This is a genomic window from Bradyrhizobium sp. AZCC 2262, from assembly GCF_036924535.1.
Taxonomy (GTDB): Bacteria; Pseudomonadota; Alphaproteobacteria; order Rhizobiales; family Xanthobacteraceae; genus Bradyrhizobium.
In genome coordinates this window covers 1255288-1369643 of the sequence record NZ_JAZHRT010000001.1, presented here as the reverse complement: position 1 = coordinate 1369643, position 114356 = coordinate 1255288, and the positions used below count along the sequence as shown (strand labels likewise).

Annotated in this window: 107 protein-coding genes and 9 pseudogenes (2 of these 116 only partly in view); 48 read left to right on the top strand and 68 right to left on the bottom strand. The window is 62.6% G+C overall.

What is annotated here, in order from left to right; translation table 11 throughout:
- From V1283_RS06325 to V1283_RS06295, 7 genes are all read right to left on the bottom strand, one after another.
- Positions 1–258: the beginning of a PhzF family phenazine biosynthesis protein gene (locus V1283_RS06325; protein WP_334385579.1), read on the bottom strand. It extends 657 nt beyond the left edge of the window; 258 of the gene's 915 nt are visible here — the first part of the coding sequence; the start codon lies at positions 256–258; its stop codon lies off the left edge, out of view.
- 13 nt (positions 259–271) lie between these two features.
- On the bottom strand, positions 272–1582 hold the full coding sequence (locus V1283_RS06320; RefSeq protein WP_334385578.1) for an adenylate/guanylate cyclase domain-containing protein: 1311 nt from the start codon (positions 1580–1582) through the stop codon (positions 272–274).
- 106 nt (positions 1583–1688) lie between these two features.
- On the bottom strand, positions 1689–2855 hold the full coding sequence (locus tag V1283_RS06315; protein WP_334385577.1) for an ABC transporter permease: 1167 nt from the start codon (positions 2853–2855) through the stop codon (positions 1689–1691).
- Positions 2852–3796, bottom strand: a complete 945-nt coding sequence (locus V1283_RS06310) for an ABC transporter ATP-binding protein (RefSeq protein WP_334385576.1) — start codon at positions 3794–3796, stop codon at positions 2852–2854. The genes V1283_RS06315 and V1283_RS06310 overlap by 4 nt, the downstream gene beginning before the upstream one ends.
- The gene (locus V1283_RS06305) at positions 3793–4578 is read right to left on the bottom strand and encodes an HlyD family secretion protein (protein WP_334385575.1); all 786 of its coding nucleotides are present in this window, start codon (positions 4576–4578) and stop codon (positions 3793–3795) included. The genes V1283_RS06310 and V1283_RS06305 overlap by 4 nt, the downstream gene beginning before the upstream one ends.
- Entirely contained in the window at positions 4575–5285 is a 711-nt protein-coding gene (locus V1283_RS06300; protein WP_334385574.1) for a TetR/AcrR family transcriptional regulator, read from the bottom strand. The genes V1283_RS06305 and V1283_RS06300 overlap by 4 nt, the downstream gene beginning before the upstream one ends.
- Before the next feature lie 856 nt (positions 5286–6141).
- On the bottom strand, positions 6142–7509 hold the full coding sequence (locus V1283_RS06295; RefSeq protein ID WP_334385573.1) for an IS5 family transposase: 1368 nt from the start codon (positions 7507–7509) through the stop codon (positions 6142–6144).
- Between the two features lie 422 nt (positions 7510–7931).
- Between V1283_RS06295 and V1283_RS06290 the strand changes: the two genes are divergently transcribed.
- From V1283_RS06290 to V1283_RS06280, 3 genes and pseudogenes are all read left to right on the top strand, one after another.
- Complete coding sequence (locus tag V1283_RS06290; RefSeq protein ID WP_334385572.1) at positions 7932–8717, top strand: hypothetical protein; 786 nt, start codon at positions 7932–7934, stop codon at positions 8715–8717.
- Positions 8718–8897: 180 nt separating this feature from the next.
- A complete protein-coding gene (locus tag V1283_RS06285; RefSeq protein ID WP_334385571.1) occupies positions 8898–9647 on the top strand; it encodes a cupin domain-containing protein in 750 nt (249 codons plus the stop codon).
- A gap of 99 nt (positions 9648–9746) precedes the next feature.
- Positions 9747–10174: pseudogene (locus tag V1283_RS06280) on the top strand (hypothetical protein).
- A 116-nt stretch (positions 10175–10290) separates the two neighbouring features.
- On the opposite strand, the gene V1283_RS06275 reads toward V1283_RS06280, so the two are convergent.
- A complete protein-coding gene (locus V1283_RS06275) occupies positions 10291–11262 on the bottom strand; it encodes a tripartite tricarboxylate transporter substrate binding protein (protein WP_442895703.1) in 972 nt (323 codons plus the stop codon).
- Positions 11263–11825: 563 nt separating this feature from the next.
- Positions 11826–12914, bottom strand: a complete 1089-nt coding sequence (locus V1283_RS06270) for a TRAP transporter substrate-binding protein (protein WP_334385569.1) — start codon at positions 12912–12914, stop codon at positions 11826–11828.
- 335 nt (positions 12915–13249) lie between these two features.
- On the opposite strand from V1283_RS06270, the gene V1283_RS06265 reads away from it, so the two are divergent.
- The gene (locus tag V1283_RS06265; RefSeq protein WP_334392968.1) at positions 13250–13459 is read left to right on the top strand and encodes a dodecin; all 210 of its coding nucleotides are present in this window, start codon (positions 13250–13252) and stop codon (positions 13457–13459) included.
- 95 nt (positions 13460–13554) lie between these two features.
- Here V1283_RS06265 and V1283_RS06260 read toward each other — a convergent pair whose 3' ends face one another.
- Complete coding sequence (locus V1283_RS06260; protein ID WP_334385568.1) at positions 13555–13776, bottom strand: hypothetical protein; 222 nt, start codon at positions 13774–13776, stop codon at positions 13555–13557.
- A 490-nt stretch (positions 13777–14266) separates the two neighbouring features.
- Between V1283_RS06260 and V1283_RS06255 the strand changes: the two genes are divergently transcribed.
- On the top strand, positions 14267–15316 hold the full coding sequence (locus V1283_RS06255; protein ID WP_334385567.1) for an MBL fold metallo-hydrolase: 1050 nt from the start codon (positions 14267–14269) through the stop codon (positions 15314–15316).
- A 47-nt stretch (positions 15317–15363) separates the two neighbouring features.
- Here V1283_RS06255 and V1283_RS06250 read toward each other — a convergent pair whose 3' ends face one another.
- Together V1283_RS06250 and V1283_RS06245 are read right to left on the bottom strand one after the other, a co-directional pair.
- Positions 15364–15774, bottom strand: a complete 411-nt coding sequence (locus V1283_RS06250) for a DUF2000 family protein (protein WP_334385566.1) — start codon at positions 15772–15774, stop codon at positions 15364–15366.
- Positions 15775–15866: 92 nt separating this feature from the next.
- Positions 15867–16256 (bottom strand): DUF4189 domain-containing protein, encoded by a 390-nt coding sequence (locus V1283_RS06245; RefSeq protein WP_334392967.1) that lies wholly within the window; start codon positions 16254–16256, stop codon positions 15867–15869.
- 220 nt (positions 16257–16476) lie between these two features.
- On the opposite strand from V1283_RS06245, the gene V1283_RS06240 reads away from it, so the two are divergent.
- Complete coding sequence (locus V1283_RS06240; protein WP_334385565.1) at positions 16477–17100, top strand: GNAT family N-acetyltransferase; 624 nt, start codon at positions 16477–16479, stop codon at positions 17098–17100.
- Positions 17101–17113: 13 nt separating this feature from the next.
- Here V1283_RS06240 and V1283_RS06235 read toward each other — a convergent pair whose 3' ends face one another.
- From V1283_RS06235 to V1283_RS06200, 8 genes are all read right to left on the bottom strand, one after another.
- On the bottom strand, positions 17114–18718 hold the full coding sequence (locus tag V1283_RS06235) for a molybdopterin-binding/glycosyltransferase family 2 protein (RefSeq protein WP_334385564.1): 1605 nt from the start codon (positions 18716–18718) through the stop codon (positions 17114–17116).
- Positions 18715–19419 (bottom strand): XdhC family protein, encoded by a 705-nt coding sequence (locus V1283_RS06230; RefSeq protein ID WP_334385562.1) that lies wholly within the window; start codon positions 19417–19419, stop codon positions 18715–18717. Before V1283_RS06230 ends, V1283_RS06235 begins: the two co-directional genes overlap by 4 nt.
- Positions 19416–19745 carry an XdhC family protein gene (locus V1283_RS06225; RefSeq protein ID WP_025589337.1) on the bottom strand — a complete coding sequence of 110 codons (330 nt, stop codon included), beginning with the start codon at positions 19743–19745 and terminating at the stop codon, positions 19416–19418. The genes V1283_RS06230 and V1283_RS06225 overlap by 4 nt, the downstream gene beginning before the upstream one ends.
- Before the next feature lie 13 nt (positions 19746–19758).
- On the bottom strand, positions 19759–20964 hold the full coding sequence (locus tag V1283_RS06220; RefSeq protein ID WP_334385561.1) for a vWA domain-containing protein: 1206 nt from the start codon (positions 20962–20964) through the stop codon (positions 19759–19761).
- A gap of 113 nt (positions 20965–21077) precedes the next feature.
- Positions 21078–21986, bottom strand: a complete 909-nt coding sequence (locus V1283_RS06215; RefSeq protein ID WP_334385560.1) for an AAA family ATPase — start codon at positions 21984–21986, stop codon at positions 21078–21080.
- A 139-nt stretch (positions 21987–22125) separates the two neighbouring features.
- Complete coding sequence (locus V1283_RS06210; protein WP_334385559.1) at positions 22126–22929, bottom strand: FAD binding domain-containing protein; 804 nt, start codon at positions 22927–22929, stop codon at positions 22126–22128.
- Positions 22930–22964: 35 nt separating this feature from the next.
- Positions 22965–23450, bottom strand: a complete 486-nt coding sequence (locus V1283_RS06205; protein ID WP_334385558.1) for a (2Fe-2S)-binding protein — start codon at positions 23448–23450, stop codon at positions 22965–22967.
- 180 nt (positions 23451–23630) lie between these two features.
- Positions 23631–24077: a CoxG family protein gene (locus tag V1283_RS06200; RefSeq protein WP_247520761.1), complete on the bottom strand. Its 447-nt coding sequence runs from the start codon at positions 24075–24077 to the stop codon at positions 23631–23633.
- 158 nt (positions 24078–24235) lie between these two features.
- On the opposite strand from V1283_RS06200, the gene V1283_RS06195 reads away from it, so the two are divergent.
- The 3 genes from V1283_RS06195 (at position 24236) to V1283_RS06185 (ending at position 26911) form a co-directional block, all read left to right on the top strand.
- Entirely contained in the window at positions 24236–25591 is a 1356-nt protein-coding gene (locus V1283_RS06195) for a 3-carboxy-cis,cis-muconate cycloisomerase (RefSeq protein WP_334385557.1), read from the top strand.
- 18 nt (positions 25592–25609) lie between these two features.
- Complete coding sequence (pcaD, locus tag V1283_RS06190; RefSeq protein ID WP_334385556.1) at positions 25610–26392, top strand: 3-oxoadipate enol-lactonase; 783 nt, start codon at positions 25610–25612, stop codon at positions 26390–26392.
- A 126-nt stretch (positions 26393–26518) separates the two neighbouring features.
- The gene (locus V1283_RS06185; RefSeq protein WP_334385555.1) at positions 26519–26911 is read left to right on the top strand and encodes a carboxymuconolactone decarboxylase family protein; all 393 of its coding nucleotides are present in this window, start codon (positions 26519–26521) and stop codon (positions 26909–26911) included.
- On the opposite strand, the pseudogene V1283_RS06180 reads toward V1283_RS06185, so the two are convergent.
- A pseudogene (locus V1283_RS06180) lies at positions 26880–27759 on the bottom strand (helix-turn-helix transcriptional regulator). The gene V1283_RS06185 and the pseudogene V1283_RS06180 overlap by 32 nt on opposite strands.
- A 101-nt stretch (positions 27760–27860) precedes the next feature.
- Between V1283_RS06180 and V1283_RS06175 the strand changes: the two are divergent.
- Complete coding sequence (locus V1283_RS06175) at positions 27861–28742, top strand: SDR family oxidoreductase (protein ID WP_334385553.1); 882 nt, start codon at positions 27861–27863, stop codon at positions 28740–28742.
- 150 nt (positions 28743–28892) lie between these two features.
- Positions 28893–30122: an MFS transporter gene (locus V1283_RS06170; protein ID WP_334385552.1), complete on the top strand. Its 1230-nt coding sequence runs from the start codon at positions 28893–28895 to the stop codon at positions 30120–30122.
- Here the strand turns inward: V1283_RS06170 and V1283_RS06165 are convergent.
- Positions 30121–30284: pseudogene (locus tag V1283_RS06165) on the bottom strand (IS5/IS1182 family transposase); the annotation flags it as partial. The gene V1283_RS06170 and the pseudogene V1283_RS06165 overlap by 2 nt on opposite strands.
- Before the next feature lie 433 nt (positions 30285–30717).
- Here V1283_RS06165 and V1283_RS06160 point away from each other — a divergent pair.
- A complete protein-coding gene (locus V1283_RS06160) occupies positions 30718–31632 on the top strand; it encodes an SDR family NAD(P)-dependent oxidoreductase (RefSeq protein ID WP_334385551.1) in 915 nt (304 codons plus the stop codon).
- A 239-nt stretch (positions 31633–31871) separates the two neighbouring features.
- Here V1283_RS06160 and V1283_RS06155 read toward each other — a convergent pair whose 3' ends face one another.
- Together V1283_RS06155 and V1283_RS44575 are read right to left on the bottom strand one after the other, a co-directional pair.
- On the bottom strand, positions 31872–32120 hold the full coding sequence (locus tag V1283_RS06155; protein ID WP_334385550.1) for an Lrp/AsnC ligand binding domain-containing protein: 249 nt from the start codon (positions 32118–32120) through the stop codon (positions 31872–31874).
- 46 nt (positions 32121–32166) lie between these two features.
- A pseudogene (locus V1283_RS44575) lies at positions 32167–32340 on the bottom strand (Lrp/AsnC family transcriptional regulator); the annotation flags it as partial.
- Positions 32341–32476: 136 nt separating this feature from the next.
- Here V1283_RS44575 and V1283_RS06150 point away from each other — a divergent pair.
- Together V1283_RS06150 and V1283_RS44570 are read left to right on the top strand one after the other, a co-directional pair.
- The gene (locus tag V1283_RS06150; RefSeq protein WP_334385549.1) at positions 32477–34081 is read left to right on the top strand and encodes an acetolactate synthase large subunit; all 1605 of its coding nucleotides are present in this window, start codon (positions 32477–32479) and stop codon (positions 34079–34081) included.
- A 361-nt stretch (positions 34082–34442) separates the two neighbouring features.
- A pseudogene (locus V1283_RS44570) lies at positions 34443–34623 on the top strand (hypothetical protein); the annotation flags it as partial.
- A gap of 720 nt (positions 34624–35343) precedes the next feature.
- Here V1283_RS44570 and V1283_RS06140 read toward each other — a convergent pair.
- Positions 35344–35619 carry a hypothetical protein gene (locus V1283_RS06140; protein ID WP_334385547.1) on the bottom strand — a complete coding sequence of 92 codons (276 nt, stop codon included), beginning with the start codon at positions 35617–35619 and terminating at the stop codon, positions 35344–35346.
- Positions 35620–35671: 52 nt separating this feature from the next.
- Entirely contained in the window at positions 35672–35839 is a 168-nt protein-coding gene (locus tag V1283_RS06135) for a hypothetical protein (protein ID WP_334385546.1), read from the bottom strand.
- Between the two features lie 371 nt (positions 35840–36210).
- Between V1283_RS06135 and V1283_RS06130 the strand changes: the two genes are divergently transcribed.
- From V1283_RS06130 to V1283_RS06100, 7 genes are all read left to right on the top strand, one after another.
- The gene (locus tag V1283_RS06130; protein ID WP_334385545.1) at positions 36211–37128 is read left to right on the top strand and encodes an ABC transporter permease subunit; all 918 of its coding nucleotides are present in this window, start codon (positions 36211–36213) and stop codon (positions 37126–37128) included.
- An 11-nt stretch (positions 37129–37139) separates the two neighbouring features.
- On the top strand, positions 37140–38459 hold the full coding sequence (gene livM / locus V1283_RS06125; RefSeq protein WP_334385544.1) for a high-affinity branched-chain amino acid ABC transporter permease LivM: 1320 nt from the start codon (positions 37140–37142) through the stop codon (positions 38457–38459).
- Complete coding sequence (locus V1283_RS06120) at positions 38456–39289, top strand: ABC transporter ATP-binding protein (protein ID WP_334385543.1); 834 nt, start codon at positions 38456–38458, stop codon at positions 39287–39289. Before livM ends, V1283_RS06120 begins: the two co-directional genes overlap by 4 nt.
- Entirely contained in the window at positions 39286–40035 is a 750-nt protein-coding gene (locus V1283_RS06115) for an ABC transporter ATP-binding protein (protein ID WP_334385542.1), read from the top strand. Before V1283_RS06120 ends, V1283_RS06115 begins: the two co-directional genes overlap by 4 nt.
- A 167-nt stretch (positions 40036–40202) precedes the next feature.
- The gene (locus tag V1283_RS06110) at positions 40203–41321 is read left to right on the top strand and encodes a branched-chain amino acid ABC transporter substrate-binding protein (RefSeq protein WP_334385541.1); all 1119 of its coding nucleotides are present in this window, start codon (positions 40203–40205) and stop codon (positions 41319–41321) included.
- 265 nt (positions 41322–41586) lie between these two features.
- Complete coding sequence (locus tag V1283_RS06105; protein ID WP_334385540.1) at positions 41587–47874, top strand: HAMP domain-containing protein; 6288 nt, start codon at positions 41587–41589, stop codon at positions 47872–47874.
- A gap of 16 nt (positions 47875–47890) precedes the next feature.
- Positions 47891–49384 (top strand): sensor histidine kinase, encoded by a 1494-nt coding sequence (locus V1283_RS06100; protein ID WP_334392966.1) that lies wholly within the window; start codon positions 47891–47893, stop codon positions 49382–49384.
- 20 nt (positions 49385–49404) lie between these two features.
- On the opposite strand, the gene V1283_RS06095 is transcribed toward V1283_RS06100, so the two are convergent.
- A complete protein-coding gene (locus tag V1283_RS06095; protein WP_334385539.1) occupies positions 49405–49803 on the bottom strand; it encodes a response regulator in 399 nt (132 codons plus the stop codon).
- A gap of 349 nt (positions 49804–50152) precedes the next feature.
- Between V1283_RS06095 and V1283_RS06090 the strand changes: the two genes are divergently transcribed.
- Both V1283_RS06090 and V1283_RS06085 read left to right on the top strand, forming a co-directional pair.
- Positions 50153–52927, top strand: coding sequence for a PAS domain S-box protein (locus V1283_RS06090; protein ID WP_334385538.1), 2775 nt, complete (start codon positions 50153–50155; stop codon positions 52925–52927).
- A 68-nt stretch (positions 52928–52995) separates the two neighbouring features.
- Entirely contained in the window at positions 52996–53991 is a 996-nt protein-coding gene (locus tag V1283_RS06085; protein ID WP_334385537.1) for a P1 family peptidase, read from the top strand.
- Between the two features lie 96 nt (positions 53992–54087).
- Here V1283_RS06085 and V1283_RS06080 read toward each other — a convergent pair whose 3' ends face one another.
- Positions 54088–54846: an EF-hand domain-containing protein gene (locus V1283_RS06080; protein WP_334385536.1), complete on the bottom strand. Its 759-nt coding sequence runs from the start codon at positions 54844–54846 to the stop codon at positions 54088–54090.
- Between the two features lie 259 nt (positions 54847–55105).
- Between V1283_RS06080 and rpe the strand changes: the two genes are divergently transcribed.
- Positions 55106–55807, top strand: coding sequence for a ribulose-phosphate 3-epimerase (rpe, locus tag V1283_RS06075; protein ID WP_334385535.1), 702 nt, complete (start codon positions 55106–55108; stop codon positions 55805–55807).
- Positions 55808–55970: 163 nt separating this feature from the next.
- Positions 55971–56348, top strand: coding sequence for a DNA-directed RNA polymerase subunit N (locus V1283_RS06070; protein ID WP_334385534.1), 378 nt, complete (start codon positions 55971–55973; stop codon positions 56346–56348).
- A gap of 199 nt (positions 56349–56547) precedes the next feature.
- Here V1283_RS06070 and V1283_RS06065 read toward each other — a convergent pair whose 3' ends face one another.
- The 6 genes and pseudogenes from V1283_RS06065 to V1283_RS06040 form a co-directional block, all read right to left on the bottom strand.
- Positions 56548–56901: a c-type cytochrome gene (locus V1283_RS06065; protein WP_334385533.1), complete on the bottom strand. Its 354-nt coding sequence runs from the start codon at positions 56899–56901 to the stop codon at positions 56548–56550.
- A gap of 50 nt (positions 56902–56951) precedes the next feature.
- Complete coding sequence (locus V1283_RS06060; protein WP_334385532.1) at positions 56952–58613, bottom strand: pyrroloquinoline quinone-dependent dehydrogenase; 1662 nt, start codon at positions 58611–58613, stop codon at positions 56952–56954.
- Positions 58614–58862: 249 nt separating this feature from the next.
- Positions 58863–60287: pseudogene (locus V1283_RS06055) on the bottom strand (serine/threonine protein kinase).
- Between the two features lie 4 nt (positions 60288–60291).
- Positions 60292–61032 (bottom strand): metallophosphoesterase family protein, encoded by a 741-nt coding sequence (locus V1283_RS06050; RefSeq protein ID WP_334385531.1) that lies wholly within the window; start codon positions 61030–61032, stop codon positions 60292–60294.
- 208 nt (positions 61033–61240) lie between these two features.
- Positions 61241–61630, bottom strand: a complete 390-nt coding sequence (locus V1283_RS06045; RefSeq protein ID WP_334385530.1) for a cupin domain-containing protein — start codon at positions 61628–61630, stop codon at positions 61241–61243.
- A gap of 55 nt (positions 61631–61685) precedes the next feature.
- Positions 61686–62438 carry an SDR family oxidoreductase gene (locus V1283_RS06040; protein WP_334385529.1) on the bottom strand — a complete coding sequence of 251 codons (753 nt, stop codon included), beginning with the start codon at positions 62436–62438 and terminating at the stop codon, positions 61686–61688.
- Between the two features lie 268 nt (positions 62439–62706).
- On the opposite strand from V1283_RS06040, the gene V1283_RS06035 reads away from it, so the two are divergent.
- Positions 62707–63630 carry a hypothetical protein gene (locus V1283_RS06035; protein ID WP_334385528.1) on the top strand — a complete coding sequence of 308 codons (924 nt, stop codon included), beginning with the start codon at positions 62707–62709 and terminating at the stop codon, positions 63628–63630.
- A gap of 547 nt (positions 63631–64177) precedes the next feature.
- Here the strand turns inward: V1283_RS06035 and V1283_RS06030 are convergent.
- From V1283_RS06030 to V1283_RS06000, 7 genes and pseudogenes are all read right to left on the bottom strand, one after another.
- On the bottom strand, positions 64178–64774 hold the full coding sequence (locus tag V1283_RS06030) for a TetR family transcriptional regulator (RefSeq protein WP_334385527.1): 597 nt from the start codon (positions 64772–64774) through the stop codon (positions 64178–64180).
- Positions 64775–65188: 414 nt separating this feature from the next.
- A pseudogene (locus V1283_RS06025) lies at positions 65189–65452 on the bottom strand (hypothetical protein); the annotation flags it as partial.
- A 58-nt stretch (positions 65453–65510) separates the two neighbouring features.
- The gene (locus tag V1283_RS06020; RefSeq protein WP_334385526.1) at positions 65511–66086 is read right to left on the bottom strand and encodes a DUF308 domain-containing protein; all 576 of its coding nucleotides are present in this window, start codon (positions 66084–66086) and stop codon (positions 65511–65513) included.
- A gap of 77 nt (positions 66087–66163) precedes the next feature.
- Positions 66164–66766 carry a TetR/AcrR family transcriptional regulator gene (locus V1283_RS06015; RefSeq protein WP_334385525.1) on the bottom strand — a complete coding sequence of 201 codons (603 nt, stop codon included), beginning with the start codon at positions 66764–66766 and terminating at the stop codon, positions 66164–66166.
- Positions 66767–66873: 107 nt separating this feature from the next.
- Positions 66874–67485: a hypothetical protein gene (locus tag V1283_RS06010; protein ID WP_334385524.1), complete on the bottom strand. Its 612-nt coding sequence runs from the start codon at positions 67483–67485 to the stop codon at positions 66874–66876.
- Positions 67478–68152: a hypothetical protein gene (locus tag V1283_RS06005; RefSeq protein WP_334385523.1), complete on the bottom strand. Its 675-nt coding sequence runs from the start codon at positions 68150–68152 to the stop codon at positions 67478–67480. The genes V1283_RS06010 and V1283_RS06005 overlap by 8 nt, the downstream gene beginning before the upstream one ends.
- Positions 68149–68913, bottom strand: coding sequence for a MotA/TolQ/ExbB proton channel family protein (locus V1283_RS06000; RefSeq protein ID WP_334385522.1), 765 nt, complete (start codon positions 68911–68913; stop codon positions 68149–68151). Before V1283_RS06000 ends, V1283_RS06005 begins: the two co-directional genes overlap by 4 nt.
- A 208-nt stretch (positions 68914–69121) precedes the next feature.
- On the opposite strand from V1283_RS06000, the gene V1283_RS05995 reads away from it, so the two are divergent.
- From V1283_RS05995 to purB, 3 genes and pseudogenes are all read left to right on the top strand, one after another.
- On the top strand, positions 69122–70504 hold the full coding sequence (locus V1283_RS05995; protein ID WP_334385521.1) for a sensor histidine kinase: 1383 nt from the start codon (positions 69122–69124) through the stop codon (positions 70502–70504).
- Positions 70505–70577: 73 nt separating this feature from the next.
- Positions 70578–71231: a response regulator transcription factor gene (locus V1283_RS05990; RefSeq protein WP_334385520.1), complete on the top strand. Its 654-nt coding sequence runs from the start codon at positions 70578–70580 to the stop codon at positions 71229–71231.
- Between the two features lie 130 nt (positions 71232–71361).
- Positions 71362–72670, top strand: a pseudogene (gene purB / locus V1283_RS05985) (adenylosuccinate lyase).
- On the opposite strand, the gene V1283_RS05980 reads toward purB, so the two are convergent.
- On the bottom strand, positions 72671–73501 hold the full coding sequence (locus V1283_RS05980; protein ID WP_334385519.1) for an FTR1 family iron permease: 831 nt from the start codon (positions 73499–73501) through the stop codon (positions 72671–72673).
- A gap of 9 nt (positions 73502–73510) precedes the next feature.
- Positions 73511–73867, bottom strand: a complete 357-nt coding sequence (locus V1283_RS05975) for a cupredoxin domain-containing protein (protein WP_334385518.1) — start codon at positions 73865–73867, stop codon at positions 73511–73513.
- A gap of 336 nt (positions 73868–74203) precedes the next feature.
- Between V1283_RS05975 and murI the strand changes: the two genes are divergently transcribed.
- Positions 74204–74992 carry a glutamate racemase gene (gene murI / locus V1283_RS05970; RefSeq protein WP_334385517.1) on the top strand — a complete coding sequence of 263 codons (789 nt, stop codon included), beginning with the start codon at positions 74204–74206 and terminating at the stop codon, positions 74990–74992.
- A gap of 49 nt (positions 74993–75041) precedes the next feature.
- Here murI and V1283_RS05965 read toward each other — a convergent pair whose 3' ends face one another.
- Entirely contained in the window at positions 75042–76256 is a 1215-nt protein-coding gene (locus tag V1283_RS05965; RefSeq protein ID WP_334385515.1) for a serine hydrolase domain-containing protein, read from the bottom strand.
- A gap of 287 nt (positions 76257–76543) precedes the next feature.
- Positions 76544–77401, bottom strand: a complete 858-nt coding sequence (bla, locus tag V1283_RS05960) for a class A beta-lactamase (RefSeq protein ID WP_334385514.1) — start codon at positions 77399–77401, stop codon at positions 76544–76546.
- 211 nt (positions 77402–77612) lie between these two features.
- Between bla and V1283_RS05955 the strand changes: the two genes are divergently transcribed.
- The 5 genes from V1283_RS05955 (at position 77613) to V1283_RS05935 (ending at position 81710) form a co-directional block, all read left to right on the top strand.
- The gene (locus V1283_RS05955) at positions 77613–78392 is read left to right on the top strand and encodes an HpcH/HpaI aldolase family protein (protein ID WP_334385513.1); all 780 of its coding nucleotides are present in this window, start codon (positions 77613–77615) and stop codon (positions 78390–78392) included.
- 70 nt (positions 78393–78462) lie between these two features.
- Positions 78463–78849 carry a cupin domain-containing protein gene (locus tag V1283_RS05950; protein WP_334385512.1) on the top strand — a complete coding sequence of 129 codons (387 nt, stop codon included), beginning with the start codon at positions 78463–78465 and terminating at the stop codon, positions 78847–78849.
- A 116-nt stretch (positions 78850–78965) separates the two neighbouring features.
- Positions 78966–79745 carry an acyltransferase gene (locus V1283_RS05945; protein WP_334385511.1) on the top strand — a complete coding sequence of 260 codons (780 nt, stop codon included), beginning with the start codon at positions 78966–78968 and terminating at the stop codon, positions 79743–79745.
- Positions 79746–80268: 523 nt separating this feature from the next.
- A complete protein-coding gene (locus V1283_RS05940) occupies positions 80269–80907 on the top strand; it encodes a hypothetical protein (RefSeq protein ID WP_334385510.1) in 639 nt (212 codons plus the stop codon).
- A 5-nt stretch (positions 80908–80912) separates the two neighbouring features.
- Positions 80913–81710: a helix-turn-helix domain-containing protein gene (locus V1283_RS05935; protein ID WP_334385509.1), complete on the top strand. Its 798-nt coding sequence runs from the start codon at positions 80913–80915 to the stop codon at positions 81708–81710.
- 510 nt (positions 81711–82220) lie between these two features.
- Here V1283_RS05935 and V1283_RS05930 read toward each other — a convergent pair.
- The 3 genes and pseudogenes from V1283_RS05930 to V1283_RS05920 all read right to left on the bottom strand — a co-directional run.
- Positions 82221–83531 (bottom strand): annotated as a pseudogene (locus tag V1283_RS05930) (IS5 family transposase); the annotation flags it as partial.
- Positions 83532–83700: 169 nt separating this feature from the next.
- A complete protein-coding gene (gene dcd / locus V1283_RS05925) occupies positions 83701–84258 on the bottom strand; it encodes a dCTP deaminase (RefSeq protein WP_334385508.1) in 558 nt (185 codons plus the stop codon).
- A complete protein-coding gene (locus tag V1283_RS05920) occupies positions 84255–84527 on the bottom strand; it encodes a hypothetical protein (protein WP_334385507.1) in 273 nt (90 codons plus the stop codon). Before V1283_RS05920 ends, dcd begins: the two co-directional genes overlap by 4 nt.
- 484 nt (positions 84528–85011) lie before the next feature.
- Between V1283_RS05920 and rpsD the strand changes: the two genes are divergently transcribed.
- The 3 genes from rpsD to V1283_RS05905 all read left to right on the top strand — a co-directional run bounded on the left by rpsD (position 85012) and on the right by V1283_RS05905 (position 86319).
- Positions 85012–85629, top strand: a complete 618-nt coding sequence (rpsD, locus tag V1283_RS05915) for a 30S ribosomal protein S4 (protein WP_108516453.1) — start codon at positions 85012–85014, stop codon at positions 85627–85629.
- Positions 85630–85717: 88 nt separating this feature from the next.
- Entirely contained in the window at positions 85718–86008 is a 291-nt protein-coding gene (locus tag V1283_RS05910) for a type II toxin-antitoxin system RelE/ParE family toxin (protein WP_334385506.1), read from the top strand.
- Positions 86005–86319 (top strand): addiction module antidote protein, encoded by a 315-nt coding sequence (locus V1283_RS05905; RefSeq protein ID WP_334385505.1) that lies wholly within the window; start codon positions 86005–86007, stop codon positions 86317–86319. The genes V1283_RS05910 and V1283_RS05905 overlap by 4 nt, the downstream gene beginning before the upstream one ends.
- A gap of 23 nt (positions 86320–86342) precedes the next feature.
- On the opposite strand, the gene V1283_RS05900 is transcribed toward V1283_RS05905, so the two are convergent.
- Both V1283_RS05900 and V1283_RS05895 read right to left on the bottom strand, forming a co-directional pair.
- On the bottom strand, positions 86343–86738 hold the full coding sequence (locus V1283_RS05900; protein WP_334385504.1) for a type II toxin-antitoxin system HicB family antitoxin: 396 nt from the start codon (positions 86736–86738) through the stop codon (positions 86343–86345).
- 57 nt (positions 86739–86795) lie between these two features.
- On the bottom strand, positions 86796–86984 hold the full coding sequence (locus V1283_RS05895) for a type II toxin-antitoxin system HicA family toxin (protein WP_334385503.1): 189 nt from the start codon (positions 86982–86984) through the stop codon (positions 86796–86798).
- A gap of 131 nt (positions 86985–87115) precedes the next feature.
- Here V1283_RS05895 and V1283_RS05890 point away from each other — a divergent pair, with 131 nt between their 5' ends.
- Positions 87116–88183, top strand: coding sequence for a threonine aldolase family protein (locus tag V1283_RS05890; protein WP_334385502.1), 1068 nt, complete (start codon positions 87116–87118; stop codon positions 88181–88183).
- A gap of 24 nt (positions 88184–88207) precedes the next feature.
- On the opposite strand, the gene V1283_RS05885 is transcribed toward V1283_RS05890, so the two are convergent.
- The gene (locus tag V1283_RS05885) at positions 88208–89791 is read right to left on the bottom strand and encodes a glycoside hydrolase family 17 protein (RefSeq protein ID WP_334385501.1); all 1584 of its coding nucleotides are present in this window, start codon (positions 89789–89791) and stop codon (positions 88208–88210) included.
- Between the two features lie 232 nt (positions 89792–90023).
- Between V1283_RS05885 and V1283_RS05880 the strand changes: the two genes are divergently transcribed.
- Entirely contained in the window at positions 90024–91505 is a 1482-nt protein-coding gene (locus V1283_RS05880) for a GH1 family beta-glucosidase (RefSeq protein ID WP_334385500.1), read from the top strand.
- A 9-nt stretch (positions 91506–91514) separates the two neighbouring features.
- Here the strand turns inward: V1283_RS05880 and V1283_RS05875 are convergent, their stop codons facing one another.
- The 4 genes from V1283_RS05875 to grxD are packed head-to-tail and all read right to left on the bottom strand — an operon-like array spanning position 91515 to position 95019.
- Entirely contained in the window at positions 91515–92822 is a 1308-nt protein-coding gene (locus V1283_RS05875; protein ID WP_334385499.1) for a serine hydrolase domain-containing protein, read from the bottom strand.
- Complete coding sequence (locus tag V1283_RS05870; RefSeq protein WP_334385498.1) at positions 92803–94086, bottom strand: serine hydrolase domain-containing protein; 1284 nt, start codon at positions 94084–94086, stop codon at positions 92803–92805. Before V1283_RS05870 ends, V1283_RS05875 begins: the two co-directional genes overlap by 20 nt.
- A 43-nt stretch (positions 94087–94129) precedes the next feature.
- Positions 94130–94684: an O-acetyl-ADP-ribose deacetylase gene (locus V1283_RS05865; RefSeq protein WP_334392965.1), complete on the bottom strand. Its 555-nt coding sequence runs from the start codon at positions 94682–94684 to the stop codon at positions 94130–94132.
- On the bottom strand, positions 94681–95019 hold the full coding sequence (grxD, locus tag V1283_RS05860; RefSeq protein WP_334385497.1) for a Grx4 family monothiol glutaredoxin: 339 nt from the start codon (positions 95017–95019) through the stop codon (positions 94681–94683). Before grxD ends, V1283_RS05865 begins: the two co-directional genes overlap by 4 nt.
- A 287-nt stretch (positions 95020–95306) precedes the next feature.
- Between grxD and egtB the strand changes: the two genes are divergently transcribed.
- Together egtB and egtD are read left to right on the top strand one after the other, a co-directional pair.
- A complete protein-coding gene (gene egtB, locus V1283_RS05855; RefSeq protein WP_334385496.1) occupies positions 95307–96557 on the top strand; it encodes an ergothioneine biosynthesis protein EgtB in 1251 nt (416 codons plus the stop codon).
- A gap of 49 nt (positions 96558–96606) precedes the next feature.
- Complete coding sequence (gene egtD, locus V1283_RS05850; protein ID WP_334385495.1) at positions 96607–97578, top strand: L-histidine N(alpha)-methyltransferase; 972 nt, start codon at positions 96607–96609, stop codon at positions 97576–97578.
- A 38-nt stretch (positions 97579–97616) separates the two neighbouring features.
- Here the strand turns inward: egtD and V1283_RS05845 are convergent, their stop codons facing one another.
- The 3 genes from V1283_RS05845 to V1283_RS05835 form a co-directional block, all read right to left on the bottom strand.
- Complete coding sequence (locus tag V1283_RS05845; protein ID WP_334385494.1) at positions 97617–97862, bottom strand: hypothetical protein; 246 nt, start codon at positions 97860–97862, stop codon at positions 97617–97619.
- A 570-nt stretch (positions 97863–98432) separates the two neighbouring features.
- Complete coding sequence (locus tag V1283_RS05840; RefSeq protein WP_334385493.1) at positions 98433–99611, bottom strand: low temperature requirement protein A; 1179 nt, start codon at positions 99609–99611, stop codon at positions 98433–98435.
- Between the two features lie 33 nt (positions 99612–99644).
- Positions 99645–99881, bottom strand: coding sequence for a BolA family protein (locus V1283_RS05835; protein WP_334385492.1), 237 nt, complete (start codon positions 99879–99881; stop codon positions 99645–99647).
- 184 nt (positions 99882–100065) lie between these two features.
- Between V1283_RS05835 and V1283_RS05830 the strand changes: the two genes are divergently transcribed.
- Positions 100066–100425: a DUF427 domain-containing protein gene (locus V1283_RS05830; RefSeq protein ID WP_334385491.1), complete on the top strand. Its 360-nt coding sequence runs from the start codon at positions 100066–100068 to the stop codon at positions 100423–100425.
- Between the two features lie 73 nt (positions 100426–100498).
- On the opposite strand, the gene V1283_RS05825 is transcribed toward V1283_RS05830, so the two are convergent.
- A complete protein-coding gene (locus V1283_RS05825; RefSeq protein WP_079604157.1) occupies positions 100499–100672 on the bottom strand; it encodes a DUF1328 domain-containing protein in 174 nt (57 codons plus the stop codon).
- 196 nt (positions 100673–100868) lie between these two features.
- Here V1283_RS05825 and V1283_RS05820 point away from each other — a divergent pair, with 196 nt between their 5' ends.
- Entirely contained in the window at positions 100869–102053 is a 1185-nt protein-coding gene (locus V1283_RS05820; RefSeq protein WP_334385490.1) for an acyltransferase family protein, read from the top strand.
- A 92-nt stretch (positions 102054–102145) separates the two neighbouring features.
- Here V1283_RS05820 and purL read toward each other — a convergent pair whose 3' ends face one another.
- Entirely contained in the window at positions 102146–104353 is a 2208-nt protein-coding gene (gene purL, locus V1283_RS05815) for a phosphoribosylformylglycinamidine synthase subunit PurL (RefSeq protein WP_334385489.1), read from the bottom strand.
- A 162-nt stretch (positions 104354–104515) separates the two neighbouring features.
- Here purL and V1283_RS05810 point away from each other — a divergent pair, with 162 nt between their 5' ends.
- Positions 104516–105004, top strand: coding sequence for a PaaI family thioesterase (locus V1283_RS05810; protein WP_334385488.1), 489 nt, complete (start codon positions 104516–104518; stop codon positions 105002–105004).
- On the top strand, positions 104994–105926 hold the full coding sequence (locus V1283_RS05805) for a DMT family transporter (RefSeq protein WP_334385487.1): 933 nt from the start codon (positions 104994–104996) through the stop codon (positions 105924–105926). Before V1283_RS05810 ends, V1283_RS05805 begins: the two co-directional genes overlap by 11 nt.
- 181 nt (positions 105927–106107) lie before the next feature.
- Here the strand turns inward: V1283_RS05805 and V1283_RS05800 are convergent, their stop codons facing one another.
- The 7 genes from V1283_RS05800 to purC all read right to left on the bottom strand — a co-directional run bounded on the left by V1283_RS05800 (position 106108) and on the right by purC (position 112065).
- On the bottom strand, positions 106108–107712 hold the full coding sequence (locus V1283_RS05800) for an ABC transporter substrate-binding protein (RefSeq protein WP_334385486.1): 1605 nt from the start codon (positions 107710–107712) through the stop codon (positions 106108–106110).
- A 132-nt stretch (positions 107713–107844) separates the two neighbouring features.
- Complete coding sequence (locus V1283_RS05795; protein ID WP_334385485.1) at positions 107845–108582, bottom strand: tetratricopeptide repeat protein; 738 nt, start codon at positions 108580–108582, stop codon at positions 107845–107847.
- A gap of 305 nt (positions 108583–108887) precedes the next feature.
- Positions 108888–109223, bottom strand: a complete 336-nt coding sequence (locus V1283_RS05790) for a hypothetical protein (protein WP_334385484.1) — start codon at positions 109221–109223, stop codon at positions 108888–108890.
- Between the two features lie 16 nt (positions 109224–109239).
- A complete protein-coding gene (locus V1283_RS05785) occupies positions 109240–110205 on the bottom strand; it encodes a tripartite tricarboxylate transporter substrate-binding protein (protein WP_334392964.1) in 966 nt (321 codons plus the stop codon).
- A gap of 8 nt (positions 110206–110213) precedes the next feature.
- On the bottom strand, positions 110214–110915 hold the full coding sequence (gene purQ, locus V1283_RS05780) for a phosphoribosylformylglycinamidine synthase subunit PurQ (protein WP_334385483.1): 702 nt from the start codon (positions 110913–110915) through the stop codon (positions 110214–110216).
- A gap of 11 nt (positions 110916–110926) precedes the next feature.
- A complete protein-coding gene (purS, locus tag V1283_RS05775) occupies positions 110927–111166 on the bottom strand; it encodes a phosphoribosylformylglycinamidine synthase subunit PurS (protein WP_057838858.1) in 240 nt (79 codons plus the stop codon).
- Positions 111167–111297: 131 nt separating this feature from the next.
- Positions 111298–112065 carry a phosphoribosylaminoimidazolesuccinocarboxamide synthase gene (gene purC / locus V1283_RS05770; protein WP_171708996.1) on the bottom strand — a complete coding sequence of 256 codons (768 nt, stop codon included), beginning with the start codon at positions 112063–112065 and terminating at the stop codon, positions 111298–111300.
- A gap of 319 nt (positions 112066–112384) precedes the next feature.
- On the opposite strand from purC, the gene V1283_RS05765 reads away from it, so the two are divergent.
- A complete protein-coding gene (locus V1283_RS05765) occupies positions 112385–112702 on the top strand; it encodes a DUF1476 domain-containing protein (RefSeq protein WP_334385482.1) in 318 nt (105 codons plus the stop codon).
- A gap of 26 nt (positions 112703–112728) precedes the next feature.
- On the opposite strand, the gene V1283_RS05760 is transcribed toward V1283_RS05765, so the two are convergent.
- On the bottom strand, positions 112729–113649 hold the full coding sequence (locus V1283_RS05760; protein WP_334385481.1) for a LysR family transcriptional regulator: 921 nt from the start codon (positions 113647–113649) through the stop codon (positions 112729–112731).
- A 234-nt stretch (positions 113650–113883) separates the two neighbouring features.
- On the opposite strand from V1283_RS05760, the gene V1283_RS05755 reads away from it, so the two are divergent.
- Positions 113884–114356 carry the 5' portion of an isocitrate lyase/PEP mutase family protein gene (locus V1283_RS05755; RefSeq protein WP_334385480.1) on the top strand. It continues 340 nt past the right edge of the window, so only the first 473 of its 813 coding nucleotides appear in the window; it begins with the start codon at positions 113884–113886; the stop codon falls past the right edge of the window.

Below are 114356 nucleotides of genomic sequence, written 5' to 3'. Positions count from 1 at the left end.
CGCCAGCACGAACGCTGTGCCGACATTTGGGTGGCCCGCAAACGGCAGCTCCCGGTTCACCGTGAAGATACGCACCTGCGCATCGTTCGCGCTGTCGGCCGGCGGCAGCACGAAGGTCGTCTCCGAATAATTGAACTCGGTAGCGATCGCCTGCATCTGTTCGGTCGACATCCCGCCGGCGTCGAGCACGACGGCAAGTGGGTTGCCGCCGAAGGCGCGGTCGGTAAAAACATCCACAGTGATATAACGCCGCTGCATTTCGTTTACTCCGTTATCCCAACCGCCATACGGCCATCGGCCGCTCGTAGCCCCTGACGTCGACCTCGCCGAGCGAGACGGCATCGCCGCACGCTTCGCCGAGCGCGTCGCGAACCGCTTCCGAGATCAGGAATTGCGAATTGAAGTCCTTGTTGAGCGCCTCGAGCCGCGAGGCGAAGTTCACGGTGTCGCCGATCACGGTGTATTCCTTGCGCCGTGGCGAGCCGATACTGCCCGCGACCACTTCGCCGATGTGAATGCCGATGCCGATGCGCAGCGGCCAGCTCGTCGCCTCATTGACCCGCGCATTGGCGTCCAGCATTTCGCGCGCCGCGGCGACCGCCCGGTGCGCCGGGTCTGGCGCTTCCAGCGGCGCGCCGAACAAGGCCAGGAATCCATCGCCCAGAAACTTGTTCACGATGCCGCCATGACGATCGAGAATATCGACCAGGATTGCAAAGGCGCCATCGAGCCGGTCCACGACTTCCTGCGGCGAGCGCGTCCGCGCGCCGGCCGTGAAGCTGCGGAAATCAACGAACATGACGGCGACGCGGCGGATGTCGCTGTCGGTTTTCGTGCCCTCGGCCATCAGCCGCTCGACCACCTGCGGCGAGACGTGCTGGCCGAACAGGTTAGTGATGCGGTCGCGCGCGGTCGCCGCCTTGATGCTGGCTTCGAACTGCCGCCGCAACTGCATTCCGACCGCGCCCGCGAGCATGCCGCAGATCAGAATAATGAGGCTGCGCGCGGCGTGATAATAGAGGGGTTCGGCCTGGGCGCCGACAGCCGGATGATAGAACATCGCCATGCAAAACAGCTGAACGGCGGCGACTGCGCCGGTGAAGGTGGAGAGCCAGAAATCCAGCCGCAGCGTGGAGAGGATGATGAAGATGAAATAGGTCATCGGCCCGACGAAACCGAGCGCGGCCACCGACCCCATGCTGTTGATGTGCAGCGCCAGCGCGATCGTCGGCATCGAGGTCTCGATCAGCGCGCCGATATAGCGCCGGACCACCGGCAGGTCGCGGCCCTGCCGCATGTGGCGGGTGATCTGGCTATGCACCCACAATTCGAACAGGATGAACGGCACGATGATCGAATAGAGGTATTCCGGCTTCAGATTGCCGTGCCAGACGCGACTCACCGCCTCGGAAGCGAAGAAGTAGACGGTGCAGAGGATGACGCCGAGAAGCACCGTGGTTGCGATCAGCGCCTTGATCCGCAACAGCTCGGTCGTCATCACTTCCTGCATCAGCGCGCGCTGGAAGTCAGCCGATACTCCCGTGTCTTGGTCTTTTTTCCTCTTGTCCCAGAACCTAGCCATCGAAGCCCCTTGTCATTCCGGGGCACGCGTCAGCGTGAACCCGGAATCTCGAGATTCCGGGTTCGGCGCTTCGCGCCGCCCCGGAATGACTGCAAAATATATAGCCTCAATCGAGTGTGCGACGGAAGCGTGTCACGGCGATCGTCATCGCCACCAGCATCAGTGCAATGAGTGCAATCGTATCGTATTGCAGGTTGGAGGGCGCCGCGCCCTTCAGCATGATGGCGCGGACGATGCGGATGTAATGGGTCAGCGGCAGCCCTTCACCGAGATACTGCGCCCAGACCGGCATGCCCGCGAACGGAAACATGAATCCGGACAATAGAATGCTGGGCAGAAAGAACATCATCGACATCTGCATCGCCTGCAACTGGTTCTGCACGATGGTGGAGAAGGTGTAGCCGATCGACAGATTGGTGGTGATGAACAGCGTCGTCAGAACAGCCAGCAGCGTCACGCTGCCGAGGATCGGCACCCCGAACAACAAAACCCCGATGCTGACGATCAGCGTGGCCTGGATGAAGCCGACGATCACATAGGGAATGATCTTGCCGAACATCACCTCCACCGGCCTGATCGGCATTGACAGCAGGCTCTCCATGGTGCCGCGTTCGATTTCGCGCGTCACCGACAGCGCGGTGAAGATAAGCATGGTCATGGTCAGGATGGTGCCGACGAGGCCCGGCACGATATTGAGGCGCGATTCCGCGGCGGGGTTGTAGCGGGCATGCGCCCTGATCTCGAACGGCATCGCGGGCGGATCGCCGATATGGAGGTCGTGCGCGAGCGCGGTCTGCACGAGCACGCCGAGCGATCCGAGCGCCGTGCCTGACGCGACCGGATCGGTCGCGTCAGCCGCAACCAGCAGCGCGGGCTTGTCGCCGCGCCGCACCGCACGCTCGAAGCCGCGCGGAATCTCCACGCCGAACAGTACCTTGCCGGACTGCAGCAAATCGTCGAATTCGTCGACGCTGTGCACTTCGCGGGTGAAGCGGAAGTAGCTGGTATTCTCCATCGCCTTCAGCACCGAGCGCGCCAGATCGCTGTCCTCCTGGATCAACACCGCCGTCGGCAGATGGCGCGGCGTGGTGTTGATGGCGTAACCGAACAGCAGCAACTGCATCACCGGGATCATCACGATCATCGCGAACGAGACGCGGTCGCGGCGGAGCTGGATGAATTCCTTGACCAGCATGGCATAGCTGCGGCGCCGGAAGCCGAAGGCCGGCTCCGGGATGTCGCGATTCTGATTGGTTATCTCGGTTGCACTCATTGGAAATTGTCCTTTGAGCGGGTCATGAGATCGATGAACACGTCTTCCAGCGACGGCTCGCTGTCCTGCCAGTGCCGCCCGCTTGTGTTGCGATAGGGAGCGATTGTCGCCTCCAGCGCGGCTTTGTCGCGTCCGGAGACATGCAGGCTGGTACCGAACGGCGCCACCATGTCGATGCCGGGCTTGCCGGCGAGCTCGGCCGCGAGGCCGTTGAGATCGTCGCCCGAGACCGTCCAGGTCGACAACGCCGATTTCGCGATCACCTCATCCACCGTGCCGTGCGCCAGCAGGTGGCCGTAAGCGATATAGGCGATCTCGTGACAGCGCTCGGCCTCGTCCATGTAATGGGTGGAGACCAGCACGGTCAGCCCTTCGGCAGCGAGCGCGTGGATCTCATTCCAGAAATCGCGCCGCGCCTTGGGATCGACGCCGGCGGTCGGCTCGTCCAGCAGCAGCAATTGCGGATTGGGCAGCGTGCAGGCGCCGAGCGCCAGCCGCTGCTTCCAGCCGCCCGAAAGCTCGCCGGCAAGCTGCTCCTCGCGGCCATTCAGGCCGATGCGCTGGATCATGTCGCGCGCAGCACCCCGCGCGTCACGCAGGCCGTAGAGCCTCGCGACGAATTCAAGGTTCTCGCGCACCGAGAGATCCTGATACAAGCTGAAGCGCTGCGTCATGTAGCCGACCTGGCGCTTGATCTTGTCGGCGTCGCGGCGGATGTCGTAGCCGAGGCAGGTGCCCTCGCCGGCATCCGGCGTCAGCAGTCCGCATAGCATGCGGATGGTCGTGGTCTTGCCGGAACCGTTGGGCCCAAGGAAGCCGTAGATCGAGCCGCGCTTCACCTGCATCGAAAGGTCATGCACGACCTCGCGGCCGCCGAACGATTTCGACAGGCCCTCGACGTTGATGGCGATGTCGGAGCCTGATGCGGGAACAGAACTCATCGCTTGTCCGCCATCGGCGTTCGAGGGTTGAGAAACACGCTGATCGGCTGGCCGACGCGCAGGACATCGGGCCGGCTCGGCCGCGCCTGGATCAGGTAGACCAGCTTGTTGCGCTCATCGAGGCTGTAGATCACCGGCGGGGTATATTCCGCCGTGGTCGCGATGAAATAGATTTTTGCGGTGAGATCGGCCGCGCAATTGTCGCAGGTCACCCTCACCTCGTCACCGATCGAGAGTTTTGGCAATTCCGTTTCCGGCACGAAGAAACGCAGCTTCATGTTGCCGGGCGGCATGATCGACAGCACCGGCCGCTGCGCCGGCACCATTTCGCCTTCGCGGAAATAGATCTGCTGGATGGTGCCGCCGACCGGCGCAAAGCCGCGCCGCCGCGCCAACCGGGTCTCGGAAGTGTTGACGCGCGCTTCCGCAACACGCAACGCCGAGGTCGCCGAATCGAGGTTGGCCTGCGTACCGGAGCCGGTCTTGCTCAGCGACGATGCGCGGTCAAAGGTCTGCTGCGCGTTGGCGAGCGTCGCCTTGTTCTGATTGAGGTCGGCCTGCTGCAAATCGTCGTCGACGAAATAGAGGAGATCGCCGGGTTTGACCTCGTCTCCCTCGCGCACATTGAGTTTTGTGACACGGCCGGTTTCATCCGGACTGACGAAGATCATGTCGGCCTCAACCCAGCCCTGAAAACCCGGGTCCCTGCGTTCGTTGCAGCCGGTGAGCACGGCGGCGAGCGCCAGCGCGGCCAGAATTGTCGTCATTCGCGACGAGGTCATGTCGTCCTCCGTTCGCCAAAAATCAGATCGAGATGCACCCGAAACATTTCGATCGCATCCAGTGGCGCGTGTTTGCTGAAAAGGCTCTGCCAGATCACGGCGATCATCGCGGGCGCGATCAGGATCTGCGGAAACTGCGCGAGGTCCTTGTGCTGGATCTCACCACGGGCGATGCCCAGCGAGATTGCAGCCCGCATCCCGGCAAGACCCTTTGAGACCACCTCGCGGTAGTAGAAGTCGGCAATTTCGGGAAAACGCGGTCCCTCGGCGACGATCAGGCGCACGATGTCGCCCCGCCGCGTCGTCGTCACCTCTTGAATAAAAGTGCGGGCAAAGCCCTCGATCATGTCGCGAACCGACGCGCCGACAGGTGGCGGGCCCGCGCCAAGCTGGTTCACCAACGGCACGATGGCGGTTCGTATCAGGTCCTCGAACAGCGCTTCCTTGTCCTTGAAGTGCAGATAGATCGTGCCCTTGGCGACGCCGGCGCGCTTGGCGACATCATCGAGCCGCGTCGCGGCAAACCCGCGGGCAATGAACTCATCCATCGCCGCCTCGATGATCGCCTCGCGCCGCTCGGCCGCGCGTTCGGCGCGGTTGGAGGCAGGCTTGAGCGGCGCCGGAGCGGCCGGTGCCGTCTCCCCGGCCCGGCGATTGGCGGGTTTCGAGGCGGATTTCCGGGTATTTTTGGTGGTTTCGTTTGCCATATTCGAATTATGACTGACTAGTCAGTCATTGTCAATTTGTATCCCAAAACGCCTTTTCACGTGGGCGTGACTGGCATCTGCGAAATTCGATCGCCGCCCTCTGGGGGATTTTGTGCCGCCCGAACGGCACGCGATATCCCACACATGCGGGGTATCCAGTGCGCTGCGGCCTATCCGCGTCATTGCGAGCGGAGAGAAGCAATCCATTCCTCCACTTGCGGAGACGTGGATTGCTTCGTCGCTTCGCTCCTCGCAATGACGGGTGGATATGACTTCGCATTCTCGCGACACACTGCGCCCGAGGTTTGCATGAACTTGTCCCCTCCTTCGAAATCGGAGGGAGCAGGGAATGCCGGGTGCTTGCTGCACCCGCGGTCTCGTGTGCAATGTTGGTGAGAGATGCGCACACGAGCATACAGGTACAGCCGAGGCACGCCGGCATTCCCTGCGCAATGGGTTGACGGCTTATGCCGCGCTCTCCCTGGAGACGAATTCCTCTTGCCTCCATCGCCGGCGAATTGACGGTTCATCGAAAACCCGGTTGGGTTTGCGCAAACCTCCGCCGACTTCACACCAGCAACGGGTGTCGGGACCACACGGTTTTGCCGTACGCATCGAGCGCCGTCATCCTGCGCACCGTTTGCCGCTCATGAGGTTCAACTCACCCTGCGGCATCTTGTGCGCCGACGCCCTCGCGTCCACCGCATCCCGCCTCGCGTTCGTGACGACCGCGATACGCCCCTCTTGTCGAGGCGGGACAGCGCGGAAAAAACACTGATTTGGGGATGAAAGTGAAGAAGTATATTTTTGCAGGGATAACTGGACGACCCAAATCAGATTGAATCTGTTCAGCAAATTAGTCGGCCGTGAAGAATCCTGGATTTTCAGGCTGGATTGACCCGGGGAAGGTGGCGATGATTTGCCACAACAAGAGCCTGAGCCAGCAGATCAGGCGGCGGAAGTTATAGCCGACGGCGGCGAGGACGGCGTTGATGGCGTCGCCTTCACGATGCCAGAGGTAGTTGCGGCCCATGCGGTGCTCGGATTTGAGGTGGCCGATGACCGGCTCGACGGCGGAACGCCGTCGCAGCTGGCGCTTGATCTGTGGCGTCACCCGCCGCTTCTGTCCTGAGATGAACACCCTGAACTTGTAATCGGGCGGAGCGTTGTGGCCGCGATAGCCCTTGTCGAGGAGCGCGCGCTCGATGGTGTTGCCGATCAGCGCCTCCATCTCGGGGATGACGGTTGCAAGTGTGTGGCCGTCATAGGGGTTGCCGGGCAGCGCCTTCACATGGCTCACGAACTGCCCGCCCTTGGCGTGCGCCAGCGTAGTGGCGACCGAGACCTTGACGCCGAACTCGTAAGGCCGGTGCGCCTTGCCCTTGCCGATGCATTCCACCTCCGGCGCGTGCAGCGAGTAGAGCTTCGGGCCACGCTGGCGCTGCTTCTGCTCGAGCACTTGTCGCGCCCGCGCCAGCATGCGCTCCAACACGACCCCCCCGAGCAAGTCGGCGTTGCCGCCGAGTTTGCGGCCTATGTCGCGGATGATGCGGCCGAGATAGATTTTGAGCTTCTTCAAGGCTCTGTTGGCGCGCTTGAACTGCTTGGCGTGGGCATAACGCTGGTGCTTGATCAGCGCGAACTTGCCCACCCTGGCATAGGACTGGCGCAGCTTGACACCATATCGCTTCGCCAGCCGGACCAGGATCTCGCGGGCGCGGTTCAGCAGCCTGGCATCGGTCGGGAACATCACGTTCTTGGGCTGCACCGTCGTATCAATGATGACCCGATTAAGATCGGCCGGTTTGATCGCCTCGGTCTTGCTGGCCACCGCAAGGCTCTCCTGCAGCAAGGCCTGCAACTTCTCCTCGCCCATCCGCTGTCGCCAGCGCGTCAGCGAAGAGCGATCGAACACCAACCGGTGCTGGAAGAACTCCTCGCCGCAGAAGAACTGGTAATAGGGGTTCTCCACCCAGCGCTCGCACAACACCTCATCAGAGAGGTCGTAGGTGTGCTTGAGGATCGCGAGTCCCGCCATCAGGCGGGTCGGTAATGGCGGCCGGCCCGGCTTGTCCTCATAGACCGCCCCGAACCGCTGCTCCAGGAACGACCAGTCGATCGTCTGTGCCAGCTTCACCAGCGGGTGGCCCATGTCGATGATCGCGTCCAGCCGCGAGCGCAGAAGATCGGCTTGTCCCGTCTCTCGTCGTTCCCTTGGTCGCATCGCTCCCTCCGATGCGATGACGGAATCACGGCTCGCGATTCGACGGAATCCTCAAAAATGAAATTGCAAGCTTTTGGGCAGTCAAAGCCCCAAAGCTTGCAATCTCAAAGCCAATCTCGCCCGGAAAATCGATTCTTGATCAACCGCTTGGATGGTTCTTCACGGACGACAAATTAGATTTCGCGCGCACCGCTTCTCCGCCACAGTCCGACATCGTCGCCGCAATCCGTAACCTCTGACCGGACATAACCTGGGCGTGCAAAATCGACACAAATGATACTGATAGGACCTTACGATCCTCAGCCCCGTGCATCTACCTGTGTCGTGTCTGCAAAGCGTCATCGTGCGTTAACGATGCGCGCAAGGCTCTTCTTAAGGGGAAGCTCGGATAATGGTTTCGACCATTGCCGCAAGAGTTCTCCATGAAGCGCACACGCCCCTCTGTCATAACCGCACTCTTTTGGGCTTACTGGGATTTGTGCCACGTGCTGCCAAAGGCCTGGCGCCCGGCCCTGTTCGCCTTTCTGGTGCTGGCGTTTGGGAGCTTGGCGGCGGCGGTTGGGCCGCTGCTGCTGACGTATGATCCGCTGGGACAAGCGGTCATGCGGCTGACGATCCTGGTTGGAATTTGTTTCCTGCTGACGCCGTTTTTCCTGACGATCCACCGGTTTCTGCTCCTTGGCGAGGACGCAACACGATACGATCTCAAACCGTCCAGCCCGCGCTTTCAGCTGTTCTTCGGCTGGCTCGCCGTGATTGTTGTTCTGATGAGTTTTCCATCGACTCTGGGCGCTCTCGCGGCGGCCAAGGCTCCCCTCAATTTCTTCAGTGGACCTTCCCCCGATCTTGATTTCGCGATCCTCGCAGCTGCGCGCATTGTTGTGTTCATCATCGTCCTGCGCCTGTTCGTGCTTTTTCCGGCAGTGGCGGTCGATGCACCGGGGGTCGGCTGGCAAAACGCGTTCAGCGATACGGGCAATCACCTCTGGTTTGCCCTTGCGGTAACGATCCTGCCGTTCATTCCAGTCGGATTGCTCGGCGTCGCGGTCGCCCCCCTGTTCCGGTTCTCGCCAGGGAGCCTGACCGGCCTGGTCGCAAGCCTGGTGTGGCTCGGCGCAGCGCTGCTTATTGCATCGACACTCGCGGCCGTGATCGCATCGCGTCTCTACCAGGTCGTAGGCGATCGGCTGAACACGCCCTTGCGCTAAGGGGGACTACGCGACGCGCATGATGTCCCGGTCCTGACGCCTCGTTGCGCCCCTGACTTCCGGGCTCGAGCTAGCCGGAAGTAGGCTGGCCAATGTTCACGTCCTTGTTACATTTGCGGGCCGCGCGCCGATCATTCCTTGATTGCAGCGGCTGATGGCACGTGACAACGGAGGATGCGGATGGGCAGGTTCTCTCGGCAGTTTTCTTGGCGCTGGTGGTCACGGGGCAAGAACAAATCCTCCGATGATGTGGAGCTTTCCGCCGAACGACTTGAAGGCGGGGATCGGCGTCAACTGCTGCAGGCGCTCTCCGCCATGGTCGGCGGAGGCGCCCTCGCCGCAATGCCACAACCGGCTGGCGCAAAAGATTCGAGCGAGCTGCCCCCGCCCAAGCGGGCACTGACCGGCCGCGATGAAGCCGGCAAGTCGGTGTTCAAGTCCTTTGACGTCACGTCCAAGGTGGCAGAGATCGATTCCAATCCGGGACTGACTTTCTACGAGCTCTACATGACCGAGGGCGTGCCAGGGCTCACCGGCCTGGAGCCGGACCCGATGCTCAAGGGAACGAAGGACTTTCCCGGCCCGGGCGGCACGCTGTTTCGCCTGATCTCGTATCCGCCCAAGCGCCCCGAAGGCTACAAGCCGCCGCCGGGCGTCACCTTCGAGAGCGCGCTGAAGGAACTGTCGGACAAGGTCCCCGGCATGGGCGACCATTTCGACCGCAGCGCGCCGGGCATGCACACCACGAACACCATCGATTACGGGGTCGTGGTTCGCGGCGAGATGACGCTGGAATTGGACGACGGAAAGATGGTCCATTTGCGCCAGGGCGATTGCATCGTGCAGAACGGCACGCGGCATCGCTGGCGCAACCCATTGCCGGAGCCCTGTCTGATGGCCTTCGTCTCGGTTGGCGGCAAGCGCGGCTGATCCGACCAAAGCCCAATGGTGCAAATACAATCCGCGGTATTATCATAAGCTGCCGCCGCAAGGCCCTCGCCCGATCGGGAAAAAAGAAGGGGTGATCGCATGACGCCAGACGGAATAGCCTTAGCCGCCATTGTCATCCTGCTTTTTCCGATGGGTTATTTTCTTCTGGCCGCGCCCGCCTTTCTGCTGGTGAAGCTCGACATCCCACAAGTCACTCAGCTGTTGCGCGGCATGTTCAGTGTGCATTTTCTGATGACGAGCATTGCCGGTGTGATCGGACGGTGGTCTTCGCCGTGACGGGCCGACCGGTTTTCGCCATTGGCATCGCCTTGATCACGGCTTTCGCGATCTGGGAGCGCAACTGGTTTCTACGCCAGTGGGATGACCAGCTCAGCGCCAGGGATGCCGGCGACGCCGAGGCGGTGCGCCGGCTACGCCGGCTGCATTGGGGCGGCATGCTGTTCAATGCGGTCCAGCTTGCCGCGATCGTTGGCAGCATTCCTTACGTCGCAGCCACTCAGGCTTGATCAGGTTTGCTATTGGAAGTGAAGCAGACGTTGCAATTGCCGAGATTGATATCCACTCGTGACTTAAAACGGACATAGGCCGACCGAAATCCCGTAGTTCGGCAGCCCCCTGCTGCTCATTCCCGTTTCATATTGGCCGCCAAAACCACCCTGCTCCATTTCTTGACCTCGTCCGAGATCAATTTGGCGAAGTCGGCGGGCGAACCGCCAAGAGCCGTGCCGCCCAGATCGGCAAGCCGCGCTTGGAGTTTCGGATCGGCGATGCTGACGTTGACTTCCTTGTTCAGTTTTTCGATGACTTCTTCTGGAGTGCGCCTTGGACCGCCAATGCCGAACCATGCGCTTGCCTCGTAACCGGGCAAGATTTCGTGCAGCGCCGGAACGTCGGGCAATATTGCCGAACGCGTCACCGTCGTTACCGCCAGAGCACGGAAATTGCCGGCCCTGACATATTCGATCGATGAGAGTAGCGGGCCAAAATAGACCTGCGCTTCGCCGGTAAGAAGGGCAGGAAACACCTGCGCGCCCCGATAAGGTACGTGAAAGAGATCGACGCCGGCCATTGTTTTGAACATTTCGCCAGCCACGTGGGGTGTAGATCCGATCCCGGCTGACGCCATATTGACCTTGCCGGGATTGGCCTTCGCGTAGGCGATGAACTCCGCGACTGTCTTGGCTGGAACCGATGGGTGGACCTCCATGACCAAGGGCACACGAACGATACCTGCGATCGGCGCGATATCACGGATGAAGTCGAAGTTGAGCTTGAGCAGGGCCGCATTGATCGCATGTGGGGTGGTAACCAGCAGCAGCGTGTAGCCGTCCGGGGCTGCCCGTACGACTGCTTCAGTCGCGATGCTGCCGGTAGCACCACTGCGATTCTCGATGACAAATGACTGTCCAAGTCGCTCCGACAGCGATTGACCGATCAATCGCGCGACGATGTCGGGTGCACCGCCGGGACCAAAGCCCTCAAGCAGGTGCACCTGTCGCGTCGGGTAGCTCTGCGCGCTGGCGAACCGGGATAATGCCGGAAGCGTGGCAGCGGCAGCTGCCAGATGCAGGAATTGGCGGCGCGGAACTTTCATTGCGGCCTCCCAAACTGCTGGCATGCGGAGTCCCTGCGGAGCCGCACGGGAGGCCGCACACGCAGACGTCAGTTTAATTTCGATGCACGCCTGCCGACGGCATGAACGCTGCGGCTAAGATAAAAGGGACTTCGGCACGTCCCGCTCGGCAGCTCATAGTCAGGCTACATCAGTTGCACGACCGGCGGAAGGATGAATTGAGAGCCATGCCAAGATCGGGCTTGAAGCCTGCCGGCATTGCGGGGGCGTCGTCTGGATTGCGGCTTTCGCGGTCTGGGCACGCGGGTGGTTTCTGCAGCAGTGGGATGCCCAGCTCAGCGCCAGGGATCCCGGCGACGCCGCGGCGGTGCGCCGGCCGCGGCGGCTGCATTGGGGCGGCATGTTGTGCAACGCGATCCTGCTTTTCGCTATCGTCGCCAGCATTCCTTATGTCAGCGCCACGGCGGCGTAATCAGCTGGTTGGCCGCATGAGCGGAGCGATATCCGGGGTTTAGACCCGGATGTCGCTTTCGCTCATCCGGGCTACGTTCTCTTCCTACCCGACTCTCCCGGTCCTTGCGCCCTCACCCCTTGCGCATTTTGCTGAGCAGGTAGTTGTCGTAATAGTTTTCCGCGATCTGCGTGTAGAACAGCACTTCCTTCATGTACGCGTCGTGGCTCTCCTTGGTCTTCTTGAACAGCGGGCTCTTCTCGGCGATCTCGTTCAGATGGTCTTGCGTGGCTTTGTAGCAGGCCTCCATGACCGGCTGCGGGAACGCGCGCAACTCGGCGCCACCGGCGACAAGCCGCTTCAGGGCGGCAGGATTGACGCTGTCATATTTTTCAATCATCCACGCGCCGGCGGCCGCACCGGCCTGGTTCAGGACGGCCTGATATTGCCTTGGAAGCGCATTCCACTTCTCTTCGTTGACGATCATGTGCAGCATGGCGCCGCCTTCCCACCAGCCGGGGAAATAGTAGTACTTCGCCACCTTGTAGAAGCCGAGCTTCTCATCGTCATAGGGCCCGACGAACTCCGCGGCGTCGATCGATCCCTTCTCGAGTGCTGAATAGACTTCGCCGCCCGCGATCTGCTGCGGCACGATGCCGAGTTTTGCCAGCACATGGCCGCCCATGCCGGCGATGCGGAATTTGAGGCCCTGGAGATCATCGACCGTCTTGATCTCCTTGCGAAACCAGCCGCCCATCTGCGTGCCGGAATTGCCGCACAGGATCGCATGCGTCTTGAAAGGTTTCAGCGCCTCGTTGCAGAGCTCGGCGCCGCCGCCGAACGACCACCAGGAATGCTGATGGCGATGGTTCATGCCGAACGGCGCGCCGGTGGCATAGGCCAGCGCCGGCTCCTTGCCGATGTAGAAATAGAGCGGCGTCTGCGCCATCTCGACGGTCGCCGAGCTGACGGCGTCAAGCGCCTGCAGGCCGGGCACGATCTCGCCTGCCGCAAAAGTCTGGATCTGAAACTTGTTGTCGGTGGCATCAGCCACGTATTTCGCAAAGGTCTGCGCCGTGCCGAAAATGGTATCGAGCGATTTTGGAAAGCTCGAGGTCAGGCGCCACTTGATCTCGGGCGCACCTTGCGCAATCGCAGGCGCCGCAATCAGTGTCGTCGCGCCGGCCACGGCGCCGCCTTTGAGGAACGTACGGCGTTTCATGATGTGCTCACTCCCTTAAGTCCAGGAGCCTTCCGGGACCATTCGGCCCTCAACATAACGAACTTCAGGGCATGCGTGGAAGCGCGAAACTGACTAATTTGGTGCGGTGTCACCTCGCACCACAACCATTGCGCACCGCCCTGATGGACATTGCCTCAGGCACGCGCCTCTCAGACGGATCCTGCCGCCCGCCCCCGCCAATCATTACCGGCCGTCGGAACCCGGATGAGAGCATGGCGTTGGCTCACGTCGGATCAAGATTCCGCCGTGGGGAAATAGACCTGATTGCCCCACGCCCATTACAACGGAGGTTCGCCGTGCCAGATCCCGCCGAAATGAAGGACCACGTTTACAAGATCCTCGAACTCGTCGGCTCTTCCGAGAAAAGCATCGAGGATGCCGTTCAGAACGCGATCACCCGCGCATCAAAGACCGTTCGCGGCATGAAATGGTTCGAAGTGGTGCAAACGCGCGGCCACATCGAGGATGGATCCGTTCGCCATTATCAGGTCGCTTTGCGGGTTGGATTTACCCTGGAGGGGTAATTCCTGACGAGGCAGCAGGACGAGCAGAGTGCGTCAAGATAACGACGCATCTGCCGTGCACGGACTCGGGTGCCCGCCGATCGAATGGATGTGGGCTATTGCGCGGTCAGCGACGTATCGGGGCTCGCCGCGCTAGCGCGCTCTCTCAACGCTTCGAACTCGCCGGGGTGATAGGTCGCCCCGTCGGGCGTTACGATCTCGACGTTCCAGCAGCCGTCCGATATCAGTTCTGTGGCTTTCTTCAACGCGGCTGGAACCGACGCCCGGTTAAGGGTCACGTTTCCCGCCGTATCCTGCGCAGTAATCAAAAACCTCATCTGACCGCCTCCCGGCGCGAGCCACCGGCCATTCTGGCTTGGCGAGCGGCTGCGTCAAGGGCGGAGGCAGAACTGCCACTGCCGCATCGTTTGTGATGTTGGGCGTCAACGTTATCCAAGCACCGCCACCTTCTCTGGCGCGCAGCTTCTTTCATATCCAGGCACTTCGCTTCGCAAACGGGTTCTCCCAGCCTCCCCGGCCCGCCGGCGCGCGCGGCGGATAGGCTGCCTCGCGACTTCCACCCTCGGATACTGGGTACGCTGGCACGCTCTGGTTTACCCTTCCAATCAGGATTAGAGTGCAGGTCCAGTAGAGAAGGAGCAGCAACTTCCCCTGGCCGGCTCATTTTTCTCACCGGCATCGGCCGGCAAGGCGGCGGTTTTGATTCCCACGTTCGCGGCGAATTGTGCGTGAACGACTAACGAAGCGGATCGCGAAACGCTGCTGCAATCAAGCGCAACTTGGGTTTCTCGAAGAGGAGGAGCTTCCATGGGACTTCGTGCAAATTTGTTTCTTGCGGGCGCACTTGCCGTCACGGCCGTCCTGGTTGCCGCGACGCCTATCGCGGCGGCCGAACCGGCCGGCCAGATCACGATCCTCTACGACGCTTTCGGCACTGACGCGGCGATGAAAAAGGATTGGGGCTTCTCGGCGCTCGTGGAAATCTCCGGCAAGCGGATCCTGTTCGACACCGGCAACGACCCGGATATTTTCGCAGCCAACGTCAAGGCGAAGAACATCGACCTCACCAGCATCGACTTCGTGGTGCTGTCACATCGCCACTCCGATCACATGGCTGGCCTGAACCATGTTCTGAGCGTGAATCCGACGGTGAAGATCTACGCACCCAAGGAAGGATTCGGCGTTTTCGGCGCGTCGCTGCCGTCGAGCTTCTACCGAAAGGACGAATCCTTGCCGCCCGGGATGCGCTACTACGGCGGCAAGCCGCCGGAAGTCATGAAGTTCGGCAGCGCCTGGCAGCGAGCCAACATCGAGCTTGTCGACAAGACAACGGAAATCGCCCCGGGCATTACGCTGCTCGCGCTTGTGTCTGATGCTCCAGGCACGCGGGAGCTCAAGGAGTTGTCGCTGGCTGTCAACACCGCAGACGGCGTCGTGCTCGTGGTCGGCTGCTCGCACCCCGGGATCGAAAAGATCGTCGAGGCGGCGACAGCCATCAATCCCAAAATTCGTTTGATCGCCGGCGGCTTCCACCTCGTCGTCGCACCGGACGAGGCCATTGCCAGGACCGTGGCAACGCTCAAGGACACGTTCAAGGTGGAGAGCATCGCGCCGGGTCATTGCACCGGCGAGCCGACCTTCGCAGCATTGAAGCAGGCTTACGGTGATCGCTACCTCTATGCGGGAGTTGGCACCTCGCTGCCGCTGGGACCAGGCATGGGCTCTGTTGGGCGACGTGGCGAGGGACCGGCAATCCAGCAGGATGATCTGGCCACCTACCGGAAACTCGCCCACCGCGAAGATCCGTTCGGCATTCTAAAGGCACGGAATTTGCGATCAGGGCTTTCGCGCCTGTAAAGGCGTTAACGGTATGAGGACCTCGCTCTGAGTTTGCCGGCCTGCTGTTAGCTGTGAAACTTCAGCCCGTCGACGATCTTGTCGATCACCTTGCGCTCGGCGCGCATCGCGAGGCCGACGAGCTTGAGCTCGGCGCGGATCACGGCCTTGACCACCTCACGGTTGGCGGCGTCATGCGTGGTCTTGAACATGTCCTCGGTATAGACGGCGGGCGTGACGTCTCTCGCCAGCGCCCGCTCCAGCGCGCGGGAAAGTGCGGCCCGGTCGGCGCCGTAGATCAGGATCGGCTGGCCGATCAGCGACAGATATTTGGTGCCTGACGCGTCGCCATAGGGCTCGCCGATACATTCGGGAAAGGCGGCGGCAATGCCGCCGGCGAGAAAGGAAGCGACGTTGAGTTTCTGCCACGCTTCAAGGTCGGTCCGGATGCTGACCGCGATCTTGGTGTCGAATTGCATGATTGATTTGCGCCGATGACGGGAATGGAACGGTTCGCGCCAAGCGTAGCGTCAATATTTCCAAAGCGGAAGTCCACCTCGAGTGAGGCAGCTCACCCCTTGGCGTCGCAGGCCCAGGCGCGGATGACGCATTCCTTGCCGCCGAATTCGTAGCACTTCTTGGTCGCGGCGTTGAGCGAGCTCGAAATTCTGGGCTTTACGGCATAGCCATGAGGACCGCAGGGATTGGTCATGTCGACGGCCAACGCCGCGCAGGCGCGCTTCATGGTGAGTGCGGTGCAGTTGCCCTTGCACTGCTTCAACGCCGCGGCGCGCGCTGCGGCTTCGGCAGGATAGTCAAAGGCCTGGCCGTAGGCGCCACACTTGCCGACGGCAAACGCGCCCGCCGCCCATGCCTTGGTGATGAAACCCGAGACGCCTAGTATCAGCGTCAGCGCAATCACAAACAACGCGCGGCGTTGCGCCGCAACGGTCGAAACAATCAAAATCCCCTCCCCCGAGGTAGCGAGCAGAATCTAGCCTACGGGGAGTTTCAACTTGGTGAACGGAAGCTTTTGTAGGGTGGGCAAAGCGCAGCGTGCCCACCACCGGGGTACCGCCGTTGATGGTGGGCACGCTTCGCTTTGCCCACCTTACAAATCTACCCCCGCCTTGCCGCTTCCAGCCTGCGGCATGTAGCGGTCCGTCGCGCCCGAGCCTAGAATGCCGCCGATGCTGACGTTGCGGCCATACATGTCGACTGATTTTGACGCTCTCTACGCGATTTCGCTCGCGACAGCGGATGCGGGCGCCGATGCTTCACGCCTCTATCATGACAAGCACCTCGTCGGCGCTATCTACTCCGCACCGTATGCGACGCTCGATCCCGATCTCGTGGTGATGGCTGCCGATGAAGAAGGCGTCGGCGGCTTCGTCCTGGGCGCCGTCGATACCGTGTCCTGGGAAGAGCGCCTGGAACGAAGCTGGTGGCCGCAACTACGCTGGCGGTATCCCGCGCCCGACCCGGAAGCACGCGGCAGTTGGACCCCCGATCAACGACGAATATCCATGATTCACAATCCTGAACGCGCACCCCTACAGGTCGCGCGGGAATTCCCGGCGCACCTTCACTTGAACCTCCTGCCACGGCTCCAGGGGCGTGGCGTTGGGACGCGGCTCTTTCACGCGTGGCTGCGACTGGCAAATGCGCGTGGCGCGTCGGCAATCCACGCACGCATCAATCGGGCAAACGCTCAGGCGATGGCGTTCTGGAGCAAGATGGGGTTTCGGCCGATCATGCCGCCGGAGCTGTCAGAGGGACGGACGGTGTGGATGGGCCGAAGCTAAAGGTCACCTTCCTCTAGCCTTGCCTTGCAGCTTCAAGCGCCTGCGGCGTGTCGATATCGAGGAATGCGCTCTGGCCATCGACCGGGACTTCGGCGACCGCTTCGGCGTGCTTGGCGATCAGATGGCGGGCGCCGATATCGCCGTCGAGCGTCATCAATTCCTTGAAGAAGCGGCGTGACCACAGAACGGGATTGCCGCGGCGGCCGTCGCTGACGGGCACGGCGATCAGATGGCCGCGGTCCGGCGCAAAAGTCTCGATCAACTGGTCGATCAGTTTGGCAGAGATCAGCGGCATGTCGCCGAGGCAGACGATGGCGCCATCGGCATTGTCGGGCACCGCCGCGATGCCAGCCTTGACGGAGGACGCCAGCCCACCGGCGAAATCCGGGTTGCGGGCGAATTTTACGTTGAGGCCCGCCAGCGCCTGCTCGACGAGATCGGCCTGATGGCCAGTGACGACGATCACCTCGGTCGCTTTCGACGCCAGCGCCTGTTCGGCGGCGATCCGCACCAGCTTCTTGCCGTCAATTTCGGCGAGCAGCTTGTTGGGGCCGCCCATCCGCGTCGAGCGCCCGGCGGCCAGCACGATGGCCGTGACGTTTCGATTGGCTTCGATGTCGGCCACGGTGCGGGGCTGGGGCCGGGTGACGATTTCCATCAAGAGGCCGCCGACGCCCATGCCGGTGAGTTCGGCGCGCGTGACCTTCAGCCCGGCGAGAAGGCGCATCAGCACCCAGTCAAAACCATTCTCCACCGGCGAGCGCGCGCAGCCGGGCGCGCCCAAGACCGGTACGCCGCCGGCGCTGCCGATCAGCAGCAGATTGCCGGGATCGACCGGCATGCCGAAATGCTCGATTCGGCCGCCGATCTCCGTGATCGCGGCCGGGATCACGTCGCGGCGGTCGGCGATCGCGGATGCGCCGAACACGATCACGAGTTCGGCGCCGAGGCCGAGCAATTCCTTGACCGACGCGGCGAGATCAGCCTCGTCATGCGGCACGCGGCGTTCGGCAATGATGCTGGCACCGGCCGGCGCCAGCCGTTCCGCGGTCACCCGCAGGGTCTTGTCGATCACCTTTGGTGAAAGCCCGGGCAATAGCGTCGAGACCACACCGACCTTCTTGATCACATAAGGCGCAATGCGCAGCGTGTCCTTGCCCGCGACATCAACGGCCGCATCACGCAGCCTGGCTTCGACACCGAACGGAATGAGTTTCACGGTCGCGATCATCTCGCCTTCGACCACCGGCTTGAACGCCGAGAGCGTCGCGAAAGTGATGGCTTCATCGACACCGTTGATGCGGTCGACCGCCGCGCGATCGACCACCAGCACGCCGGCTTTCGCAGCGAACAGGTTGGAGCGGCCGGTAAACGCGCGCTCGACATTGACGCCCTCGCCGGCGACCGCCTGCGCGATGCTGGCGGCGGCTTCGTCTTCGGAGACGTCGCCCTTCTCCAGCCGCACCACGACGATTTCTTTCACACCCGCCTTTTTGAGCGCCTCAACTTCGGCCGGGCCGACCGTGGTGCCCTTCTTGAGCACCAGCGCCCCCTGCCGCAGCGTGTGGACGGTGACGCCGCCAATCGCGTCGGCCGGACTGGCGGGACCGAACTTCATGCCGCCTGTACCTTCGCGGTTTCTTTCGGCAACCGCAGCTCGGCAGTAATCTCGGCCATGATCGAGACCGCGATCTCCGATGGCGACACCGCGCCGATGGAAAGCCCGATCGGCGCATGAATGCGCGCGATGTCGGCATCATCAGCGCCCTGCGCCTTCAGCCGCTCGGCGCGCTTGGCGTGGGTTTTTCGCGAGCCGAGCGCGCCGATATAGAAACAGTCGCGTTCGAAGGCGTGCAGCAGCGCTGGATCGTCGATCTTGGGATCATGGGTCACCGCGACGAACGCGGTGTAGTGGTCGATATTGAGTGGCGGCAGCGCCACATCGGGCCATTCGGCGATCAGCGGCACGTCGGGAAAGCGCTCGGGGCTCGCAAAGGCGGTGCGCGGATCGACCACCGTCACGTCATAGTCGAGCGAGCGCGCCAGCGGCGCCAGGGCCTGGCTGATATGGACCGCGCCGACGATGACGAGCCGTGCGGTCGGCGCGTAGACATTGAGGAACAGCTTTTTGCCGCCGCTCTCGACCATGCCGCTCTTGCCCATGCGGAGCTGCCTGGAAAGTTCAGCGCTCAATGGATCGGTAGCGATATCCTTCGCCTTCACCAGCCGCTGCTCGCCATTGGCGGTATCGGTGATCACGATGACCGGGCGGCGCGCGGCGCGCTCGACGTTGACCTGCGTCAGGGTTTCGAGCTTCACGATTGGCCTACCTTTTCGACGAAGACGCGGATGGTGCCGCCGCAGGACAGGCCGACGTTCCAGGCGGTCTCGTCGGCGACGCCGAATTCGAGCATTTTTGGCTTGCCGCTGGCGATCACGTCCAGCGCCTCGGTGACGACGGCGCCCTCGACGCAGCCGCCGGAGACGGAGCCCAGGAACGTACCGTCATCGTTGATGACGAGGCTGGAGCCGGCCGGCCGCGGGGCCGAGCCCCAGGTCTCGACCACGGTCGCCAGCGCCACGCCGTGGCCGGCCTTCTGCCAGTTCTCTGCGGCCTGCAGAATGTCTTCGTCGCGGTTGAGCATGGGAGAACCTCCTTCAGGCTGCCGATCGGATCAGGCTGCGATGGTGCGGCGGGGGCGGTGCCGAAAGCGCCGCGATCAGCCCTTCCATCGAGGTCAAGTTATGCACCGGGCGGAATTCGTCAACGTGCGGCAGCATCATTTTGATGCCCTGCGCCTTGGCCTCGAAGGCGCTGTAGCGCAACAGCGGATTGAGCCAGATCAGGCGGCGGCAAGACCTATGCAGCCGGTCCATCTCGAACGCCAGCCTGGCGTCGGCCTCGCGCTCCAGCCCGTCGGAGATCAAAAGCACGATGGCGCCCTGGCCCAGCACCCGGCGGCCCCATAATTTGTTGAAAGAGTGCAGCGAGGTCGCGATCCTGGTGCCGCCGGCCCAGTCCTCCACCGAGGACGAACAGCTCGCCAGCGCCTCGTCGGGGTCGCGCGCCCGCAGCGCCCGCGTGACGTTGGTGAGCCGCGTGCCGAACAGGAACACGGACACGCGCTTGCGGGCGTCGGTGATGGCATGGAGGAAATGCAGGAACAGGCGGGTATATTCGCTCATCGACCCCGAGATATCCAGGAGCGCCACGATCGGCGCCGGTTTTTCGATCCGGCCGAGCTTTCGGATGTCGATGATCTCGCCGCCGGTGCGCAGACTGCTGCGCAAGGTGCGGCGCATGTCGAGCCGCAGGCCTTTTGCGTCGGGCTGGTAGCGGCGGGTGCGCAGTTCGGCCTGCGGCAGCTTCATGTTGGCGATCGCTCGCGTAACCTCGGCGATCTCGGCCGCGCTCATCTGCGCAAAATCCTTCTTTTGAAGGATCTCCTTGTCGGACACCGACAGCCGCAGTTCCTGCTCCTGAACCTGCGGTGCCTCGTCGCGCGCCGAGGGCTGCGCTAAGGCCTCCTGCACGCGACGCGAGGCCGGCGGCGGCTTCTTCTTGGCGTGATCCGGCAGCGGCACCGAATCCAGCATGTGTTTCCAGTCTTCGGCGGCGCGGAAGAACAGGTCGAAGGCCTGCGCAAAGATCAGCATATGCTCGTGGCGCTTGACGAAGATCGCTTCCAGCGTGGCGTAGACATCGGCGCGATTGCCGATCTCGATCGCCTGCAGCGCGTTGAGTGCGTCGATCACCGCGCCGGGGCCAACGGGAATCCCGGCGGCGCGCAGTGCACGTGCAAAGCCGACGACATTGTCGGCCATGTGGCCGGTCGGCGGATTGAGATGATCGATGGTGGTCATGTTTCCACTCGCGTCATTCCGGGGCGCGCAGAGCGCGAACCCGGAATCTCGAGATTCCGGGTTCGACGCTGACGCGTCGCCCCGGAATGACGAACCCTACAACGACGCGCGGCTTAATTGTCGCTCGTCGCTTCCTTCAAAACCTTCTGCAGCGTGTCGCCCTGCATGCGCGCGATGTCGTCCTGGTATTTCAACAGCGCGCCCAGTGTATCGCCCACCATTTGCGGCGTCAGCGAGCGGGCGTCGAGTTCGGTCAGCGCGGTGGCCCAGTCGATGGTCTCGGCGACGCCCGGCGACTTGTAGAAATCCTGGTCGCGCAGCGCCTGCACGAAGCGGACGACCTGCTGCGACAGTTTTGCGGAAATGCCCGGTACGCGCGACTTGACGATTGCAAGCTCACGCTCGGCTTCGGGATAATCGACCCAGTGATAGAGGCAGCGGCGCTTCAGCGCGTCGTGGATCTCGCGGGTGCGGTTCGAGGTGATGATGACGATCGGCGGCTGCGGCGCCTTGATGGTGCCGAACTCGGGGATCGTGACCTGGAAGTCTGAGAGGATTTCCAGAAGATATGCCTCGAACGCCTCGTCGGCGCGGTCGAGTTCGTCGATCAAGAGCACCGGCGCGCCGGCGACGTCAGGCTCCAGCGCCTGCAGCAGCGGGCGCTTGATCAGGAAGCGCTCGGCGAAAATATCTGACGATAATTGCTCGCGGTCGGTATCGCCGGCGGCTTCCGCCAAGCGTATCGCAATCATCTGCGCGGCGCTGCTCCACTCATAGACGGCAGAGGCGACGTCCAATCCCTCGTAGCATTGCAGGCGGATCAGCTTGCGCCCGAGCGCCGCCGACAGCACTTTTGCGATTTCGGTCTTGCCGACGCCAGCTTCGCCTTCGAGAAACAGCGGCCGGCCCATGCGCAGCGACAGATAGGCCACCGTCGCCAGCGACCGCTCGGCCAGATAGCCGCGCGAGGTCAACAACTCGAGCATGCCATCGACGGATTTGGGCAGCGCCGATGCAGTCATGGGAAAGCCAATCTTGATACGCCTGGATCCTTTTCGGTTCTGATTGAACCAGAACCGGGCTCCAGATTCTTTTTTTGACGCGTTTTCTTCACGCGAACCGGTATCCACTTCGCTTGAAAACGCTCCAAGGCCGGCAAACTTACTTCGCCGTCGCGGCTTCGACGGCGCGGCGCGTCAGCACGCCGATCAGATGCGCGCGATATTCGGCGCTGCCGTGCAGATCGCTGTTCAGCCCGTCGGCGGACACCGAGATGCCGTCGAGCACCTTGTGCGAAAAACGCTTCTTCAGCGCCTCTTCGAAGGCGGTGGCGCGGAACACGCCGTCCGAGCCGGCGCCGGTGACGGCGATGCGGACGTCCGATGGACGCTTGGCGGCGAACACGCCAACCAGCGCGTAGCGCGAAGCCTGGTTGCGGAACTTGATGTAGGCCGCCTTCTTCGGCAGCGGGAACATCACCTTGGTGATGATCTCATCGCTTTCGAGCGCGGTCGTGAACAGGCCCTGGAAAAACTCTTCCGCCTTGAGGCGGCGCTTGTTGGTGACGATGGTGGCGCCGAGCGCAAGCACGGCGGCGGGATAATCCGCGGTCGGATCGTTGTTGGCGAGCGAGCCGCCGATGGTGCCCTTGTGGCGCACCGCGGGATCGCCGATTCCGCCGGCGAGTTCGGCGAGCGCCGGAATGGCTTCGCCGACGATGGCGGATGTCGCGACGTCGGCATGCCTGGCGGTCGCGCCGATCACCAGCGAACGGCCCTTCATCTCGATGGCATCGAGCCCCTCGATATGGGAAAGGTCGACCAGATGCGGCGGGCTGGCAAGGCGCTGCTTCATGACCGGCACCAGCGTGTGGCCGCCGGCGATCACCTTGGCGTCTTCGTTCTTCACCAGCAGATTGGCGGCCTGCCGCACAGTCGCCGGACGATGATATTTGAATTCGTACATTGAGAACTTCCTGATCGCGGACGCGATGAAATCAATTAAGCGAGATCGGACTTGCCCATCGCCTTGGCGCCCGCGGCGATCGAGGCAACGATGTTCTGATAGCCGGTGCAGCGGCACAGATTGCCTTCAAGCTCTTCGCGAATGACGTGGTCGGAGAGGTCATGGCCCTTGCGATGGACCAGATCGACCGCGGTCATGATCATGCCGGGGGTGCAGAAGCCGCACTGCAGGCCGTGATGTTCCCGGAAGGCTTCCTGCATCGGATGCAGCGGCGCGCCGTCGGCGGCCAGGCCCTCGATGGTCTTGACCTCATGGCCGTCGGCCATGACCGCGAGCGTGGTGCAGGACTTCACCGCCTTGCCGTCGAGATGCACGACGCAGGCGCCGCATTGCGAGGTATCGCAGCCGACATGGGTGCCCGTCAGCCGCAGATTTTCCCGCAGAAACTGGACCAGGAGGGTACGGGGGTCGATATTGGCGTTTACGGGGTTACCGTTCACGATCAGGGAAATCTTGGCCATCAGCACTCTCTTGGCTGCACCGCCGCATATCGGCCGCGCAGGCGTTTAAAGTCATTCCAAAGCCTATAATATGGGCCATCCCGGTAATGAGCAACCTCAGGAGCCCCTCGCCTGGGGCATGGCCTGAGTGACTTGACGGCCTGTTCGACCGGGATGGGCCCGCGCAGAATCAGCCTTGAGTCACCCTTGCACGGCCTTGGCGAAATTGGCGAAGAACTCGTCGGCCAGTTTCTTGGCCGCGCCGTTGATCAGGCGCTGGCCGAGCTGGGCGAGCTTGCCGCCGATCTGCGCCTCGACATTATAGCTCAGCAGGGTACCGCCATCCTTTTCGGCGAGCGCCACGGTGGCGCCACCCTTGGCAAAGCCGGCGACGCCGCCCTCGCCTTCGCCCGAGATCTTGTAGCCATTGGGTGGATCGAGATCGCTCAAATTGACCTTGCCCTTGAAGCGGGCGGAGACCGGCCCGACCTTCATTTTGGCGGTGGCGCGGAAGCCATTGTCCTCGGTCTTTTCCAGTTCCTCGCAGCCGGGGATACAGGCCTTCAGCACTTCCGGATCGTTCAGCTTGGCCCACACCGCCTCGCGCGACGCCGCAAGCTGGACTTCGCCGTTCATTGTCATGGCCATGGGGGTGCCTCCTCGATCGCTTCAACCTGATATCCCCCAAGTAAAGCACGCCCGGGGCAAAAGGAAGGGCGATCAGCGATGCCTATTCGCAAGTGCAACAACAGCGATCCGACAAGGGCATTGGCATTGACAGGCCGGGATGGTTAGGTCGCGCGCAGATGAGCACCTCACTCTCCCCATTGCTTGCCCCGATGCTGTCGAGCGCCGCGATGCGCGCGATCTGCGACGACGCTGCGGCCTTGCAAAACATGCTGGATTTCGAGGCGGCGCTGGCGCGCGCCGAAGCCGCGCTGGGGGTCATTCCGGCAAGCGCTGCGGGACCGATCACGAATGCGTGCAGGGCCGAATCATTCGACCTCGCCGCGCTGGCTGAGGCCGCGACCAGGTCCGGCAACCTCGCCATCCCGCTGGTCAAGGCGCTGACGTCCAATGTCGCCAAGGCGGATGCCGAGGCGGCGCGCTATGTCCATTGGGGCGCGACCAGCCAGGACGTGATCGATAGCGGCGCCATGCTCGGGCTGCGCGCCGGCATCGATGCGCTGCTTGGCGATATTAATCGCGCCATTGCCGGCTTTGCCGGACTGGCGCGTCAACACCGCAATACCCCTGTCGTCGCCCGCACCTGGCTGCAGCATGCGCTGCCGATGCCGTTCGGACTGAAGCTCGCCGAATATGCCGCGGCGCTGCACCGCTCAAAACTGCGGCTGCAGCGCCTGCGCAGCGAGACGCTGGCGCTGCAATTCGGCGGCGCGGCCGGCACGCTCGCGGCGCTGGGCGACAACGGACTAAAGGTCGCGGAAGGACTGGCGGCGGAGCTCAAGCTGCCGCTGCCCGACGCGCCCTGGCACACCCACCGCGACCGCTTCGCGGAAGCCGCCTCGGTGCTTGCGATCGTTGCCGGCACCTGCGGCAAGATCGCGCGCGATGTTTCGCTGATGATGCAGACCGATGTCGGCGAAGCGTTCGAGCCCTCCGGCGAAGGCCGCGGCGGCTCCTCCACCATGCCGCACAAGCGCAATCCCGTCGCGGCGGCCAGTGCGCTGGCGGCAGCCACCATGGCCCCCAATCTTGCGGCGACGATCCTTGCCGCGCAAGTGCAGGATCACGAGCGCAGCGCCGGCCCCTGGCACGCGGAATGGCCGACGCTACCGACGCTACTACTCGTCACTTCGGGCGGGCTGGCGGCGATCGTCGATATCGCCGAGGGGCTGGAGATCGATGCGGCGCGCATGCGCAGCAATCTCGATGCGACGCATGGGCTGATCATGGCGGAAGCCGTCACCTTTGCGCTCGCCGATAAGATCGGCAAGAGCGACGCGCATCATCTGATCGAGGCGGCGAGCAAGAAGGCGGTCAAGGACAAGAAGCATCTGCGCGACGTCCTGACGGCGGATGCCAAGATCACCGCGCAGCTCGGCGCCGACAATATTGCAAAACTTTTCGAGCCGATGGCCTATCAGGGCGCTTCGCAAGCTCTGATAGACCGCCTGCTCGCTTCGCTGGACGACAAGTAAGAGACCGGAGAATTCAAGATGCCGATGATCGACGCCGACGGGTGCCTGCTCAACGTATCCGTCGAGGGCCGCGACGGCGGACCGACGCTGATGCTGTCGAATTCGCTGGGCGCGACCATGCAGATGTGGGAGCCGCAGATGAAGGCGCTGACGCAGGTATTCCGCGTCATCCGCTACGACCGGCGCGGCCATGGCAAATCGAGCGTGCCGCCCGGGCCGTATTCACTGGAGCGTTTCGGCCGCGACGTGCTGGCGATCCTCGACGACCTCAACATCGCCAAAGCCCATTGGTGCGGGCTGTCGATGGGCGGCATGGTCGGGCAATGGCTGGGCGCCAACGCGCCTGACAGGTTCGGCAAGATCGTGCTGGCCAACACCACCTGCCACTACCCGGACCCGACGCGCTGGAACGACCGCATCAAGGCGGTGAAGCAAGGCGGCATCGCAGCCGTCGCCGACGCCGTGATGGCGGGCTGGCTGACGGCGGATTTTCGCGAGCGCGAGCCGCAGATCGCGGCCAACATGAAGGCGATGATGCTGACCACGCCGGTCGAGGGCTACATCGCCTGCTGCGAGGCGCTGTCGACGCTCGACCAGCGCGAACTGCTGCCCAGGATCAAGAGCCCGACGCTGGTGATCGCGGGCCGCCACGACATGTCGACGACGGTCGCGGACGCCGAATTCATGCGCAGCCGGATTCCCGGCGCCAGCATGACCATTCTCGATGCGGCGCATATTTCCAACGTCGAGCAATCGCACGCGTTCACCGACGCGCTGGTGGGCTTTTTGACGCAACGCTAGACAATCGTCGTCATTCCGGGGCGCCTCGAAGAGGCGAACTATGATGTGCTATTGCACATCTGAGAATCTCGAGATTCCGGGTTCGATGCTTCGCATCGCCCCGGAATGACGACTCTGGAGGTACCAATGGACGACAACCAACGCCGCGACGACGGCATGGCGCAACGCCGAAAAGTGCTCGGCAATGAATGGGTCGACAAGTCGATCAAGAACCGCAACGCCTTCAGCACCGATTTCCAGGACCTGATCACCCGCTATGCCTGGGGCGATATCTGGACCCGGCCGCATTTCGACCATCGCACCCGCCGCGTGCTGGTGATCGGCACCATGGTGGCGCTGGGACAGTGGGATGAATTCCGCCTGCATGTCCGCGCAGCACTGGCCGAAGGCGGCTTCACGCCCGACGACATCAAGGAAATCCTGCTGCAGCAGGCGATCTATTGCGGCGTGCCAGCGGCCAACCATGCGGTGAAGGAAGCGAACGCGATCATCGCCGAACTGGGTTTGCTGAAGACTTAGCCGGGCGGGCGCCGGCCGTTCTGGCCTGCGATGTGACGAGTGATCTGACGCGATCGGCATCCGCACTGGTCGCCGGATTGTAGACGATCATGTTGAGGTCGGGCCGGCCATCGACGGCAAACGCAGAATATTCGAACGCGATCGGACCCAGGATCGGATGCCGGAGGCGCTTGACCCCCTCGCCGTGCACGTGAACATTGTTCTCACGCCATAGCGCTTCGAATTCGGGGCTGAGCCTGCAAAGCTCGTCCACGAGTTGGCCGACTTCGGAAACGGCGCCGGCGCGTGCCGCATCCGCCCTGAACGCGCCGACCACGAAGCGTGCCACGCTCTCCCAATCATGCTGTGCAGCCCGGACGCGAGGGTCGCAGAAGATGAGACGAAGGATGTTGCGCTGGCCCGGAGGCAGCGCGCCGTAGTCAGTCAGCACGACGGCGGCCGCGCGATTCCATGCGACGACCTCCCACGTGGCGGTCTTGACCAAAGCAGGACTGACCTCAAGCGTATCGAGCAGGCGCTGCAAACGGGGCGTTACCCCCTCGACGATCCTGTAGCGAACCTCCGGTGGACGCCCAAGCCCGAGCAGGAAAAGATGTTCGCGCTCGCTGTCGGTCAGCATCAGCCCAACGGCGATCCGGTTCAAAACGTCCGGCGAGGGAGCCCCACCCCGGCCCTGCTCCAGCCATGTGTACCAGGTCGGGCTGATGTTGGAGCGCTGGGCGACTTCCTCCCGCGCGCAGCCCCGGCGTCCGCCTGCGCCCGACCGGGAAACCGAAGGCGGCCGGATCAAGCCGGCTGCGGCGATCCCTCAAGTAGGCTCCCAGCGGATTCTCGGTGCCGGAAGACATGCTGATCCTGTTAGCCATTATACCATGATAAAGTCACTACTTTAATGGAATAAAAGCTACGCGATATTGGGTCTCCGAACAACAACAGCTGAGACTCTTTCATGCGCGTATTCATCACCGGCGCGACCGGCTTCGTCGGCTCCGCCATCGTCCGCGAACTGATCGCTTCGGGGCATGAGGTACTGGGTCTCGCCCGCTCGGATCGCGGCGCAGAGACGTTGGCGGCGATCGGCGCCAAAATCCATCGCGGTTCGCTCGAAGACCTTGAAAGCCTGCGCGAAGGCGCACGTAAGGCAGACGCTGTCATCCACACAGCCTTCAACCATGACTTCTCCAGGTTCGCGGAGAATTGCGCGGACGACCGGCGTGCGATCGAGGTGATCGGCGCGGTCCTGGAGGGGTCCGAGCGTCCCATGCTGGTGACCTCGGGGCTTGCGTTGATTGCACCGGGCCGCATCGCGACCGAGGAGGACAACGCTTCCCCCGATTTCCCGCGCGCTTCCGAGACGGCGGCCGCTGCCGTCGCGGCACGCGGCGTGCGCGCGTCGGCGGTGCGTCTTGCGCCGTCGACCCATGGTGCCGGCGATCATGGTTTCGTCCCGCATCTGATCAAGCTGGCGCGCGAGAAGGGTGTCGCGGCCTATATCGGCGATGGACAGAACCGCTGGCCCGGCGTGCACCGGCGCGATGCCGCCCGCCTCTACCGGCTTGCGCTCGAACAGGGCGTCGAGCGCGGCCCCTATCACGCAGTCGACGATGAGGGCGTCCCGTTCAAGGCGATCGCCGAGGTGATCGGCCGCAGGCTCGGCGTGCCGGTCGTCTCCAAGACTTCCGAAGAGGCGGCCGCGCATTTCGGCTGGTTCGCCGGGTTCGCGGGCATGGACATCCCGAGTTCGAGCGCGCGGACGAGGTCGGTGCTGGGATGGAAGCCGGAGCAGCCGGGGCTCCTCGCCGATCTCGATCAACCCCACTATTTCGCCTGAGCACGCCCAAAGCACGCCCAAGTGTCTTGAGCGCCGAACCGCGAGCGTGTATCGGCGCGAGCAAAGTGCCGGCTCAGCAGCATTGCTGGGCCGTGCCGTTGAAGTCCTGCCCAGGTGATATCTTTGAACTCCCAACCCCCGACGAATCCCGTGGCTGCATCCGGCTCGTTTGCAGCCATGAAGTCATCGCCCTATCGCGCCCAGTTCGCGGCCTATGTGCTGGCCATGATGGCCGACAATATCGAGCATGTGATCAGCTATTGGGTGGTGTTCCAGAAATTCCATTCACCCGCGCTGGCCGGCTTCGCGGTGCTGTCGCACTGGCTTCCGTTCCTACTGTTTTCGGTTGCCGTCGGCGGACTGGCCGACCGGTTCGATCCGCGTCGCATCATCCAGTGCGGGATGCTGCTCTTCATCGTGGCGTCAGCCGGATGGGGAATCTTCTTCATCACCGACACGCTTCAGATGTGGCACGCGATGCTGCTGCTCGTCATCCATGGCTGCGCCGGCGTGCTGTGGCAAACACCGAACCAGTTGCTGCTCTACGACATCGTGGGCCCGGCCAATCTGCCGAGCGCGGTGCGGCTGAACGCGACGGCGCGCTATCTCGGCATCCTGGTCGGTCCGGCCGTGGGCGGCGTCATCATGCTGACGCTCGGCCCATCCCACGGCATCATTTTCAACACGCTGTTCTATCTGCCGATGCTGCTCTGGCTGTTCTGGGCGCCCACGAAGGCCAAGGACGCGGCTCCCCGGCGCATCCCGGTCCGCGGCCTTGCCGACATCGTGCAGACCATCCGCGACATCGGCACGCAGCGGGTGCTGACCTCGATGACGCTGCTTGCCGGGCTGACCTCCTTCATGATCGGCAACGCCTACCACGCCCAGATGCCGGGTTTTGCCGGCGATCTCGGGCACGGCGATCCCGGCGTGTCCTACAGCGTGCTGCTGGCCGCTGACGCCGCCGGCGCGCTGCTTGCGGGCATCGCCTTGGAAGCGTGGGGACGGCTCAAGCCCAATCCCCGGACGGCCGTCGTGCTCGCCATTCTATGGAGCCTGTCCCTGCTCGCGTTTGCTTCCGTCGGGATTTACACGCTGGCGATCGCGCTGCTGTTTGCCGCGGGCTTCTTCGAGCTGTCGTTCAACACGATGGCGCAGGCCCTGGTCCAGATAAATGCCCCCACCGAGATCCGCGGCCGCGTCGTCGGCCTGTTCAACATGGCAGGCCTTGGCATGCGGGCCTTCAGCGGCATCACGGTGGGCCTCGCCGGTGCCGCGATCGGCATCCACTGGTCGCTCGGCGTGTCGGCCGGCGTGCTGTTGGCGTTTCTGTTCGTCCTGTATCGCCGCGTTGCAAGGAGCGGCTCGTCGCCGAGCTAGCACCTTGCTGGCGGGCAAGCTCCCTGATCCAGTCGGCGTCGTAGCCGCGATCTGCGAGCAGCATCGTTTGGGGAAGCAAGGCACTGAGGAGAACGGAACAAAGTCGATTCTGCCCCCTCGCGAGCGACCCATGGCTTGGTGATAGTTGTTGGCCACGCATGCCCGTGCTGGTCCACGGCGATACCATCAAGCTGCGATAGCTCGCCGCAAAGCCGCAAATGCTCTGAATTTACTTCCGCTTTCGGCGGCAGAGCGGACATGGCCGGACTTGCTGCTGGGTCGCCCCTGTAGCGAATGACCAACTGAGACATGGGCCGCACTCGCACCTGAAGACAAAGCTGACCCGCGGGTTGATGAGATGTATCTCAGCGGCGAGCGCCAGCGCCCAGTCCGATCCAGAAGCCGTTTCGCTGCGATTAGATCGGCGGTGTCGAAACCGTCCGTAAAGCGATCGTAAATCAGCCGGAGGCAGGCGACGGCATCGGCGGATCGACCCTGATCACGCAGCAGGCAGGCGAGACTCGTCGCAGCGCGCAACTCCCAAGACAAAATTTAACCGACGGAGCGCACGTAAACTGCTATCTTCGTCGGAACAATGACACGGTTCACGACCCACTTTGGATTCCAATCGACGGCGGCTGAAGTCATCGCCGGCGTCGACCTGACCGGGCGAAAAGCAATCGTCACTGGCGGCGCGGCGGGTGTCGGTGCTGAGACCGTGCGTGCCTTGGCCAGCGCAGGAGCCGCCGTGACGATGGCCGTGCGGCGCGTGGATGTCGCCGAACCGGTCGCGGCCGAGCTACGCCGGTCGGCGGGCAACCAGGCCATCGACGTCAAGGCCCTTGATCTGTCGGATCTCAGGTCCGTCAAGGCTTTCACCGATGCCTGGGAGGGCCCACTCGACATCCTGGTCAACAACGCCGGCATCATGGCCGTGCCGGAGCTCGAAAAGACGCCGCAGGGCTTCGAACTTCAGTTCGGCACCAACTTCCTCGGACACTTCGCGCTCACCATCGGTTTGCACACGGCCCTTGCTGCAGCTAACGGCGCTCGAGTCGTATCGGTGAGCTCCACCGGCCATCTGTTCTCGCCGGTGATTTTCGATGATCTGAATTTCGACTTCGTTCCGTACACGCCAATTGGTGCCTACGGCCAGAAGACTGCCGACGCGCTCTTGGCCGTCGGAATCACGCAGCGTTGGGCAGATGACGGCATTCGTTCCAATACGCTCCACCCGGGAGCAATTGCGACGGGGCTGCAGAAGTATACGGGTGGCCTCAAGACGCCTCCCGATCGGCGTAAGACAGCGGAGCAACGTGCCTCGACGTCGGTGTTGCTGGCAGCATCGCCTTTTCTTGAAGGCATCAGCGGTCTCTATTTCGAGGACTGCAACGAGGCGCAGCAGGTCACAAAACGGCCCAGCGACTTCACGGGTGGGTATGCTGGATATGCACTCGATCTGGAGAACGCCGAACGGCTTTGGAATTTATCCATGAAGCTGATTTCGTAGAAATTGGTACCCGGGTGGCCTCGCGACCAGCCAGCGTGCGAATCGCGGATAAACGTCACAAGGCATTTCGAGTGCAAGCCCTGTAAGCCTGGCAGGGCCTATCTCGGCTTATGGCCCATGGGCGACCTTGCGATCGCCGTCAATGTTCGCTTGGCAGCCAATAGCTGCCCTGCCCGCGCGGTCGTCTTTTGAACCGGGTCCTGTTCTATTGCTACGTCTAACGCCGCTCCGGGTGGCCCTCACAAACTGAGCGGCAAGGCCGTTGTCCGCTTCGTTTCCTCGAGAACAACACTTGATTGCGTTTCGCCGATACCTTCGATGGTCACGAGGCGGTCGCGAATGAAGCTCCTGAAGGCTTCGACGTCAGCGACACGAACTTGAACAAGATAGTCGTAATTGCCGGCCAACAAGTAGCAGCCAACGACCTGCGGCAATTTTCGGATCGCCTGTTCGAACGCCTCGAACGTCTTTGCGGACTGCGTGTTCAACCGAACGTTCACGAACACGGTGAGGCCCGACGCCCAAGCGCTCGGGGTTGAGGAGGGTGACGTAGCGGTCGATCAGGCCATCGTCTTCCATGCGCTTGACCCGGCGCGCGCACGGGGTTGCGGATAATCCCACACGTTCGGCAAGCTCCTGCATGGTAATCCGGGCGTTCTCCTGCAGGGCACTCAGGATCTTTCTATCGAACTCATCAAGCTGAACCATAGATCACCATATAATCGAGCTTCTATAGTGATAATCACCAAGATTGGCCGCCACAACCTATAAAACCGCTCAGAATCACTCAGGACGCAGGAGTATTACACTTCCATCGGCCTTTGATGGCCATGTGAGGTGACACATGAACGCTTTCGAAAAGATTGAGTGGCTTTCCAGAGACGCGATGCCAGCGCAGCAGCCGATGAACGGCGCAGAAAGCCTGGTGCAGACCCTCGTCAACAACGGCGTGAACGTCTGCTTCGCGAACCCGGGCACGTCGGAGATGCATTTCGTCAGCGCGCTTGACCGGGTGCCGGGCATTCGTCCGATCCTCGGCTTGTTCGAGGGGGTGGTTACGGGCGCTGCCGACGGATACGCCCGCATGGCTGGGAAACCAGCGGCGACCCTTCTGCACCTAGGCCCTGGTCTCGGCAATGGCCTCGCCAACCTCCACAACGCCCGAAAGGCCGCCACGCCTGTCGTGAACATTATTGGGAATCACGCGACGGTCCACCAGCGGTTCGATGCACCGCTGACCTCCGATGTCGAAGCGTTTGCGCGGACCGTTTCGCACTGGGTCCATGCTTCGAGGAACGCACGTGATGTCGCCGCGGACGCAGCGCGGGCCATTCAGGCAGCGCGCTCGGCGCCGGGCCAGATTGCAAGTCTGATCTTGCCCGCTGATACCGCCTGGAATGTTGCCGAACGTCCCTACCCGGCACTCCCAGTGAACGGGCCGGCGCCGGTCAGCCATGACGCGATCCTGCAGTCGGCCGCCGCGCTGCGCCGAGGAAACGTCGCCTTCCTGCTTCGAGGCGAAGCTTTGCGCGGCCGAGGGTTGCAGGCGGCCGGACGTGTCGCCGCCGCGACGGGTGCGCGGCTTGTCTGCGATACGTTTGCACCGCGGATCGAACGCGGCGCCGGCCGCGTGACCGTCGAGCGGTTGCCGTACCGACCAACTCCGGCCATTGAATTCCTCACAGGGATCGAGACGCTGATCCTGGTGGGCACTCAGGCGCCCGTGGCTTTCTTCGCCTATCCCGGACTTCCGAGCGAATTGACGCCGCAGGGCTGCATCCCGCTTGTGCTGGCTCAACCGCACGAGGACGGGCCTGCCGCACTCGAAGAACTCGCAGAGTTTATCGGCGCGAAGGCTCTTTCGGTTGTCGCACCTTATCGGATCCCTGATGCGCCGGAGGGTGACAACGCACTGACCAACGAAGCGATCATGCGCATCGTCGGAAGGTTCATGCCGGATCACGCGATCATCAGTGACGAGAGCCTGACCGCTGGCTTTCCACATTACGGGCTTCTCGACACCGCAGCCCCCTGCGACTACCTGCAAGTAGCTGGCGATTCGATCGGGGACGGCATCCCCGTCGCCACCGGCGCCGCCATTGCCTGTCCCGACCGAAAGGTCATCTCGCTGCAGGGGGATGGCAGCGCCATGTACACGTTGCAGGCGCTGTGGACCCAAGCGCGAGAGGGGCTCGATGTCACGACCGTGATCTACGCGAACCGCGCCTATGCCGTGCTCCACGAGGAACTGGAGAAGGTGGGAGCGGATGAGGGTGCCAAGGCATTCTCGATGCTCGATCTGCACAATCCATCCCTAGACTGGGTTCATCTTGCCCGAGGCATGGGGGTGGAGGCGGTCCAAGTCAACACCTGCCAACGCTTCAGCACTGCTTTCAAGTCGGCGATGAAACGGAAGGGACCTTTCCTTATCGAAGCAACTAACACCTAAGCCTCTGCAAGCGTCCGCGATGGGCGTTCACAAAAACACGAGGCATGACGGAAATGGCCGCAATCATTTGGTTGGTTGCGTGGCTCTACGAGCTGTTCATTTGTTCACTGCACACGCAGGAACGAAAAGACGCAACGGTTCCGTCAGCCGGATGTCGCCCTTTGGCCCCCATAGCGTCGTTTCGCTGCTATGCGGAATTTGGTCCGCTATCGGACCCGTTGCAGAAGTGGGTACGCGGGGAGCGCTACCCCAGTAACATGAACGTTATCAACATTTCCGCTAAAAGGTCGGAACTCGATCTGGGACGGTGACGTAGGCACGCGTGCAACATTTGATGTTCTTTGCACAACGGAGAAAGCCCATGAAACATGCACGAAAGACTGCCCTTGCAGCTTCTGCCTTTACGTGTGCGGCGTTGTTGTCCTTCGGTTGGTCTGAGCAAGGCGGCATCTCGCTGTCGATCGAGAGCGCCCAGGCGCGGGTGGGGCGCCCGCTGACGCCCGTGAGCGCTGCCGGTGTTGCGCGCCGGCACAACCGGCGGGCTGTTTACGGCGCCGGTGTAGTCGGCGCAGGCGCCGCAGCGGTCGGCACGGCTGCCGCGATCGGCACGGCTGGCGCGGTCGCGGCCACCTCACCTAACTGGGGATGGGGAGGCAACCCCTACCAAACAGGCACAGGTTACTACGCAGGTGGTCCTTACTACGGTGGGAATGTTCGGGGCGCCAGCGCGGCCTACTACGGCGGCGGTCCGTCCGCGGCGTGGGGCGGTGTGAGTAGCAGCGACCGCGCCCAGTATATCAAAAATCTTCACGACTCAGGGTATAACCCCAAGGACAACTTCAACGCGAATGGGACCGTCAAGACGCAATAGCGTCAGGTCTCGTTGTTCAATTAGTAGCACCCCTCACTACGCAGTGAGGGCCTACTACGCGGGCGGCCCTGGTACGGCTACAGCGGGTGGGATGACTGCCGGGCGCGCAACGCCATCTGGGTGCAAGCCCGGTACCATGACCAGGCTTGACGACGGACAGATGTACGCCGGCAAGTGAGCATACGCTCCGAGGCGGCTCCAGAGCCGCCTCGGAGCGCCTCGTTATTGGTCTATAGCGTCGTTTCGCTGCATGCGGAATTTGGTCCGCCATCGGGGCATAGCGGACTTAGCAAGCCGTCCGCCCGGCAGATTTATGGGTTCAAGGCCTGGCTTTGCTGAAGGGATAGCCCGGCGGACACAGCGCCGGCCTGCGGCTGCGCGGGCCGCTCGATCAGCCGATGACGGTGCCGAGCATCATCAGGAGCTCGGACGCATGCAGCCGAAGCGCGGCCGTCTCGCCGGCCTGCGAGGCCATCAGCACGCCGGCAAAACTCATCACGCTGCCGATCAAAAGCGCCATGCCGAGCGCTCCCTCGCAGCCGCCGGCCTTGCTGATCGACGCGCGGGTGATGAAAACCAGAAACACCGCAAGGAACGCCACCACGGTCACGCGGCCGAGCGCCAACAGCCATGCGACCCGAGTGGTGGCGATCCCGGAAAGCTGCAAAGAAAAGCCCCGCCTTTCGGCGGGGCCTTCTTTTATTCACTCACCAGTCCGGCTAGCGGTCCCGATCGGGCATCTGCTGCCCCTGACGGTTGGGATTCGGCTTCTCACGGCCCGGATCCTGCTGCTGCTGACCCGGCTTCTGGCCGCCACCCTGCTGCTGCTGGCCGGGTTTCTGACCCGGGTTCTGGTTCTGCTGGCCCGGGTTGTTCTGATTGGTCATTGGGGGATCTCCGTTGCTTGACCATAGTCGGAGTAAACGGAGAGGCATGGACATTCGTTGCAAGGGAACGCCGGTTCCGCCGCGATCATTGCGCGGCAAAGGCGTGGCAGGACTGTGAAGCGGGAACCCGTGCTGCAAAAACTAGCTCTGTACAAGCCAATTAAGCCGCAGCCGGCGCTGTTGCCGCCCCCGGTTCCCACTGTTAGAAACCGACACGACGCGTCGCATCGGGCTGCCGGAGCTCTCGCCGCGTCGATGGCTCTCTATAGCGTTTTCGAGCGAAGTGGGTACCGGTTCGCGTGAAGAAAACGCGTCAAAACTAAAACCAGAGCCTGTTCGGTTCAAAACCCAACAGGCTCCAACGGCAGCGCATGGATTATTTCGCCCAGCAACTGATCAACGGCCTCGTGCTCGGCTCGATCTACGGCCTGATCGCCATCGGATACACCATGGTCTACGGCATCGTCGGCATGATCAATTTCGCCCATGGCGATATTTTCATGATCGGCGGCTTCATTGCCTTGATCACCTTCCTGATCCTGGTCTCGTTTGGCCTGACCGCCATCCCCCTGATCCTGCTGATCGTGCTTTTGGTATCGATGGCGATCACGGCGCTCTATGGCTGGACGGTGGAGCGCATCGCCTACCGGCCGCTGCGGCACTCGTTCCGCCTGGCGCCGATGCTTTCGGCGATCGGTATGTCATTCGTGCTGACCAATTTTTCGCAGGTAGCCCAGGGCGCGCGCGTAAAACCGGTGCCGCCGATCATCACCGGTGGCCATACCCTGCATGAGGGCGCCGGCGGCTTCGTGGTGCAGCTTTCCAATATCCAGATCATCGTCGTCATCACGACCATTGTGCTGCTCGCGCTGTTCACCTGGCTGGTATCGAGCACGCGGTTGGGGCGTGACATGCGCGCCTGCGAGCAGGACCAGACCATGGCCTCGCTGCTCGGCGTTGACGTCGACCGCACCATCTCGATGACCTTCGTGATCGGGGCTGCGCTTGCTGCCGTCGCCGGCATGATGTACCTGCTCTATTACGGCCTCGTCGATTTCTTCATGGGTTTTGTCGCCGGCATCAAGGCGTTCACCGCGGCCGTGCTGGGCGGCATCGGCTCGCTGCCCGGCGCGATGCTGGGCGGGCTTCTGATCGGCCTGATCGAGACGCTTTGGTCGGCCTATTTTTCGGTCGAGTACAAGGACGTCGCCGCGTTTTCGATCCTGATCGTGGTCCTGATCTTTCTTCCGACCGGCCTGCTCGGCCGGCCCGAAGTCGAAAAAGTCTGACGGGCCACCGCGTGAGCCCACCCCCCGCCGCCCACACCTCGCGCGCACCTGGCGCCGCCTTCATCCTCAAGAAAGCGCTGATCAGCGCGCTGGTCGCGCTGGTGCTGTTCTCGCTGATGATCGGCGTGCGCACAGAAGCGGGATCAGACGGACAACTGACCTACTGGACACGCTTCGGCGACCTCGCCGCCATGGTCGCCGCCGTGTTCGGCGGCAGCATCGTCATCGAGTTGCTGCGGCAATGGTGGGGACCGGTCGACACCGTCAGGGTGGTCCCGGCCCCGGTGAAATCAGCGCTTTCGCTCGCCCGACGCATGGTCGCGCCGGTGCTGCTGGTGTTCACGTTCCTGGTGCCGGTCCTGTTCTACGACGAGCGCTACATTCTCGACCTCGGCATCCTCGTGCTCACTTACGTGATGCTCGGATGGGGGCTGAACGTGGTGGTCGGCCTCGCCGGCCTGCTCGACCTCGGCTATGTCGCGTTCTACGCCGTCGGCGCCTATTCCTACGCGCTGCTGGCGACCAATTTCGGATTGTCGTTCTGGGTCTGCCTGCCGCTCGCCGGCATTCTGGCCGCGTTCTGGGGCGTGCTGCTCGGCTTTCCGGTGCTGCGGCTGCGCGGCGACTATCTCGCCATCGTCACGCTGGCCTTCGGCGAGATCATCCGCCTCGTCATCATCAACTGGCAGAGCCTGACCGGCGGGCCGAACGGCGTCACCGGCATTCCCCGCCCCACCCTGTTCGGCATCCCGCTCACGCCCGGCGACGACGGGCTTGCGGCCATGCTCGGCATCGAATTCTCGCCGACGCATCGCATCGTGTTTCTGTTCTATTTGATCCTGGCGTTGGCGCTGCTCACCAATTGGGTCACGATCCGGCTGCGGCGGCTGCCGATCGGCCGCGCCTGGGAAGCGTTGCGCGAGGACGAGGTCGCCTGCCGTGCGCTCGGCATCAACACCACCACGACCAAGCTGACGGCGTTTGCGACCGGCGCGATGTTCGGCGGTTTTGCCGGCGCGTTCTTCGCGACGCGACAAGGGTTCATCAGCCCGGAATCCTTCACCTTCCATGAATCGGCGCTGGTGCTGGCGATCGTGGTGCTGGGCGGCATGGGCTCGCAACTCGGCGTCGCGCTCGCCGCACTGGCCATGATCGGCGGCTTCGAGCTGTTCCGCGGCCTCGAGCAGTACCGCATGCTGGTGTTCGGCATGGCGATGGTGCTGTTGATGATCTGGCGGCCGCGCGGCCTGATCGGCCATCGCGCGCCGACCGTGTTCCTCGAGCGCCAGCAGGCGATCTCATCCGACCTCGTCAAGGAGGGTCACGGATGAGCGGCGATCAGATCCTCACTGTCGATCGCCTGTCGATGCGCTTCGGCGGCATCGTCGCCGTCAACGAACTCTCCTTCAATGCCGAGCGGCGCAAGATCACCGCGCTGATCGGGCCGAACGGCGCCGGCAAGACCACGGTCTTCAACTGCATCACCGGCTTCTACAAGCCGTCGTCAGGCGCGATGCGGCTCACGCACGAGGACGGCCACGCCATTCAGCTCGAACGGCTGAACGATTTCCGGATTTCAAAGCTGGCCAAGGTCGCGCGCACCTTCCAGAACATCCGGCTGTTTCCCGGCATGACGGCGCTGGAAAACCTGATGGTGGCGCAGCACAACGCGCTGATGCGCGCCTCCGGGCTGACATTTCTCGGGCTGATCGGCGCGCCGTCATGGCGCAGCGCCGAACAGGCCGCGATCGATCTGGCGCGGACCTGGCTCGACCGCATCGGGTTGTTGGACCGCGCCGACGATGCCGCCGGCAATTTGCCCTATGGCGACCAGCGGCGTCTCGAAATCGCGCGCGCGATGTGCACCCAGCCCGCGCTGCTCTGCCTCGACGAGCCGGCGGCCGGCCTCAACGCGCGGGAAAGCGCGGCTTTAAGCGAACTGCTGCTCTCGATCCGCGGCGATCAGGGCACCTCGATCCTGCTGATCGAGCACGACATGACCGTGGTGATGGAAATCTCCGACCACGTCGTCGTGATGGACCATGGCGTCAAGATCGCCGAAGGCACGCCGCAACAGATCCGCGACGACCCCAAGGTGATCGCTGCCTATCTCGGCACCGACGAGGAAGAAGCCATCGCCGTGATGGAGAGCGGCACGTGAGCGCCGCATCGAAGACACCCCTGCTCGCGATCCGCTCGCTGCGAGCGGCCTACGGCAAGATCGAGGCGCTGAAGGGCGTCGATCTCGACATCAACGCCGGCGAGATTGTCGCTCTGATCGGCGCCAACGGCGCCGGCAAGTCGACCCTGATGATGACGATCTTCGGCCGGCCCCGCGCCCGCTCCGGTCGCATCGAATTCGACGGCCAGGACATTACGGGCGTGCCGACGCATGAGATTGCGCGGCTGCGCATCGCCCAATCGCCCGAGGGCCGCCGCATCTTTCCACGCATGAGCGTGGCGGAAAACCTGCAGATGGGCGCCGACGCGACCGATTGCAGCGAGGCCGACCGGGCGAGCGGCCTGGAACGCGTCTTCGCGCTGTTCCCGCGGCTCAAGGAACGCATGACCCAGCGCGGCGGCACACTGTCCGGCGGCGAGCAGCAGATGCTGGCGATCGGCCGCGCGCTGATGAGCCGCCCGCGCCTGCTGATGCTGGATGAGCCGTCACTAGGGCTCGCCCCCCTGATCGCACGACAGATTTTTGACGCCATCCGGACCCTGAACCGGCAGGACGGCCTGACCGTTCTGATCGTCGAACAGAACGCCAACCACGCGCTGAAACTGGCGCATCGCGGCTATGTCATGGTCAACGGCCTGATCACCCTGTCCGGAACCGGCAGCGAACTGCTGCAACGCCCGGAAATCCGCGCCGCCTACCTGGAAGGTGGCCGGCGGGAGCAGTAGCGCTGCTGCCACCCTGGCGCGCGCTGCGGCAAGATGCTGCGAACGGGCCGTGGATTTGCCCGAAAATTGCCGATGACTTCGTCGTAAAATCAGCCGACAATGGGCATGATTTTCGTACCCGGCCTGCCGGGTGCTTCCCGAAATCGACTGACCTGCGAGGATACCTCATGAAATCTCTGAAACTCATCGGCCTGGCTTTGGGCGCATCGTTGGCGCTGTCGACAACGGCGCTGGCGCAGGACATTTCCATCGCAGTGGCGGGCCCGATGACGGGCGGCGAATCCGCATTCGGCCGGCAGATGAAGAACGGCGCCGAACAGGCGGTGGCCGACATCAACGCCGCCGGCGGCGTGCTCGGCAAGAAGCTCGCGCTGCAGGTCGGCGACGATGCCTGCGATCCCAAGCAGGCGCGCTCGGTGGCGGAAAAGTTCGCCAGCGCGAAGATCCCGTTCGTGGCCGGTCACTTCTGCTCCTCGTCGTCGATCCCGGCGTCGGAAGCTTACGCCGACGGCAACGTGCTGCAGATTACGCCGGCCTCGACCAACCCCCTGTTCACCGAGCGCAAGCTGTGGAACGTGGCGCGCGTCTGCGGCCGCGACGACCAGCAGGGCCTGGTTGCCGCCGACTACATCGTCAAGAACTACAAGGGCAAGAACGTCGCCATCCTCAACGACAAGTCCACCTACGGCAAAGGCCTCGCCGACGAAACCAAGAAGGCGCTCAACAAGGCCGGCGTCACCGAGAAGATGAACGAGTCCTACAACAAGGGCGACAAGGATTTTAACGCGATCGTGTCGCGCCTGAAGCGCGACAATATCGATCTGGTCTTTGTCGGCGGCTACCATCAGGAAGCCGGCCTGATCCTGCGCCAGATGCGCGATCAGGGCCTCAAGACGGTGTTGATGGCGGGTGACGCCATGAACGACAAGGAGTTCGCCTCCATCACCGGTCCGGCCGCCGAAGGCACGCTGTTCACCTTCGGTCCCGACCCGCGCAACAAGGCGACGGCGAAAGCGATCGTCGAGAAGTTCAAGGCCAAGAACATCGATCCCGAAGGCTACACCCTCTATACCTATGCTGCGATGCAGGTCTGGACGCAGGCGGTGGCGAAGGCGAAGACCACCGATCCGAAGAAGGTCATGGAGACCATCAAGGCCGGCGAATGGGACACCGTGCTCGGCAAGCTTTCCTTCGACGCCAAGGGCGACATCAAGGTCATCGACTATGTGGTCTACAAGTGGGACGCCAAGGGCAACTACGCCGAGATCAATCCGAAGGGGTCCTGATCCCTTCATCGAAAGGGGTCGCCGCTTCATCGATCCAATGTCAAACGCCCCGGCTTGCCGGGGCGTTTTATTTCGGGTTCCAGATAATTTTTGGGCCGTTGGAACCATTGGGTTCCCTCCGAATTAAACAATTGGGCTGAGTTCCATGTCATTGATTTCTCGACCTTAACCGTTGTTCCAACTTGATCTGCCGGTGGGGCAGCGGTTCTATTTGTGAAATCGCATCTCAGCCACGAGATTCGAGCGAACTGGCCGAGGAAACACCATGAGTGATCTTTCCCCTGGAGCATCACCCTCGGCTCGCCGGGTCGCCAAACCCCAACCAGCCACCAACGGCACGTCCGATCCGATGCAGGATCTGCTGCATGCCTTGCAGGCGATGCGCGCGGGTGATTTCTCGGTCCGGATGACCGGCGACCACATCGGCATCGAGGGCAAGATCGCCGACACTTTTAACGAAATTGTCGCCGCCAACCAGCGAATGGCGCAGCAACTGGAGCATGTCGGCCAGGTCGTCGGCCGCGAAGGCAAGACCCGGCAGCGCGTCAAGTTCGACCTGTCGAGCGGCTCGTGGGCGGACATGGAGGGATCGGTCAACACGCTGATCGACGACCTGCTATGGCCGACCCGCGAAGTCACGCGCGCGGTCGCCGCCGTTGCCCAAGGCAATCTGCTGCAGACCGTGCAGCTCGATGTCGACGGCCGCCCCCTGGGCGGCGAATTTTTACAGTCGGCCAACATCGTCAACACGATGATCAAGCAGCTTTCCGTGTTCACCTCGGAAGTGACGCGCGTGGCGCGCGAGGTCGGCACCGAGGGCAAGCTCGGCGGCCAGGCCCAGGTGCCGGAAGTGACCGGCGTCTGGAAGGACCTCACCGAGAGCGTCAACTCGATGGCCAACAACCTGACCGGCCAGGTCCGCAACATCGCCGAGGTCACCATCGCGGTGGCCAATGGCGACTTGTCGAAGAAGATCACGGTGGACGTCCGCGGCGAGATCCTGCAGCTCAAGGAAGCCATCAACACGATGGTGGATCAGCTTCGATCGTTTGCCTCCGAAGTGACCCGCGTGGCGCGCGAGGTCGGCACCGACGGCAAGCTCGGCGGCCAGGCCATCGTCCCCGGCGTCGCCGGCACCTGGAAGGATCTGACCGACTCCGTCAACGCGATGTGCGGCAACCTCACCGCGCAGGTTCGCAACATCGCCAACGTCACCACGGCGGTCGCCCGCGGCGACCTCTCGCGCAAGATCACGGTCGACGTCCGCGGCGAAATCCTGGAGCTGAAGGACACCATCAACACGATGGTCGACCAGCTCAACTCGTTCGCCTCGGAAGTGACCCGTGTCGCCCGCGAAGTCGGCACCGAAGGCAAGCTCGGCGGTCAGGCCCAGGTCCCCGGCGTCGCCGGCACCTGGAAAGACCTCACCGACAACGTCAACTTCATGGCCTCCAACCTGACGGCGCAGGTCCGCAACATCGCCGACGTCGCGACCGCAATCGCGGGCGGCGACCTCTCCAAGAAGATCACCGTGAACGTGTCGGGCGAAATCCTGCAGTTGAAGGAAACGCTCAACACGATGGTCGACCAGCTCAACGCCTTCGCGGGTGAAGTCACCCGCGTGGCGCGCGAAGTCGGCACCGAGGGACGGCTCGGCGGTCAGGCCAACGTGCTCGGCGTCGCCGGCACCTGGAAGGATCTCACCGAGAGCGTCAATTCGATGGCGAGCAATTTGACGGCGCAGGTCCGCAACATCGCCGAGGTGACGACCGCGGTCGCCAATGGCGACCTGTCGAAAAAGATCACGGTGGACGTGCGCGGCGAAATTCTCGAGCTGAAGGACACCATCAACACGATGGTGGACCAGCTCAACGCCTTCGCCGGCGAAGTGACGCGCGTGGCGCGCGAAGTCGGCACCGAAGGCAAGCTCGGCGGCCAGGCCAACGTGCGCGGCGTCGCCGGCACCTGGAAGGACCTCACCGACAACGTCAATTCGATGGCCGGCAACCTCACCGCTCAGGTCCGCAACATCGCCGAAGTCGCGACCGCCGTGGCCAAGGGCGACCTGTCGAAGAAGATCACGGTGAACGTGTCAGGCGAAATCCTTCAGTTGAAGGAAACGCTCAACACGATGGTCGACCAGCTCAACGCCTTTGCATCGGAAGTGACGCGCGTGGCGCGCGAGGTCGGCACCGACGGCAAGCTCGGCGGCCAGGCCCAGGTGACCGGCGTCGCCGGCACCTGGAAGGATCTGACCGACAGCGTCAACTCGATGGCCGGCAATCTGACCGCGCAGGTCCGCAACATCGCCGAGGTCGCGACCGCGATCGCCGGCGGCGACCTGTCACGCAAGATCACGGTCGACGTGCGCGGCGAGATCCTGCAGCTCAAGGAAACGCTGAACACGATGGTCGACCAGCTCAACCGCTTCGCCGGCGAAGTGACCCGCGTGGCGCGCGAGGTCGGCACCGAAGGGCGATTGGGTGGGCAGGCCAACGTGCCCGGCGTCGCCGGCACCTGGAAGGACCTCACCGACAACGTCAACTCGATGGCTGGTAATCTGACCGGCCAGGTCCGTAACATCGCCGAGGTGACCACGGCGGTGGCGAAGGGCGACCTGTCTAAGAAGATCACCGTCGACGTCAAGGGTGAGATTCTCGAGCTGAAGAACACCGTCAACACGATGGTGGACCAGCTCAACGCCTTCGCCTCCGAGGTCACCCGCGTGGCGCGCGAGGTCGGCACCGAAGGCAAGCTCGGCGGCCAGGCCCAGGTGCCTGAAGTGGCCGGCACCTGGAAGGATCTCACCGACAACGTCAACTTCATGGCCTCGAACCTGACCGCGCAGGTCCGCAACATCGCCGAAGTCGCGACCGCGATTGCCGGCGGCGACCTGTCGAAGAAGATCACGGTCGACGTCCGCGGCGAGATCCTGCTGCTGAAGGACACCCTCAATACGATGGTCGAGCAGCTTCGCTCGTTTGCCGCCGAAGTGACGCGCGTGGCGCGCGAGGTCGGCACCGAGGGTCGATTGGGCGGCCAGGCCGTGGTGCCCGGCGTCGGCGGCACGTGGAAGGATCTGACCGACAACGTCAACCTGCTCGCGGCCAACCTCACCACGCAGGTCCGCAACATCGCCGAAGTCACCACCGCTGTGGCGCGCGGCGACCTGTCGCGCAAGATCACGGTCGACGTGAAGGGCGAAATCCTCGAACTGAAGAACACCATCAACACGATGGTCGACCAGCTCAACGCCTTTGCCGGCGAAGTGACGCGCGTGGCGCGCGAAGTCGGCACCGAGGGCAAGCTCGGCGGCCAGGCGCAGGTCCCGGGCGTCGCCGGCACCTGGAAGGACCTCACCGACACCGTCAACTTCATGGCCGCCAACCTGACCGAACAGGTGCGCGGCATTGTGAAAGTGGTGACCGCGGTCGCCGACGGCGATTTGAAACAGAACCTGACGGTGAAATCGAAGGGCGAAGTCGCAGCCCTTGCCGACACCATCAACAACATGACCGAGACGCTCGCGACCTTTGCCGACCAGGTGACCAGCGTGGCGCGCGAAGTCGGCGTCGAGGGACGGCTCGGCGGCCAGGCCAACGTGCCGGGCGCTGCCGGCACCTGGAAAGACCTCACCGGCAACGTCAACCTGCTCGCCGCCAACCTGACCTCGCAGGTGCGCGCCATCGCCGAGGTCGCGACCGCCGTGACCAAGGGCGACCTCACCCGCTCGATCCAGGTCGACGCCCGCGGCGAGGTGGCCGAACTCAAGGACAACATCAACACGATGATCGGCAACCTTCGTCTGACGACGCAGGTCAACACCGAGCAGGACTGGCTGAAGACCAACCTCGCCAGGTTCACCAATATGCTGCAGGGCCAGCGCGACCTCACCACGGTCGGCCGGCTGCTGCTGACCGAACTGGCGCCGCTGGTCAACGCGCATGTCGGCGTGATCTACCAGACCGAGGGCGCCGAGAATCCGCAATTGCGTCTGCTCTCCGCCTATGCCGGAGACAGCGCCAACCCGCACCCGCATGCCGTTCAATTCGGCGAGGGCCTGATCGGGCAATGCGCCATGGACAAGCGTCCGCGCCTGGTGTCGGACATCCCCGGCGATGCCGTTCCGATCAATTCGGCGCTGCTGCGGGTCATTCCGAAAAATCTCGTCGTGCTCCCGGTTCTGTTCGAGAACCAGGTCAAGGCGGTGATCGAGCTGTCTTCGATCTCTTCGTTCACGACCTCGCAAATGACCTTCCTCGAACAGCTCACGGACAGCATCGGCATCGTGCTCAACTCCATCGAGGCAACGATGCAGACCGAGGGCCTGCTGAAGCAGTCCCAGCAGCTCGCCGGCGAATTGCAGACGCAGCAAAAGGAACTGCAGCAGACCAACGACCAGCTCGAACAGAAGGCCCAGCAGCTTGCCGAGCGCAACGTCGAGGTGGAAAGAAAGAACCAGGAAATCGAGCAGGCCCGCCGCGCGCTCGAAGAAAAGGCGACCGAGCTTTCGCTGACGTCGAAGTACAAGTCCGAATTCCTCGCCAACATGTCGCATGAGCTGCGCACGCCGCTCAACAGCATCCTGATCCTCGGCCAGCAGCTCACCGAAAATCCGGACGGCAATCTGTCGGCAAAACAGGTCGAATTCGCCCGCACCATCCACGGCGCCGGCACCGACCTGCTCAACCTGATCAGCGACATTCTCGACCTGTCGAAGATCGAGTCCGGCACGGTGACCGTCGATGCCGAGGAGATCCTGACATCGAGCCTCCTGGAGACCGTCGGGCGGCCGTTCAGGCACGAGGCCGATAATCGCCATCTCTCGTTCAGCATCAGTGTCGACGAGAACCTCGCCCGCAGCATGGTGACCGACTCCAAGCGCCTGCAGCAGGTTCTGAAGAACCTGCTCTCGAACGCATTCAAGTTCACCGCGGAGGGCGGCGTGAAGCTGAACGTGGCGGCCGCGGTCGGCGGCTGGAGCGCCGAGCATCCGATCCTCGATCAAGCGCCCGCCGTCGTCGCCTTCGAGGTGACCGATACCGGCATCGGCATTCCGGCGGAGAAACAGAAACTGATCTTCGAGGCGTTCCAGCAGGCGGACGCCGGCACCAGCCGCAAATACGGCGGCACCGGCCTCGGCCTCGCCATCAGCCGCGAACTCGCGGGCCTGCTGGGCGGCGAAATTCACCTGCGCAGCGCGCCCGGCAAGGGCTCTACCTTCGTGCTTTATCTGCCGCTGAAATATTCCGGTCCGACCGTTGCGCCACGGATCCCTGCCTCGTCGCCATTCGCGTCGACGCCGGCGCTGCAGGTCGCAGCGACGCAGGAGCGGGTCATCGAGCAGTTGCCGGACGACCGCCTCAACCTCGAGCCGGGAGACACCATCCTGCTGATCGTCGAGGACGATCCGCACTATGCGCGGGTGCTGATCGATCTGGCGCACGACAAGGGTTTCAAGGTGCTGGTCGCCAGCCGAGGCGCCGAGGCGCTCGAACTCGCCAAGCAGTTCCAGCCATCAGCGGTTTCGCTCGACGTGTTCCTGCCGGACATGCTGGGCTGGACCGTGCTGAGCCAGCTCAAGCACAATCCGCTGACGCGGCACATTCCGGTGCAGATCATCACGCTCGACGAAGACCGTCAGCATGCGCTTGCGCGCGGCGCGTTCTCCTTCGTCAACAAGCCGACGACGACCGAGGGCGTCAGCGCGGCGCTGTCGCAGATCAAGGAATACGCAAAACCTCGCCGCAAGCGCCTTCTGATCGTGGAAGACGACGCCGCCGAACAGATGAGCATCACCGAATTGCTCGGTCACGACGACATCGAGATCCTCACCGCCGACACCGGCGCCGGTGCGCTGTCGACAATGCGGAACCAGCCGTGCGACTGCGTCGTGCTGGATCTGCGGCTGCCGGATATGAGCGGATTCGAGGTGCTTGACCGGCTCCGCAAGGACGAAACGCTGTCGAACGTGCCCGTCGTGGTGTTCACGGGCCGGGAACTTTCCGCCGAAGAAGATGCGGAACTTCACACCATGGCGCGAAGCATCGTGGTGAAAGGCGTCGAGTCGCCGGAACGCCTGCTCGACGAAACGTCGCTGTTTTTGCACCGTATGATCACGGAATTGCCCGCCGAGAAGCAGAGAATGCTCGAAAAGCTCAATAGCTCCGATGAGGATCTCGTTGGCAAAACCGCACTTCTGGTGGACGATGACGCCCGGAACATCTTTGCGCTGTCGAGCGTATTAGAACGGCGCGGAATGAAGGTGCTGACCGCGACGACCGGCAATGAAGCCGTTACGCTGGTCGAGTCCAATCCGAATATCGCAATCGTGCTGATGGATATCATGATGCCGCAGATGGACGGATATCAGACCATCGGCGTTATCAGGCAAAACCCGTCCTTTGGACGCCTTCCGATCATTGCGCTGACCGCCAAGGCGATGAAGGGTGACCGCGAGAAATGTCTCGAAGCCGGCGCTTCGGACTATCTCGCCAAACCCGTCAATACCGAGCAGTTGCTGCTCGCCATCCGAATGTGGCTACACCGCTGATCGGCGTAAGCAGATGATGGACCAAGATAAGGTAAACATTCTTCTGGTGGACGATCAGCCGGCAAAGCTGCTCGCCTATGAAGTCATCCTGAAGGAACTTGGCGAGAACCTGGTCAAGGCTTCGTCCGGGCGCGAAGCGCTCGAGTTCCTGCTGAAGAACGACGTCGCCGTCATCCTGGTCGACGTCTGCATGCCGGAACTGGACGGGTTCGAGCTGGCCGCGATGATCCGCGAACATCCCCGCTTCCAGAAGACGGCGATGATATTCATCTCCGCCATACAGGTCAGCGACATCGACCGGCTGCGCGGCTATGAGATGGGTGCGGTCGACTATGTTCCGGTGCCCGTCGTGCCGGAGGTGCTGCGCGCCAAGATCAAGGTGTTTGCGGAACTCTATCGCAAGACGCGCCAGCTCGAACGCCTCAACGTCGAGCTCGAAGATCGCGTTCGCGCCCGCACCGCCGAACTGGAGGAATCACACACCAGGCTGCTGGAAAGCGAACAGCGCCGCAGCCTCGCGATCGCCGCCGGCAAGATGGGCTCCTGGGACTGGGACTGGGTCAACGGCGACTGGATGTGGGACGAAGGCCAGTATCAGATCCTCGGCATCGATCCCGGCAAGTTCGAACTGACTCCGGCCAATATCCAGGCGCTGTTTCATCCCGACGATGTTCAGATGTTGCATGAGGCGTGGGCCGGCTTCGCCAGGGGTGCGAAATCATACGAAGCGGAATTCCGCATCAGGCGACCGGACGGCGAAGTGCGCTGGTGCGCAGGCACGGCGGCGGCGAGCACCGACAAGGGCGGCCGCGTCATCCGCGTCAGCGGCGTCACCGTCGATATCACCGAGCGCAAGCAGGCCGAGGAGCGGCAGAACCTCCTGGCGCGGGAGGTCGACCACCGCGCCAAGAACGCGCTGGCGCTGGCGCAATCCATCGTCCGGCTGACGCGCGGCGAGAACGTGAAGACCTACATCCGTTCGGTCGAAGGACGGATCAACGCACTTGCGCGGGTGCACACCGTGCTTTCGCTGTCGAACTGGCAGGGCGCCGAAATAAGAAAGCTGATCGACGAGGAGCTGGCGCCCTATTCCACCGGCGAGCAGATCGACTTGTCCGGTCCGGAGGTCCAGCTCGAGCCGGCGACGGCTCAGACCGTCGCGCTGGCGCTGCACGAACTCGTCACCAATTCGGCGAAGTACGGCGCCCTGTCGACGCTGTCGGGCCGGCTGTCGGTGGGCTGGGAAGACCAGGCAGGCCTTCTCAAGATCATATGGGTGGAGACCGGCGGGCCGCGGGTCGAGAAGCCGGTGTCGCGGGGGTTCGGAACGCGCAGCGTAATCGCCAGCATCGAGTCGCAACTCGGTGGCCAGGCCGAATTCGACTGGCGCCCGGAGGGCCTCGTTTGCTGCCTGTCAGTCCCCCTGCCGCACCGGCAGTTTGCCGCCGGTCCGGTTTCGCTGCTCGAGGCTGCCGCCGACGGCAATGGCTTGCGACGCGCCGAGCGGTAAGCCAGCGCTTGAAGGACGAGCTATCGCGCCGCCGCTGCGACGGCATCGGCCGATTGTCGGTGCGATCCCTGTGCCGCTTCGATCGCACGCATCAAATCCGGCGGACGAAACGGCTTCTGCAGACAGACGACGTCGGAGAGCTCAGGCGTTTCGGGCAGAAAGTCCATTGCGGTCATGCCTGAGATCGCAACGACGGGCAGGCCCGGTACGCGGGCGCGCAGCGCTGCAATCAGGTCGGAGCCGTTGGTGCCCTGCAGAAAGATATCGACGATCGCAAGATCGAAGCTTGCTTGCTCGAACACCTTCAATGCGGACGCGGCGCTGTCTGCTTCGACGATTTCGAAATGATGGATGCGCAGCACGATGGAAATCATCGTACGGACGTTGGCCTGATCGTCAACAAGAAGCACGCGGGGCATCGAAGCCTCCCGGATCGGTCGTCCAGCAGCCTACGATGAAAATTCGCGGGTTCGAGCGGTTCCATCAGCTTTTATTCAGCTGGTCGGTAAAGAGGCGGTTACCCGCGTATCGAGTTCCCCTCCAGGCATCGTCAGCTAATTTGTAACCTTGAGTTGATTCCCGCCGAGGCGACACTGGCGTAGCCTTGGTTGCAGCGATTCCAGTGGCGTCAATCCCGGTGGCGTCCGACTTTCGGCTGGATGTCCAGCCGCGCCGAATGCATTACTTTCGAGCGCTTCAGGCTTGGGGCTATTGCCAATTTGAAGCTATTGCCATGGCGCGTTCGTTGCCAATTTGCCGGAGACGACCATGGGTGACGAGCGCAACATCTTTCTTTCCACCATGCCGGCGACCCGCGGCGATCGCATTTCCGCGCTCGCCGTGGTCGGCGTTTCGGCGGTGCTGTTCGCTTGCGCCGTGCCGTTTGCCGGCGTGCCGCTTGCCCCGGTCCCGGCCTTCGTTGCGAGCTATCAATCCGCCCTGGCGATCAACGACCTGATCACCGCCGTCCTGTTGTTTTCGCAATTCGCGATTTTCCGCTCGCGGGCGCTTTTGCTGCTCGCCAGCGGATATTTGTTCACGGCCATGGCGGCCATCGTCCACGCCCTCACCTTTCCCGGCCTGTTCGCGCCCGGCGGGCTGTTCGGCGCGGGAACGCAGACCACCGTCTGGCTCTACATGGTCTGGCATGGCGGATTTCCGCTACTGGTACTCGGCTATGCGCTGCTGAAAGCAAGCGATAACGATCGGAAGATCGGGGGCTCGACCGGCTCGGCAGTCATTGCCAGCGTCGTTGCGGTCAGTGTCGCGATGGCTGCGTTCACCTGGCTCGTCACCGCCCAGCACGACCGGCTGCCGATCCTTCTGAGCGACGGTCATTACACGCCCATCATGCTGGGCGTGGTCTCGACCGTATGGTGCCTCAGCCTGGCTGCATTGGCGGTGCTGTGGCTTCGCAGGCCGCACTTCGTCCTCGACGTCTGGCTGATGGTCGTGATGAGCGCATGGTTGTTCGACATCGCCCTGTCGGCGATCCTGAACGTCGCGCGCTTCGACGTCGGCTTCTATCTCGGCCGCATCTATGGCCTTTGTGCCGCGAGCTTCGTGCTCGCCATCCTGCTCGTCGACAATGTCGGTCTGCAGGCCAAGCTGGCCCGCCTGCTCAGATCGGTGCGCCTGCAAGCCGCCTCGGAAAGAGACCTTCGCACCGAACGCGAGAGCCTTTTCAGCGCGGTCGTGGAATCGTCCAACGACGCCATCATCACCAAACTGCTGGACGGCACCATTACCGGCTGGAACGGAGCCGCCGAACGCCTGTTCGGCTTCACGGCGGCGGAGGCGATCGGCAAGAACATCAACATCATCGTCCCGCCCGACCGGCGCGACGAGATACGCAATATCGTCGAACGGATCAGCCGGGACGAACCGATTGAACTTTACGAGACGTCACGCTTGCGCAAGGATGGCAGCGCCGTCGACGTTTCGCTGAGCATCTCCCCGATCCGCCTCGCCTCCGGCAAGATCGTCGGCATCTCCAAAGCCGCGCGCGACGTCACCGAAAGCAAGCGGACGCAGCATGCGCTCAGCCAGGAAATCGAGGAACGGCGGCGCATATTCGATACCTCGAACGACCTCATCCTGGTGACCGACACCGCGGGGAATTTCATCCAGGTGAGCCCGAGCGTCACCGCGATCCTCGGCTATCAGCCCTCCGACATGATCGGGCATAGCGCGGTGGAATTCATCCATCCCGAAGATCTCGAACACACCCGCAGGGAGATGCGGGCGGCGCGACGGGGACAAAGCAAGCGCAATTTCGAGACGCGCTATGTCAACAAGGAGGGCAAGGCGGTCGCGCTGAACTGGACCGGGACGTGGTCGGAGCCGGTGCACCGTCACTTCTTCATCGGCCGGGACCTGACCGAAAAGCAGGCTGCCGAAGCCCAGTTGCGCCATGCGCAGAAGATGGATGCGGTCGGCCAGCTCACGGGCGGCGTCGCGCACGACTTCAACAACATCCTGACCGTGATCACCGGCACGATCGGCATCCTGGAAGAAGCGGTCGCCGATCAGCCGCAGCTCGCCGCCGTCGCCAAGCTGATCGACGAAGCCGCCGAGCGCGGGGCCAACCTGACCAAGCATCTCCTCGCCTTTGCCCGCAAGCAGCCGCTGCAGCCCGTTGAACTCGACGTCAATGCGCTGGCGCTGGAGGCGGCGAAGCTGCTGCACCCCACGCTTGGCGAACACATCGAAATCACGCCGCTATTGGCCGAAGATGCATGGACCGCGCTGGCCGATCCGAACCTGCTGATGACGGCCGTCCTCAATCTGGCAATCAATGCGCGCGATGCCATGCCCAATGGCGGCAAGCTCGCGCTCGAGACCAGCAACATCTTTCTCGACGAAAACTACGCGGGCATGCACAGCGAGGTCGCGCCCGGCAATTACGTGATGATCGCGGTCAGCGACACCGGCACCGGAATCTCGCCCGCGCTGCTCGAGCGGGTGTTCGAACCCTTTTTCACCACCAAGGAGGTCGGCAGGGGCACCGGCCTTGGCCTCAGCATGGTGTTCGGCTTCGTCAAGCAGTCGGGCGGTCATATCAAGATCTACAGCGAGGAAGGCCACGGCACCTCCGTCAAGATCTACCTGCCGCGGGCCACGGGACTGCAGCAGACGCCAGCGGAAGCAAAGGTCTCGGCCAACATCGAGGGCGGCAACGAAATGGTCCTCGTCGTCGAGGACGATATGCTGGTGCGGCGTTACGTGATGACCCAGATCCAGAGCCTGGGCTACTCCACGCTGGAGGCGGCTAATGCTTCCGACGCCTTGCGCTTCATCGACGAGGTCCCCGGCATCGACCTGCTTTTCACCGACGTGATCATGCCCGGCATCATGAACGGCCGCCAGCTCGTCGACGAAGCCCTGAAACGGCGGCCGGGCCTCAAAACCCTGTTCACATCAGGCTATACCGAGAACGCCATCGTCCATCATGGCCGGCTGGATTCCGGCGTGCTGCTGCTGGCAAAGCCCTATCGCAAATCCGAGCTCGCCAGGATGATCCGGCTGGCGCTTGCCAGTTGATGCATCCTCCGCGGCTGATATACCGGTGAGCACGGCCCGGCCAGTCGCGGCCCAAACGGATCGGCGCTTTGCGAAATCTCCTCACCGACATATCCGGCGTCAGCGTCGGCCACGCTCACGATGCAGCCTTGGCCTCCGGCGTCACGGCAATCCTTTTCGATCCCCCCGCGGTCGCGTCGATCGACGTGCGCGGCGGTGGTCCAGGCACGCGCGAGGATGCGCTGCTCAAGCCCGAAAGCACCGTCGAGGCGATCGACGGCATCGCGCTTTCCGGCGGCTCGGCGTTTGGACTGGATGCCGCCGGCGGCGTACAGGCCTGCCTTGCCGAACAGGGCCGCGGTTTGAGAATCCGTGAGGCGATTATTCCGATCGTTCCGGGCGCGATCTGCTTCGATTTGCTCAACGGCGGCAACAAGGCATGGGGACGCTTCCCGCCCTATCGCGATCTCGGCTACGCCGCAGCGTGTGCGGCGAGCGGCGATTTCGCACTCGGCAGCGTCGGCGCCGGCCTCGGCGCGACGACGGCCAATTTCAAGGGCGGGCTCGGTTCTGCGTCCGCGCAGACCGAAGGCGGCGCCACGGTCGGGGCGCTCGCCGTCGTCAACGCCGTCGGCAGCGTGACTGTCGGCGACGGGCCATGGTTCTGGGCGGCGCCGTTCGAAACAGCCAACGAATTTGGCGGGCGCGGACTGCCGCCTGCGTTCACGCCTGACATGCTGAGCGCACGCCTCAAGGGCGGCCCGGCTGCGGCCTTTTCGGAGAACACCACGCTGGTGGTCGTGGTCACGGACGCCGTGCTGACAAAAGCGCAGGCCAAGCGGCTGGCGATGATCGCGCAGACCGGCATGGCGCGCGCCATTTATCCCGTCCATGCACCGACGGATGGCGACGTGGTGTTTGCCGCCGCGACCGGCAAGAAGCCGGTCGATCCGCGGTCCGGTCTCACCGAACTCGGCATGGTCGCCGCCAACACGGTCGCGCGTGCGATCGCGCGCGGCGTCCATGATGCGACCGCGCTGCCCTTTCTGGGCGCGCTACCGGCGTGGGGCGATCGCTTCGGTTAGAGCATGGTCCGGAAAAGTGGGTACCGGTTTTCCGAAGAGACCATGCTCAAGGCCAAGAACTACCGCGTTCCGAAGGGATCTCGCCGGGTCTCGTGTTCAGACGCTCACCGAGAGCGATGAAGTGGCGGCCGATGAAATCTGCTGGGCCTGCCGCTGGATCATCTGCTCGATGAAATTGTAGGACGATGTTGCGGCGCTGGACGAGCTGCCGCTCGCGGCCGACGTCATCGTTACCTTCGATCCGTCCGCGTAGGTCAGCGACGTCGTCACAGAACCGTCGCTGTTGGTGACGGATGTGGTGGAAGCACCCTGCAGGGCCTGTGCGAATGGGTCGGAATTCGATCCATCGTCGCCGGAACTGCTCTCGGCACGCTGAGCATGGTGATGTTTGCCACCCTTCAGTGCCGACGCCAGTTCCTTGAGGTTGACCGAGCCGTCGCCGTCCTTGTCGAGCTTGCCGAACACGCTGTCGGCCTGCGCCAGGTTGGTGCCGCCGGCGCCGAGCGCCTCTTCGAATTCCGACTTGCTGATCTTGCCGTCGCCGTCGCCATCGATCTGCCCGAACAGATCCTTCAGCGCGGCGGAGCGGCTCTTGGATGCCGTGGTCGCCGACCCCGTCGACGACTGGCTTTGTGCGTCGAGCAGCGCGCTCATGGTTTCCGGCGAAATCTGCGAACCGCCGGTACCGCCGGAGCCAGTTCCCGAGCCGATCGAAGCCGAACCGTTCGAGAATGGCAGGTCGAACGTGCCTGCAGAGTTCTGGCTGACGCCAGTGGTTTGCGCAGACGATTTCGACGATGTCAGCGCCTTGAGGGCATCGATCGCCGATGACGCGGCGCCCAGAGCAAAGAACATGGCGGAACTCCAAAAGGCCGCACCGATGGCGGCCGACAGCTAGTTCGTGTGCCTGTTTCTCAGCAAGCGCCGTGCCATGCAGAAAAACCCAATAAAATCGGGCTTTCCGGCATCCGGCTCCGTCCGGCAAACCCGGCAATAGCTGCCCGCTCCGGCAGATTTTTCCGCCCACAGGAGACGTCCGCGGTCGCATTGCCCCCGGCGCTGTCGCATGTTACGCGGGGCCGTTCCGCCCTTCGAAGAGATTTGGGAAACGCACATGTCTCAACAATTTGCGTCGCGTCCCCTGGTCATCGCGCCGTCGATCCTGGCGGCGGATTTCGCCAAACTGGGCGACGAAGTCCGCAGCGTCGACGCGGCAGGCGCCGACTGGATCCATCTCGACGTGATGGACGGACATTTCGTGCCCAACATTTCCTACGGCCCCGACGTCATCAAGGCGATGCGCCCGCACACCAAGAAGATCTTCGACGCGCATCTGATGATCTCGCCCTGCGACCCTTATCTGGAGGCGTTTGCAAAAGCCGGCTGCGACCACATCACCGTCCATGCCGAGGCAGGGCCGCATCTGCATCGCTCGCTGCAGGCGATCCGCGCACTCGGCAAGAAGGCCGGCGTCTCGCTCAACCCGGGCACACCGGCGAGCGCAATCGAATACGTCATCGACCTGATCGATCTGGTGCTGGTCATGTCGGTCAATCCCGGCTTCGGCGGCCAGGCGTTCATCAAGTCGGCGCTCGGCAAGGTCAGCGACATCAGGGCGATGACCGCGGGACGCCCGATCGACATCGAGGTCGATGGCGGCGTGGCCCCTGAGGTCGCCGGCCAATTGGCCGCCGCCGGCGCGAATGCGCTGGTAGCGGGCTCCGCGGTCTTCAAGGGCGGCACGTTGGAGGCCTACAAGGCCAACATTTCCGCGATCCGTCACGCGGCGGCGCTGGCGCGCGGCGAAGCGATCTGACGCAGATTACCCCTCCCGCGCGCCGCAGCGAGCGGGTAGCAAGGCCACACCAAGCGTGCCGCGAGCCGTGGAACCCGAAAGCTTCACGCTCCGGCCACAAAACGTCACGCATCTCGCCATAAAGGCAGATCAGCATTCTGCTTTCCACGGATGGGACGGAAATATGATCAAGGCCTACAGCGTCGCCGCATTGCTCCTGGTACTCGTGCCCTCCTCCGCGCTCGCGCAGCGCGCAGGCGACACTGCACTTGGCGCCTTGGCCGGTGCCGTCGTGTTGGGCCCGGTCGGGGCCGTCGCCGGCGCGTTCGTCGGCTATACGGCCGGGCCTTCGATATCGCGCTCGTGGGGACTGGAAGGCCGGTCGTCGCGGCACCGGAGACAGGTTTCGAGGGACAGCGTGCGCGGCGCCCGGGCGGAAGCCGTCGGCGCTACACCCAATTCCGCCAGTCAGGCCGAGCGGAGCGGCCGCGCCACCAGCTATCCTGTGCCAAACCCGCCGCGTTCAGCCAGCAAGCTGCCGCCCGTCCAGACCCTCGACTAAAGCGCAGGCGCTTGCCTCAATCTGCCCAGGCCGTGAATCCATAAATCTGCCGGGCGGACGACTTGCTTGAGTCCGCTACGCACCAATAGCGACCAAAATCTGCACCGCAGCTAAATGACGCGATGGGCCAAGAAGAGACGTCTCACCTAATCCGCTTGCTGGGCGGCAAGACTGATTTCGACAGTGTCGGGCTAGCTTGCTAATTCGCGGCTTTGTTGCTTGCCTGGCTGATCGACAGAACGTAAGCGGTGGCCTCCCAAATCTGCTTGTCGCTCAGTACCCCGCGCCATTCCGGCATGCGGATGCCGTTCCGCTCGCGTCCGTCCGCGATGGATGTGAACACGCCCTTGGCGTCGAGCGTGCGCTGCGCGAGATTGACGCCACCCCTGCCATCCTCCCCATGGCAATGCGCGCACTGCTTTTCCAGATATAACTCGTGACCGGTAGTAATCACTTTCGGATCCTTGAGATCAGGAATCTCTTCGGCGTGCAGCTTGGCAAGGACCAAACCACTGACAAGAACCACGCCCGCCCAAACAACGAGAAACCGCATCGCTCACTCCCAATTGGCGGGGCGGCAGTTTCTCGGCCGCCCCGCGGCAACTACTTCGAAATCTTAAAGGCGATCAGCATTGAAGCCGCCGGCACGTTTTCAAGCTGTGGGAAGAGAGCCGGCAACAGGAGGGCTGCATAGGAACCCCATCCGCTTGGCACCAGGATGTACTGCTCCCCGTCAACCGCATACGTGACGATGCCGCCACGCATTCCGGAGCCAGTGTTGAAGCTCCACAGAACCTTCCCGGTCTCGGCGTCAAAGGCCTGAAGCTTACCCATGGGATCGCCGTTGAACACCAGACCGCCGGCGGTGGTGAGCACGCAGGAAAATCCCGGCACATCCATCGCATAGCTCCATTTCTGTTTGCCTGTGAAGGGATCATTAGCACTGAGCTGACCGGGCTTGCGGCCATCGGGCGCCATAACCATCCGGCCGAAATCGTTCGAACCAGTATTACCGGTGCCGTACTCCTTGGGGTCCACCTTCTGCGCGACCGGTTTCAGATAGCTGCAGAAATCGAGCACGTTGTTGTACCAGAGGCCGGTCTTCGGATTGTAGGCACCCGAATTCCAGCTTCGTGCGCCGAAAGTGGAGGGGCAGATCAGCGTCTCCTTGTTCATCGTGAGTTCGACACGGCCGATCAACTCGCCGGTCTTCGGATCGATGTTTTTCACGAAGTTCTTGAGGTCGCTAATCGGCCAGATGTTATCGATGTTTCCGTTATTCTTATCGAGCACGAAAACATAGCCACTCTTGTTCATGTGGACGATCAGATCCTTGCCGTCCTTCGTGAATTGCAGAACCTCATATGGCGAATCGAAATCCCAGACATCGTGCGGGATTTCCTGCCGATGCCATTTCAACTTTCCGGTCTTTGCCTCCAACGCGACGACCGAGTCAGTGTAAAGATTGTCACCTTTGCGATCAGAAGCGTCAAAATCCTTGCCCGGATTGCCGGTGCCGTAGAAGACGGTATCGGTCTTCGCGTCATAGTTGCCGGGCATCCACGCGCCGCCACCGCCATGCTTGCCGCTTTCACCCGGCCAGCTCTTCGGGTCTTCTTTGATGGTGTTGAATTCCCAAGCCTTATTTCCGGTGGCCGCTTCAACGCCATAGATCTTGCCCTGCGTCGCCAGTTCACCGGCAGTGGAACCGAAGGTTAAAATGTCGCCGGCGACGACAGGCGGCGAAGTGAAGTTGCAGCCGTGGCAGTTGGCGAAGTCAGTCAGTTGCACCTGCCACTTTTCCTTGCCAGTCTTTTGGTCCAGAGCGATGCCGCGCCCGTCCACGGTGCCAATGAAGACCATGCCATGGCCGACCGCGACGCCGCGGCTATAGGGTGCGAACAACACCTTCTTTGTCAGTGGATCGAGCCTTGGCTCATAGACCCAAATCTGCTGCCCTGTCTTTCCGTCCAGCGCCGCTACCCGATTTCCCGAGGTGATCGAATAGATAACGCCATCAATCACTATGGGCGTCTGTTGAATCCCCATGGTGATACTGCCGCCATGGGCGATCCACGCGACCGACAGCTTGCTCACGTTGTCCTTGTTGATTTGGTCGAGCGGGCTGTACCGCCACGCGTTGGCAGTGCGATTATATTGGGGCCAATTATTTGGATCTTCCGCGCCTGGATCCGCCGCGAACACAACGGTTGCCGTAGTCAGAAAACAAGCCAGTCCTAGGCTGTTCGCCAATGATGCTTTCATCGTTTCCTCCTCCATCTGTGACGACTTTCGTGCTCACGCCGTCTGGCATGAGTAAACGTCGTGCCATCACTGAAGTGCACTGATCATACGCGGATTAAGGGCAGCTTTTCGACGATCAGTTGAAGAGTGATGCGGTGTTGGGACAGTGTAGCTGTCGGATCACATCACTTGCGCCGGCTTAAGTTTGAGCTTGAATTCCATCAAGCTCGGCTCAATCCGCTGTTGGCTGCGTGCTGATGACTCCGCGCCCTAGCTGCCTTCCCGCAGCAGCACAGTCGCCGATCGCGGCGGCCGCACCACGGTCACGCTGCAGGCGGCCTCGGCGGCCACCTTGCCCGCAACACTGCCGAGCAGCGTGCGCAGCATCGAATTCTGCCGCGCGCCGATCACGATGTGATCGACATGATTGACCCTGGTGAATTCCAGGATCGCGGCGGCGGGATCGACCGCCTCCAGCACATGCACCGTGAGCCGGCTTTCGTCGAGCTCCAGCGGCTGCGCCCAGTGCCGCAGCGCGACCATGCGGTCGATATGCTTGTTGTGGCCCTGCTCGTCGAGCGTCCGGTCGATGGTGATGCGCCCGAGTCTCAGCACGTTCAGGCAGGCGAGCCGCGCCGACGGCAATGTCTGGAGGAGCTGTGCGGCGGTCCGGCGCAGGCATTCGTTGAGCGCTCCCGACCCCTCCTCGGTATCGATCGCAAACGACCACGATCGGTCCCGAAGCCAGTTGAGCCGCGACATCGGATTTCGGCTGCGGCTGCGTCAGGCCGCGATTGAAGCGGCGGCGCCACACCGTGCTGAGCGGATCGCGCTTGAGCCGTTCTGAGCGCGCCGTCAGCTTGACCTGTTCGGGATGCGCCAGTTCGAACGCCAGTTGGGAAGCCGTCGGATGACGCCACACCGGCTCGATCTCAAGACAGCGCAGCACGATTTCCTGCAGCCATGGCGGATAATCTGCCCTGAGCCTGCGTGGCGGATAGGGATCGCGCCAAAGCCGCCGGCGCATGCCGCGCAGCGTCTCGCTCTCGCCGAACGGCCGCTCGCCGGTGGTGAAGAAATACAGCAGCACGCCCAGCGAAAACAGATCGCTGCGCGGATCGTCGCGGACGCCGAGCAGGCGCTCCGGCGCCATATAGGGCGCGGTGCCGTAAGGCAGACGGAATTCTTCCTGCAGCAGGTCCGGCAACTGGTTGTGATGCGACAGGCCGAAATCGATCAGCAGCATTCGCCTGATGGCCGGAACATGATGCTGCTCGGCTTGATGTCGTGATGAATGACGTTCTGCCGGTGCAGGTCGGCCAGCGCGGTGGCGATCTGTCCGCCGATCACCCTCGCCTCTTCGTAAGGAATCAGCAATTGGTCGATCCGGCTGTACAGCGTCTTGCCGGGGATGCGCTCCATGACGACGTAGGGCTGCCGGTCGAAATCGCCGGTGCCGAAACAGCCCGGCACGTGCGGTCCGGCCAGCCGTGGCACGATCATCTGCTCCATCTCGAAACTGACGATGGCCGCCGGATCCTCGCCCTCGGCAACCCGCGGCACCTTCATCAGCAGCGGCACATTGATGCCGGGATGGGTCACCGTCCACAGCGTCGCCATGCCGCCCTGGTGGACGCGCTCCCCGATGGTGAAGCCGTCCAGTTCCGCGCCGGACTCGATTAAAGGCTTCGCCATTCCCTCATTTCCCCACGAGCAGGCGATCGGCCAGCCAGTGCGGCAGGCCGTTGGCGCGGATTCGCTCCGCCGCCGCCTCGACATCGTAAGGCACGCGGCAATAGGTGATCTCGCGCGAGGTGGTATCGAGAATCGCAAACGCCGCCGCCGGGTCGCCGTCCCGCGGCTGCCCGACCGAGCCGAGCACGGCGAGCCAGCGCCGGCCGCCGAGCAATTGCACCGGCACACCGGATGTCGGGATGAAGCTCGTCATCTTCGCCGCCGGTGACATCGAATAAAGCGCCGGCCGGTGAATATGGCCGCAGAAGGTGACATGAGCATCGGTCGCCGCAATGCTGCGCGCGGCATCCGACGTGTCGCGCACATAGTACCATCGCGCCGGATGCGATGCTTCCGAATGCACGTAGAGGCGGTCGTCCTCCTGTCGCGTCAGCGGCAACTCGGCGAGAAAACGACGCTGCGGGGCGCTGAGCCTGCCGCGCGTCCATTCGATCGCCGCCTGCGCCGCGGCGTTCATGCTCTCGGACGGGCTGCTGATGGCATGATCGTGATTGCCGATGACCGCGATGGCGCCGTCCTCGACCAGGCCCATCACCGTATCGACCGCCCATTCCGGATCGGCGCCGTAGCCCACGACATCGCCGAGGCAAACGATCCGCTCCGCGCCGCGGGCGCGCGCGAACTCGAGGCACGCGCTGAACGCCTGCCGGTTGGCATGGATGTCCGCAAAGACGGCAAGCCGCACGTTTTCCCTCCGCATCCATCATCGCGCCCGTGCTAGCGCGTGCCTTGATGGATATCAAATAACAGGCCGCCTGCGGCGTGCAATCAGGCCGGCTGCGCCTGCAGGCCGTCAGGCGATCAGGTCTGGCGGGCGGGCGATAATCCGATTCGAGCGCCCCGCAGTCCTGACCTAATTGCCCTACCTTCGCGTACCTGGGTTGCCGTAACGGTCACTGTGCGGGCACGAGCGCCGGGGCGCCCTTGTCCTTGATCAAGAGCACCAGGAATTTCGCCGACTGGGTGCCGCTTGCGTTCCGGTCGACGACATGAACATCGTCAGGGCCTTCATAGAAGGACTGTCCCGGTGTCAGTGTCACCTGTTGTCCGCCCTTCAGCTGCATCACGACCGAGCCCTCCAGCACGTAAACAAACGCATGTGCATTGTGTCGGTGGATAGCGCTCGACCCGCCAGGCGCATGCTCGACGGTGATCATCAGAGCTTCCCTGCCGGGATTCTCCGGAAGATCCTTGGACATGAGTGACGTGACCTTGGGCTCCTGAGCCTCCGCCGTGCCGGTCATGAGGCATAGAAGAACCACCGCGACGAGTTTGATCGTCATAGTCGCCTCTTTCGTTCGTTGAACGGAAGCCGCTCGGCGTACTTCCGATGCGGGATCAGGCTGCTGCCTGTGAGCGGCGGAGCCATTCGTCGAGACCGATGCGGCCGAGGCGCGCCTCGCCCAACGGCACGAGCGAGTGTTCGACAACCCGGCCGCCCCAGTATCGGGCCTCGGGATCGCTCACGACCTCGCGCGGGTCGCCGACCGCCTTCAGATAACGGGCGACGATTTCGTTGAACGGCGCGCGTTCCGGGCCGGCAATCTCAACGATGCCATTGTGCGGCGGCGCGAGCGCCACATCGGCAACGCTGGCAGCAACGTCGTCCGAAGCGATGGGCTGGAACAGAACGGGCGGGAGCCTGACCAGGTTTCCATCCGCACTTGAATCGGCGATGCCGCCGAGGAATTCCAGGAACTGGGTCGAGCGGACGATGGTGTATGGGATGCCGGAGGTCTCGATCAGTTTCTCCTGGGCGACCTTGCCGCGGAAATAGCCATTGTCTGTCCGGTCGGTTGCGACGATTGACAGTGCGACATGGTGCCGGACGTTCGCTGCGGCCTCGGCCGCGAGAAGATTACGGCCAGAGGTCTCGAAGAATTCCAGCACCGCCTTGTCTTCAAATGAGGGTGAATTGGCCAGGTCGATCACGACCTGCGCGCCGGCCAGGGCGTCTTTGAGCCCCTCGCCGGTGATGGTGTTGACGCCGGTGTTGGGCGAGGCGGCGAGGACCTCGTGGCCGCCCTGGCGCAGAATGGCGACGGTCTTCGAGCCGATCAGGCCGGTGCCGCCGATCACGACGATCTTCATGTTGATCCTCCGTTGTCGTTAGACGCGCTTGGCTTCCGGGTTGCTTGTGGCGATCGTCATAAGCGCACCGGTCCACCGCTGTTTCGATCGCTGCAGTGCCGGGTGAGAAGCGTGATGAAACTCGCCCCTTCGCCTCAACAATACCATACGGCGCGGCTTTGTCGGAGTCCGTCGATTGGTCAGCAAGTCTGATCGATTTGTAAGCGGCGGGATGACTCATTTCCGATTTGGGTCAAAATGCGAAGAACTCACATGCGGTGAACTGTAGATGGGGGTGAACGATGTGTCGCTTTCTGCCAGTGCCCTTGGCGAGGCCAGTTCGGGGCTCGCCAAGGTCGCTGCCGAGTTCGCCGACGAGTTGGGCGGCGCGCCCACGCTGGCGGAGTTCCTGGACATCATCGGCTCGGCGCTCCCGACTAACAGCGCAGCCACGGACGGTACCTTCAGCGAGCCATTGCGGTTAAAGGTCGTCCTCACAGGAAACAAGCCGTACCGAAGCGATGCGGCGTCCCGCGTCCCTGACCTGGACGACCATCTCTTCGAGGACGCGCGGGACCATCACCGTGTGCTGGTCGAGCGAATGCGCGCCGCCAGCGGCGCTCCAGTAACCCCGCAGCAGTTCGCGTCCGCTATCCTGCAGATGCTGCAGAGCGGCCGGATCGTCCTGGCGGACGTCAAGTCCGAAGACATCCGCAAGCTCACCGCCGACGTGCCCAAGAAGCGGATCGCCAGGCCCAAACCAGGAGATGTGCTGGCTATCCCGGCCGGGGACGGCGGCTGTCATATGGCGGTCGTGGTGGTCCTGAACCGCTTCGGCACCGCTCTCGGCCTGTTCCACGGCACCTCCGCCCGGGGGCGGCTGAACGCCGACCTGCGCCGAGCGCCCCGGAAGCGTCCGGTCTATACCGACAACGGCCGGGTCCTGGACGGGACCTGGAAGATCGTGGACCATGACGACAGCCTGCTCGCGCTGTTCCCCTCAGATCCGCCCATCTATCACAGGCCTAACGCGTGGCCGGGCATTGTCGACACGGGCGAGTTCGGCGCCGCGGAGACGGCCGACGGCACGCTGCGACTGATCGAGCCAGGCGAAGCGCGCGAGGTCGGCCTTCTGGACGGCACCTATCGGCATCCGGTCCATCATGCGGCGTGGCTACAGAAGCTGTTGGACGACGAGGTCGATCGTTCTTAGCCTGCAGTCTTGTCCGATCTTTCTCTGGTTTTCGGGATGGAGCCTCGGGCCCGGCGTTGAAACAGGGGCCGGACCCTTTCGCGACGTCTCCCAGAGTTAAAGGTCCGGAATGGGCGACCCCGACAGGTTAGCGACACGACAAGCCTGCCTCTATTTCGGTCCAGAAGCCGCAATGCGCCGGCGAGTTTGCATGCGCACCGTGGTGTGTCGCGTGGAGCAGCAGCACAATCGTGATTGCCACCAATGCAACAGAAGCGACAAAGATACGTAGCATTGTATGCGTAATTCCCGATAAGAGGTTTCGCTAAAAACGAGGAAGCCCCCGGAGAGATCATCCTCGAGGGCTTCCCGGGTCGTCGAGATTGGGTACATCCGCCAATCCAACGATACCTGTCTCTCGCAATCTCGCCACCTGATCGTGTGCAGTATGTGGCCGCGGTGCGTCGCCAGCGTGATCTTATTCAGCCGGAAAGCTGCGGGCAGCTGTGAGATTGTTCTTCGGGCGGTTACGGAGAAGGGTCGCGCAAATGCGATTACAAAAGGATCGTCACCGCTTGCACGGCGCTTCCAGCCCCCTGAGCAGCAGCGCCAGCAGCGCGTCGATCCGCGCCGGGGCGCCCGGCTCGTTCCATTCTTCCGCATGCGCGGGATGATGGAAGCGGCTGGTGGCGTCGAAAATGGCGCGGGCCGAAACCTTGACGTCGGCGACCTCGAACGCGCCCTGCTTCACGCCGTCGGACAGAATCTGGGCGATCTGATCGACCAAACAATCCTTGTGGCAATTCACGGCCTTGCAGGCCTCGCGGGCCAGCGTCAGGTAGGTCGCAAACATCTCGGGATCGTCGCCGAGCCGCTTGTGCTTGATCGAAAACATGGTGCGCAGCCACTTCTCCAACCGCGCCGGCGCCGGGCCGGAAGCTTCCGCGATCTTCAAGAGGGGCGCGCTGAGACGGTCGAGCCAACGCTTGGCCACCGCCTCGCGCAGCGAGGCCTTGCTGGGGAAATGGCGATAGACGCTGCCGTGGCTGACATCGAGCGCACGCGCAACGTCCACTACGGTTGCCTTGGCCAGCCCGTAGCGGCGCAGTACATCCTCGGTAACCTCCAGAATCCGTTCGGGGGTCAGAACCACGGCTTCGTTCATGCGCGCACCTGCGAAACGATGGGACTGATGGTCATCTTACCCCCTTGGTAATCCCCTTGGGGGATTAATGTTTCGTCGCCGGTTCCAGCCGCTCGGCCTGGGCGGCCAGATGACGGGCAACGCTCTGGTTGAGCCAGCGCTGGATTTGGGCGGTTAGATGAATGAGATGGGTCGTCATAGCGTAGTCCTTTGCAAGTACCCGGGCTCAAAACGCTCAAGCCGGGTGACACCCAATACTGGCGTCGGCAATGGATATAGCACATCTCGCTGACAGATTTCAATATCTGTTAGTCAATAATCCGTGAGAATGTCGCTTTTCTTGGGGCTCATTCCGGCTGCACCATGGCCGGGCACCGCGCCCCTCGCCGAGCCCGGCTGGTTCACCGTAAGGCGGATCTGCCCCCAAATTCCGGCCTATTGGACGTCTTTGGGCGGCATCCGCGGTGGAAGGAGCGGCGTAAACGACACTTCGTCGCCAGCGCGCGGGGCCGCCATCAATCCCCCGCCCGTCGAGGGATCGCCCCCCGACGTCTCCATGATGGCGTTCGGTGTGATGTACTCGCGGACGGCCTCGATCAGGCCGCCTTCACCGGTGCCGAAGTCGGCGGCGCGGCCGCCCTGGGGGCGCCCGGCGGCAATTTCGCCCATGGCCTTGTCGGTCTTTTCAGCAAGCGAGTCCCGGCAGGAAGCCGGACAGCATCTCTGATCGGGTCGGTGACGACTTAAGATGGCGCGCCTATGCAGTCTTCCGCCGCAATTGACTCACGCTCAGCCACACCGTCGAAACCAGGAAGTAGAAGGCGCCTACTGCGGCATAGCCGGCCACGTTGGTGATGGATGGCGGCATCGGCATCCGCGCCTGCACGATGAAAAACGTGCCTGCCAGCGCGGATTGCCCTCCGCTCAGGATCATCGCCCACTGCGCACCATAGCTCTTCCAACGGCGGACTGCGCTGCCGAGTTGAAGCAGGCCAGACAGGATCGCCCATACGCCGAACACCCCGAGCACCCAATTCATGCTCATCTCCAGCGCGAGAACCACCGCGAACGTTGTCACCACACTCACCACGACGTTGATAGTCTGCGTGCGATTCTGTCCCAATCCTCCGCTGCGCGATGCGTCGACAAAATTGGCGAGGGCATCCCATGCAGGATAAGCCACGAGTAAAACCGCCGCGATCACCCAGGAATGCTGTCCCACCGTAAAGGCGGCCGCCACCCAGACAGCCGAGAAGGCTGTCCGAGCGAAGTAATAAAGCTTGAGCCATTGCTCCTGGCTGGCACGAGAAAGATCGCCACTGTGAACCGTCATTGGATCGTCCTTTCGACTAGTAGGTAGACGCCCTCGACGAACGTCGCAGAGCAATCATGGCTATGGTTATTTGAGATCTAGGACCGTATCGGGAGAGAAGCGCGCGGAGCGAATCGCTCCAGGAGCGGGCCTGTCACGACCCCGAATATCTTCGGATCGCCATAGGCCCGCGCCGAAAGCATCGCGCCGTGAACCGTCGCCATGAACGCTTCAGCCTCGGCACGAGGGGTACTCATCAGTTGAAGTTGGCCGTGCCGCGCGCCGCGCTCCAGCACGGATGTCAGCCACGCTGACAGGGAGCGGAAATGCGCCCGGACCTCCAGGCCAACTTCCTCGGGCAGGACGGGGAGTTGGCTTGCCAACAGCGCGCAGACACAAAACGGAGCGCTGGCGTCCGCGATGCAGGCTTCCCAATACGCAGCGTAGAACCGAAGCTGTTCGAGCGGATCAGATACCTGAAGTTCGAGATTCGCTATCCCCGCTTCAGCTTCTTCCCGATATCGCGCAACCAGCGTTCGGACCAGATCGACCTTGCTTGGGAAATGGTGATGGATGCTCGCCTTACGAATGCCGACCACATCAGCGATGTCGGCATAACTGAAACCGTTGTAGCCGCCAGCGACGATCAGAGAACGCGCACAAGCCAAAATGTCGTCAGAGGTGGGAGATAAGTTACTCATGCCTTTACCTACCTTCTAGTAGGATGTCCGTCAAGCCCCCTGCAATGCGCCGGTCCGCTCGCCGAACCCGGCAGGCTCGCGGCGGCGGACTGCTCCCAAATTGGGGCCTATTGTACGATATCCTTGGGCGGCATTCGCGGCGGCAGCAGCGGCGTAAACGACACCTCGTCGCCGGGACGCGGTGCCGCCATCACGCCCCCGCCCGTCGAGGGATCGCCGCCCGATGTCTCCATGATGGTGTTCGGCGTGATGTACTCCCGGACGGCCTCCATCAGGCCACCTTCGCCGCTGCCGAGGTCGGCGGCGCGGCCGCCCTGAGGGCGTCCGGCTGCGATTTCGCCCATCGCCTTGTCGGCCTTTTCGGCGAGCGCGTCCCGGTAAGGAAGCCGGTACGCCCTGGGCACGCCGCTTGGCCGATTGCCCTCGTCGAGGGTCTCGACCCACAGATAGATCGAGCCGGGATCGCCCTCCAGTGAATGCGGCTCGACGATCCTGGCCTGCAGCAATTTGAATGCGACAGGGAGCCTGTCGACGGTGGCCCAACCCAATAATCCACGCACGGCGACAAAGCTCGCAATGTAGAACGCGCTGGTCACGACCACGGCGATCGCCTTGGCCGACCAGTGCAGGCGCGCATAGACCAGGATAATCAGTAACAGCGCGCCGATCAGCGCATAGCTGAGAGCGAGCGTGAGGACGACCGATTGAAGGCTACTCACGGCGCGGCATCCTGACGCCGGTTTTCGGATCCAGATCCGCGCCGTTCCCCCACGCGTTGCGGAACGTCTCCATCAGCGACTTCTGCCGTTCCTGCACGTCGATCACCTTGCCCGCAGCGTCGAGCCAGAAGCGCACCGCCGTCCTTTCATGGCCTGTGTGATCGAGCGTCAGCTTGTTGTCGTAGATAACCTGCGCGGCCGGATTGAGCTTCTGCACCTTGACGCTGACCTGAACCGGCTGCCCGGTGGTGGCCTGAAAGTGCGAGACGTTGACGGTGTATTCGCCGGGGACGATGCCCCGCACCGTGACGATTTCCTCGCGGATCGGCGACAGGATCTTCTTGCCGTTGACGACGATGAAATCGTTGGCGCCGCCGCGGTCGTCGCGATCGAGGGTGAGGAAACCGGCTTCGCGATGGCGGTACCAGGCGATGTTGCCGGCGGGGTCCTGCACGAACAGATCGAAATCATCAGGATGATTGTCCGGCCAGTCCATCGTGATGAGGAATTCGGCCTTGGAATCGATCTTGCCGTCCTTCGCGTCCGGCGAGACCGCGAGCAGCGCCAGGAAGAACAGGAAGGCGATCACTTGCAGCGCCTTGAACAGCATCACGCCAAGCGGGTCGAACGCCTCCTCGCGCGGATAGAGGCCGAAGTCATCCATCATGGTGGCGTTCCAGAACCGCTTTCCAATACCGGGGTGACGTGGGTCTCGGTCAGCATGACGGCATCGGAAAACACCCGCTGGGTCGCGGCATCGAGCATGTAATATTGAATGCGGACGAGGATGGAGCCGATCAGGCCCGCCAGCGTCGTGTACATGGCCACCGCCATGCCGTCGCTCATCAGGCCCATCGATGTTTTCATGGCGGCCTTGTCGGCCGCATCGAGGGTTGCGATCGGCGCCAGCATGATGATGAAGCCGACGATCGTGCCGAGCAGCCCGAGTTTCATCAGCGTGTCAGAAACGAATGCGCCAAACCCGTTGGAACCGCGCAGCCGGTCGGCCAGCGTCCGCAACAACAGCGTCTGGTCGATCCGACCGGTGGCTTGCGCCTTCGCCTTCGTCACCAGGCTGCGGATGTGATCGGTGACCAGCCCGCCCGGCAGGCCGCGCGCATCGGCGTCGAGCGCCTTTGCGCCATTCGGAGCCGACAGCACGGCGCGACAGCCTCTTGCGACCTCGCCTTCCCGCGCAATCGCACGCGTCCGCCAGAAGCAGTGGCCGCAGGTGATGAGGTAGAGAACGGCGATCAGGCTCGAAATATAGGTGCGGTCGGAGGCGACCATGAGATGGATCAGCCCGTACCGCCACAGCAGGAAGACGGCAAAGATCGACAGCCCGGTAAAGATCATCCAGAGCAACAGGACGCCTCGTTCCGGAGTGGCCGTGCCGGGTAATACGGTCTCGGCACCAATGGCGCTCATGCTGCGTTAGCTCCCTTAAGCTGCTGGTCCGAAGCCTGCCCGCTAAAAGGCCCCTCGCCTTCGTTAGATCAGAGGCCGCGGGCGTGGTCCAAAGACATATGCCCGCGGGGCGTTGGGAAAATTTCCCAATCTGCGCATCGTCCCCGGCTTGCAATTGGAACGAAATAGCGGTGCTGTTAGCGTCCTCGACAAGCCGTGGAGTGATCGCATGCGCCTCGTGCTTCAACTCGTCGCCCGCCTGCTCGTCGTCGTCGCCTTGTGTCTGGGCGCGGCGACCATCTGGGCAACCATCGACGCCTATCGCAGCGTCGATCGAGCCACAGCCGCATCGGCAGAACGTGTCTCCCAGGCGCTGGAAGCGCTCTACTGGCGCGAGCTGCTGTTGCGCAGCAGCAGAACGCGCGAACACCTCATGCCGGTGTCCGATTGGCGCACCATCGAGACGATGAAGCTCATTTCGCCGGGAATTTGCGTCCGGTTCGAGCCGGTGGGCGCGTTCGAGAAGCCGCTCTGCGGCCAGAGCGAAGGGATCGGCAAGTCGCCGCCGGTCTGGTTCGCCGCGGCCGTGCAGACCTTGTTTGGCGCCCACGCGGCGGTGGCCCGGTCGATCAGCACGCGTAACGTCACCGCAGGTACCGTCTCGGCCAGCGCCGATCCGGACGCCGCGATATCGCTGGCCTGGCAGCACATCGCAGATAACATCCATGTCGCGCTGCTGATGGCGCTCGCCATCGCCTTCTTCGCATCGCTTGCGATCGCGCATACGCTGGCGCCGGCGCAGCAGATCGTCGCCGCACTGCAACGCATGGCGCACGGACAATACCGGACATCGCTGCCGCGTTTCCGGTCGATGGAACTTGCCATGATCGGGCAAGCCGTCGGCGATCTCGGAGAGCGCCTCGCGCAGGCCACGGAAGAACGCGCCGTCCTGACCCGGCGTCTGCTTGAAATCCGCAACGATGAGCGGCGTGCGCTCGCCCGCGAATTGCACGATGAGTTCGGACAGAACCTTTCCGCCATTCTCGCCTTCGCCAGCATGATCGAAGCGACCTGCGGGCGGGAACAGGCCAAGACCGATGTCGGGGGCGATGTCGCGCAGGATGCACGGATGATCTCGCAAGCGACCCACCGCATCATGGCCTGTCTGCGGGGTACCCTGAACCGCTTGCGCCACCCGCCGGCCGAGGAACTCGGGCTGGAAGCCTGCCTCGTCAGCCTGGTCGACAGCTGGCGATCCCAGAATGCGGCGCAGCCGATGATCCAGCTCGATATGCAGGGCGACTTCGCCGATGTGCGCGGCACCGTTGCTGCGACAGCGTACCGCGTCGCCCAGGAATGCCTGACCAACTCGTTGCGCCACAGCGCCGCGCGCGAGATCGTGCTGCGGATCGAGCGGCGGACCGGGACGGAAAATGCGCTGCTGATCCGCGTCGAGGACGACGGCGGCGGGGATGCGGCCAAGGTGGAACAGTCCGCCGGCTTCGGCCTGACCGGGATCCGTGAGAGAGTAGCCGCGCTCGGCGGCTCGCTTTCCATCGCGCGCGCGAGGCGTGGCGTTAGCGTGGCCGCCACGATTCCGCTCGCCGCGTGACGCTGACGCAAACCGGCATCCCTCCGGATCAAGTCGGGGGGCATACTTCGCTCGAAAACGCCATGGTGCCCGGATGACAGCTTCCCAGACCAAGGGCATTTCGATCCTGCTGGTCGACGACCATCCCGTGGTCCGGCAGGGTTATCGGCGCGTACTGGAGCACCAAAGCGACTTCCGCGTGGTCGCCGAGGCCGACAATGCCGTCAACGCATACCGCGCGTTCAAGACGCATACCCCCGACATCGTGGTCATGGACATATCGATGCCCGGAGCCAGCGGCCTCGAAGCTATCAGGAACATCCGGATGAGGCACTCCGGCTCGCGCATTCTGGTCTTCAGCATGCACAGCGAGGCCGCGCTGGTGAAGGCCGCTTTCACCGCCGGGGCGAGCGGCTATGTCACCAAGAGCAGCGAACCGGCCGCGCTGATCAAGGCGATCCGTGCCGTGGCGCGCGGCGAACACGCGATGAGCGACGACATCGCGCACGTTCTGGCGATGGAAAGCCTGTCCCCGTCGGGATCGGTGCTCGACCAGTTGGGGGAAAGGGAGATCGAGATCCTCAGGCAATTGGCTGCCGGCGCGACCGCCGAGCAGATCGCCTCCAACCTCAATCTGAGCATCAAGACCGTGCAGAACTATCACTATCTGATCAAGACCAAGACCGGCATGCGAACGGACGCACAGCTGGTCCGCCTGGCCGTCGAGTGCGGGCTGGCCAGCCTTTAGCGGCGGCCCAAGCGATTTTGGTCCGGCAAGGGCCCCTGGTTTTCTCCCTCTCGCGGCCCCTGTACGGGTGGCCTCGCCCGGCAAGATTTGCTAAAGCGCGGCGTAAAAAACAATTCGCCCGGAGTCGTCGATGATCCCCCGCTACACCCGCCCGGAAATGGCCTCCATCTGGGAGCCGCAGACCCGCTTCAAGATCTGGTTCGAGATCGAGGCGCATGCGGCGGACGCGCAGGCGGAGCTCGGCGTCATCCCCAAGGAAGCCGCCAAGACGGTCTGGGCCAAGGCGCGCAACGTCACCTTCGACGTCGCACGGATCGACGAGATCGAGCGCGAGACCAAGCACGACGTCATCGCCTTCACGACCCATCTCGCCGAAATCGTCGGCCCCGAGGCGCGCTTCGTCCATCAGGGCATGACCTCCTCCGACGTGCTCGACACCTGCTTCAACGTCCAGCTCACCCGCGCCGCCGATCTTTTGGTCGCCGACATCGACAAGGTGCTATCAGCGCTGAAGAAGCGCGCCTTCGAATATAAGATGACGCCGACCATCGGCCGCTCCCACGGCATCCACGCCGAACCCGTGACGTTCGGGCTGAAACTCGCTTACGCCTATGCCGAATTTTCCCGCGCCCGCGAGCGCCTGGTCGCCGCCCGCAAGGAGGTCGCGACCTGCGCCATCTCGGGCGCCGTCGGCACCTTTGCGCAGATCGATCCGCGCGTCGAAGAGCATGTCGCCAAGGCGATGGGGCTTGTGCCCGAGCCGATCTCGACCCAGGTGATCCCGCGCGACCGCCATGCGATGTATTTTGCAACGCTTGGCGTGATCGCCTCCTCGGTCGAGCGGCTGTCGATCGAAATCCGCCATCTGCAGCGCACCGAGGTGCTGGAAGCCGAAGAGTTCTTCTCCGAGGGCCAGAAAGGCTCGTCGGCGATGCCGCACAAGCGCAACCCGGTACTGTCGGAAAATCTCACTGGCCTGTCGCGCATGGTGCGCGCCTATGCAATGCCGGCGATGGAAAACGTAGCGCTCTGGCACGAGCGCGACATCTCGCACTCCTCGGCCGAACGCATGATCGGGCCCGACGCCACCGTAACGCTCGACTTCGCGCTGATGCGCCTGGCCGGCCTGATCGAGAAGCTTTTGGTATATCCCGCCAACATGCAGAAAAACCTCGACCGTCTCGGCGGTCTGGTGCATTCGCAACGGATTCTGATGGCGCTGACCCAAAAGGGCGCCAGCCGCGAGGACGCTTACAAATACGTCCAGCGCAACGCCATGCCGGTCTGGCGCGGCGAAGGCGATTTTCAGACGCTGCTCAAGAAAGACCCCGATGTGAAGAAGCTTTTGAGCGATGCCGAGATCGAGAAGCAGTTCGACCTCGGCTATCACTTCAAGCACGTCGACACGATCTTCCAAGCGCGTGTTCGGCGAGAGCTGATTATTCCGCCGGCGCTGATCTGACAGTATTCGTCGGCCCCCCGTAAAGCCGCATCAGCACGAAGGTCACGGCCAGGATCGCCAGATAGACCGCGAGTTGCATCGCGGTCGGCTGGTCGGTGTAGCCGATCAGGGTGTGCAGCGCCTTGCCGAGAAGGCTGGAATCCGAGAGCAGCCAGCTCGAGTCCCAGACGACGTTGTCCATGGCGGTCAGCCAATTCGCCTTTTCGAGGAATGCGGCGGCTTGTGCAGCCATGCCGGCAGCAAGCAACGCGATCAACGCGGTCGTGGTCGCAAACAGCTTCCGGGTGGGAATACTGACAAGGCCAAGATAGGTCAGCATGCAAACGGCGGCACCAAGCAACAGGCCCAGGAAACCGCCGAGCGCCACGCCCCCGCCCGAATCGCCGCCGGCGAGCACACCGTAGAGGAACAGCACGACCTCGCTGCCCTCGCGTAGCACGGCGACGCCGACCACCACCGCCAATGCGAACAGCGATTTCGACCCCTCGACCACCGCCTGCCCGGCCGCGCGCAATTCGCCGGCGAGCTCGCTACCATGGCGCGCCATCCAGACATTGTGCCAGGTCAGCATGACCACGGCGACGATCAGGATAAAGGCGTTGAAGAGCTCCTGCCCCATCCCGGCAAACAGGTTCGACAACGCGCCGGCAAAGACTGCGACCACGCAGGCGCCCAGCACGCCCGCAAGGACACCGCCGGCGATCCACTGGTTGCGGCGCGGCACCGTGCGCGTGACCGCAAGCACGATGCCGACGATCAGGCCGGCCTCGAAGACTTCACGGAATACGATGATCAGTGCTGCGATCACGGGGTCTTCTTACTTTACGACGAGCGCGCCGCGGGCGACCTTCTCGTTATATTCGTCGAAGAACTCGTAGCGGCCCGGCTTCTGGGCGCGGACATTGATGGTGGCGTCGCTGGAGCCGGCGACCACTTTCTCGACCTTCAGGGTCTTGCTCTCGAATTCCATGGCCTTGCCATCGAGGTTCTTCAGCTTGATCACGATCGGCGTGTTGGCGGGCGCGCTGATTTCGGCCGGGTCGAATTTCTTGTCCTTGTAGCTGAGCTGAATCTCGGTCGCGCTCTGCGCGCTGGCGGCGCCCGTGACGGCAATCGAAACAAGCGCAACGGCGGCGAACATGGAGAGCTTCGGGAGCGTACGCGAGAAAGACATTTGGCTTTTCCAATCTGGCTGAAATTGTCCGCCGCTGGCATACGCTGCCCGAAGCCCTGCCGTGAAGAGGCAAAACGCCGTTTCGAATTGGAGACGTTCTAAACGGTGCAACCGATTGGCCGGACTTCCGTATCGGATTTCGGCTGCCCTGCCCGCAGGTGTCCTGGGTGGCACCCTGGGTGGTCGCTTGCATCGCTGCCCCAGCAGTTTTCCGGCCTTGCCAAGCCGATTTGAATCGTTCCAAATTTGTCACAACCGCCGTCGACAACCTCCGAGAACCCGCCGGCAACCCTTAAAGCAACCCAACGGTAACCGCAGATCGGCTAAGGTCGCAGCGTGTCAGCACCGCCCACCATCCTCGTCTTCGATTCCGGCCTTGGCGGCCTCACGGTCCTGCGCGAGATCGTCCGCGCCCGGCCCGACGCGCACTACGTCTATGTCGCGGACGACGCGTTCTTTCCCTACGGCCACCACAGCGAGGAAGAGATCATCGCCCGCGTGGTGCCGCTGGTCGGCGAGTTGATCGCCCGCCACGCCCCCGCAATGGTGGTGATTGCCTGCAACACCGCTTCCACGCTTGTGATGTCGCATCTGCGCAGCGCCTATAGCGTGCCGTTCGTCGGCACCGTGCCTGCGATCAAGCCGGCCTGCGCCAGTTCGAAGACCAAGCGCGTGTCGGTGCTCGGCACCAAGGGCACCGTGAAGCGCGAATACACCAGGCGCCTGATCGATGATTTCGCGCAAGGCTGCGACGTGACGCTGGTGGGATCGGCGGAACTCGCCTCGCTCGCCGAATCCGCCCTCAGCGGCAACGACGTGCGCGACGAGGATATCGCAGCCGAGCTTGCCCCCTGCTTTGTCGGAAATGGCGAGGATCGCACCGACACCGTCGTGCTGGCCTGCACCCATTATCCGCTGCTGCTCGACCGCCTGACAAGGCTTGCGCCATGGCCGGTCGACTGGATCGATCCGGCACCCGCCATCGCGCGGCGCGTGTCTGACCTGCTCGGGTCTCCGGGCCGGGAAAGCTATCAGGCCGGGGCCGAGATGATATTCACCTCCCAGCGGCCGCACACGCTGAGCCGGGCGGTGATGCCGTTTTTCGGCGGGCGTGTCCCGGCGTAAGGTCGCCTGCCGTGGTCGGCATAAAGCCGACCCGGCATTGCAAAGCTTTCTACCGCTCGGCGTTGACGAGTTGATAAGCGCCGCGCTCGAACGCGTCGTAGACGGCCAGCGCCTTGGCGTCCGCGAATGGCAAATACTGCATCATGATCACGCCGGCGATGCCGCGCGCCGGATCGATCCAGAAGAACGTGTTGTTGATGCCGCCCCAGCTCAGGCTGCCGGGCGAACGCTTGCCTTGCACCTGATCGGCCGTGATGAGAAAGCCGAGCCCCCATTTGTCACGTCCGTCCGCGATAAACGTGAAGTCGGCGCTCCGCGGCAGCGCGCTCTTGAGGGCGGGGACCGAGACCGCGCCGATGTGGTTCTGGCCCATCAGCGCTACCGTCTCGGCCCTGAGCACACGCACCCCGTCAAGCTGGCCGCCGTTGAGCAGCATGCGCACGAAGCGCCCGTAATCGTCAGCGGTCGAGGCAAGGCCGCCGCCGCCGATCGGCGCCGCGATGGTCAGGCCGAGCTGCGGCTTTTGCAGTTCTATGGCGCCGTCCATGCGCTCGCCAGCGCGCTGCTGTTGGGCGACGAGGCGCGGTCCCTTGGCCTCCGGCACATTGTAGGACGTGTCGTCCATCTTGAGCGGGGCAAAGATATGCTGGCGGAAATATTCCTCGAGCTTCTGGCCGGACACCACCTCGACCAGCTTGCCGACGACATCGGTAGAGGTGCTGTAGTGCCAGCGCTCGCCCGGATCGAACAGCAGCGGTCCGCCGAACGGATATGTTTCGCCGGCGCGCGGCTTGAGATCGCGCCAGATCTCGCTGGTGAACGGATAGGCCAATCCGGACGTGTGCGTCAGGAAGTGCTTGACGGTTGGCGGTCGCGATGCCGGGCGAACCTGGTAGGCGCCGGTCGCCTTGTCGAAGGATTCAATGACTTTCAGTCCCACGAGCTCCGGCAGGTATTTTTCGGCCGGGTCGTCGAGACCGAGGCGGCCCTGCTCGATCAATTGCATCAACGCCACCGACGTGATCGCCTTGGTCATCGAGGCGATACGAAACAGCGCGTCAGGCGTCAGCGGGCGTCCGGTCGAGACATCGGCGACGCCGAATGCGCTCCGATAGAGCACCTTGTCGCGATCGGTGATCAGCGCGACCACGCCCGGTACGTCCTTGCGCTCGACCGCGCCGCGCAGGCTGGTGTCGATGGCTGCACTACCTGCTGAATTTTGTGCGCTCGCGGTGTCGGCCAGCGCAGCAATCATAATGCTCATGGTAAAGACAATTCCGGCAGCCTTTCGACTCTTGGAAGCCTCCCTGTTGCGCATAGCCCAGGTGTCGCCCGCGCTGCTCTCCCGAGGCTGATTTTTTCTTTCGATGACAGCGAAGGGCATGGCGCCGCTCCGGCCTGTCACGCCGTGACGTTAGCATTTGCCATTCGATGTGTCTCGAATTCTCTCGATCACGAGTTGCGCGCGCGATCGCAGCGGCGAACGCAAATCTGCTGATGTCCGCTGGCGATTCGTGGGCACAAGCCCATCGCCGGATTTGTGGTGACGCGCTAGCCCAGTTGCTGGCCTGCCATCCGTCCGATTTCCGCAAAGACGGATTCGATTTGCTGAGCGGTGGGCGAGCCGCCCTGCGTGTAGACGCAAACCAGTACCGGCCCGCCCGCGGTTGGCCAGGCGATCGCGATGTCGCCGGAGGCGTCCTTGCCGTTGTTGCCGGTCTTGTCGCCGATCTTCCATTCCTTGGGCAGGCCGCCGCGCAGGCGGTTATTCCCGGTCTTGCAGCCCACAAGCCACTCCGTGAGATATTGACGCGAGTTGGTCGACAGCACCTCGCCCAGCACGAACCGACGTAGATTTCCCGCCATCGCGGCGGGCGTGGTGGTGTCGTGGGGATCGCCGGGCGGCGAGCGATTAAGCTCAGGCTCGTTGTGGTCAAGCCGCGAGACCGTATCGCCCGTGGAGCGCCAGAACGCGGTCAGCGCGGCCGGGCCGCCGGACCGCGCCAGCAGCAGATTGGCGCAGGTATTGTCGCTGAGTTCGACGATGGCCTTGCACATATCCGAGACCGACATGGCGCCTGCGGCAAGGTTCTGTTTGGCGACCGGCGCATAGTCGAGAAGATCCTGCGCGCCATAGGTGACCATGTCCTCAAGACGATCCTCGCCACGGTCGACCCGCGCCAGCACGAAGGCGGCGAGCGAGGCCTTGAACGTGCTGCACATGACGAAGCGTTCCTCGGCGCGCCAGGCGATCTTCGTGCCGCTTGCGAGATTTTCCGCGTAAAGGCCGATCCGTCCACCGGTTTCGCGCTCATACGCCGCCAGCACCGGCGGCCCCTCCTCCGCGAACGCCGGCGAGAGCACAAGGCTGGATGCCGCGGCCAGGAATGTACGTCGATCGATCATCATGAAAGCATCCTTCGCACTGAACTCGTGGCGCTCTGAACTCTTGGCGTTGCGTTGCTTGCCGCTTGCGCCGGAATCATGGCGAGCCAAGTGCGAAGCGTTAAAAACCAGGTGAGATGCGTTAAAAACAATGTGCCTCGATAGGCCGCGGATTTATCCATATGATACTGGTCACCCATTTTTGAATCGGCCGTTTGATTAGGGAGTTTCCGCCTTGACCTCCGCAAAGCCTGCGCCGCTCAACCGCCTGCGCCAGCTCTGGCGGGAGGGACGCCCGACCTTCGGCGCAATCGCGACCATCCCCTCGATCCAGACCGTGCAGATCATGGCGCGTTCGGGGATCGACTGGATCATCGTCGATCTCGAACATGGACCGATCGACCTCGGCTCGGCGCACGCGATGATCACGGCCACCGCTGGCACGCCCTGCGTGCCGATGGTGCGGATTGCCGCCAACGAACCGTGGCTTGCGAAAGCGCCGATGGACCTCGGCGCGCTCGGCATCAATTTTCCAATGATCTGCAGCCGCGAAGACGCCGAGAAGGCCGTGCGCAGCGTACGCTACCCGCCAAAGGGCGACCGGCTATGGGGCCCGTTCCACGCGCCGTTCCGCTGGGGCGTATCGATGGCAGACTACATGGCGACCGCCGACGACGACATGATCTGCATGATCACCATCGAGCATGTCGAGGCGGTCGAGCGCATCGACGAGATCATGGCAACGCCCGGCATCGACCTCGCGGTGATCGGCCCGGGCGATCTCGCCACATCGATCAACAAGCGCGGCCTGCCCGATGATCCGGAAGTCGTGGCGCTGATGAAGCGCGCAGAAGAAGGGATCCTCAAGAGCGGCGTGCCGATCGGCGGCGTCGCCCGCACGGCCGAACAGGCCAACCAGATGATCGCGCGCGGCTATGTCGCGCTGGCGCTCGGCTTCGATTGGTCGCTGTTCCAGCGCGGCATCGCCGCGAGCCTTGACGGGATCAAGCGATAGGTAAAGAGACGGCGCGGAAGCTTCCAGCGCCGTGCAAGCGCTGCTAGACTTCCCAACAGGGAGAAAACACATGATCAAAAAGCTTCTGCTCGGACTGGCCGTCGTGGCTGTCGCCGGTGCCAGTGTCGCCATCGCGCAGCAAACCGGCATCAAGCGCACGCCGCTGCAAAAGCTCGATTTCCCGGCCGGCTACAACACCATCACCGCGATTGCGGAAGTTCCCGCCGGCGGGGCCGCGGGCCGCCATACCCATCCGGGCGCCGAAACCGGCTACGTGCTCGAGGGTGAGCTTGAACTTTTGATCGACGGCAAGCCGCCGATGAAAATCAAGGCAGGCGAATCCTACCAAATCCCCGAAGGCGCAGTTCACGATGCAAAAGCCGGCGACAAGCCCTTCAAAGTGCTCGGGGTTTACGTCGTAAAGGCCGGTGAGCCGCTGGCCAAGCCGGCGCCGTAAGACGATCTCGCTGGCGTCAAATTGCCGGGTTCGTGCTAGATGAGACACTGACGGGCTGGTCACGCCGGCCCGGCCGGCTTTCCAGTTTGCCTGTTGTTAGGAACTTGAGCGGAGCGATGCGCGGAACGGTTCGAAAAATCACACTACCGCGCCGCCTGGTCGCCGACCTCATGCATGCGTCGACGCGCATACCCTTTGTCTCGCTCACACGCCCCCTCAATCTCCGCGGCCTCTCGGAGGCCCGCGCGCAGGCCGCCCAGCGGCCTGGCTGGGCCGCGATCTTCGTCAAGGCATTCGCGCTGGTGGCGAAGGAAGAGCCGGTGCTGCGCACCCTCTACGTCAAATGGCCGATGCCTGCGTTTTACGAGCTGCCGCGCAGCGTCGCGATGGTGGCAATCGCCCGGATCGAGGACGGCCAGGATTGCGTGCTGCCGCAAAAGGTCACCGCGCCCGATGAAATGCCGCTGGCCGAGGTCGATGCCCTGATCCGGCACGCCAAGGAGGCGCCAATCAACGAGGTGCCGGCGTTCCGCAAGATCCTGCGAACCACCCGGCTGCCCTTGCCGCTGCGCCGCCTGTTCTGGGCGATCGGGCTGAATTTCGGCCGCCAGCGGGCGAATTATTTCGGCAGTTTTGGCGTGACCTCTGTGGCCGCCTATGGCGCCGGCCAGCTCCACGCCATCAGCCCCGGGCCCTTTGTCCTGAGCTATGGGGTGGAAAAGCCCGACCAGACCATCGACGTCGTGCTGCGCTGGGATCACCGCGTTACCGACGCCGCCCCGATGGCCAAGGCCCTGAATCGGCTGGAACAGGTGCTGAACGGTGAAATTGCCGCCGAATTGCGCTCCAATCGGCAGCAAAGCGAGCCCAAACCGGTCCGGGCGGTCGCGACCTGACCGGGCCGATCTAGCCCGGGAAAACGGGTCGTGTCTCAGCTGGAATTTCTTGAATACGGCAGGGGCTCGCATGAGCCAAACGAACAACTCCAGGCGCCGCCGGTAAACTTATTGAAGATCACACGCCAGATTGACCGTTTCTGGCTGCGGTATAGATGCCGCCGGTTAGAAACCCAGCGAACAAAATTGCCGCAGCAAGAATGAACAATCTATCTATCGCCCCCTCCCTTGCGAAGCCTACCGCTAAGCAGAGGTCCTAAGGGCGAAAAGCGCCCCGGCAACGCTATCATGATCGCCAAGATCGCCCGCCGGCGAGATTGAGGATACCACCGAGGACGGAAAGAACGCCGCCGCTGGGGGGCGCATGGGCGGCAAGGCGCGCGCGGCCGGGATGACGGCTAAGAAGGCGGTCGGAGATCGCCAAAAAGGCCGCGAAATCCCGTTGGGGAAAGTAGAAGGCGCTTGACCATGTTAATTTTCTCTGCCACAAATGAGGTCGAGAAAATTAACATGAGGCTGGAACATGGCTGCCGACCGGATCGTCGCTCAGGATTATGAGATTGCTTCTCGCTTGGATCAGCTTGGCCTGTCCGCTGGCGAGTTGATCAGCGTCGTTCATCAGGCAGTCGCAGCCAAGGCCAACTTCGTTCTGAACCAACCGCTCAATGCCGCCGGCCAGCTTTCATACATCTATGGAACCGGCGCACTGCGCGACATTCTCAGGGCTAAAGGTTGGCTCATCGACCGCACGGGCAACATCGAGGCGACCTTTGATCCCAAGACCGGCATCAAGATCGTATTCCAGAATGCCGACAGCGCCTGCGACGACAGCCGCGATCCCAAGGCGATTTCGGACAAGGGCCCGGCAGCGTCTAAGGCCGTGGACCTCGGTCAGCGCAACCTGTTTGCCGAATACGAGGCAGAGGATCAGGCCAAACACAAAAAGGAAAATGCCGCCCTCTGGTACTTTTTTGTCTACATCAATGGCGATGATGTCCGCGCTGAATTGTCGTTCCCGAAGCACATAGAGGACGGCCAGTTTAAGGGCTTCAACGAGCGCATCTACATCGTCAAACCCGGTGAATGGGCCATGATGCCCAAGGTTGATGACAACGAGCCGCCCGCGCAGGACTTTGAGATCAACATTACGCGCAAAAGCTAAGACTCATGTTTAATCCGCAGAGATTGAGCCTCGCCCGAAAAAGGCGGCGGCTCACCAGCAAAGGATTCGCTGAACTGATCGGCATGTCTCCGGTCACGGTCACGCGCCTAGAGAAGGCGAACAACGAACCTGAGCCTGAAACCGTCGATCTGATCGCCAAAGCTCTCGGATTTCCGCGCGAGTTCTTCTTTGGCGACGATATCGACGATCTGGCAAAGGACGCTGCTAGTTTCCGCAGCCTGACGTCTATGACCGCGCGCGAACGCGATGCTGCGCTAGCGTCTGGTTCTCTGGCATATTTGCTTTCGGACTATGTAGCGGCAAAGTTCAATTTGCCGGAGCCGAAGCTAATCGACCTCTCGCATGAGCGTGATCCAGCAGCGGCAGCAATGACGGTCCGTCAAGCGTGGGCACTGGGTGAGCAGCCCATAAGCAACATGATCAAGCTGCTAGAATCTAAGGGCGTCCGGGTGTTCTCTTTAGCTGAGAACACAAAGAGCGTGGATGCGTTTTCTTGCTGGCGGAATGACATTCCATACGTGTTCTTGAATACGTTCAAGTCTGCCGAGCGGAGCAGGCTGGACGCGTCCCATGAGTTAGCCCACTTAATTTTGCACAAGCACGGCGGACCGCAGCAAGGGCGCGATGCCGAGATGGAAGCCAACAGTTTTGCCTCATCGTTCTTGATGCCAAAGGCCGACGTAAGGTCTCGGCTTCCATTTGTATCAAGGTTGGATGATGTTAGTTGTCGCGAAGAAACGATGGGGCGTGTCAACCGGTGCGCTTGCTTACCGTTTGCATAAACTCGGCATATTGAGCGACTGGCAGTACCGGACATTCTGCATACAGATCAATCAACGGGGTTACCGGACCGAGGAGCCTAATGGGCTGCCGCGCGAAGAGTCGGTCATTTGGAAAAAGGTATTCACCGAGCTTTGGTCCGACCGTATCTCAAAGGGTCAAGTCGCCGACGCCCTGCATCTTCCAGCAGACGAACTAGAGAACCTAGTTTTCGGGCTAACTGGTGCGATAACGCCGCCTGTGAGGGCGAAAGGACCGCCTAACCTCAAAGCGGTGTAATGAGCTTTTCTACAACTTCTGCCGCATCCGTAAGACGCTAAAGGTATCGCCTGCCATGTGTTCAGCCCGGGGAGATAGCTTACATGGCGGCCGGTGTGACGGACACTCTTTGGAATATGGAAAAGATTGTTGAGTTGATCGACGCGCGGGATGAACGCAAGGCAGAGCGGAGCTAAGTAGTCGGCCGTGAAGAATCCTGGATTTTCAGGCTGGATTGACCCGGGGAAGGTGGCGATGATTTGCCACAACAAGAGCCTGAGCCAGCAGATCAGGCGGCGGAAGTTATAGCCGACGGCGGCGAGGACGGCGTTGATGGCGTCGCCTTCACGATGCCAGAGGTAGTTGCGGCCCATGCGGTGCTCGGATTTGAGGTGGCCGATGACCGGCTCGACGGCGGAACGCCGTCGCAGCTGGCGCTTGATCTGTGGCGTCACCCGCCGCTTCTGTCCTGAGATGAACACCCTGAACTTGTAATCGGGCGGAGCGTTGTGGCCGCGATAGCCCTTGTCGAGGAGCGCGCGCTCGATGGTGTTGCCGATCAGCGCCTCCATCTCGGGGATGACGGTTGCAAGTGTGTGGCCGTCATAGGGGTTGCCGGGCAGCGCCTTCACATGGCTCACGAACTGCCCGCCCTTGGCGTGCGCCAGCGTAGTGGCGACCGAGACCTTGACGCCGAACTCGTAAGGCCGGTGCGCCTTGCCCTTGCCGATGCATTCCACCTCCGGCGCGTGCAGCGAGTAGAGCTTCGGGCCACGCTGGCGCTGCTTCTGCTCGAGCACTTGTCGCGCCCGCGCCAGCATGCGCTCCAACACGACCCCCCCGAGCAAGTCGGCGTTGCCGCCGAGTTTGCGGCCTATGTCGCGGATGATGCGGCCGAGATAGATTTTGAGCTTCTTCAAGGCTCTGTTGGCGCGCTTGAACTGCTTGGCGTGGGCATAACGCTGGTGCTTGATCAGCGCGAACTTGCCCACCCTGGCATAGGACTGGCGCAGCTTGACACCATATCGCTTCGCCAGCCGGACCAGGATCTCGCGGGCGCGGTTCAGCAGCCTGGCATCGGTCGGGAACATCACGTTCTTGGGCTGCACCGTCGTATCAATGATGACCCGATTAAGATCGGCCGGTTTGATCGCCTCGGTCTTGCTGGCCACCGCAAGGCTCTCCTGCAGCAAGGCCTGCAACTTCTCCTCGCCCATCCGCTGTCGCCAGCGCGTCAGCGAAGAGCGATCGAACACCAACCGGTGCTGGAAGAACTCCTCGCCGCAGAAGAACTGGTAATAGGGGTTCTCCACCCAGCGCTCGCACAACACCTCATCAGAGAGGTCGTAGGTGTGCTTGAGGATCGCGAGTCCCGCCATCAGGCGGGTCGGCAATGGCGGCCGGCCCGGCTTGTCCTCATAGACCGCCCCGAACCGCTGCTCCAGGAACGACCAGTCGATCGTCTGTGCCAGCTTCACCAGCGGGTGGCCCATGTCGATGATCGCGTCCAGCCGCGAGCGCAGAAGATCGGCTTGTCCCGTCTCTCGTCGTTCCCTTGGTCGCATCGCTCCCTCCGATGCGATGACGGAATCACGGCTCGCGATTCGACGGAATCCTCAAAAATGAAATTGCAAGCTTTTGGGCAGTCAAAGCCCCAAAGCTTGCAATCTCAAAGCCAATCTCGCCCGGAAAATCGATTCTTGATCAACCGCTTGGATGGTTCTTCACGGACGACTAAGTAGCTGTTTGCCCGAGAAACTGACCCTTGTATGAGCGATCTGGCATGCCGAGCGTTTGTTCAAAGACGATCTGACAGATGCGCATTCCCTTGCGCAAACAAATTGGCAGCGGACCGTGATTGATCATTTCAAGCTGGATAGGTGCCTTAAAGCCTGTGTGGATGATCGGCGCTGTTACGTGGATACCAAGCCCCACGCGAGCCAAAGAACTCTTGCCTTCCACCCTCGCCGCCAGTCTGCAGTGATCTTTCAGATCAATCGTTTCTAGCGTCCAACCGAGTACGAGAACGCCGGGAATGAGATCATATCCATTTTTGTCATCGATATTCGCAACGTCGGTCAGTTGGTTGATTAAATTGATGGCGTTGAAGCCCGGTTGAGACGGGTCGATCGCGCTCTTGAGTCCGGTAGGTTGCGATTTGTAGACTCGCAGAACCGGACTCAAGGTGAGGTCAACCGTGGTGGACGAATATGCTTCGAGTGAGGGTCTCGGAAGAATATCGAATAGGTTAGCCTCTAAAGAATTTCGAATTTCCCGATCTGTTAAAATCAAGCCATGGCTCGTTTTCTTTCCTCTTCGCTCTTAAGTTCCTCTCCTGGAACCCAAATGCGCCACGATCCGTTCATCGTCTCGCGAGGAAGTTCGATAAGAAACAAATTGCCGTTAGTCGCGACGGGCCAACCAACGTTTACGGTGCCATCCTCAAAGATAATGGAAGGATCTAAGACCAGTGAAATCGGGCCATCTTTTCCCTTAACGGAAACCACGATTTCGCTCGGATGAAGACCTTCGCCGATTTTTTCAACTTTGAGGCGCATCATGGAGTATCTCCCGTTCTTTTTCATTAATGCAAGTGCGAATCGTGGGTTAACGATTGTCCGCTAAATCCGACGAGCACAGGTTAACAACCTAGCGTGAAATAAGAACAAAGTAAGAACATTGTGGGGATAAAGTTAATTTTTCTGGGAGAGTGAATCCGCAAAGACACTCAAGGCGTAGCGGGTCTCTCAGCGCGTCCGTTCATATAGATGAACAAGACGTCTTGTTCATCTTCCTTAAGAGCAACCCCCTAAGCATAAAAGTTCAGTTTTCAAACTGAGACACTACCGAAAAGCGGCCGTTTTCGTTGACAGAACGGCACTTTCTCCTTAAGAACCCGCTTGCTCGCGGGCCGCTTTCGGCCCGCGTTGCGTTTCGCGACCCGTGGTCTTCCCCGAGCTTTCGAGGCGGACCTGTCGGCCCCGGCAATGCCGGTGCACAGGAGGGCGCGTTTCCTCAAAACTCAAACTCTATGCAGAGGACGCGATGACAAAGCGCAGTGAGGCGAAATACAAGATCGATCGCCGTATGGGCCAGAATATCTGGGGCCGCCCCAAGAGCCCCGTGAACCGCCGTGAGTATGGCCCCGGCCAGCACGGCCAGCGCCGCAAGGGCAAGCTGTCCGACTTCGGCGTGCAGCTCCGCGCCAAGCAGAAGCTGAAGGGCTATTACGCCAACATTTCCGAACGTCAGTTCCACGGCATCTATGTCGAGGCTGGCCGGATGAAGGGCGACACCGGTGAAAACCTGATCGGCCTGCTGGAGCGCCGTCTCGACACGGTTGTCTATCGCGCCAAGTTCGTGGCGACGATGTTCGCCGCCCGCCAGTTCATCAACCACGGCCACATCAAGGTGAACGGCCGCCGCGTCAACATTTCGAGCTACAAGCTCAAGCCCGGCGACCTCGTCGAGATCAAGGAATCGTCCAAGCAGCTCACTCCCGTTCTGGAAGCAAGCCAGCTCGGCGAGCGCGACGTGCCCGACTTCATCGAAGCCGATCACGGCAAGATGACCGCGAAGTTCACCCGCATCCCCGCGCTGTCGGACGTGCCGTTCGCGGTGCAGATGGAGCCGCATCTGATCGTCGAATTCTATTCGCGCTGATCGGATTTCAGTTCCGAGATATCAAAGGCCCCGGTTTTGCCGGGGCCTTTTTGTTTGACTCAACCAACTGTATCCTATAAGATACAGCATGTTCGAGGTGCTGACGACCGATGAGTTCGACCGATGGCTTTCGGATCTCGCAGATGAAAGAGCCAGAACCAAGATCGCTTCACGCGTAGCGCGGCTACGCTTTGGCAATGCCGGCGATGCCAAACCCGTCGGCGAAGGCGTAAGCGAAATGCGCGTCCATCACGGTCCGGGCTACCGCGTTTATTACAAGCAAACGAACAAGACGATCATCGTCATGCTGTGCGGTGGAGACAAGTCGACTCAAGAGAAAGACGTCAGGCGAGCGAAGAAAATGGCTGCTGAATTGTGAAAGGGAATGAGATGATTAAAACCTCAAAATTCGATGCCGCAAATTATCTCAAGAGCCCACAGGCGATGGCCGACTACCTTTCGGAAGCACTGGCGACCGACGATGCCGAGTTCATCTGCGATGCGCTTGATACGATCGCGCGCGCCAAAGGCATGACCCAGGTCGCAAAGGAGACGGGTCTTTCTCGAGAAAGTCTCTACAAATCGTTGAGCGGCACGACAAAGCCCGAATTCGATACAATCAGAAAAGTAATCAGCTCTTTCGGACTTAAGCTCGTTGCAGAACCCATCGACAAGACCGAGGCGGCTTGATCGCGCTCGGAAACGTCCACGCGCTAGCTGGTAGCCATTGCCTTCTTCGCCGCCTGGGCGAGAAAGCCGGAGCGTGTGAACCCTTCCCGCTCGGCGTAACGATCGATTTGATCAAGCACGTCGGCCGGCATCGTCACGTTGATCCGGACGCTCTTCACTTCCGCGGCAGGTGCCGCGATGAGGACGGCGACGCCGTCCTTGTTTTGCGCATCCTTCATGATCTCTTCGAGAGAGCTTGGTTCTGGCGCGGCTTCACCATCGGCTGCCAAACCTTCAAGATGCAGCGCGAGAGCCTCTGCGCCCATGTCGCGGGCTTCATCGAGAGTCTTGCCGGCGCTGATCACGCCGGGAAGGTCCGGAAACGATACGCCGTAGTCGCTGCCGGACTCTTTATGGATCAAGGCGATGTACTGTCGCATTTTCTACTCATCCTCTGCTGCTGGCAGGGCGGGCCGCTGGCCCCATTTCCTGTTCGTCTACTTAAGCTTCAGACCGGCTTGCTTTTCGATGCTTCTGAACGTTCCGGTCGGGATATCTCTTCGCGGGTGAGGCACCGTTACCCTCCCCGGCTTGGTCGGATGCTTGAACTGGACATGACTTCCTTTTTGGGCGACCTGGACCCAGCCGTCGGCCTTCAACGCGGAGACTATGTCCTTGGAATTCATGAGTATTTATACACACGTCGATACGTGATTTCAAGTGTATAAATACACACTTGAGGCCCACCCTTGACGCGACAGGTCGGACGCGTGCTTTTGCCCGGCCATAACAAAAACGAGCGAGAAAGAACTCCCCCATGCACTACACCCCTGCCCCGCGCGATCCCAAGGCCGATCCCATCCGCATCAACCTGCTGTCGGACACGCAGACGCGGCCGACGCCGGCGATGCGCGAGGCGATGGCGCGCGCCGAGGTTGGCGACGAACAGATCGGCGACGACCCGACGGTGAATCTGTTGTGTGAGCGCGTGGCTGACCTGCTCGGCAAGGAAGCGGCCGTGTTCATGCCCTCGGGCACCATGTGCAACGTCGCGGCGACGCTGGCCCATTGCCGGCCGGGCGATGAAATTCTGGCCCATGTCAGCGCGCACATCATCGCCCGTGAAGGCGGCGCGCATGCCGCGCTCGGCGGATTCCAGATCACGCCGCTGCCGGGCGACGACGGGCAATTCGCGCCCGAAACATTCCGTGCCGCGTTGCACCCGCGCTCACGCTACCAGCCGCCGCAGACCGTCGTCAGCGTCGAGCAGACCGCCAATATCGGTGGCGGCACGATCTGGAAGAAAGCGGCGCTGGATGAAGTGGTAGCCATCGCCAAGGCGAACGGGCTCATCACCCATATGGACGGCGCGCGGCTGCTGAACGCCTGCGTCGCCACGGGGATATCGGCGAAGAACATGGCCGCGGGCTGGGATTCAGCCTGGATCGATTTCTCAAAAGGCCTCGGCGCGCCGATCGGCGGTGTGATTGCGGGTTCGCGCGCCTTCATCGACGACGTCTGGCGCTGGAAGCAGCGCCTCGGCGGGTCGATGCGGCAGGCCGGTATTTGCGCCGCGGCCTGCGTCTACGCGCTCGACCATCACGTCGACGGCCTCGCCGACGATCACGCCAATGCGCGGGCGCTGGCGCGGGGACTGTCGCAAATCAATGGCATCGAGGTGCAGCAGCCCGAGACCAATCTGGTGTTCTTCAAGCCTGACGGCGCCGGCGTCGCCGGCACCAAAATGGTCGAGGCCTTGCGCAAGCGCGGCGTCCTGCTCGCGATGATGGACGGCCGCATTCGCGCCTGCACGCATCTCGACGTCAGCGCTGCGATGATCGAGGAGACGGTCGGCATCGTGCGCGAGATCGTACGCGGGGCGTGAGCTATCAGGCGAGCTGATCCGAGCTCAGGCAATGGCAGCAGTGCGCGCCCGCCACAGCGCACTGCCGAGCAGCAAATAGATCGCGCCGGTCCACATCGCCTGCCAGTTCTCGAACCCTTCGTTGAAGACGACATAGACCGCCGCCATGGCGAACAGCCCGGCGAACACGCCTTCCGAGAGCGGCCGCTCGCCGGATTTCGAACCGTTGGAGAATGCCAGTGTCCAGAACGGCACCACGGCCATGGTCAGGGCGGCGAACGGGAAATCGCGCCAGCGCGCGTCGAATATCAGGCTGAGCGCGGTTTGCACGGCAACGACCGTCGTCACGATCAGCGTGATGCCCAGCATGTTGGCCATGAAGAATGGGGTCAGGCCCTTGGGCGGCCCCAGCACTTCGAGAAACGACGGAAGCCCGCGCCCCGACATCAGGGCATAGGTGGACAATAGCGGTGCGGCGATGGCCGCGGCCAGCAGCAAGCCCTGAACCAGCCAACCGCCGACCCCATAGCTTTCGTGGAGCATCTTGTCGGCGCTCACGCCCAGCAGGATTCCGCTCACGGTCGCGGACACGGCGACCGCGATCCACGATGCCAATGGCGGCGACGACGGCCGGCGCTTCAGCGTGACCAAGGCTACGGCGAAGATGCCGATGCTGAGCAACATCCCGCATGCCATCTGCAGCTTCCAGAACGGATAGTTGCTGATGGCCACCCCGGCTGGATATTTCAGCTTGCGTTCGATCCCGTCGAAGAGCCCCCAATAGCCGCCCACCGTTCCTTCCCAGCGGCGCTTCCACGGCTCGTCATAGGCCTCGAAAAAATTGACGCGAAAATGGTCCTGTCGCGCCCGCTCGAGAATCTGGGAAATGAAACGCGCCTGATTGACGCGGGAAGCCAGCGCGCCGTCGCGCATCCGCCCATGGCTCGGCCAGCCGGTCTCGCCGATCAGGATCTCCTTGCCGGGAAAGGCTGCCACCACCTGCTTGCGGATGCCGTCCACATGGGCGGCCGCATCTTCGGCGCGCGGCGGAACGTCCTCCCAATAGGGCAGGAAATGGGCGGTGACGAAATCGACATCCTCGCCCACTTCGCGGTAGCGCAGCCAGAATTCCCAGACATCGGCGTAGGTCACCGGCACGTCCACCCGCGGCTTGACCGAGCGGATGGTGTCCCGAAGATCGCCGACGGTCATATCGCCGCGCAGCAGCACTTCGCTGCCGACGATAATCGCAGACACCACGCCGGGATGATCCTTCACCAGCGAGACCGCGTGGTTGATCAGGAGCGCGTTCTTCGAACGATCGCGTCCGATCCAGACGCCGAGCAGCACCTTCAATCCGACCCTGGACGCGAGCTCGGGCACCTTGTCGAGCCCGTTGTCGATGGAATAGGTGCGGACGCATTTGGAGACCTTGGCAAGTTCGCCCAAATCCTGCGCGATCTGTTCCGGACTGACGATCAGCGTCGGATCATGGGGCGTCTGATCGCCCCTGAACGGCGCATAGGAGACGCACTCCAGCTTCGCGGCGTCATCGATCGGCGCGCGCGTCAGCGCCACCGGCGTGGCGAGCCACCACCACACCGCGGCAACGATGCCCAGCGATATCAAGAAAAGCGCCAGCGGCGTGCGAAAGCCGATCGTCCTGCTCCCCAAATCGATGAATATATTCGCCTATTTAGCGGTGCGCGACAGCCCTGTCGACCCACCGACCGACGTGGCCACGCGCGCAATTGCACCGGGACACCGAAGCGGCGATATTAGGCCTGCTGCAAACACGAAGCATCAAGCGTGAGCCTTGTTTTGCTCAAGATTGATTGATCCCGGCACGGCGAGTGAAACGATGCCATTCAAGAGATTTTCCCGGCGGCAATTTGGCAGAATTGCGGGCTGGTCGGCGCTTGGCATGTCGATGCTGCCGGCCGGGTCCGGACGGGCCCAATCGGACGCGGACAGCGGAGCACGAAATCGAACAACCTCTTCCAGCTTTCCGAACGGTTTTCTGTGGGGCACGGCGACCTCGGCCTATCAGATCGAGGGAGCCGTGAACGAAGACGGCCGCGGCCCATCGATCTGGGACCGTTTTTCTCACACGCCCGGGACCATCTCCGACAACAGCAACGGCGACACCGCGACCGACCACTATCGCCTCCACAAGGAAGACATCCAGCTAATGAAGGCGCTGGGTACAAAGGCCTATCGATTCTCGATCGCATGGCCTCGCGTCTTCCCGGAAGGGGCCGGCCCGCCAAATCCAAAGGGCCTCGATTTCTACAATCGCCTTGTCGACGAGTTGTTGGCGAACGGCATCCAGCCGTTCGCGACGCTTTATCATTGGGACCTGCCGCAAGCGCTGCAGGATCGCTTCGGCGGCTGGACCTCGCGCGATACGTCAAAGGCGTTTGCGGATTACGCGGCTTATGTCACGGGGCGCCTGAGCGACCGCGTGAAGCACTTCTTCACCATCAACGAATGCTCCAGGCTCGTCCATCTCGGCCACGAGTTTGGCGCTGATGCGCCGGGGCTCAAACTATCCCCATCTGATGTGAAGCAGGTCCGGCACAATGTCGCGCTGGCGCACGGTCTCGCGGTTCAGGCGATCCGGGCCAATGGACAGGCCGGAATCAGGGTCGGCCCGGCGGAGAATGCCGTGAGCTGCATCCCGGCCATCGAAACGCCCGCCAACATCCGGGCAGCCGAGATGGCGACGCGCGAGCTCAATGCCGGCTATCTGACCGTAATGCTCGAGGGAAAATACACCGATGCATATCTCGCGCAGACCGGCAAAGAGGGTCCGAAATACACCGCCGAAGACCTGCGCATCATCTCCTCCCCGATCGATTTTGTCGGGCTGAATGTCTACATGCCTGATCATTACGTCGTTGCCGCCGACAACGAACGCGGCTTCACCCTGGCGCCATTTCCCAAATCATTCCCGCACATGAAAGCGACCTGGCTCAGGCCCGGCCCCGAGACAATGTACTGGGTGCCGCGCCACGTTGCAAAACTGTGGAACGTGAAGTCGATCTACATCACCGAGAACGGAACGTCGGGGAGCGACCAGCCGGCCGCGGACGGCACCATCTACGACGTCGATCGCATCATGTACTTGCGCAACTATCTGACGCAGTTGCAGCGCGCGACATCAGAGGGCGTGCCCGTGCACGGATATTTCCTGTGGAGCCTGATGGACAATTTCGAATGGTCGGATGGATATGCGGAGCGCTTCGGCCTCTACCACGTCGACTTCGAAAGCCAGCGTCGGACGCCGAAGCTCAGCGCCGCCTTCTATCGCGAGACGATCGCGCGCAACGCCGTGGCGTAGTGGCGATGGTCAATCCCTTGTGCGCAGGCCCTTGCCGAGCGCCTCAAACATCATCGTCTTCAGCGTCAGTTGGATCCGCCCGCCCTGCGTCGGGGCCTGCACCATGAAGACAACGAGCAGGTCGTCCTGGGGATCGACAAAATAGAAACTGCCGCCCGCCCCGTCCCAGCGGTATTCGCCGAGCGGCCATGTCGTACCCGGCGGCGGCGAGGTGCGCACGGCAAAGCCAAGGCCAAAGCCGCTGCTCGGGCCCGGGAAATAAAAGGGATCGTGGATGATCCCGGTTTCCGGCCCGATCTGATCCGACGTCATCAGTGCGACCGTCTCGGGCTTGAGGTACCGCTTGCCGTCCAGTTCGCCGCCGTTCAGCAGCATTTGCAGGAAGCGGGCGTAGTCCTCGGCCGTCGAGACCAGACCCGCGCCGCCGGATTCCCAGCGCCGCGGCAATGCCGGATCCCTGATTCCGGCCACCCGAAAACGATCGACGGGATAGGCTTGGGCGATCCGCGCCCACTTCGATTCATCTGGGACATAGTATGCAGTCTCGGACATGCCGAGCGGATCGAACAGTCTCTGCTTCTCGAACTGATAGAGCGTCTGCCCCGACGCCACTTCGACGACACGGCCGAGCACATCAGTCGAATGGCTGTAGTTCCAGCGCACTGCCGGCTGATCGGCGAGCGGCAACGACGCGATCCGGTCGGCAAATTCGGCGTTGTCGAAATCGCCAGCGTACAGTTTGGGATCGGCATAGAGTCTCTGCACCACGGTTTCGCCGAAGAAGCCGTAAGTGATGCCCGACGTGTGCCGCAGCAGATCCCTGATCGTGATCGGACGCTTCAGCGGCTCGAGCTTGAGCGGATATTTTCCGGCTTCATCGGAAAGATCGACGCCGACTTTTGCATCCGCAAAGGAGTGGATGTATTTCGACACGGGATCATCGAGGGCCAGCTTGCCGTCGTCGACCAGCATCATCGCCGCGACCGAGGTCACAGCTTTCGACATTGAATAGATCTGGAAAATGGTATCCGGCGTCATCGGCGCACCGGTCCCCGGGTCCCGCACGCCGAAACATTCGAGATCAACCAGCCTGCCGTGCTGCTGGATCAGCATGACTGCGCCGGGAATCTTGCCGGCTGTGACCTCGCTGCGAACATAGTCGCCGAACCGGTCAAGGGCCGCGCGCGAGAAAGTCGGCGCGTCCGGCGCTTTCAGCCCAGCTCGTACGTCGTGCAGCCATCCCCCGGCCAGGAAAATGGCCAGCGCCACTACAACAAGATAGCGCCCTGCGGCGCCGTTAGTTCTCCAATGCTTCATAGACCATCTGCTTCAGCGTCCGCTGGATGCGCTGGCGTTCCGTCGGCGTCTGCTCCAGCACCACGAAGAACAAATCCTGCTTGCGGTCGATCACCATGTAGCAGCCGGCGGCGCCGTCCCATTTCAGTTCGCCGAGCGATCCCGGCGGCGGCGGCTTGGCGTTACCAGGATCGGTGCGCACGGCGAGCCCAAGCCCCATGCCAAAACCGTCACCGGGAAAATAGTAATGATCCCGCGCGACGCCAGAGTCCTTGCCGGCATGGTCCGATGCCATCAGTTCGAACGTCTTCGGACTGAGATAGGTCTTGCCCTCGAGCGTACCGCCATTGGCCAGCATCTGCGCAAATTTAGAAAAATCCGACATGGTCGAGACCATGCCGCCGCTGGCAGATTCCCATTTCTGGCGAACCTCGGTCCTGTACAGGCGGCCGACCCGGAAATCACTGTCGTTCGGCACCGGCTGGGCCAGCCGCTGCAGCCGCTCCGGTTCGGTGACGAAGAAGTTGGTGTCCGTCATGCCCATGGGATCGAGCAGCTTTTCTTTTTCGATCTCGAGCAGTGATTTTCCGGACACGATCTCCATGATCCGCGCCAGGATGTCGGTGGAATGGCCGTATTGCCAGAGCGCGCCCGGCTGGTTGTGCAGCGGCAGCTTGGCGATGCGCTCGGCGAATTCGGCAAGGTCGAATTCGCCCGCGTAGAGGTTGGCCTCCTTGTAGGCCTTGCGCACCAGACTGTCGCCGTAGAATCCGTAGGTGATGCCGGAGGTATGACGCATCAGGTCGAGAATGGTAATGGGCCGGGTCAGCGGCACCAGTTCGAGCGTCTTGGTGCCGTCCTCGGCCTTTTTCTCCTCACCGACCTTCATGTTTGCGAAGGAGGGAATGTACTTCGAGACGGGATCGTCGAGCTTGATCTTGCCGTCCTGGATCAACTGCATCGCCACGACGGAGGTGATCGCCTTGGTCAGCGAGGACAGGCGGAAGATGGTCTTGTCCGTGATCGGAGTCTTCGACACCACGTCCTGCACGCCGAAGGTCTCGTGATAGACCGGCTTGCCGTGCTGCTGGATCAGGACGTCCGCACCGGCGATCTTCCCGGTCGACACCTCGTTCTGGAAGAACTCGGTGATCTTCGCAAGCTTGTCCTTGTTGAAATGCGCGCCGGCGGGAATATCGAACGTGCCTTCGGCGCGGGCGGACGACAGCGTGGCAAGCATCAGCGCGCCGAAGCCCAGCGCACGCAAACATGTTGATGAACTCATGGAACCCCTCCCCGAACTCGCGGGGGAGTGTAGCGGCCGCCCGTCAGTCGGCACAAGGGCTGCCAAAGGTATCCAATGCAGCCTGATGCAATTGCGCGCTGGCGTCGGAGAAGCAGCAGAAGATCACCTGCGCCAGTGTGGGCGCAGCCGGCAGCGTATCGACGACGGTCTGGAGCGCGATGCCGGCCGCGCGTTCGGCGGGGAAGCGATAGATGCCCGTTGAAATCGCCGGAAAGGCCACTGTAGCAAGCCCGTGCTTCTGGCACAGCTCCATTGAGCGGCGGTAGCAAGAGGAAAGCAGATCGTCCTCGCCCAGCGTGCCGCCATTCCACACCGGCCCAACCGTGTGGATCACGTGCTTGGCCTTGAGCCGATAGCCCTTGGTGATCTTGGCGTGACCGGTCTCGCAGCCGTGGAGCATCCGGCACTCGGCCACGAGTTCAGGCCCCGCAGCACGATGGATCGCACCATCGACGCCGCCACCGCCGAGCAGCGACGAATTCGCCGCGTTGACGATGGCATCAACGCCCAGCGTGGTGATGTCGGCAACAATGACTTCCAGCCGCGCCTGGCCGATCTGGCGCGCAAGCCCGCTCAGGCCGAGGCCGCCGCGCTGGCGGTGACGCCCTTGTCGGCGAACAGCTGCTGCAATTCACCGGCCTGGAACATCTCGCGGATGATGTCGCAGCCGCCGACGAACTCGCCCTTGACGTAGAGCTGCGGGATGGTCGGCCAGTTCGAATATTCCTTGATGCCGTTACGAAGCTCGGCGGATTCCAGGACGTTCAGGCCCTTGTAGCCGACGCCGACGTGATCGAGGATCTGGACCACCTGCCCGGAGAAACCGCACTGCGGAAATTGCGGCGTGCCCTTCATGAACAGCACGACGTCGTTCGACTTCACTTCATTGTCGATGAATTGCTCAATGCTCATCTTTGCTTCCTTTTGGGGCACCGCCCCCTGCAGCTCGCCTGGTCCATGTAATCAGGTATTGGCCATATATGTAGCCCAAACCGTTGTGCATCCAAAGTAAAATGGCGAAGAGCTGGCATGCGCGGGCCCAGTTGGGGCCCCCGGACGGCCACCGCCCATAGTCTGACGGTATCAATATCATGACGGGGGAAGGCTTTTATCCCGCAGGGGAACCCCTATCTAGGACGGACTGTCCGCAAGGAACCAGTTTACCAGAGTAACGTTCTCTCCCTTGACCGGAGATACCAGTGACGAAATCAGTAGCCGCCGCCGAGTTCGCGACACCAGCCCCGTCACTTTTCTCCGATTCCGGCACCCTCGCCCAGAATTTGGTGGAAGCCTATCTGGCGGTCCGCGGCGAAACCGAGCGCCGGGCCGCTCCCCTGAGCCCCGAGGACCAGCTGATCCAGTCGATGCCGGACGCCAGCCCGGCCAAATGGCACCGCGCCCATACCACCTGGTTCTTCGAGCAATTCCTGCTCGGCGAGCACTGCGAAGGTTACCAGCCCTTCCATCCTGATTACGCGTTTCTATTCAATTCCTACTATGTCAGCGCGGGTCCCCGGCACGCCCGCCACCAGCGCGGCCATCTGACCCGCCCGAGCGCCGACGAGGTCACCGCCTATCGCCGGCATGTCGATGCTGCCGTGGTCAGGTTCTTCCAGACTGCCGGCGAGGAGCGTCTCGCCAAGCTCGCGCCCCTGGTCGAGGTCGGCCTCAACCACGAGCAGCAGCATCAGGAATTGATGCTGACCGACATCCTGCACGCCTTTGCCCAGAACCCGATCCCGCCGGCCTATGATCCGTCCTGGCGCTTCCTGGCGTCGCAGCATTCGGCTGAGGAATGGGTCACCCTCAACGAGGGCATCCACACCGTCGGACACAGCGACGACAGCTTCCATTTCGACAATGAAAAGCCCGCGCATCGCGCCCTTGTCGGCCCGGTCAGGCTCGCCCGCAACCTCGTCACCAATGCCGAATGGCTGGCCTTCATGAAGGACGGCGGCTACGGCACGGCCACGCTCTGGCTGATGGACGGTTTTGCCGCCGCCACCAACGAGGGCTGGCAGGCACCCGGTCACTGGCGCCAGGTCGACGGCGAATGGCGGATCATGACGCTCGGCGGCCTGCAGCCGATCGACCCGTCAGCCCCGGTCAGCCATGTCAGCTATTACGAGGCGGACGCGTTCGCGCGCTGGGCCGGCCGCCATCTGCCGACCGAGATGGAGTGGGAGGTCGCCGCCCGGGCCGGCCAGCTCAACGACGCCTTCGGCATCGTCTGGCAGTGGACCCGCAGCTCCTACTCTCCCTACCCCGGCTACCGCGCCATCGAGGGTGCGCTGGGCGAATATAACGGCAAGTTCATGGTCAACCAGCTGGTGCTGCGCGGCTCCTCGCTTGCAACCCCGGCCGGCCACAGCCGTATCACCTACCGCAACTTCTTCTATCCCTTCCACCGTTGGCAATTCACGGGGTTACGCCTCGCCGACTACGCCTGACGCTAATCAATAATCATCGCGCGCCGGTAAGCGCGTTCGGGAGAGTATCATGAATGTGCATGCCGCCGCTTTGGCTGAAGCGTACCAGTTCGATGAGCAGACCTCCGCCTTTGCCGGCGACGTGATCGGCGACCTCTCGCAATTCCCGAAGCGCCTGTCGCCGAAATATTTCTACGACGCCGCAGGCTCCGAACTGTTCGAGCAGATCACGATTCTGCCGGAATATTATCCGACCCGCACCGAGCTCGGCATTCTGCGCAGCCGCGGCGACGAGATCGCGGCCCTTATTCCCAAGGGCGCCGCGCTGGTGGAATTCGGCGCTGGCGCCACCACCAAGGTCCGCCTGCTGCTGGAGCGCTGCGATTTCGGCGCCTATGTCCCGGTCGACATTTCCGGCGATTTCCTGAGCGCGCAGGCGAGCGCCTTGCGCAAGGATTTTCCCGAGCTTGGGGTTTATCCGGTTGCCGCCGATTTCACCGCGCCGTTTGCCCTGCCAGCCGAGATCGAAGGGATGCCCAAGGTCGGCTTCTTTCCGGGATCGACGCTCGGCAATTTCGAACCGCACGAAGCGCGGGCCTTCCTGCGCAGTGCGCGCGACATTCTCGGCGAAGGCGCGCAGATGCTCATCGGCGTCGACCTCGAAAAGAACGAGCGGATGCTTTACGACGCCTATAACGATGCCGCCGGCGTCACCGCGCGGTTCAATCTCAACGTTCTGGTTCGCATCAACCGCGAGCTCGGCGGCAATTTCGACGTTTCCGCCTTCATGCATCGCTCGATATATAACCGCGAGCGCCATCGCATCGAGATGCACCTGATCGCCAAGAAGGCGCAGACCGTGCGCATCCTCGGGCGCAATTTTTCATTCCGCCCGGGTGAGAGCATCCACACCGAGTCGAGCTACAAATACAGCCTCGACCGCTTCACCGCACTGGCGCGGGACTCCGGCTGGTCGGTCCGGGAATCCTGGACCGACCACGACGGGATGTTTTCCGTTCACGCGCTGGTGGCGTCAGACTGAGGAATGGGCGCGAGCCTTGCAGCTCACGTCTTTGAGGTTCACGTCTTGCAGACCGATCTTCGGCGGTCCGGTCGCAGCCGGCGTGCTGGAGTGATCCTGGGCGCTATGGATATCCAATCATCGGACAATCGGTCTGCACCCAGCAACCACGCGTGAATGATCCGCCACTTGTCCTGTCCGCGAGACTGGAAATCCAACAGCGGCGATCCGCTGTCCTGCAGTTCGTGGAAGAACTTCAACGAGTCTTTTCCGGTCGGCCCGTCCTGCTCGATCGCCTGCGTCAAGATCCAGCGGTCCCACTCCTGAATGATGCGTACTCTTGCTTCACTTTGTTTCATCGGCGCGTATTCCCAGCCACGGCATTCCGTGGATTCCCAGTGATCGCGCTGGTCTAGGTCTGATGGAAAGGTGCTACGCCGCCGCGCGTCCCCGCACCTTTGCCGCGCTCACTATAGACAAACTTCTTAACAAATCTTCATCTTTATCGAGCCGCCCGCAAATGGCTACATCAGCGCTTTCGTTTGCCCTTCGAACCGTCCCAATTTTGACGCGGACTCAGCCGAATTTCCTTGGCAGGCTCGGCTGGGGGTGAGTTCGTGCCAGGGGATCTCAATCATGGGCAACGCGTATCCAGCATCCGGCAATCGGAAGCCATATTTCAGCTCGTCGTCCGCTCGCGAGGACTCGGCCTGGGATCAAGAGGCGGACACCGAGCGGGAGTCCCTCATCGAGGAGAACGCCAGACTGCGGGCGCTCGTTGTGCAATTGTCAACTCTCGTTCTTCGAAACGTCGTCGATCAGCACAGCAGCTCTCCGATGCAGCCGCTGAGGCGGTCGCTGCCCGACCAGTAGTATTATTCTGCCGAATTGGATCGCAGCGAGATCGACTCCCACACCGCGACCGCGATCATGATCGCGGTGGTCAGGATCGACAGCATCAGCGGCGAAAGATCGCTGGCGAACCAGGCGAGCACGCCGAGCGCGATAATACCGGCCCCGTGCGAGAGCTGAAGGAAACCGCGAAAGCTGTGCTTGAAAAGGATGGTCCCGAACAGAAACAGCAAGGGACCGCCGATCGCGCTTATCACCGTCTTGAGATCGGAATGCCCGCTCGGGTGCTTTAGCACGAGTTCATCGGCCACCGCCGCGACGATGATGCCGGCCACGATCGGCATGTGCAGATAGGTATAGGCGAGCCGCGCCAGCCTTCCCGGCTCGCTCGATCTTGAGATCTGCTCGGAGCCGGCTTCGGCGCCCTTGTGGAAGTAGATCCACCACATCGCGAGGCAGCCGCCGAAGGCCGACACGAACGCCAGGACGTTTTCGGTCGTCCACGTCAGCTCGGCAAAGGTCGCGCCGGTGACGACGATGGATTCGCCGAGCGCGATGATGATGAAGCCGGCGCAGCGCTCGGCCATGTGGCCGCCTTCGACGACCCAATCGGCAACGGCGGACGCGCCATATCGAGGAATCCAGAACCGCACCGCCGGCGAAATATATTCGATCACGAGCGCGATTGCCCAAAGCACCAGCCGCGACGGGCCTTCCGCCATCCCGCCGGCGATCCAGAAAATCGCCGACACCGACAGCCAGGCGGTGATGCGGATCGCATTCATGCGCGCCAGCGACTGGGACGGTAGCGTCGATAGCCACAGGAATACGGTCTTGCCGACCTGCATCGCGGCATAGGCCGCCGCAAACCACAATCCGCGCCCGTCAAACGCCGCCGGGATCGATGTCGACAGCACCAGCCCGCCAAGCGTCAGCGCAAACAGCAGCAGCCGGACCGGGGTCTTTTCGGGATTGAGCCAATTGGTGATCCAGGAAGTGTAGACCCACACCCACCAGACCGCGAGGAACAGCAGCGTGACCTGCAAAGCGCCAAGCGGCGTAAAGTGCGCCAGCAGCGTGTGCGAGATCTGCGTGACCGCAAAGACGAAGACGAGGTCGAAGAACAGCTCGGCATACGTGACGCGGCTGTGCTGGTGCGGCACGATCGGGCGAAACAGCGCGCCGCGTGCATTGTCAGTCATCGATGCGCCCCCGCCGCCAGCCGCCGAGGCGGGCTAGGCGTCCGGCACCCCGGTCTGCAGCGCCAGCGCATGCAGCAAGCCGCCCATCTGCCCCTTGAGCGACTGGTAGACGATCTGGTGCTGCTGCACGCGCGACTTGCCGCGGAAGGATTCCGAGATCACGGTCGCGGCGTAGTGGTCGCCGTCGCCTGCGAGATCGCGGATCGTCACCTCGGCATCGGGGATAGCTGCCTTGATCATCGATTCGATATCGTGGGCGTCCATCGGCATCCAGCATGTCTCCGTCAGGTGTTTCGAATCACGGCCGGCTCGCGCGACCGTGAGCGCCGAACCTAGCGCGTGCGCTCTTCTAGGTCACGCCTGATGGCACTATATTCCGGGTCCGATCGTTTGACACTGTGAGATGCGGTCGCGCCTGATCACGTCAGGCTGACCGAAAAAGAGGCTCAAAATCATGAAATTGCCCGGTCCCGACCATCCGATCACGATTACGGCAAACCCCAAGCGCGTCCGCGTCTCCGCGGACGGCGTGGTCATCGCCGACACCACCCACGCACTGACCCTGAAGGAAGCCAGCTATCCGGCGGTGCAATATGTGCCGCGCGAGGATGCCAATATGGCGCTCCTGGCCCGCACCGAGCGGACCACGCACTGCCCCTACAAGGGGGATGCGAACTATTTCTCCATCAATGCCAACGGCAAAAGCATCGAAAATTCGATCTGGACCTATGAGACGCCCTTCCCGGCCATGGCCGAGATATCAGGCCATCTGGCGTTCTATCCGGACAAGGTGACGATCGAGGAAGTGGCGTAGTCCATCGACCCTGTCATGGCCGGGCAGAAGCGCATCTTCGTGCTTTTGCCCGGGCATAACGAAGAACAAGATTCTACACCCTGAATATCGTGAGCCCGAGGATCAGGAGCACCAGGAAGATCACGACGAAGACATAGAACAGAAAGCGGGCGACGTCGGCCGAAGCCGCCGAAATACCGGTGAAGCCGAGAATGCCGGCGACAATCGACACCAGAAAGAAGATCAGCGCCCATTTTAGAATTGTCATTGCTTGCTCCGCGACCTCCGGGCCACGCCAATGGCGACCGATTAATTCAAATTCACCGGACCTAACGGCGGGTCGTGCTGCCGGTTCCGAAGCAGTCACGTTGCGGAAGAGCGATTAGCCGGCGCCCAATTGGGCCTTGCTGAATCAAGTTCCCGGCTGCAACATTCGGCACAAACAGCCTGGCCGGGAGCCGCGCATGACATCGATTTCCGCCGTTGGGCCTGCCGACGTGGGCGCCGTACCCAAAGCCAAATCGCGAAACCTTTCGCTTGATCGGGCCCGCACCTTCCTGACGCTGGTGGTGCTGCTGCATCATGCCGTCATCCCCTATACCTATTTCGGTCACACCGATCCGAAGTACTTCTTCGGCTTCGACATGATCGTGCTCGCCACCGACAGTTTCTTCATGGCGATGTTCTTCTTCCTGTCGGGGCTGTTCGCCTGGTCCGGTATCGCCCGGAAGGGAGCGATGAACTATCTGGCGGACCGCCTGCTCCGGCTTGGCCTGCCGTTCGTGATCTGCGCGTTCACGGTCATTCCGCTCGCCTATTACGCGATCTCGATGCGGCACCATCCCGAAATCGGCTTTTCGGAATACTGGTGGAATATGGTCACGAAGGGCCCGTGGCCGAGCGGGCCGCTCTGGTTCCTTTGGGTCCTGCTCGCCTTCGACGTGGTTGCTTGCATCCTGCATCGGCTGTCGCCCAACCTGCTCGATCCGATCAATCGCCTTTCGCTGCACGGCCGCCGCCGGCCCGCGGTGTTCTTCGCGGTCATGCTGGCCGTCACCGCAGCGTTCTATGTTCCCGGGCTGATGATTTATGGACCAAGCAGCTGGTTCGAGTTCGGGCCGTTCTCGGTCCAGCACGGACGCGTGATGCTCTATGCGAGCTACTTCTTTTTCGGGGCCGGCATCGGTGTCGCGAATATGGATCGCGGACTGCTCGCGGCAGACGGCCGGATGGCGAAGGTCAGCTGGGACTGGATGGTCCTGGCGATCGTTCCGTATTGCCTCTTGTGGGTGCTGATCACCATCAAACGCGAAATACTGGGCAACCCGTCGCCGTTGCCGAACTGGTATGAGGGGCTCTACGCCGTCTGCTTCACCGTCTTCAGCGTGGCCATCATGTTTCTGATCCTGGCCTTTTTCCAGAGGTTCAGGCAATCAGGCACAGCCAAGCTGCTCGACCCGATGCAGAGCGATGCCTACGGCATGTTCCTGGTGCACTACCCGATCGCATTGTGGCTGCAATACTGGCTGTTCGACTACGACCTGCCGGCGATCGTCAAGGTCGTGATCGGGTTCGTTCTGACCGTTGCGGGGAGCTGGGCGCTGACACGGGCATTGCGGCAGATTCCAGGTGCGACGAAGGTGCTGTGAAAATCCGTAGCCCGGGTGGAGCGCAGCGCAACCCGGGAGTCACGGACATACCGCCCCCGGATTTCGCTTCGCTCCATCCGGGCTACAAGAGCCTACCCCGCCTTGCCGCTCATATAGGCCGGCAGCCAGCGCTCGAACGCTGTCTTGAGCGCGTTCACCGACACCGCCGTTTCACCCGCGACCGCAATCGCATCACCGCCCGTCGTGCCGATCCGCGCACAGGGCACGCCCGCGCCTTTCATCTTGGCCAACACCAGGCCAGCATCCGCCGCAGGCACCGTTACGATGTAACGCGCCTGATCCTCGCCGAACCAGTAGGCGTGCGGCACGATCGAGGCCGGCGCCGCCAATAGCTGCGCGCCGATGCCGCTCGCGATCGCCATCTCGGCGAGCGCGATCAGCAGGCCGCCGTCGGAGATGTCGTGCACGGCGGTGGCGGTGCCGGCGTGGATCATGCCGCGCACCACGTCGCCATTGCGCTTTTCGGCCGCGAGATCGACCGGCGGCGGCGCGCCCTCTTCGCGGCCGCAGATATCGCGCAGGTAGACGGATTGCCCGAGCCAGCCTTGCGTGTCGCCGATCAAGAGGATCGCTTCGCCCGCCGCCTTGAACGCCAGCGTCGCCGACTTGGTGAAATCGTCGAGCAGGCCGACGCCGCCGATCGAGGGCGTCGGCAAAATGCCGCGGCCGTTGGTTTCGTTGTAGAGCGAGACGTTGCCCGACACGACCGGGAAGTCGAGCGTGCGGCAAGCCTCCGAAATGCCCTTCAGGCAGCCGACGAACTGGCCCATGATTTCGGGCCGTTCCGGATTGCCGAAATTCAGATTGTCGGTGATCGCGAGCGGACGGCCGCCGACTGCCGTGATGTTACGCCAGGCTTCGGCGACGGCCTGCTTGCCGCCTTCGAACGGATCCGCCTCGCAATAACGCGGCGTCACGTCGACGGTGAGCGCGAGCCCCTTCGGCCCATCCTGCACGCGGACAACAGCGGCATCGCCGCCGGGACGCTGCACGGTATTGCCGAGAATGACGTGGTCGTACTGCTCCCACACCCAGCGCTTCGAGCACAGCTCGGGCGTTGCGATCAGCTTTTCCAGCGCCGCGGAAACGCCGAGCGGCGGATTTACCTCGCGCGCCTGCACCACCGGCAACGCGGCGGACGGCACATGCGGGCGGTCATAGAGCGGTGCCTCATCGCCCAATTCCTTGATCGGCAGATCGGCCATGACGTCGCCGCCATGCTTGACCACGAAGCGCTTGCTTGGCGTGGTGTAGCCGACGACGGCGAAATCCAGCCCCCACTTTTTGAAGATCGCCTCGGCCTCTTGCTCCTTTTCAGGCTTGAGCACCATCAGCATGCGCTCCTGGCTTTCCGAGAGCATCATCTCATAGGCGCTCATGCCGGTTTCGCGCGTCGGCACCGCATCGAGATTGAGATCGACGCCGAGATCGCCCTTGGCGCCCATCTCGACCGCCGAGCACGTCAGGCCCGCCGCGCCCATGTCCTGGATCGCGATGACGCAATCGGCTTCCATGATTTCAAGGCAGGCTTCCAGCAGGAGCTTTTCCGCAAAGGGATCGCCGACCTGCACCGTCGGCCGTTTCTCGGCGGAATCGTCGTCGAACTCGGCCGACGCCATCGAGGCGCCGTGAATGCCGTCACGCCCGGTCTTGGAGCCCAAATAGACGATCGGCATGTTCACGCCGGAGGCCGCCGCATAGAAAATCTTGTCGGTGTCGGCGAGGCCTACCGCCATCGCGTTGACCAGGATATTGCCGTCATAGCGGGTGTGGAAACGCACCTGCCCGCCAACCGTCGGCACGCCGAACGAATTGCCGTAACCGCCGACGCCGGCGACCACGCCCGAAACCAGATGCCGCGTCTTGGGGTGCTCCGGCGCGCCAAAGGAGAGCGCATTGAGGCAGGCGATCGGCCGCGCGCCCATGGTGAACACGTCGCGCAGAATGCCGCCGACGCCGGTGGTCGCGCCCTGATAGGGCTCGATATAGCTCGGGTGGTTGTGGCTCTCCATCTTGAACACGACGGCCTGGCCGTCGCCGATGTCGATGACGCCGGCGTTCTCGCCAGGGCCCTGGATCACCCATGGCGCCTTGGTCGGCAGGCCCCGCAGATGAATACGCGAGGACTTGTACGAGCAGTGCTCGTTCCACATCGCCGAGAAGATCCCCAGTTCAGTGAAACTCGGCACCCGCCCGATCAGCTTGAGGATGCGCTCATACTCGTCCGGCTTCAGGCCATGGCTGGCGACGAGTTCGGGGGTGATCTGGGGCTCGTTCATGGGTGCCTTAATAGGAAGATCGAGGGGGTGCGAAAAGGCCTTTTATGGCGCATTTCAGCCCTGTCCAGAGCTTTACGAAGGGGGGCTTGCGGGATCGGCGTTTGCACATCCTTCCCGGATCGGATTTAAGGTCGGAAACATTCAATTGAAGGGCCATTTTTAGTGAACGAACTCCCCAAAAATGCATTTCACCAGCGCCCCGACCTCCACGCTGAAACCGAGGGCGAATTCAAGGGCTGGCGGACCTGGACCCGCGACAATTTTGAGACCCATAACGGCCCGTTCTGGCACCGGATGAACGAAAACGGCCGCGTGCAATGCGCGTTCCGGGTCGAGAAGAAGCACCTCAACGGCCAGCGCAACGTCCATGGCGGCTGCTTCATGTCCTTCGCCGACTATTGCCTGTTTGCGATCGCCTCTTCCGTGCTGGAGGGCCCCGGCGTCACCGTTTCGTTCGCCTGCGAGTTTCTCGACGCCGCGCGCGAGGGCGAGCTGATCGAATGCGAGGGTGAAATCACCCGCGCCGGCGGGTCGCTGATCTTCCTGCGCGGCGTGCTGAAATCCGGCGAACGGTCGCTGTTTACCTTCTCAGGCACCATCAAGCGGGTGAAATGGAAGAAGCCGACTGGCACAGGCGCCGTTGCCACCTGACACGCCACAGATCAGTCGCGGCTGGCGCGACTATGCATTGCTGCTCGCGCTGGCGTGCTGCTGGAGTTCGACCTATCCGCTGACCAAGATCGGCCTCGGCTCGTTTCCGCCGATCACCTTCATCTCGGCGCGCTCGCTGATCGCCGCGGGCTTTCTGCTGGTGGTCTTGCGTTTCCGCGGGATCGCGATGCCGACGGACTTCAAAGCCTGGAAGCTGTTCGCCCAGCAGCAGATCATCAATGCGACGTTTCCATTCCTGCTGATCACCTGGGCGCAGCAATACGTGCCGGCGGCAAATACGGTGGTGCTGGCCTCGACGACGCCGATCTTTGCGTTTCTCATCACCTGGGGCATTACGCGGCATGAGCCGGCCACGCTGCTCAAGCTTGCCGGCGCCATTCTGGGGCTTGTCGGAACGGCCGTGATCATCGGCCTCGACGCGCTCGCGACCCTCGATGCCAATATCCTTGCCGAGATCGTCATCCTGATCGCGACTATCTCGTTTGCCTGCGCCACGATCTTCGGCTTGCGGCTGACCGACTACGACCCGATGGTAGTGGCGGCAGGCTCGCTGCTGTTCGGCGGGCTGATATTATTGCCGGCATCGCTGATCGTCGATCATCCCTGGACCTTGCGGCCAACCACCGAAGCGCTGGTCGCCACCGTCGCGATGGGAATCTTCTCGAGCGCGTTCGGGCTGATGCTGTTCTACATGTGTCTGACACGGCTCGGCACGCTGACCACCAACGCGCAAGGCTATCTGCGCATCCCGATCGGCGTTGGCCTGTCGGTTTTGCTGCTCGGCGAAACCGTGCCTGCAAACCTGACGCTTGGCCTGATTTTGGTCATGGCAGGTGTCGCCGCCATGACAATCCCGAAAGACGCCTATCGGCGGTGGAACTATCGGCGTCGCGGCGGCTGAGCCCACGCGCCTAGAGCGGATGGCATCAGATCGGGTCGAAGTGCCCGCGCAGTCAACCGTCATCCTGAGGTGCGAGCGCAGCGAGCCTCGAAGGATGGGCCACGGGCCGTACTCATCCTTCGAGACGCCGCTAACGCGGCTCCTCAGGATGACGGCTGATTCCGCCAAAGCCATCACGCGCCTATTGCATGCTCACCAGCGTCAGATCGACGAACCACGACTGCGGCGAAACAAAACCCTTGACCTTCGGGCTCATCGCGCGGGGATTGAGATCGTGGACGATGTAGAGCCACGGGGGATTGTCGACGAGCCGCTCATGCGCCTTGCGATAGGCGGTCGAGATCGCCGTCGAATCGGTCGATTCCGAGATCGTCTTCAGCGCGTCTTCGAATTCGTCGTCCTTCCACTGCTCGAAATTGAAGCCGTTCGGCGAGAAATTGGCCGCCAGAAAGTAGCGCGCCATGACGCCGGCGTCCGACGACGGCGAGCTGATATTGAGCACCATGGCGCCGCGCAGATTCGGGCTGTCAGGCGTGGCGCGCGCCGCCGTCAGCAGCACCTGCCATTCAATCACGTCGAATTCCACGTTGACGCCGCAGGCCTCTTTCAGATTCTGCTGCAAGAACTCATTCATCGGCAACGGCAGCATCTGCCCCGAGCCGGAATTCGAGATCAGCGCCTTGAACGAGAGCGGCTTCGCCGGCGTGTAGCCTGCTGCCGCGAGCAGCGCCTTGCCCTTGGCGGGCTCGAACTTGTAGCGATTGACCGGCGCGCCGAAATCGGGATCGCTGGCCTTGAGCCAGCCGACCGACGGCTCCGCGGTGCCGTTGAGCAGCGCGACCAGCCCTTCCCGGTCGATGCAATAGTTCAGCGCCTGACGAACTCTGACATCCTTGAACGGGCTGTCGGCGGCGCCGATGTTGTAGAACCACGGCCAGACATGCGGATAGGAGCCGGTAGTGATGGTGAAGCCGGCGGATTTCAGGGAAGCGATGCCGTCGGGCGGCGGCACCTCGATCCAGTCGACCTGGCCGGAGCGCAACGCGGCCAATCGCGAATTCGCCTCAGGGATCGGCATCAGCACGACATTGTCGACTTTCGCTTTTCTGCTGGCGTCCCAATATTTGTCCCAGCGAGCAAGATCGGCTTCCTGCCGCGGCACCACTTTGGTGATCCGGAACGGCCCGGTGCCAGCCGCCGGCAAGGTTGCGACCTTTGCCCACTCCTTTCCCGCCTTCTCGAACGATGCCGGCGAGGTGAACAGGAGATAGACCGCCATGTAGGGAAAATAGGAGGCGGGCTTCGTGGTGGTGATGGCGACGGTAGCGTCGTCGATCTTTCTGTAGCTGCCCATCACGGGAACGCGCGCCCGCGATATCGCCGAACTCGGCGGCTCAAATTGCGGGCTCTCGCTGTTGAAATAACGGTCAAGATTCCAGATCACGGCGTCGGCATTGAAATCGGTGCCGTCGTGGAATTTGACGCCCTGGCGCAGATGGAAAATCCAGGTCTTGTTGTCACTGGGGTCCTGCTCCCATTTCTCCGCGAGCCCGGGACGCAAGGTCGCCAGCCGGTCTGTGCTGGTCAGGTCCCACAGCACCAACCCTTCGAAGATCGGATAGCCGAGGAAGCGCATCCCCTCGAAACCGTTGTTGGGCAGCCCGGTCGCAGTGGGAATATCGGACGCCGTCATCGCGATGCGCAGCGTGGTTTCAGCCGTCGCCGAATGGGACGACAGCAGGGCGGTCAACAGCGCAACCGTGCAGCAAGCCTTGCGAATGGGCATGATCGATCTCCGTCCGACGATCGGAAAATCCGCGTTTGGGATCAGGAGAGACGAGCAAGTTTCAGGCCAGCCACTTTCCGCAAGTGAACAAAGATTGCGCAGTTCAACAGAGATGTCTTTGGCCGTTACGGTTCAGGTCGACAACTGCTTTTCAGCGATCGAAAGCCATTCGGCCTGCGCCTCGCGCAGATATCTGGGCGCGCGTCGCATCTGAAGCAGCAATTCGTTGAACACCACCCTCGCCTCGGCGGTGCGGCCCACCAATTTCAGCAGCATGCCGTATCGAACCCGGGCTTCCGCGCCGGGAAAATAGGCGGCGAGCGCATGGTATTCGTCGAGTGCCTCGTCGGTGCGGCCGACCTCGGCCAATGAGCGGGCATAGAGCAGATGCCCTTCGGCAGATTCAAAATCCGGCCAGCGCTCCTTCAGATCATCCAGCGTCGCGAGCGCATCCGCCGGGCGATTGAGACCGAACTGAGCCTGCGCCTTGCCCAGCGCGTAGGCCGGCTCATCCCCCATCGGCAGTTTGAGGACGTGATTGTAGTGGCGCTCGGCTTCGTCGAACCGCCCGACCTTCAGACATTCGGTCGCAAGTGCCTGGCGGTTGGCGATGGTATCGCTGCCGGCGAGCCGGTCGGACAGCTCACGGTAGGCCTTTTTCGGATCGAGCTTGCCGGCGATGCGCTTGCGTGCCTGTTGGGCGCCGGGGCTTCCAAACCACTCCGGCACCAGCTCGACGACGATGTAGGCGAGCGCGCCGACCAGCGGGATCATCAGGATGATGAACGCCCAGGGCTGCAGGCGTCCGGTCCTCGATGCGTGATAGATCAGCGTGATATCGAGCAGCAAAATGACGAGAGCAACAGGCATGGCGCATTCCAGGCAAACGGGGTCGGACGGTCGTTAGTGGCCTTGATAGCGCGGCAAGTTCAATTGGACAATCTTCAGTTGTGATGGGGCGTGAAATATCGACTGGCGGCGCCTTTCTTTCCAGAGCATCGCTGCGATTCCAGATTTGCGGCCCGGCGGAAACCTCCGGGAACAGCAACGAACTGTGATCGGCCAGCGGGAACGCAACGCTAGCGGACCTCGTTGGCGGTTACGCGGCAAGAAAAAGGAGCAATCATGAAACTCGCAACATTGGGATTGGCGACAGCGCTTGTCTTCACGGGCACTTATGCGCTTGCGCAATCCAGCAGCGGCTCGGCAAGCGGAAGTTCGGCCACGGGTGGCGCAGCGACGAGCGGTCCGACGACGGGATCTTCCACTGGCGGAACGACATCAGGTAATGCGACGGGCGGCGCCGCTGGCACCGGCATGACCAACAATGCTGGCAGTGCCGCGGCGGGACAGAACAGCGGACTGAACCCGTCGGGGAACACTCTCATCAACCCGTCGCCCAGCGGCTCGACCATTGCGCCGGCAGGCCCCGGCTCGACACCTGGCAGGTAATAGCTGGCAGATAATAACTGGCAGGTAATAAAAAGCCCCGCTTGACGGGGCTTTTTCATTGCATGACCGCGGGTGCTACTTCTTCTCTTCCAGCAGCTTTTTGTATTTCGCGACGTCGCGCGTCACCAACTGTCCAAGCACTTCGGGCGCGAGCTCGTTGGCGTCGGGCGCGACGGTGGAGAGATCGTGAAAGCGCTTCTTTACCGCCTCGCTTTCGACGGCCGTCCTGGCCGCAGCATTCAGTTTCGCGATGATCGCAGGCGGCGTGCCCTTCGGCGCAAACAGGCCGTTCCAGCCCTGCGCCTCGAAATCGGGAAGGCCGGCTTCCGACGACATCGGCAGATCGGGCAAGGTCGAAAGCCGCACCGTCGAGCCGACGACGAGACCCCTTACCAGCTTGTCGTCGATCGCCTGCGACACCGAGGCGGCCGAGTCGCAGACGCCGTCGATCTGGCCGCCGATCGCGTCCGTCAGCGCCGGCGCCGCGCCGCGATAACCGACCAGCGTGACCTCAACGCCGGCCGCGTTTTCAAAGCTCTTGCAGATCAGGAAATTCGACGAGCCGATGCCGGCATGGCCGAGATTGACCTTGCCGGGATTCTTCTTCGCATAGGCGATGAATTCCTGCAGGTTCTTCGCCGGAAAATCCTTGCGCAGCGCCACGATGCCGAACGTCTTCGCGACGACCGCGATCGGCACAAAGGATTCCGGCGTGAACGGCAGCTTTGGATAGATCGTATAGGCCGCGGCGCTGGTGCCCGCGTTGCCGATGGCGATGGTATAGCCGTCGGCTTCCGCGCGCGCCGCGCGTGTCAGCGCGGTCGAACCGCCGGCGCCGGCGACATTCTCGATCACGATCGGCTGCCCGAGCGACTTGGCCATCTCCTCGGCGACCACGCGCGCGATCACGTCGGACGTGCCGCCGGCCGCGAACGGCACGATCATGCTGATGGGACGCTTGGGATAGTCCTGCGCGTGGGCGGCAGCGGCGAGCGACAAGACCGCCGCGGCAACGGCCGAGCGCATCATCAGGCGCATCATGACGGATTTCACGCGGCTTTTTCCAGATGTGCGGCGAGGCCCGCGAACAGGCCGCGGCCGTCGGTGCAGCCCATGATGTCTTCGACGTGGTTTTCCGGATGCGGCATCATGCCGAGCACATTGCCGCGCTCGTTGACGATGCCGGCGATCGACTGCGCGGCGCCGTTGATGTTGGACGCCTCGTCGACAATGCCCTCAGCCGAGCAGTAGCGGTAGAGCACGCGCCCCTCGCCTTCCAGCCGCTTCACCGTCTCTTCATCGGCCTCGTAATTGCCCTCGCCATGGGCGACCGGCACGCGAATGACCTGGCCGGCATTGTAGCCGCGCGTGAACGGCGTATCCGAACGCTCGACCCGCAGATGGACATCCCTGCAAATGAACTTCAGCCGCGCATTGCGCATCAGCACGCCGGGCAGCAGGCCGGCTTCACAGAGGATCTGAAAGCCGTTGCAGACGCCGAGCACGAGGCCGCCATCGGCCGCGAACTTGCGCACCGCGTCCATCACGGGGGCGCGGGCGGCAATGGCGCCGCAGCGCAGATAGTCGCCATAGGAAAACCCGCCGGGCACAACGACCAGATCGGTCCCCTTTGGCAGCGCGGTGTCGGCATGCCAGACCATTGCCGCCTCCTGGCCGGAGACGAGTTTGAGCGCACGCGCCATATCGCGCTCGCGGTTGATTCCGGGAAAGACGAGAACGGCTGATTTCATGGAAGGCGCGCCTAGAGCAGTTCGACCCGATAGTTTTCGATCACCGTATTCGCCAGCAGCTTGTCGGCGGCATCCTTCAACGCCGCTTCGGCCTTGGCCTTGTCGGCGCCCGACAGTTCGATGTCGAACACCTTGCCCTGGCGGACGCTGGCGACGCCATCGACGCCGAGCGATTTCAGCGCGCCTTCGATGGCCTTGCCCTGCGGATCGAGAATCCCCGACTTCAACGTAACGGTAACGCGTGCCTTCATTTTAACCTCGTCATTCCGGACGAACCGCGCAGCGGGTCGATCCGGAATCTCGCGCGAACAATCTCTGGATTCCACAATGCGCAATTGCGCATTGGGGTTCGCGGTCTGCGCCCGCGCCCCGGAATGACGTGCTAGCTCTTCACCAGCACCGGACCGGTACCAGCCGGACGCTCGTTTTCCATCAGGATGCCCAGACGCTTTGCTACTTCGGTGTAGGCCTCGAGCAAGCCACCGAGATCCCGACGGAAACGGTCCTTGTCGAGCTTCTCGTTCGACTTGATATCCCACAGCCGGCATGAGTCGGGCGAGATCTCGTCGGCGACGATGATCCGCATCATCTCGTTCTCGAACAGCCGGCCGCATTCCATCTTGAAATCGACCAGACGGATGCCGATGCCCAGGAACAGCCCGGTGAGGAAGTCGTTGACGCGGATGGCGAGCGCCATGATGTCGTCGATTTCCTGCGGCGTGGCCCAGCCGAACGCAGTGATATGCTCTTCCGACACCATGGGGTCGTTGAGCTGGTCGTTCTTGTAATAGAACTCGATGATCGAGCGCGGCAGTTGCGTGCCCTCCTCGATGCCGAGACGCTGCGACAGCGAGCCGGCGGCGACGTTCCGCACCACCACCTCCAGCGGCACGATCTCGACCTCCCGAATCAACTGCTCGCGCATGTTGAGGCGGCGGATGAAATGGGTCGGCACCCCGATGTCGTTGAGGTGCTGAAACAGGTACTCCGAAATCCGGTTGTTGAGGACGCCCTTGCCCTCGATCACCTGGTGTTTCTTGGCATTGAACGCGGTCGCATCATCCTTGAAGTGCTGGATCAGGGTTCCCGGCTCCGGGCCTTCATACAGGACCTTGGCCTTGCCTTCATAAATACGGCGTCGACGGCTCATTGGGATGTACCGTGTTTTGTTGAAATCCATGAAATTGGTGTGCTCCGGATGACAAGGGTTTGCGACCACGACGGAGCTGCCGTGAAGGCCAGGTCCTGAACAGAGCGACCGGAAACAGAACAAGAACCTCGCCTGACGGCAACCTATCCGATTGCCCCATCCAGCACAATCGACCCAGCCCAATTGGGGCCAATTTATCCCGGTTGCCTGCGGCCTAACGGCTCGTTGTTTTACCGATTCGCCCCCTCTATCTAGGTAGGCGATTGGGCCGCGACAACGCCGGCCCCGCTTACCTTTTGCCGGGATTGGAACCGAAGAAATGACCACTTTCGACAAGCGCGAGGAAGGTTTTGAGAAGAAATTCGCCCTTGATGAGGACCTGAAATTCAAGGCCGTGGCGCGCCGTAACAAGCTGCTCGGGCAGTTGATCGCGGAAAAGCTCGGCAAGTCGGGCGATGAGGCCGCCGCCTATGCCAAGGAGGTGGTCGCGGCCGTGTTTGAGGGCGACGGCGACGTGCTTCGCAAGGTGCTAGGCGATGTCAAAGCCAAGGGTGTTGACATGACCGAGGAGCAACTTCGCGCCAGGATGGACGAACTAATGGCGCAGGCTGTCGCCCAGGTGAAGGCGGGGGCATAAGGAGCGAATAGGGAAAACTCCATTCGCTACTCGCCATTCGCCATTCGCCCCTTTGAATATTCCTTCCGAACGATCTCCATCAATCGCCGCGCCGCCGCGCTCAAAAATCCGCCGCGGCGCGTTACCGTCACCACATCGTGGCTCGCCTTGAGATCGCGGACGTCGATGGTCGAAATCGTGCCGTAGCGCAATTCCTCCGCGGCATTGCTCTCCGACAGCAGTGCGATGCCGAGGCCGGCTTCGACCAGCCGCTTTTGCGCGGTCAGGCTGTCGACCGGCGTCCAATCGATTTCACCGAGGCCATGGGTCTGAAACAGCGCAAAAACATGTGACGCCGTGATCTCGCGCCGTCCCGGCACCACGGGAAAGGCAATCCAGCGCTCGCCGCTGAGATCGGCGAGTTTTGTCAGACGGCGGCCGGCGCGCGGATGGTCGCCCCCGCATACCACCTGCAGCCGTTCGGCAAACAGCAATTCGCAATCGAGATCACGCGAGCGGTCGCGGTCATAGCGCAGGCCGATGGTTGCCTCGCCGCGCCGGATCAGATCGCTGACCTCCGCGCTGGTCGCGGTGCGCAGGCTCAATTCGACCTCGGGATGTTCGGCCGCGAAGCGTTTCAAGATCGCCGACAGCCGCCCGCCGGCCAGCGTGCCGACCACCGCGAGCGCAATCGGCCCAAAATTCGGCCGCGCCAGCGCGCGAACCGCATTCTCCGCATCCTGGGCGGCGGCGACCGCGCGCTCGGCATAAGGCACCATCACCCGCCCCGCATCGCTCAGCATCGTGCGGCCCGCGATCCGCTCGAACAGCGGCACGCCGAGTTCCTGTTCCAGCAACGCAATGCGCCGCGAAATCGCCGGCTGCGAGCGGTGCAGCACCTTCGCCGCGCTCGAAATGCCGCCGCGGCGGTGAACGGTCAGGAACGTGAGAAGCGCATCGCTGTCCATGTTTGATCCATGCAAAAAGCTGATGATGCATAGAGAAATAACAAATTTGGCTGATGGGAGATAGCCCGCTAGTTTCAACCCGTCATCCTGAGGCGCGAGCGAAGCGAGCCTCGAAGGATGAGCGGCCCCGGACCGGGCCGTCGTCCTTCGAGACGCCGCTACGCGGCTCCTCAGGATGACGGGTCGAAAGACGTCGCAGTGAACAACCGTAGGCATCTCAAGCAGGAGTTACCGATGCGAACCCAGATGGAAAAAGCCGAAGCGTTCCGTGCGCTGCATGCGCGGCCCGGCGCCTTCATCATTCCCAATCCCTGGGACGCGGGCACGGCAAAACTGCTTGCCGCGATGGGGTTCGAGGCGCTCGCGACCACGAGCCTCGGCCTTGCCAATACGCTCGGCAGCGCCACCGTCAGCCTCGATGCCATCATCGCGAACTGCCGGATGATAGCGGATGCCACCGACCTCCCCGTCAACGCCGATCTGGAGAATTGCGGCGCGGATGATCCGAAGACCGCGGCGAAAGCGATCGCGCGTGCGGCCGAAGCAGGCTGCGTCGGCGGCTCGATCGAGGATTCGACCGGCAATCCGCAAAAGCCGATCTACGATTTCCAGCTCGCGGTAGAGCGCGTGCAGGCAGCCGTCGAGGCAGCGCGCGCGCTGCCCTTCCCGTTCACGCTGACGGCGCGCGCCGAAAATTTCCTGCACGG

Bases quoted from the DNA above. Each gene is read 5' to 3' on its own strand.
- V1283_RS06195 (WP_334385557.1), top strand. From the start codon at position 24,236: ATGAGCACCTCACTCTCCCCATTGCTTGCCCCGATGCTGTCGAGCGCC.
- egtD (WP_334385495.1), top strand. From the start codon at position 96,607: ATGAATGTGCATGCCGCCGCTTTGGCTGAAGCGTACCAGTTCGATGAG.
- V1283_RS05765 (WP_334385482.1), top strand. From the start codon at position 112,385: ATGACCACTTTCGACAAGCGCGAGGAAGGTTTTGAGAAGAAATTCGCC.
- bla (WP_334385514.1), bottom strand. From the start codon at position 77,401: ATGATGATCGATCGACGTACATTCCTGGCCGCGGCATCCAGCCTTGTG.
- V1283_RS05835 (WP_334385492.1), bottom strand. From the start codon at position 99,881: ATGCCGATGGACGCCCACGATATCGAATCGATGATCAAGGCAGCTATC.
- V1283_RS06305 (WP_334385575.1), bottom strand. From the start codon at position 4,578: ATGACCTCGTCGCGAATGACGACAATTCTGGCCGCGCTGGCGCTCGCC.
- V1283_RS05890 (WP_334385502.1), top strand. From the start codon at position 87,116: ATGCACTACACCCCTGCCCCGCGCGATCCCAAGGCCGATCCCATCCGC.
- V1283_RS05940 (WP_334385510.1), top strand. From the start codon at position 80,269: ATGGCTGCCGACCGGATCGTCGCTCAGGATTATGAGATTGCTTCTCGC.
- V1283_RS06320 (WP_334385578.1), bottom strand. From the start codon at position 1,582: ATGGCTAGGTTCTGGGACAAGAGGAAAAAAGACCAAGACACGGGAGTA.
- purS (WP_057838858.1), bottom strand. From the start codon at position 111,166: ATGAAGGCACGCGTTACCGTTACGTTGAAGTCGGGGATTCTCGATCCG.
- V1283_RS06065 (WP_334385533.1), bottom strand. From the start codon at position 56,901: ATGCGGTTTCTCGTTGTTTGGGCGGGCGTGGTTCTTGTCAGTGGTTTG.
- purQ (WP_334385483.1), bottom strand. From the start codon at position 110,915: ATGAAATCAGCCGTTCTCGTCTTTCCCGGAATCAACCGCGAGCGCGAT.
- V1283_RS05790 (WP_334385484.1), bottom strand. From the start codon at position 109,223: ATGAAAAAGCCCCGTCAAGCGGGGCTTTTTATTACCTGCCAGTTATTA.
- V1283_RS06090 (WP_334385538.1), top strand. From the start codon at position 50,153: ATGGGTGACGAGCGCAACATCTTTCTTTCCACCATGCCGGCGACCCGC.
- V1283_RS05990 (WP_334385520.1), top strand. From the start codon at position 70,578: ATGACAGCTTCCCAGACCAAGGGCATTTCGATCCTGCTGGTCGACGAC.
- V1283_RS06275 (WP_442895703.1), bottom strand. From the start codon at position 11,262: ATGAAAGTTCCGCGCCGCCAATTCCTGCATCTGGCAGCTGCCGCTGCC.
- V1283_RS06240 (WP_334385565.1), top strand. From the start codon at position 16,477: ATGCCGCCGATGCTGACGTTGCGGCCATACATGTCGACTGATTTTGAC.
- V1283_RS06215 (WP_334385560.1), bottom strand. From the start codon at position 21,986: ATGACTGCATCGGCGCTGCCCAAATCCGTCGATGGCATGCTCGAGTTG.
- V1283_RS05795 (WP_334385485.1), bottom strand. From the start codon at position 108,582: ATGCCTGTTGCTCTCGTCATTTTGCTGCTCGATATCACGCTGATCTAT.
- V1283_RS06080 (WP_334385536.1), bottom strand. From the start codon at position 54,846: ATGTTCTTTGCTCTGGGCGCCGCGTCATCGGCGATCGATGCCCTCAAG.
- V1283_RS05880 (WP_334385500.1), top strand. From the start codon at position 90,024: ATGCCATTCAAGAGATTTTCCCGGCGGCAATTTGGCAGAATTGCGGGC.
- rpsD (WP_108516453.1), top strand. From the start codon at position 85,012: ATGACAAAGCGCAGTGAGGCGAAATACAAGATCGATCGCCGTATGGGC.
- V1283_RS06150 (WP_334385549.1), top strand. From the start codon at position 32,477: ATGAACGCTTTCGAAAAGATTGAGTGGCTTTCCAGAGACGCGATGCCA.
- V1283_RS05800 (WP_334385486.1), bottom strand. From the start codon at position 107,712: ATGCCCATTCGCAAGGCTTGCTGCACGGTTGCGCTGTTGACCGCCCTG.
- pcaD (WP_334385556.1), top strand. From the start codon at position 25,610: ATGCCGATGATCGACGCCGACGGGTGCCTGCTCAACGTATCCGTCGAG.
- V1283_RS05935 (WP_334385509.1), top strand. From the start codon at position 80,913: ATGTTTAATCCGCAGAGATTGAGCCTCGCCCGAAAAAGGCGGCGGCTC.
- V1283_RS06175 (WP_334385553.1), top strand. From the start codon at position 27,861: ATGCGCGTATTCATCACCGGCGCGACCGGCTTCGTCGGCTCCGCCATC.
- V1283_RS06315 (WP_334385577.1), bottom strand. From the start codon at position 2,855: ATGAGTGCAACCGAGATAACCAATCAGAATCGCGACATCCCGGAGCCG.
- V1283_RS06265 (WP_334392968.1), top strand. From the start codon at position 13,250: ATGAAGGACCACGTTTACAAGATCCTCGAACTCGTCGGCTCTTCCGAG.
- V1283_RS06045 (WP_334385530.1), bottom strand. From the start codon at position 61,630: ATGACGATCAAACTCGTCGCGGTGGTTCTTCTATGCCTCATGACCGGC.
- V1283_RS05820 (WP_334385490.1), top strand. From the start codon at position 100,869: ATGACATCGATTTCCGCCGTTGGGCCTGCCGACGTGGGCGCCGTACCC.
- V1283_RS06310 (WP_334385576.1), bottom strand. From the start codon at position 3,796: ATGAGTTCTGTTCCCGCATCAGGCTCCGACATCGCCATCAACGTCGAG.
- purL (WP_334385489.1), bottom strand. From the start codon at position 104,353: ATGAACGAGCCCCAGATCACCCCCGAACTCGTCGCCAGCCATGGCCTG.
- V1283_RS06135 (WP_334385546.1), bottom strand. From the start codon at position 35,839: ATGACCAATCAGAACAACCCGGGCCAGCAGAACCAGAACCCGGGTCAG.
- V1283_RS06295 (WP_334385573.1), bottom strand. From the start codon at position 7,509: ATGCGACCAAGGGAACGACGAGAGACGGGACAAGCCGATCTTCTGCGC.
- V1283_RS05870 (WP_334385498.1), bottom strand. From the start codon at position 94,086: ATGAGTTCATCAACATGTTTGCGTGCGCTGGGCTTCGGCGCGCTGATG.
- V1283_RS06210 (WP_334385559.1), bottom strand. From the start codon at position 22,929: ATGTACGAATTCAAATATCATCGTCCGGCGACTGTGCGGCAGGCCGCC.
- V1283_RS06095 (WP_334385539.1), bottom strand. From the start codon at position 49,803: ATGCCCCGCGTGCTTCTTGTTGACGATCAGGCCAACGTCCGTACGATG.
- rpe (WP_334385535.1), top strand. From the start codon at position 55,106: ATGTCTCAACAATTTGCGTCGCGTCCCCTGGTCATCGCGCCGTCGATC.
- V1283_RS06260 (WP_334385568.1), bottom strand. From the start codon at position 13,776: ATGAGGTTTTTGATTACTGCGCAGGATACGGCGGGAAACGTGACCCTT.
- V1283_RS05910 (WP_334385506.1), top strand. From the start codon at position 85,718: ATGTTCGAGGTGCTGACGACCGATGAGTTCGACCGATGGCTTTCGGAT.
- V1283_RS05945 (WP_334385511.1), top strand. From the start codon at position 78,966: ATGCGCGGAACGGTTCGAAAAATCACACTACCGCGCCGCCTGGTCGCC.
- V1283_RS06120 (WP_334385543.1), top strand. From the start codon at position 38,456: ATGAGCGGCGATCAGATCCTCACTGTCGATCGCCTGTCGATGCGCTTC.
- V1283_RS05825 (WP_079604157.1), bottom strand. From the start codon at position 100,672: ATGACAATTCTAAAATGGGCGCTGATCTTCTTTCTGGTGTCGATTGTC.
- V1283_RS06290 (WP_334385572.1), top strand. From the start codon at position 7,932: ATGAAGCGCACACGCCCCTCTGTCATAACCGCACTCTTTTGGGCTTAC.
- V1283_RS06160 (WP_334385551.1), top strand. From the start codon at position 30,718: ATGACACGGTTCACGACCCACTTTGGATTCCAATCGACGGCGGCTGAA.
- V1283_RS06130 (WP_334385545.1), top strand. From the start codon at position 36,211: ATGGATTATTTCGCCCAGCAACTGATCAACGGCCTCGTGCTCGGCTCG.
- V1283_RS06235 (WP_334385564.1), bottom strand. From the start codon at position 18,718: ATGAAGTTCGGTCCCGCCAGTCCGGCCGACGCGATTGGCGGCGTCACC.
- V1283_RS05900 (WP_334385504.1), bottom strand. From the start codon at position 86,738: ATGCGACAGTACATCGCCTTGATCCATAAAGAGTCCGGCAGCGACTAC.
- V1283_RS05830 (WP_334385491.1), top strand. From the start codon at position 100,066: ATGAAATTGCCCGGTCCCGACCATCCGATCACGATTACGGCAAACCCC.
- V1283_RS05875 (WP_334385499.1), bottom strand. From the start codon at position 92,822: ATGAAGCATTGGAGAACTAACGGCGCCGCAGGGCGCTATCTTGTTGTA.
- V1283_RS06060 (WP_334385532.1), bottom strand. From the start codon at position 58,613: ATGAAAGCATCATTGGCGAACAGCCTAGGACTGGCTTGTTTTCTGACT.
- V1283_RS06300 (WP_334385574.1), bottom strand. From the start codon at position 5,285: ATGGCAAACGAAACCACCAAAAATACCCGGAAATCCGCCTCGAAACCC.
- V1283_RS05895 (WP_334385503.1), bottom strand. From the start codon at position 86,984: ATGAATTCCAAGGACATAGTCTCCGCGTTGAAGGCCGACGGCTGGGTC.
- V1283_RS05950 (WP_334385512.1), top strand. From the start codon at position 78,463: ATGATCAAAAAGCTTCTGCTCGGACTGGCCGTCGTGGCTGTCGCCGGT.
- grxD (WP_334385497.1), bottom strand. From the start codon at position 95,019: ATGAGCATTGAGCAATTCATCGACAATGAAGTGAAGTCGAACGACGTC.
- V1283_RS06225 (WP_025589337.1), bottom strand. From the start codon at position 19,745: ATGCTCAACCGCGACGAAGACATTCTGCAGGCCGCAGAGAACTGGCAG.
- V1283_RS06255 (WP_334385567.1), top strand. From the start codon at position 14,267: ATGGGACTTCGTGCAAATTTGTTTCTTGCGGGCGCACTTGCCGTCACG.
- V1283_RS06200 (WP_247520761.1), bottom strand. From the start codon at position 24,077: ATGGCCATGACAATGAACGGCGAAGTCCAGCTTGCGGCGTCGCGCGAG.
- V1283_RS06205 (WP_334385558.1), bottom strand. From the start codon at position 23,450: ATGGCCAAGATTTCCCTGATCGTGAACGGTAACCCCGTAAACGCCAAT.
- V1283_RS05965 (WP_334385515.1), bottom strand. From the start codon at position 76,256: ATGAGCATTATGATTGCTGCGCTGGCCGACACCGCGAGCGCACAAAAT.
- V1283_RS06250 (WP_334385566.1), bottom strand. From the start codon at position 15,774: ATGCAATTCGACACCAAGATCGCGGTCAGCATCCGGACCGACCTTGAA.
- V1283_RS06015 (WP_334385525.1), bottom strand. From the start codon at position 66,766: ATGAGTAACTTATCTCCCACCTCTGACGACATTTTGGCTTGTGCGCGT.
- V1283_RS06285 (WP_334385571.1), top strand. From the start codon at position 8,898: ATGGGCAGGTTCTCTCGGCAGTTTTCTTGGCGCTGGTGGTCACGGGGC.
- V1283_RS06005 (WP_334385523.1), bottom strand. From the start codon at position 68,152: ATGATGGATGACTTCGGCCTCTATCCGCGCGAGGAGGCGTTCGACCCG.
- V1283_RS05760 (WP_334385481.1), bottom strand. From the start codon at position 113,649: ATGGACAGCGATGCGCTTCTCACGTTCCTGACCGTTCACCGCCGCGGC.
- V1283_RS06105 (WP_334385540.1), top strand. From the start codon at position 41,587: ATGAGTGATCTTTCCCCTGGAGCATCACCCTCGGCTCGCCGGGTCGCC.
- V1283_RS06220 (WP_334385561.1), bottom strand. From the start codon at position 20,964: ATGACCACCATCGATCATCTCAATCCGCCGACCGGCCACATGGCCGAC.
- V1283_RS05840 (WP_334385493.1), bottom strand. From the start codon at position 99,611: ATGACTGACAATGCACGCGGCGCGCTGTTTCGCCCGATCGTGCCGCAC.
- V1283_RS06270 (WP_334385569.1), bottom strand. From the start codon at position 12,914: ATGAAACGCCGTACGTTCCTCAAAGGCGGCGCCGTGGCCGGCGCGACG.
- V1283_RS05995 (WP_334385521.1), top strand. From the start codon at position 69,122: ATGCGCCTCGTGCTTCAACTCGTCGCCCGCCTGCTCGTCGTCGTCGCC.
- V1283_RS06040 (WP_334385529.1), bottom strand. From the start codon at position 62,438: ATGAAGATCGTCGTGATCGGCGGCACCGGCCTGATCGGCTCGAAGACC.
- V1283_RS06110 (WP_334385541.1), top strand. From the start codon at position 40,203: ATGAAATCTCTGAAACTCATCGGCCTGGCTTTGGGCGCATCGTTGGCG.
- V1283_RS06100 (WP_334392966.1), top strand. From the start codon at position 47,891: ATGGACCAAGATAAGGTAAACATTCTTCTGGTGGACGATCAGCCGGCA.
- V1283_RS06020 (WP_334385526.1), bottom strand. From the start codon at position 66,086: ATGACGGTTCACAGTGGCGATCTTTCTCGTGCCAGCCAGGAGCAATGG.
- V1283_RS05785 (WP_334392964.1), bottom strand. From the start codon at position 110,205: ATGATGCGCCTGATGATGCGCTCGGCCGTTGCCGCGGCGGTCTTGTCG.
- purC (WP_171708996.1), bottom strand. From the start codon at position 112,065: ATGAGCCGTCGACGCCGTATTTATGAAGGCAAGGCCAAGGTCCTGTAT.
- V1283_RS06000 (WP_334385522.1), bottom strand. From the start codon at position 68,913: ATGAGCGCCATTGGTGCCGAGACCGTATTACCCGGCACGGCCACTCCG.
- V1283_RS06035 (WP_334385528.1), top strand. From the start codon at position 62,707: ATGGGGGTGAACGATGTGTCGCTTTCTGCCAGTGCCCTTGGCGAGGCC.
- V1283_RS06070 (WP_334385534.1), top strand. From the start codon at position 55,971: ATGATCAAGGCCTACAGCGTCGCCGCATTGCTCCTGGTACTCGTGCCC.
- V1283_RS06030 (WP_334385527.1), bottom strand. From the start codon at position 64,774: ATGAACGAAGCCGTGGTTCTGACCCCCGAACGGATTCTGGAGGTTACC.
- V1283_RS06185 (WP_334385555.1), top strand. From the start codon at position 26,519: ATGGACGACAACCAACGCCGCGACGACGGCATGGCGCAACGCCGAAAA.
- V1283_RS05920 (WP_334385507.1), bottom strand. From the start codon at position 84,527: ATGATGCGCCTCAAAGTTGAAAAAATCGGCGAAGGTCTTCATCCGAGC.
- V1283_RS05975 (WP_334385518.1), bottom strand. From the start codon at position 73,867: ATGTCTTTCTCGCGTACGCTCCCGAAGCTCTCCATGTTCGCCGCCGTT.